Origin of the sequence: Paraclostridium dentum, assembly GCF_012922555.1 — a bacterium.
Lineage (GTDB): Bacteria > Bacillota > Clostridia > Peptostreptococcales > Peptostreptococcaceae > Paraclostridium > Paraclostridium dentum.
The window spans coordinates 57,672-173,014 of record NZ_WIPK01000005.1 but is presented as its reverse complement, the minus strand read 5'-3'; the positions used below and the strand labels follow the sequence as shown (position 1 = coordinate 173,014).

The window sequence follows — 115,343 nt, the reverse complement described above, 5'->3', positions numbered from 1 at the left end:
TTTCAATACACTTAAATTCAGAAAGTGGAGGAAGGTCCGCGTTTGGAACAGAGACATATTATCAGTCAAATAATATTGATGGATCAGAAAAATTAGCTAAATCTATACAAGATACAATATGCTTATATTTAGATACTAAAAATAGAGGTATTTATCCTTCTAACTTAGAAATTTTAAGAGAGACAGAAATGCCATCAGTTTTAGTTGAGGCTGGATTTATAAGTAATAAGGAAGAAGAAAAAAAGCTTAGTGACTCAAGTTATCAAAATCAAATGGCAGAAGGTATAGCTCAAGGAATACTAAGATACATAGACTCTAAACATAAATAAAAAGAAGTATATATTATATACTTCTTTTTATTTATGTTTAATTATATATTAATTAATTCAAACTTTGATATAATGGTAGCTAGAAAGTGTATTTTCTAGGGGGAAGTTATATGGAGATTCTAAATTGTAATAACTACTATTTATCTGATTTATATGAAAATAGTTTAAGTGAAAATGAAAAAAAAACTTTGGGGATTTATTATACTCCTAAATATGTAATAGATTATATTGTTAATAAAATTTTGACAGAACATGATTTTAACAAGAATCCATCTCCTAAAATATTGGACATGTCTTGTGGGTGTGGAAATTTTTTACTAGAGGTATATGATATTTTGTATAAAAAGTTTGAAGTTATAAAAAATGATCTTAATATTGAAAATATACATGAACATATAATTAAAAATTGTATATATGGTATAGATATAGATCAAAATGCAGTAAATGTTTTGAAATATTCTTTGAGGAATAAAGAGCTAGATTCATCTACTGATAAATTTAATATATACTGTTTTGATAGTTTGATGTATGAAGGAATAGATGATACTTTGAAAGAAACATTCTGGGGTGAGAAATTTGACTATATAATAGGAAATCCTCCTTATATAGGACATAAAAATTTGACTATGAAATATAAAAAGCAATTAATAAAAAATTATGGTGACGTATATAAGGATAAAGCAGACATTTATTTTTGTTTTTATAAACGTATAATTGACTTACTTAAAAAAAATGGAGTTGCAAGTATAATAACTCCAAGATATTTTTTGGAAAGCACAAGTGGAGAAAATTTAAGAAACTATATCATTAATAATGTTAAAATTAAAGAAATTATAGATTTTAATGGATTTAATGTATTTAAAAATGCAAATGTAGCAAGTTGTATATTTACCATGGAAAAGTCAAAATATATAGATTCGAGTTTTGATTTTTATAGGATCACCAACTATAATATTAAACTAAAGTTTATAGATGATATCAAATCAACTCTAAAGTTTAGTGACTATTTTACTAAAATAGATATGAATCAAAGTGATATGAGTGAAAAGTGGATTATAGATAAAAAGGAAAATGTAAATTTATATAACGTTATAGAAAAGAGCTGTAAATATAAACTAAAAGATATATGTATAAGTTTTCAGGGAATTATAACTGGATGTGATAAAGCATTTGTTATAAAAAATAATGAAATACAATGTAATAATATAGAAAAAGATATAGTGAAAAATTGGATTAAAAATAAAAATATTAAAAAATATTATATAGAAAAAAGTGACTTAAAACTTATATATAGTGATGATATAAATGATATAAATGATTACATACAATCTGTAAAATACATACAAAATTATAAAAATAAATTGCAAAATAGAAGAGAATGTAAGAAAAATACTCGCAAATGGTATCAATTACAATGGGGTAGAGATAAATCAATGTTTGAAAGAAAAAAGATAATGTACCCATATAAGTCAAATGAAAATAAATTTGCTATTGATGAAAATAATAGTTTTTGCAGTGCTGATGTATATTCATTTTGCATAAAAAAAGAGTATGAAGAAGAATTTTCATATGAATATTTATTAGGATTATTAAATTCAAAGATATATGATAATTATTTTAAGGTATTTGCAAAAAAGATGGGTAAAAATTTATATGATTATTATCCGAACAAAGTTATGGAAATAAGTATTTTTAAAGATGAAAATTACTTAGAAATAGAAAAATTATCAAAACAAATTATAAAAAATATTAAATTTGATAATAAAGTAAATGAAGAGATAAATTATTTACAACAAGAAATAGAAGAGCTAATAAAAAAATCATTGAATCTAAATTCACTAAATTAAGTATATATACATATATTCATAGTAAATGTGTTTTACAGGGGGGAAATTATGATATATACTCAGGTTTTAGGTGAAAATAGTAAAGTGTATATAAAAGTTAATGGATATTTAAACAGCAATGAAATAAAAACGTTTGTAAATGATTATAAAGATAAAATAAAGGGAATAAAAACATCTAAGTATAATTTAATAATAGATGTAGATCCATTTGATGCAGACAATTTTTCTGATATTAAAAATGTTTGTATGATGTTTTATAAAACTGGTTATAAAAAGATATATTTAATAGACCCTAATAACTATATAATGTCAAATATAAAGCTAAATCCCATAGAGAAAAAGATGTTCTTAAAAGTAGTAAAAATAGTAAATAGTGATTTAGATGTGAAATAGTAGAAATAGTAAATTTTGCATATTTAATTTAATGAAATGCTAAAAATACAAGCTTCTATGTTGTTTTTAGAATCTAACATAAAATTAAAATTAAATAAATATTATAAAAAAATATAATTTTTACTTGAAATAGGGAGAAACTTGTAATATATTTGTTTTTAGGAAGATATATCTTTATAACTTATATAAGGTGATATTTATGAAAGGATTAGTACTTGAAGGTGGAGGCACAAAGGGTGCTTACCAGTTAGGTGCATATAAAGCATTAAGAGAGTTAGGGATAGAATTTAAAGGTGTTGCAGGAACTTCTATAGGAGCCTTGAATGGAGCGTATATAGTCCAAAATAACCTAGAGGTATTAGAAGAGATATGGACTAAGTATGACTACACTCATTTTATGGATGTGGATGAGGAAACATATCACAATATAAAAAATGTTGATTTTACTCCTAAAAATATAAATAGAGTGATATCTCTTATAAATAAAGCTAGAAAAAATAAAGGAATAGATATAAGTCCATTTAGAAGCTTATTAGAAAAGACCATAGATGAAAATATTATAAGAAATTCCAACAAAGACTTTGGGTTAGTAACAGTTGTATGGGATGGAAAAATAATTCCAAGTCCTATGTTCTTAGAAAATATTGAAAAAGGAAAATTACTAGACTATCTAATTGCAAGTGCTAGCTTGCCTATATTTAAACTAGATAAATTAGACGATAAATTATTTTTAGATGGTTTATTTCATAATAATATACCTGTAAGTTTATTAAGAGAAAAAGGATATGAAGATATTGTTGTTATAAGACTAGTTGATGATTTATTTGGAAAGATAAATTTAAATCATCATCAAGATGTGAACATGAAGATAATTGTGCCGTCAGAATCTCTAGGAGGGTGTCTAAACTTAGATCCAGACAATGTAAGTAAAAACATTAAGCTAGGGTATTTTGATGCTATGAAAACCTTTGACAGATATGATGGTCTAAGATATTATTTCAACAAGGAATATAAATATGATGATGATTATTGTTTTTACAAGTTAAGCAACTTGAGCAAAGAAACTATAGAATCATTAACAAAGGCATTGAACATAAAAAGAGATATAAGTAAAAGAACACTTTTAGAAAACATAATTCCAAAATTAGGGGAGTGTTTAAATTTACCAAAAGACTTTTCGTATAAAGATTTATTTTATTGCATATATGAGAAAAAGCTTGAGGAAAATAATATAAATAGAACAAACTTATATGATTTTAATAAGGTAGTAGAAGTAGTAAATACTAATATGAATTCTAATGTGAATTGGGAATCTAGTTTTGAAACTAGACCTATAATTACAATTCATAGGAATAGGTTTACTAAACTTTTAACAAATATAATAATAAATGATATAAAGGCATAAATTAATATTGCAAATATTTATATCAAAATATAACAAATGAAATCTATGGAGGTATTACAATGGAAAAAATAGTAACTATCAAAAATGCAAGTGGATTACATGCTAGACCAGCAGGAATGTTTGTAAAGAAAGCATCTGAGTTCAAATCAACAGTAGAGATAAAGGCAAAAGATAAAGTTGTAAATGCTAAATCAATAATGGGAATAATGAGTTTAGGATTAGCTCAAGGAGATGAAGTTGTTGTAGTTGTTAATGGAGAAGATCAAGAATCAGCAGTTAACGCATTAGTTGAGTTAATAGAAAGCGGATTTGGTGAATAATAAAAAATAAAAAGCCTCGGTGAAAACCGAGGTTTGTTGAATATATATAATGTATACACAAGACAATGGGAGGACGCATATATGTATAAAGGAACAGGAGCATCGCCAGGAGTAGCTTTAGGAAAAGCTTTGGTTATAGAACATAGCGAACTTAATATAGAGAAAAAAAACATAGAAAATGTTGAGACTGAAGTTGAAAAGTTACAAGCTGCAGTAGAAGAGTCAAAAAAAGAGTTAGAGCAAGTAAAAGAAAGAGCTAAAGTTGAATTAGGGGAACATGAAGCTGAAATATTTGAAGCTCACCTATTAGTTTTACAAGATCCAGAATTAATAGATCAGACTATAGCTAAAATAAGAGATGAAAAGGTAAATGCTGACTTCGCGTTAAACGAAGTTAAAGAAATGTTTGTAAGTATATTTGAGTCAATGGACAATGAATATATGAGAGAAAGAGCAGCAGATATCAAGGATGTTACAAATAGAGTTTTAAGACATATATTAGGGATAAAAGTTGTAGATTTATCAGCTTTATCTGAAGAAGTTATATTAATAGCTCATGACTTAACTCCATCAGATACTGCAACAATGAATAAAAAAATGGTTTTAGGATTCTTAACTAATATAGGTGGTAGAACTTCTCATACTGCTATAATGGCTAGAACATTAGAAATAGCTGCAGTAGTAGGATTAAGTGATGTAACTGAAAATGTTAAGGATGGAGATTTTATAGTATTCAATGGTGAAACAGGACAAGTTATAGTTAACCCAGATGAAAAAGTTATAAATGAGTATAGAGATTTAAAGGCTAAGTTCGATGAAGAAAAAGAAGCGTTAAAACAATTGATAGGAAAAACTTCTATAACTCTTGACGGTAGACATGTAGAGCTTGCAGGGAATATCGGGAGCCCTAATGATTTAGAAGGATTAATAAAAAATGATGCAGAAGGTGTAGGACTATATAGAACTGAGTTCTTATACATGGATAAGGAAGATGATTTCCCAAGTGAAGAAGAACAATATGAAGCATATAAAGCAGTTCTTGAAGGCATGAATGGAAAACCTATAGTAATAAGAACATTAGATATAGGTGGGGATAAAGAATTGAAATATTTCAAAATGGAGGAAGAAATGAATCCATTTTTAGGATATAGAGCCATAAGATTATGTCTAGATAGAACAGATATATTTAAAACTCAATTAAGAGCTTTATATAGAGCTAGTGTACATGGGAAATTAAGAATAATGTTCCCTATGATATCTTCTTTAGAAGAACTATTAAAATCTAAAGAGATAATAAAAGAAGTTTTATCTGAAATGGATGCTGAAGGAATTGAATATGCTAAAGATGTAGAAGTTGGAATGATGATAGAAATACCATCTGCAGCAGTAATATCAGACATATTAGCTAAACATGTAGATTTCTTCTCTATAGGAACTAATGACTTAATACAATACACTTGTGCAGTAGATAGAATGAACCAAAAAATAAGCTATTTATACAATCAATTTAATCCAGCAGTATTAAGACTTATCAAAATGGTAATAGATAATGCTCATAAAGAAGGTAAATGGGTAGGAATGTGTGGAGAAGCTGCAGGAGATCAAAGAATGATACCTATTCTTTTAGGAATGGGACTTGATGAATTCTCTATGTCTCCAATATCTATACTTCCAGCTAGAAAGTTCATAACTTCTGTTAACTATGAAGATATGAAAAAATTTGCTAATGAAGTATTAACTATGGGAACAGCAGAAGAGATAAAAGCTTACGTAGACAAAACTTTCAATATGTAATATCTTAAATAAAAAAAGGCTACTATAAAATAGTAGCTTTTTTATTTTGAAGAAAAATTCTGAAAAAATAAAGTTTTTTGAAAATAAATTGAAAAACATAAAATAGAATAAAAAATAAAGTTAATTGGAATAAAAACAATATAAAAAAATAAGAAAATAACAAATTATATATTTAATTAAATTATAAAAAATGATTTGATAAGAAATTTTAGTTGACATAAATCATATATTGAAATAGAATTACTTTAAACAATTTCAAATCTTTTAAAAAGACGTTGAAAGGAAGAGTATATATAGGAAGTAGTCAAGAGCGAGTTGGTTATGGTGTGAGTCCAACACGAAGCCTATATTGAAGAACATCCTGGAGTTGCTAACCGAAATTTTAAAGAGTAGGCTTAGACGGAACCAAACCGTTATCAAGTTGGAACGCACTAAGATTTGTCTTGCTGCGTTATTTGAGAGAACTTGATAATATATTCAGGTTAATCAGGGTGGCACCGCGGAAATATAAACTTTCGTCCCTATATTTATATAGAGATGAGAGTTTTTTTTATGCAATAAATAGTGATGGCCACACTATAAGTTAAAAATGTATGACGTCATACTCTCTAAAATAAAAAATATAAAGGAGAGTATTAATATGAGTTTAATAATACCAAAAGGATATGAATCAAAATTAGAAGTAATTCAAACACAACAGGCTATAAAAGATTTAAAAGATTTTTTTGAAAGTAGACTAGGAGAAACATTAAAACTTACAAGAGTATCATCACCATTATTTGTTCTACCCGAGACAGGAACAAACGATAACTTAAATGGAACTGAAAAGGCTGTAAGCTTTGAAGTTCCAGATATAAAGAAAAATGCAGAAATAGTTCACTCTTTAGCTAAATGGAAGAGAATGGCTTTGAAAAAATATGGATTTTCAATAGGAAGAGGATTATATACAGATATGAATGCTATTAGAAAAGATGAAGAATTAGATAACATTCATTCAATATATGTTGACCAATGGGATTGGGAATTAATAATAGATAGAAAAGAAAGAAACATAGATACTTTAAAAGATATTGTAAAAAATATTTATTCAGTTTTTAAAGAAACCGAAGAACATGTAAGCAGTATATATCCAGAAATACAAAAAACTTTACCTAAAGAGATTACATTTATAACATCTCAAGAACTTTTAGATATGTATCCAAGTTTAACGCCAAAAGAAAGAGAAGATAAAATTGTAAAAGAAAAAGGCGCTGTGTTTTTAATGCAAATAGGTAAAGTATTATCTACCGGAGACAAACACGATGGAAGAAGTCCAGATTATGACGATTGGGAATTAAATGGAGATATATTATTTTACAACCCAGTATTAGATAATGCGATAGAACTTTCATCTATGGGTATAAGAGTAGACGAAAAAAGCTTAGAAAAGCAATTAAAGTTATCTAAATGTGAAGATAGAAAAGAATTAGATTATCATAAGTCTTTATTAAAAGGAGAATTACCATACACTGTAGGTGGAGGAATTGGTCAATCTAGAATTTGTATGTATTTTCTAAATAAAGCCCATATAGGTGAAGTTCAAGTAGGTATATGGCCGAAAGATATGATAAAAAAATGTGAGCAATCTGGTATTAACTTATTGTAAAAATTGTATGTTTAAGAAAAATGCTCTATGAGTTATAATAGTTTTAAGTTATAACTTTAGGGGTGGTAATTATGAAAGTATTAATGAGAATTTTAGATATCCTTTTAGATATATTAAAAAAAGTTTTAGTAAGATTTAAAGATGCTAAGTTCGGAATAATGTTTATAATTAATCTATTTAAATTACCTGACTTTTTTACAGATAAAGAGGTTAATATAATAAATAAAGCCAAAGTTACATCTGCAATTTTTATAGCTATAACATATCTTGTATCGGGAATAGATTTTATCCCAGAGATGATAACTGGAGTATTTGGTTTTGTAGATGATTTATTTGTACTGTTATGGAGTTTAGGTATAATTAGTGAAGAAATAGAAAAATATAAAAAATATAAAAAAGAAAGCTATTATCCAAATATAATTGAGGGAGTAGATTTTTCAATAAAAGATGAAGAGTAGATTCCTACTCTTCATTTTTGAATATATCTTTTAAAGACTCTATTAATAAAACATTATCATCATGATTTAAAGTACAAATTCTAAAGAAATATTCATCTAACCCTTCAAAAGACTTACAATCTCTTATTATAAATTTCTTTTCAATTAGAGCTTCTCTTAACTTTGATGCTGTTATTTTTTTTGTTTTAATTTGGCTAAGTATAAAATTACCGTCGCTATGATACACTTCTAAGTCTTCAATTGAAGAAAGCTCTCTTAATAAAAACTCTCGTTCGCATTTTAATATAGAACTAGAAGTATTTATAAAGTCTACATCAGTAAACATAACTTCACCCATAACAGATGCTAATGTATTTATGTTCCAAAGGTCTATATGATTTTCAATTGAATCTTGTACTTGAGAATTACATGTAAGTCCATAGCCAAGTCTTATACCAGGTGTACCAAAAAATTTAGAGGTACCTCTTATTACAAATAATTTACCAAAATTATCAACTAAATGTGTAGAAGAATAAGTTTGTGTCTCTGTAAATTCAATATATGTTTCATCAACCATTAAAAATGCATTTGTATTTTCTAATATTTTTTTAATTTCATTTTTAGTAAATGCAAATCCAGTTGGATTATTTGGGTTACAAATAACAACTAAATCACACTTATTTATGTTTATGTAATCTATAAACTCATCTACGTCTACTTTGAACTTATTTTCTTTTTTTGAAAAGAATTTATGTATCTCACAATTTACTTTGTTTAACTCTTTTTCATACTCAGAATATGATGGAGATAATAAAACTGATTTCTTGGGATTAACTATTTCTATAAATGATGAAATAAGTTCAGTTGCACCACTTCCTAATACTATATTTTTTATATTACAATTACAATACTCTGATATTGAATTCTTTAGGTTATAGTAGTTTGGGTCAGGATATATAGACACCATATCTATATTGTCTACAATAGCTTTTTTACCTAAACTAGAAGAGCCTAATGGATTTATATTTGAACTAAAATCTTTTAATTCATTTTTTTTAAAACCTAATTTATTTGATAGGTCGTATAAGTTAGCACCATGATTTGTACTCATTTTAATAGTCCTCCTAAAATATTGATTACAATAATAATTATATATAATAATTTGCATATAATATATAACTAATACGTAAAAAATAAAAATATATGAAGGGAATAAGAAGGATAAGAAATAAACACGAATTATTATTAAATAAAATAAAAAAATATTCACAAATTATTTAAAGTATATGTTATAATGATATATATTAATATACGGTAAATTGGAGGTACAATTATGTACAAGGTTACAGGTGTAATGATAAGTGAAGAAGAGATATTAAAAAAAGTTAAAGAACTAGGAAAAAGAATAGAGGAAGATTTTAAAGGACAAGAATTATTAGTAGTAGGGATACTTAAAGGTGCGAGTGTATTTGTTGCTGATTTAATAAGAAATATAAACTTAGATGTTAACATAGATTTTATGAGTGTATCAAGCTATGGAAGCTCAACAGAATCTTCAGGAACAGTTAAAATATTAAAAGACTTAGATGTAGATATAGAGGGGAAAAATGTTTTAATAGTTGAAGATATAATAGATAGCGGATTAACATTAAGCAATTTAGTGGCAGCATTAAAAACTAGAAATCCAAAATCTTTAAAATTATGTACGTTATTAGACAAGCCACAAAGAAGAAAAGTTGATATGCATGTTGACTATGTGGGATTTGTTATAGAAGACAAGTTTATAGTTGGATATGGAATTGACTATGCAGAAAAATATAGAAACTTACCATATATAGGAATAGTAGGAGAGTAATCTTCTACTATTATTTTTTTAAAACATATTTTAAATAATTAAGATTGATTGTATAATAAAATTATAAATAGAACTTAATTATAAAATAAGGGGGATATGAGTATGTACTATATAGGTGTAGACATAGGTGGTACAGGAGTACAAGCTGGTGTAGTAGATGAAAATGGGCAAATTCTTTTTAGAAAAGAATGTCCAACGGATGTTTTAAGTGGATTTGAAAAAATAATGGAAGATATTAATCAGCTCGTAAGAACCATGTTGAAGGAAAACGGTGTTCAAATTTCGGAGATTAAGTCAATTGGATTTGGAGTTCCTAGTTTTATAAATAAAAAGGGGCAAGTTACATGTGTTAACTTAGGTTGGAAGGAAGAAGATTTTATAAATACTTTAAAGTCTAAGTTCCCAGAAACAAATGTATATGCTGAAAATGATGCTACAGTTGCAGCTTTGGCAGAAGCTAAAGCTGGAAGTATGAAAGGTTGCGATGTAGGTGTTATGTATACTTTAGGAACTGGAGTAGGTGGAGGAATAATAATAAATGGGAAAGTTTTCAATGGAGCCCATAATATGGGGTCTGAAATTGGGCATGTTATAGTAGACACTAATTATTTTGATTGTAACTGTGGGAACAATGGATGCTTAGAAACTTTTTGTTCAGCTACAGCTATTATAAAATATGCTAAAAAATTAATAGAAGAAGGCAATGATAGTAAAATACTAGAATTAGCTAATAATAATATAGAGAACATAAATGCTAAAAATGTATTTGATGCATATAGATTAAACGATAAAGTTGCTATTGAAACTATAAACAGATTCAAATCGTATTTAGCGAAAGCTATTGCAGGTATGATAAATACATTAGATCCAGAAGTTATATCTTTAGGTGGAGGAGTATCAAGAGCTGGAGATATAATATTAGATGGATTAGATGAATTAGTTAGAAAGTATATAATTTATAAAAATGAAGACTTTGCAGACATTGTAATAGCAACGTTAGGTGCAGATGCAGGTATAGTTGGGGCAGCATTTTTAAGCTAAAATTTTATAATAAATATATTAATGATTTTGAGAAGTTTAGTACTTCTCTTTTTTTTTGCTCAAATATATTTAAATTACACAAAAAATTATAATAAAGGACAAGTTACCTACGTAAAATTAAGTATAAACACAAGTATTAAACAATTACATAAAAAATCTAAGGGGGATGATATTATGCCAAATATAGTTTTAACGAGAATTGATAATAGACTTATTCACGGTCAAGTAGCTACTATGTGGTCTTCTAGTGTGGGGGCTAATTTATTATTAGTAGCAAATGATGAAGTATCAAAAAATGAATTTAGACAGGGGTTAATGGATATGGCAGCTCCAAGTTTTGCTCAAACAAGATATTTTTCTATAGAAAAAACAATAAATATAATAAATAGAGCTAGTGAATCTCAGCATATTGCTATAATTTGTGAAAATCCACAAGATGTTTTAAAACTTGTTGAGGGAGGCGTTCCTATAAAAAAAGTAAATATAGGAAATATGCATATGGCTCAAGGCAAAAGACAAGTTTCTAAAGCAGTTTGTGTAGATGATAATGATGTAGACGCATTTAAAAAACTTAAAGCATTAGGTGTAGAGCTAGAAATCAGGAGAGTTCCTAGTGAATCTGCTGAAAGTATAGATGAATTATTCAAATAAGAAAGGGGTAAAGTTATGGAATTAGGTTTTATGCAGATTGTGCTTATACTAATTGTAACTTTTATAGCAGCTATTGACCAATTTAACTTTTTAGAGTCTTTATATAGACCAATAGTTATGGGGCCAATAGTTGGAGCTATAATGGGGGATTTAAACACAGGACTTATAGTTGGTGGATCATATGAACTTATGATGATAGGAGCTATGCCAGTTGGAGGAGCACAACCTCCAAATGCAGTTATAGGTGGAATTATGGCTACTGTATTTGCAATTACATCAGGACTAGACACTAGTGCAGCATTACCACTTGCAATACCATTTGCATTATTAGGTCAATATGCAGTAACAGCGCTATTTACAGTAATGTCTCCGTTAATGGGATTATGCGATAAGGCAGCTAATGAAGCTAATCCAAAGGGAATAGATAAAGTAAACTATATGGCTATGACAATATTAGGAATATCATTTGCATTAATTGTTTTAGCTGGATTATTAGCAGGGCAAGCGATAGGAGACACACTGACAAGAGTTTTACCAGAACAAGTTTGGACTGGATTAACTGCAGCAGGAAAAATGATGCCTGCACTAGGATTTGCGATGCTACTTAAAGTTATGTTAAGTAAAGATTACGCTATATTCATGATGTTAGGGTTTGTATTAGTTGCATATTTAAACTTACCACTTTTAGCATTAGCTATAGTAGGGTTAGTAGTTGCTATATACGACTTTAATATTAGTGTAAAAACTAAAAATGTCGGAGGAGGTATGAGTGATGGCATCTAATATAGAACAAAAATCAATAATTCATACTGAGTATATAGACAAAAGCGAAGGCGAAACATTAGATAAAAAGACTTTAAATAAAATGGCTTTTAGATCTATGTTTTTACAGGCATCATTTAACTATGAAAGAATGCAAGCTGGAGGATGGTTATACTCTATATTACCAGGGCTTAAAAAGATACACAAAAATAAAGACGACTTAGCAACTTCTATGAAACATAATTTAGAATTTTTTAATTGTCATCCATTTTTAATAACTTTCGTTATGGGAATTATATTATCTTTAGAGCAAAAGAAATCAGATGTGCAAACTATAAGATCTTTAAGAGTTGCGGCTATGGGACCTTTAGGTGGAATAGGAGATGCGATATTCTGGTTTACATTACTCCCAATTGCGGCAGGAGTTGGAGCGAACTTAGCACTCCAAGGAAGTATAGCAGGGCCTATAGTATTCTTATTAATGTTTAATGTTGTTCATTTAGGCTTGAGATTTTGGCTAATGCATTGGTCGTATAAAGCTGGTGTTGATGGTATAACAAGATTGACTAAAAATGCAAAAGAATTTACAAGAGCTGCAACAATATTAGGTATGATCGTTGTAGGTGCACTTATAGCTTCTTATGTAAATATAAATATAGTAACGGAAATTCCGATAGGAGAAACTACTTTAAAGGTACAAGAAATACTAGATGGAATAATGCCTAAAATATTACCGCTTGGATTGACTTTTGGAATGTACGGGTTGGTTAAGAAAAATGTAAGCCCACTTGTAAATATATTAATAATGGTAGCAATAGGTATATTAGGAGCGTATATAGGATTATTTTAGGAGGAAGTTGAATTGATTATAATAACAGGGCATGGGAAGTTTGCATCAGGAATAAAAAGTAGTTTAAATTTAATAGTAGGAGACTATGAATTTTTAAAAGTAGTTGATTTTACTGAAGAAAAGACTCCAAGAGATTTAAAAGAAGAAATACAGTCTTTAGTTAATGAAAATATAGAAACAAAAACATATATATTTACAGATTTGGCAGGGGGAACTCCATTTAAGGTTAGTAGTGAGTTAAAATTAGAAAATAAAAATATAGAAGTGTTTTGCGGAACTAATTTGCCTATGGTAGTTGAATCTACTATGATGGAGTCATTAGGTTGCGAAATAGACATTGATTTAATAAAAGAAACAGGAATAAATAGTATAAAACCCAAAAAGAAAATAATTGAGTTTTACGAAGACGGGATATAATAAAGAGTAGCTTAGGCTACTCTTTTTCTATATAATAATAATTATATTTATTTTTAAAAGGAGGGTGATATTAAAAATGAATATGGAAGTTGAAATATTAAAGTATGTACAATCTTTTAATAATCCAATATTAGATACGATATTTTTAATAATAACTATGAGCACAGAGATACCTGTTATTTTAGTATTAGCGTCAATTCTATACTGGTGTATAAATAAAAAGTATGGAGCAAGGTTACTTTTTGCATTAACAGGAAATATAGCATTAAATACTGGAGTAAAAGAGTATTTTAAATCTCCAAGACCGATAGGTGTTGAAGGAATTAAATCTATGAGAACATCAACTGCAACAGGGTATTCATTTCCAAGTGGTCATACTCAAATAGGAACTACTTTTTGGGTTAGTATAATGAATATATTAAAAAATAAGTATATGTATTTATTTGGTACAATAATGTTTATATGTATAGGGTTATCAAGATTATATTTAGGCGTCCATTGGCCTGTTGACGTATTATTTGGATGGTTTTTCGGAATATTTTTTACTATTATATGCAATTGTATAATAATAAAAATTGAAGAAAGTCAAAAGTATAGTTATTTTATGATAATAGTAATCCCTATGATATTAGGTATATTTATTGTAAATAGCATAGAGTACATAAAAATGTCAGGACTATTAAGTGGATTTATTGTTGGTTATATAATAGAAAGACAATGTATAAATTTTAAAGTAGATGTTAGCTTAAAATCTAAAATATTTAGGTATATATTTGGATTGCTAAGTCTAGGATCTGTATATGCTATTTTAAAATTAATTATGCCTCAAAACTATATAGGTAGTTATTTAAGATATTTTATATTGATGGTATATGCAATGGCAGGAGCGCCATATTTATTCGATAAAATTTGGAAGGAATGATAAATTTGAAAAAAGTAGTTGTAATAGGTGGAGGAGCAGCAGGGATGATAGCAGCATCAACTGCATCTAGTATGGGTCACGATGTTACTTTACTAGAGAAAAATGATAGATTAGGCAAAAAATTGCTTATAACAGGAAAAGGAAGATGCAATATAACTAATGATTGTGATATTGAAGAGCTTATTGAAAATATCCCTACTAATGGAAAATTTTTATATAGTTCATTTTATACATTTACAAATGATCAAGTTATAGATATGTTTAATTCTCTTGGAGTAAAAACTAAGACTGAAAGAGGAAAAAGAGTTTTTCCAGAGAGTGACAAAGCTAAGGATGTTGTTGTTGCACTAGAAAAACAATTAAAACAAAATAATGTGAAAATTGTTATGAATGCATCAGTTGATAAGATAGAAGTAAAAGATGGAAACGTCAAAGGTGTTGTTCTAAAAGATAAAAAGATTATAAATTGTGATTGTGTAATAGTTTCAACTGGAGGAATGAGTTACCCAAGAACGGGTTCAACAGGTGATGGATATAAATTTGCTAAAAATTTAGGACATACTATAGTGAAACCTATACCATCTTTAATTGGACTTGAAACTATGGAAGATGTTTATGAGTTAAATAAGTTATCTCTTAGAAATGTTGCTATAAAAGTAATGGATAAGAGAGGGAAAAATATCTTTGAAGATTTTGGAGAAATGGAATTTAATGAATTTGGAATAGATGGACCTATAATAAAATCAGCAAGTTGCAGAATGAAATCTTTTGAAAATGAAACATATAAGATTTATTTAGATTTAAAGCCAGCTTTAAGTGAAGAAACTTTAGATAAGAGAATTCAAAAGGACTTTAAAAAATATACTAATAAAAAATTTGAAAATAGTTTAGATGATTTACTACCTAAAAAACTAATACCTTATGTTATTAAACAAAGTGGCATAGATAAAGATTTAGTAGTTCATCAGATTTCAAAAGAACAAAGAAAACATTTAGTTAATTTATTAAAAAATATGGAATTCAATATAAAAAGATATAGACCTATAGATGAAGCTATAGTAACATCTGGAGGAGTTAAGACAAATGAAATAAATTCATCAACGATGGAATCAAAGATTGTTAGCGGTCTATTTTTTGCAGGAGAAGTAATAGATGTAGATGGATATACAGGTGGGTTCAATTTACAAATTGCATTTTCAACAGGATATTTAGCGGGAATAAGTTGTTAAATTCTCTTTTAACATTTGTAGTTAAAAAAAATAAAAAATTTATAAAATTTAGTATATAAAAAACTAAGATTGGCATAATAAGAACATGAACAACGAACAAAGTAAATGGAGTAAAAGTTGTTCATGGTAAATTTGCCACTTATAAATAAAACTCCATAAAGACTACAAATAAACTAATAAAAGAGAGGTAATCAACATGTCAAACAACAATAACAACAACACAACTGTAGTACCACAAGCTAAACAAGCTTTAAATCAAATGAAATTAGAAATAGCAAATGAATTAGGTATGACTGACTATGCCACTGCTGATAAAGGGAATATGACAGCAAGACAAAATGGATATGTTGGTGGATACATGACTAAAAAATTAGTTGAAATGGCAGAACAACAATTAAGTGGACAACAAAGATAATTAAAGAAAGGAAGGGTAAAACCTTCCTTTTTTTATGTTTAAAAATAAAAATTTATATAAAATATTAAAATTAGTTATACAAATAAAGTGATAAAACAAATTAAAGTTAATTTAATTTACTTTAATTTTAGAGTAAAAATAGAAGATATGGACAAAATATAAATGAAATACATAAAAGGAGGAATAGTTGTTATGGCAATAAACTTTGAAGAAGTAAAAACTAAATTTATAAATGCAGATTTAGATGAAAAAATAAAAATATATACTACAACTGAAGGACTTTCAGTTGAACAATTTAGAGAATTACTTAAGTATTATCCAATTCAACATCTTTCTAAGTTAGAAAAAGCTTTAGGATAAATACAAAAGCACTAAGGGAATTGTATGCCTTAGTGCTTTTGTATTTTATGAACATAATTATAAATTTTTTCATTACCTAAATCTATTTGACCAGTGGAAATGTATTTTGAAATATTACTAACGTCATTTTCATTTAAATATTGTTGAGGTATATTAAGCTCAAAACCAGTTTCGTGTAAAAGTTTTTTTAATTGAAGTTGTTGAGTAATTGATGGTTTTAACACTGTTTTTTTAATTTTTTTCTTTTTTGAATTACTAATAGTTTCATTTTGATCCTTAATAAGTGTTTGAATATAACTTGTATAGGAATTTTTAAAATCCTCGTCATCAAGTAAATTAGAATTTATAACATCTGTTATTTCTTCGTTAGATAGTATATTTTCAGCAAATTTAGCAGCAGTTAATTTTCCTGTAGTTATACCTTTTTGATATTTTCTTAAAATTTTTTTAGTAAAACTATATATTTTACTTCTGGTTTCCAAGTCTAAATCTTCAATAATCATTAAATCACTCCTTAATTACTTTATATTAGCAGTATTAACAAGTATAGGAAATAATATAATTGTAAATATTACAAATATATATAAAGGAGGATGAATTTATGATAAATGGTATTATTAAGCTTTTTTATTCTGAAATAGTTAAATCAAAAATGAAAAGTATGCCAAGTAAAGAATATGATATTAGAGATGAATTTAAAGATATAAGTAATATAGCTATGAAGGTAGACAGTTTTTTTTTAGTAGCATTCAAATTAATAATAGGGTTAACTATAATAGTAATATCATTAAGTATTAATATATTATTTGGAGTAGGGAGTGTATTGATATTAATTTTATATGGAATTAGTAAACTTCATATTGCAAATCAAATAACAGATCAAGTTAAAGATGGAATGGAAAATATAAAAATAAATTTAGAATCTAGTAGTCAAAGTGTAGTTACAGATAAAATTAAGCAAAAGATAAATGCATTAGTATGTTTATTGTTTATAGGTATATTTTCGAACTTTAACTACATAATCATAGGGTGCTTTATAATAGTTTTTATGTTTACTATAAAAGATATATATAGTAATATTAATAAATAGACTTTTATAAAGAGGGGAGAGAAAACACCTATATGAATTACTACAATGAAAATGACAGACTTAAGCGTGTAGTAGAAATATCAACCTTAGTAACGGAGTCAGATAATTTCTTTGAAATAAAAGATAAAATAGTTGAAAAAATGTTAGATGTAGTTCATCCAGCAAAAGCATGTGTAAATTTATTTTATAAAAATAATTATGAACATGCTTATTTAGTGTGTTCACAAACTCTAAACTATATATCTAAGGTGTTTCCTATAGAGAAGCCAATAGGAGTTAAAATAGATTTTAATCAGTATCCTAAGTATATTCATGAGGCTGTAAAAGAGCAAAAAGTAGTGTATGTTAAAAATGTATTTTTAGATGAAAGAGCTCTTGATGAGAGGGATTTAGCTACAAATGAAGGATATATAGGAAGAATCGTATTTCCACTTATAGTTCATGATAAAGTAACTGGATTTATGACATGCTTTTTAACTGAAGATGATAAAATTACAGATGATGATATGGACTTTATTTCATCAGTAGCATCTTTAATAAGTTTATCTATAGAGATAACAAGTAAAAATAATGATATACAAAATCTTATACACAAATTAAGAGGAGCTATATCTTCTATAAATGATGCAACAAAGAAACTATATTTAAACAAAGATATAAAGAGTTTCTTAGATCATCTAAGTAAACAAGCTTGTAATATAACAAAAAGTAGAGAAGCTGTTATAGTAATACATGGAGCAAATATAAATGGAAAGAAAAAAGAGCTATCAAGCTTTTTTACCTTAGACAAAATTAAACCAGATGTTTATTATACTTTAGATAAACTAATTGATAGTCAAACTGTAGGTTCATACTCAAATGAAATACATGGGGATGTAGATTTACAAGGAATTCAGACTTATATATATCATAAGTTAATAAATAAAAATGATATAGTAGGATATATAGCTTGTACTAACGCTAAAAACTACACTAAAGACGATTTAAATATACTTAGTATACTTGCTAAGCAAGTAGCTGTTGCTATGCAGTTGTATGAGTACAGTAAAAGTGAGGTAAAGCATCAAGTTTTAGAAAATGAGCTTAAAGTTTTAAATCAACAACAAAAACTTATAATGAATAAAGGGAATAAAGTATTAGATAACAATAGAGAGTTGAGATATTTTCATAAACCAGCAAAAGTAGTAGGTGGAGATTTCTACCATACTATAAAGAAAGATGATGGAACGGTTGTAACTATACTAGCGGATGTAATGGGACATGGTATTGTATCCAACTACATGGTTGCTATGATAAAGGGAGCATTTAAAGTATTAGCAAAACAATACGATACACCTAGCGAAATAATGGAAAATATAAATCAATTCTTATTTGATGAATTTGACAAAATGGGAGTTTTTACAACTTGTATAATAGGTGTAATAAAAAGTAATGAAAATAAAATGATTGTATCAAATGCAGGTCATTACTATCCAATTGGAGTAGATAAGAATCATAAGGCTTCATTTTTAAAATGTAGCAAGGGCATACCAATAGGGATATTAGAAGAAGTAGAATACTCAGATAAAGAAATTGATATATCTAAATATAAAACTGTTTCTTTATACACAGACGGGGTATTAGAAATAAAAGACCACAACAAAGAAGAATTTGGTGTAGACAGACTAAAAACATTTTTAGAAGAAACTAGTTTTTCAGAGCAAGATGATATGGAAACTAGATTGAAATCTAAGTTATGGGAGTTTTCAAGAAAAAGCAACTTTGAAGATGATATATTAATTGTTACTCTTAAAGAGAGATAAGGAGATTAATATGAGTGAGGTTTTAATAATAAATGGAAGTCCAAGAAAAAATAAAAATTGTTCAACTGTAGTAAAATCGATAATTAAAAATTTGGATGAAAATAAAATAACCTACAAAGTTTTTGACATATATGATATGAACATAGAATATTGCACAGCTTGTGGATTTTGCGAAAAAAAAGGATTTTGTAAATTTAAGGATGATATGACACCTATGTATGATATGTTTGATAAGGCTAAAGGAACTATAGTAGTCAGTCCTGTTCACTTTGATTGCATATCTGCAAAAGTTAAAACTGTGGTTGATAGAACACAAGCAATATATGCAAGTAAATATATACTAAAAAAACCATCTATTGATAGAAATAAAAAACGAGTTGGTATGTATATTGCCGTTGGAGGTAGTGATCCATATCCATCTCAATTTAAAGGTGGACAGATAGTCATGGATTTTTTCTTTAAAAGTATAAATACTAAGCTATCTTATAATTATTATATAAATAGCAGCGATAAATTATCTTTTATAGAGAATGAAACTGAAAAGGTACATTTAGAAAAAAAAATAGAAAATTATGTGAAAGATATAAAAGAGCTTGGTTAAATACAAGCTTTTTTTACGCTTAAACCAAACGAGAGGAGAAATTTATGCTTAGATATATAACAAGTGGAGAGTCACATGGTAAATGTTTGACATCAATAATAGACGGAATTCCAGCCAATGTTAGTTTAAATATAGATGAAATAAACCTAGAGATGAAAAAGCGCCAATCTGGATATGGAAGAGGCGGACGTATGAAAATTGAAAGTGATACTGTAGATATACTTAGTGGGGTTAGGGGAAAAACTACTATTGGAGGACCAATAGCTATACAAATAAAAAATAAAGATTATGAAAATTGGATTAAATATATGAATCCAGTTGAAGATATTGATAGAGAAACTAGAAAAGTTGAACAAGTAAGACCAGGGCATGCAGATTTAATCGGATCTTTAAAGTATAATTTTGATGATGCTAGAAATGTTTTGGAGAGATCGAGTGCTAGAGAAACTGCTAGTAGAGTTGCAGTAGGGGCAATTTGCAAACAGGTTCTAAAAACATTTGACATAGAATTTGCATCACATGTAGTTCAAATTGGAAACGCAAAGGTTGATAAAATATATAGCTTTGATTTTATAAAAGACAATGTGGATATAAGTGAAGTTAGATGTATTGATAAAGATATAGAAGAATTGATGATATCAGAAATTAATATGGCTAAATCTGAAAAGGATACATTAGGCGGAATAATTGAGATAAGGGTAAAAAACGTACCTCCTGGATTAGGATCGTATGTCCATTATGATAAAAAAATAGATGCTCACATAGCTATGAATGTAATGAGTATTCAAGCTATAAAAGGGGTAGAAATAGGAATAGGATTTGACGTTGCAAACAATAGAGGATCAAACGTTATGGATGAAATTTTCTATAACGATGAAAAAGGTATATACAGAGAAAGCAATAGATTAGGTGGAATAGAGGGTGGAATGACTACAGGTGATGAAATTGTAGTAAGGTGTGCAATGAAACCAATACCTACACTATACAAACCTCTAAACTCTATAAATATGAAAACATTAGAAAGTTTCCAAGCTACTGTTGAAAGATCAGACACTTGCGCAGTTCCAGCATGCAGTGTTGTATGTGAAAATGTAGTTGCGTTTGTAATTTTACAATTTATGCTAGATAAATTTGGAAAAGATAATATAGAAGATGTAATGAATAACTATAATTCGTATATGAATAGGCTAGGTGATAGAGGATGGAAAAATCTATAAAAATTGAATATGATTATAATGAATTTGAATTAAACTGTAGATACGATAAGTTGCTTATAATAACTGATGAAAATGTAAATAGATATCAGTTTGATGAATTTATAAAAGTATTGAATCATGAGTTTATAGAAGTGTTTATAGTTAAAAGTGGAGAGCAATCTAAAACTTTGGCTGTTTATGAAAATATAATGGAATTTTGCATAACTGTTGGGATAACTAGAAAATCAGCTATAATTGCATTAGGTGGAGGAGTTGTAGGAGATTTAGCTGGATTTATTGCAGCTACGTATATGAGAGGAATTGATTTAATTCAAGTTCCGACAACATTATTAGCTCAAGTTGACTCATCTGTTGGAGGAAAAACAGGTATAAATATAGGCAATATAAAAAATATAATAGGAGCATTTTATCAACCTAAATTTACATATATAAATGTAAATGCACTAAAAACTTTAAATGAAAGTGAGTTTTTAAGTGGGATGGCAGAAGCTTTAAAATACTCATTTATATATGATTATGAATTTTTAAATTACATAATTGATAATAGTGAAGGTGTATTATTAAAAAATCAAGATGTATTATCTTATATTATAAATAAATGCACATGTATAAAATGGGAAGTAGTGAGCAAAGATGAAAAAGAAAATGGATTAAGAAAAATTTTGAATTTAGGTCATACATTTGGTCATGGAATTGAAAAACTTTGTGGATTAAGCCATGGATTTGCGGTTAATATAGGTACAAACATGGCATTTAATTTAGCCTTAGATAAAGGATTTATAGACGCTGAATACTACCAACAATTTTTATACGTATCTAAATTATTAAATATACCTATTTCTATTAAATACCATAATCCAGAAGAAATACTAGACTTGATGAAAAGTGATAAGAAAAACAGTTTTGGAAGTATAAATCTAGTTATACCAGTTGGAAGAGGAAAAGTGGAAGTTTTTGATAATATAAAAGAAAGTGAAATATTAGAAGTAATAAAGAGGTGTACTAATGCTTAAAGGAACTGTAGAGTTAATTGGAGACAAATCCATATCTCATAGAGCTATAATGTTTTCATCTATAGCGAAAGGTACTACAAGAATAAAAAATTTTTTAATGGGACAAGATTGTTTAAGTACCATTGGTTGTTTTAGAAAAATGGGTGTAAATATAGATATAAATGATAAGGAAGTTATCGTAAAGGGTGTTGGATTGAGAGGTCTAAAAAAGCCTAATGAAATTTTAAATGTTGGAAACTCAGGTACGACGATAAGGCTTATGATGGGGATACTTGCTGGAAATGAATTTGAGTCCACTGTAATAGGGGATGAATCTATTGGGAAAAGGCCTATGAAAAGAGTAACTGACCCGCTAAGATTAATGGGATGCAGTATAAAAGGAAATGATGATGCAAATTTTACTCCTATAACTATATATGGTGGAAATTTAAATAGAATTGAGTATAAAATGCCAGTTGCATCTGCTCAAGTAAAATCATCTATAATATTAGCATCTTTATATGCAGATGATAGTAGTACTATAATTGAAAAATCAAAAAGTAGAAATCATACAGAGATAATGTTAAAGTCATTTGGAGCTGATATAAAATCTAATGACTTAAAAATAGATGTACAACCTGTAAGGGAGCTTTTTTCAGTAGGAAATATAAATGTAGCAGGAGATATTTCATCAGCGGCGTTTATAATTGCAGCTGCTAGTATAGTTGAAGGTTCAGAAGTTCTTATAAAAAATGTTGGATTAAATGAAACTAGAACAGGAATAATAGATGTATTAGAAGCTATGAATGGAAAGTTTGAAATTATAGATAAAAGAGTTGAAAGCGGAGAAGTTGTAGGAGATTTAATTGTAAGATATAGCAATAAATTAATAGGTACAACTATAGATTCAAATTTAATACCTAGATTAATAGATGAAATACCTGTAATTGCAATTTTAGCAACTCAAGCTAATGGAACAACAGTAATAAAAGATGCAAAAGAACTCAAAGTAAAAGAAAGTAATAGAATAAAAGCTGTTGTTGAAAATTTAAAAAACATGGGAGCAGAAATAGAAGAGCTAGAAGATGGCATGGTAATAAAAGGTAAAACGAAATTAAAAGGAGCAAATGTAAAAACTTTTAATGATCATAGGATAGCTATGGCATTTTCAGTAGCTTCACTGATTTCAGAAGGTAAACTAAACTTAGATAATACAGCTTGCATAGATATATCTTTTCCGGGATATTTCGATTTAATAAATAATTTATTAAAGTAAAATTAGAATAAAATTTGATTTTATTAGGAATATTATGTATAATTGTATTGCAATATTTTAAAAAACTTAGGAGGACTTTATAAATGAAATTACCAATAGCATTATCAAATAAACACGTTCATTTAAGTCAAGCAGATATAGAGACATTATTTGGAGCAGGTCATCAATTAGTAGAATTCAAGCCATTAAGCCAACCAGGGCAATATGCTTGTGAAGAGAAAGTTGATTTAGTAGGACCTAAAGGAACTATAAAAGGAGTTAGAGTTTTAGGACCAGCTAGACCTAACACACAAGTTGAAATATCTTTAGCAGACGGATTTACTTTAGGAGTTAAAGCTCCAATAAAGGAATCTGGAGATATAGAAGGAACTCCAGGAGTTAAATTAGTTGGGCCAGCAGGTGAAGTAGAATTAACAGAAGGTGTTATAGTTGCATCAAGACATATACATATGAGCTTAGATGACGCAGCTAAATTTGGAGTAAAAGACAAGCAAATAGTAAAAGTTAGAACTTTCGGACCTAGATCTATAGTTTTCGAAAATGTATTAGTAAGAGCTAATGCTAACTTTGCTTTAGAAATGCATGTTGACGTTGAAGAAGGAAATGCAGCAGCTGTTAGAAACGGAGATATGGTAGAGTTAATAGCTGAGTAATATATATAAAAAAAGTATGTGATTTTTCACATACTTTTTTTGTTTATATGAAATTATTTAAGATTGAATTATAGATATATGTAAATAAGAAACTAAATCAAATCCTATCCTATACATACAATAAAGGCTCTATTCACACAAAACTATTTATCTAATTTTAAGCTATCCAAACTATTGTCCTGAAGATAATCTACTCCATAACTATACATACTTTCTAAAACTGGAATAAGTTTCTCCCCACATTCTGTAAGTCCATATTCTACCTTCGGAGGAACTACAGGATATACTTTTCTATAGACTAAGTTATGAGACTCTAAACTTCTCAACTGTTGTGTTAACATTTTTTGAGTTACATCAGGAAGTTTGCGTCTTAAATCACTAAATCTAAGAGGATTAGGCATTAAATACCAAAGAATTAATATTTTCCATTTTCCCGAAATGATTTTATGAACTAAGTTTATAGGACACATTTCATACTTATTACATCTTTCATTCATGTGACATTTAGAATGATCTTGTACCTCGAGTTGAATTTTCATAATAACCACCTTGAATTATAATAGTATACTTTTGGGTACTATAAAACAAAAAAGTACCTACTTGTTATAAAAAAACTTAATTGGTACTATTATATCATGAATTTCGCAAGCTATCTATTCGTTGATACCTTAAAATTTTTTAATAAAAATATGATACTCTGTAAATTATAATAAGTAAGTGATATATGCAAAAAATGTATATATTTGCTATAATAAAAGAACATTATAAAAATAAAAAGGAGACATATTTATGGATAAAAATATAGCAAAAATGATTGATCATACTATTTTAAAGGCTTTTGCCACAGAAAATGATGTAAAACAATTATGTAAGGAAGCTAAAGAATATAATTTCTTTTCAGTATGTATAAACCCAGCAAATGTAGAACTTGCAAAAAAAGAATTAGAAGGATCTAATGTAAAGGTATGTACTGTTATAGGATTCCCTCTAGGGGCAAATACATCAGAAGTAAAAGCTTTTGAAACAGACGATGCTATTAAAAAAGGTGCAGATGAAGTTGATATGGTTATAAACATAGCAGCATTAAAAGATAAAAAGTACGATTATGTACTAAATGATATAAAAGCTGTTGTAGATGCTTCTAATAAAAGAGCATTAGTGAAAGTAATAATAGAAACATGCTATTTAAATGATGAAGAAAAGAAAATAGCTTGTGAATTATCAGTTAAAGCTGGAGCTGATTATGTAAAAACATCAACTGGTTTTGGGACAGGCGGATCTACTCCTGAAGATATAAAACTTATGAGAGATGTTGTTGGACCTAATATAGGGGTAAAAGCTTCAGGTGGAGTAAGAAATCAAAAAGATGCAAAAGCTGTAATTGAGGCTGGATGCTCTAGAATAGGAGCAAGTGCATCAATTGCAATTGCTAAAGGTGAAGATTCTGAAACACAAGGATATTAAAAAAAATAAAAAAATGCAGAAAAATGTTTTAAGTATACAAAATAGGGTATATATGTAATATTGAACTTTTAAAGTATACAAAAAACAAAAACATATATTGAATAGAAGGAATTTGTAAGTTAATGTAGAATTTATTACTTAAGAATATCTTAAACTATTCAAAATATTTACTCAATATAGAATACAAAGGACTATTTTGGGAGGAATATACAAGGAGGATACATACTATGGCAAAATTTATGAAAACAGTAGATGGTAACACTGCTGCTGCTCACGTTGCATATGCATTTACAGATGTAGCTGCAATATATCCAATAACTCCATCATCTACGATGGCAGAAGTTGTAGACGAATGGGCTGCACAAGGAAGAAAAAATGTATTTGGACAAAAGGTTAGTGTTGTAGAAATGCAATCAGAAGCAGGAGCTGCAGGAGCATTCCATGGTTCTTTACAAGCTGGAGCATTAACATCAACATTCACTGCATCACAAGGTTTATTACTTATGATACCAAATATGTATAAAGTAGCTGGAGAGTTATTACCTGGAGTATTCCACGTAAGTGCTCGTGCTTTAGCATCACAAGCTTTATCAATATTCGGTGACCACCAAGACGTTATGGCTGCTAGACAAACAGGATGTGTATTATTAGCTTCTGGATCAGTTCAAGAGGTTGCTGATATAGCACCAGTTGCACATTTAGCTGCAATAGAAGGTAGATTACCATTTATACATTTCTTTGATGGATTCAGAACATCTCACGAAATACAAAAAGTTGAATTATTAGAAAATGAAGATTATGCTAAATTATTAAATATGGAAGCTGTTCAAGAGTTCAGAAACAGAGCTTTATCACCAAATCACCCTGTAACTCGTGGTACAGCACAAAACCCTGATATATACTTCCAAACAAGAGAAGCTTCAAATAAATATTACAATGATATAGTTGGAATAGTTGACAAATACATGAACCAAATGTCTGAGTTAACTGGAAGAAAACATGGACTATTTGATTACTATGGAGCAGAAGATGCTAAATATGTAATAGTAGCTATGGGATCTGTAACAGAAGCTATAGAAGAAACAATAGATGTATTAAATGAACAAGGAGAAAAGTACGGTTTAGTTAAAGTTCACTTATACAGACCATTCTCAATGCAACACTTTGTAGATGCTATGCCATCAACAGTTGAAAGAATATGTGTATTAGATAGAACTAAAGAGCCAGGAGCAACTGGAGAGCCATTATACTTAGATGTTAAATCAGTATACTATGGAAAAGAAAATGCTCCTATGATAATAGGCGGAAGATACGGATTAGGATCAAAAGATACTGTTCCTACTCATATAAAAACAGTTTATGATAACTTAAAATTAGAAAATCCTAAAGATCAATTTACATTAGGTATAGTTGATGATGTTACTAACACTTCTTTAGAATTATCTGATGAATTAAAAATAGCTCAAAAAGGAACTGTAAGATGTAAGTTCTGGGGATTAGGATCTGATGGTACAGTTGGAGCTAACAAACAAGCTATAAAAATAATAGGAGATAACACTGAAAAGTATGCTCAAGCTTACTTTGCATATGACTCTAAAAAATCTGGTGGTATAACAATGTCTCACTTAAGATTTGGAGATGCTCCTATAAGATCAACTTACTTAATAGATGAAGCTGATTACATTGCTTGTCATAATCAATCATATGTATATCAATATGATCTATTAAAAGGATTAAAGAAAGGTGGAATATTCGTTCTTAACACTATATGGAATGAAGATGAGTTAAACGAACATTTACCTGCAGCTATGAAAAATTACATGGCTAAAAATGATATCCAATTCTATACAGTAAACGGTACTAAATTAGGACAAGAAATAGGACTTGGAAATAGAATAAACATGATAATGCAATCTGCATTCTTCAAGTTAGCTCAAATAATACCAGAAGCTGATGCTGTAGAATACTTAAAAGACTCTATAAAGAAAGCTTACGGTAAAAAAGGTGAAAAAATAGTTAATATGAACTACAAAGCTGTTGATGCAGGTATGAATGCTTTAGTTAAAGTTAATATACCAGCTAACTGGGCAGATGCTAAAGATGCTGTTAAAGAAGAAGTTAACGAGCCAGCGTTCGTAAAAGATATAGTAAGACCTATGAATGCACAAGAAGGAGATAATTTACCTGTAAGTACATTCAATGGAATAGAAGATGGTACATTCCCAGCTGGACTTGCTGCATATGAGAAGAGAGGGGTAGCAGTAAACGTTCCTGAGTGGATAGTTGATAACTGTATCCAATGTAACCAATGTGCTTACATATGTCCTCATGCATGTATAAGACCAGTATTAGTTAATGAAGAAGAAATGAAAAATGCTCCAGAAAAATTCGATACTAAGAAAGCTATAGGTAAAGGATTTGAAGGATTACAATACAGAATGCAAGTAAGTCCAATGGACTGTACTGGATGTGGAAACTGTGCTGACGTATGTCCAGCTAAAGAAAAAGCTTTAGTTATGAAACCTCTTGATACTCAAGAAGTTGAAGTTGAAAATTGGGCATTTGCAGTTGATACTAAGAAAGTAGCTCCAAAAGGAGATATAATGGCTCCAACAACAGTTAAAGGAAGTCAATTTAGACAACCACTTATGGAGTTCTCAGGAGCTTGTGCTGGATGTGGAGAAACTCCATACCTTAAGTTAGTAACTCAATTATTTGGAGATAGAATGATGATAGCTAATGCTACTGGATGTTCTTCTATATGGGGAGGATCAGCTCCATCAACTCCATACACTGTAAACCATGAAGGTAAAGGTCCATCTTGGGCAAACTCATTATTCGAGGATAATGCAGAGTACGGATTTGGTATGTTCTTAGGTGTTAAACAAATGAGAGCTAAGTTAGTTGAGACTATGGAACAATTAATATCTATGGATATATGTGATGCAGCAAGAACAGCATTCACTAACTGGTTAGAAAATAGAGAAGATAGTGAAGCATCAGCTAAAGCAGCTGAAGAAGTACTTGCAGTATTAGCAAATGCTCATAACATAGAAAATGCTGAAATAAAAGCTTTAGTAGCTGAAATAGAATCTAGAAAAGATTACTTAGCTAAGAGATCTCAATGGATACTAGGAGGAGATGGATGGGCTTATGACATCGGTTACGGTGGATTAGATCATGTTCTTGCTTCTGGTGAGAATGTAAATGTATTAGTATTCGATACAGAGATATATTCTAATACTGGAGGACAAGCTTCTAAATCAACTCCAATTGCAGCAATGGCTAAATTTGCAGCAGCAGGTAAGAGATCTAAAAAGAAAGATTTAGGTATGATGGCTATGTCTTACGGGAACGTATATGTAGCACAAGTTGGTATGGGCGCAGATAAAAACCAATTAATAAAAGCTGTAGTAGAAGCTGAAAAATATGATGGACCATCATTAATAATAGCTTACTCACCATGTATATCTCATGGATTAAAAGAAGGTATGGGAAGAGCTCAAGCTAACATAGAACAAGCTGTTAAGTGTGGATACTGGCATTTATACAGATTCAACCCAACTTTAAAAGCTGAAGGTAAGAATCCATTCACATTAGACTCTAAAGAACCAACTGAAAGCTTCAGAGATTTCTTAATGAAGCAAGTAAGATATGCTGCTATAGCAAAACAATTCCCAGATGTAGCTGAGGAGTTATTCGAAATGGCAGAAGAAAGTTCAAAAGATAGATATGAAAGTTACAAGAGATTAGCTGATCAAAACTAATTTAGTATATAAATAGAGAGGATTTTATCCTCTCTATTTTATTTTGCATTTTTTGCAATAAAAATAGCATACTAGACAATTTCTATTTTTATGATATTGTTATATAATAATATAGTTATAAATTCTAACTGCTAAACTTGATTAATAAGTTAAGTATTCAAGCATAGCGAATTTTTTATTGAAGGAAGGTTAAATTTATGTTACTAAAAGAAGTAATAAAAGGCTTAGATATTTTAGATACTAAAGGAAGTTTAGATATTGAAATAGATAACATACAATATGATTCTAGAAAAGTAGGAGAAAATGACCTATTTATATGCGTTAAAGGATTTACAGTTGATGGACACAAATTTATAGATATGGCTATAGAAAAAGGTGCAAAGGCATTTTTAGTTCAAGAAGATATAGAAAGAGATGGAGTAACTTTCATAAAAGTTAAAAACACTAGAGAATATATGGCTAAAGTTGCAGATAATTTCTACAATCATCCAAGTCAAAGATTTGATGTTATAGGAGTTACGGGAACTAATGGAAAAACTAGCATAACTACATTTTTAAATGAAATACTAACATCAGCTGATAATAAAGTAGGATTAATAGGAACTATAAAAATATCTGATGGAGACAAAGAAATTGAATCAAATTCAACAACTCCAGAAAGCAGAGATTTACAAGATTACTTCGATCAAATGATAAATAATGGATGTAAGTATTGCGCTATGGAAGTTTCATCTCATGCATTAGCATTAAACAGAGTGGCTCAAACTAAGTATAAGGTTGGGGTATTCACTAACTTAACTCCAGACCACTTAGACTTCCACAAGGATTTAGAAGATTACAGAAATGCTAAAGAGAAATTATTCTATATGACAACTAATGCTAATGTTATAAATATAGATGATGAAGGCGGAAAAGTTATATATGAAAATATAAAAAATTTAGATACAAAATGCTACACTTATGCTATAGATCACGAGGCTGATTTTATGGCTAAAGATATAAAAATAGAAGCTAGAGGAGTATCATATAAACTTGTAACTCCAACTTATGAAGAAGATATATTTGTTCCGGTTCCTGGTAAATTCACAGTTTATAATACTCTAGCGGTTATAGCTACATGTTATGCACTTGAAATTCCTAAAGAAATAGTTCTAAATGGATTAAAAAATACAGGTGGAGTAGCAGGAAGATTTGAAGCTATATCTAATGAAACTGGAATAAGTGTTATAGTAGATTATGCTCATACTCCAGATGCATTAGAAAATGTAATCAAAACAGCTAGAGAGTTTGTTAAAAATAGAATAATAACAGTATTTGGATGCGGAGGAGATAGAGATACAACTAAAAGACCTTTAATGGGAGATATTGCTCAAAAACTTTCAGATATATGTATAGTAACATCAGATAATCCAAGGACAGAAGATCCAGAACTTATAATAAATGATATATTAGAAGGATTAGATAAATCTAAAGAAAATTATAAAGTTGTTATAGACAGAAAAGAAGCTATAAAAGAAGCTATAGAAATGGCACAAAAAGGCGATGTAATACTAATTGCAGGTAAAGGGCATGAAAATTACCAAATAATCGGTAAAGTTAAACATCACTTTGATGATAAAGAAATAGCTAACGAATTTTTACAAAATAAATAATAGTTTAAAATAGTGGGGCGCTCAGGTTAATATATAAGTTTTGATCCTAAAGCTGGAAAGATGCTTTAAAAGTCGCTAAATCTTATATATTCAATCTTCGCTAATCTGATTTTTAAACTTTAATTTTATCACATAAGGCAAAATACCTAATTAGGATGGGTAAGTCTGTTAATTTGTATAAGAGGGAGTGAGAGTATATTTTAGCTACATTTCAAGCGTTTTTTTAGCTTGTGTAGCAAACTATACTCTCACTCCCTCTAGTGTTATTAACTAAAAAAAGTATCGATAAAAAATATCGATACTTTTTCTATATTAAACGTTAAATCTGAATAGTATAACATCTCCGTCTTTAACTATATATTCTTTACCTTCAAGTCTAACTAAACCTTTATCTTTAGCAGCTGTCATTGTTCCTACATTAACTAAATCATCAAATGCTATAGTTTCCGCTCTTATGAACCCTCTCTCTATATCAGAGTGTATCTTACCACCAGCTTGAGGAGCTTTAGTTCCTACCTTTATAGTCCAAGCTCTAACCTCTTGAGGTCCAGCAGTTAAATAAGAAACAAGTCCAAGTAAAGCATATGAAGATTTTATAAGTTTATCAAGTCCAGATTGCTCAAGACCTAATGTTTCTAAGAACTCTTTCTTTTCTTCATCAGTGTCAAGTTCTGCTATTTCAGCTTCTATTTGAGCACATACAACAACAACTTCAGCATCTTCAGTTGCTGCGAATTCTCTAACTCTATTTACATATTCATTGTTTTGAGCTTCATCAGCTAAATCATCTTCACTTACATTAGTAGCATATATAACTGGTTTAGAAGTAAGTAAGTTTAATGAGTTAACAAATGCTTGCTGATCTTCAGTAAACTCCATAGTTCTAACACATTTACTATCTTCTAAAGTAGCCATTATTTCTTTTAAGAACTCAAGCTCTGAAGCTAAAGATTTATCTGCTTTAGCAGCTTTTTGAGTCTTTTGAATTCTTCTTTCTAATATTTCTATATCAGAGAATATTAATTCTAAGTTTATAGTTTCTATATCTCTTAAAGGATCCACTGAACCATCAACGTGAACAACGTTAGGATCTTCGAAGCATCTAACAACATGTACTATTGCATCAACTTCTCTTATGTGAGATAGGAATTTATTTCCAAGACCTTCACCTTTAGATGCACCTCTAACTAAACCAGCTATATCACAAAATTCTATAGCTGTAGGCACAACTTTTTTAGAATCATATAGTTCTTTTAATTTTTCTAGTCTTTCGTCCGGCACAGCCACAACACCTACGTTTGGCTCTATTGTACAGAAAGGGTAGTTAGCAGATTCAGCACCTGCTTGAGTTATCGCATTAAATAGTGTACTTTTACCTACGTTTGGTAAACCAACTATACCTAATTTCATATTGTATCTTCCTCTCTTCTTAAGTCTTATATTTATTTTAATTTAGACATACATTCTAATTATACATCATATATATTAGTCATGCAAACTATACTTTTAATGGAGTTGATTCAATGGTTATGCCAATTTGTTTAGGTATTTTATTTGGATTGAGCATTATATTTGATGGGTATATGGAGAATATATTTATTATAGCTGCGACAGTGTCTGTATATACATATTTTATATATTATGAAAAAGATTATAAAAAATTATTTGCAGGTTTTATAGTTTCGTTTTTAATAATAAATTTATCAATTGTAGTTTTTATAAAGGATGATATAAAAGTTAAATCTATAGAACATGGAGATATTCAAGATGAAACTTTAGTAATGCTTGTATATCATGGAGAATCTAAAAAATATAATATTAGAGAACGTGCAAATGAAATTTACTTTGATAAGGGATACGAGGCATACATATCTAGTATATATAACTTGCATAAGTATAAAGGGTACTATGAAAATCTAGGCACTAGTGAATTTAAAGACACTGCACATAAAATTTCATCTGGGCTAAGATCTAAACTAGGATCTAAATACAAAGTTGCTGATGCATATATGTACACTAAACCATATTTTGAAAATATGGTACAAGAGGTTGTAGAACTAGGATATAAAAATATAATAATATGTCCGATGTTTATAACAGAGGGGAAAGACTTTGATATATTTAACAAAAGGTTAGATAGTATGAATCTTAATAAATATGGAGTGAATATTAAACTTACTGATGTTTTTTATAAATCCAACAATTTAGCAAAGTCATATACCAATGAGATTTTGGGAAATATAAAAAATGAAGATGTAGACTCAGGTGTTCTTTTAATAGGATTAGAAGATGAAAATAATTTAGAACAAGATATTATTTTTAGAGAAAAAATAAAATATTACATAGAAAAAGAGAAAAATACAAAAATTCAAATAAAATTACCACTTTTAGAAAATAATAAAGACGATATAATAAAATCAGGAGAGCAACTTCTAGAATATGGAATTGATGTATTGCATGTAGTTATTCCTACATGTACAATTGATAACATGTACAATAAAAACTTAGTTGAAAGTATTTTAAAAGAATTAGATACTTCTGAAGTTAGATTTCATTATATAGAACCAAAAGATAAAGTAAAGATACTTATTGATGAAATGTATGCTCAAATATTGTTAATAGAAAAATAGGAGGATTATATGGAGAATATAAAAAAAATAAATTTAGATGAGAATATAAATTTAACTTTAATACAGTCTAAAAAATTTAAAACAAATTTAGTTAGCGTATACATACAAAGAATTTTAGACAAAAACGAAACTACAAAAAATGCGTTAATTCCAAATATGATAACTAATGCAAGTAACAAATATAAAACATTAAAAGATATATCTAATAAATTGGAAGATTTGTATGGTGCGTCTATTTTAGCTGATGTAAGTAAGCGAGGTGAAAGACAGATTTTAAATATAAAATTAGTAACAACTAATGAACAATATCTAGAAGAACCTATATTTACAGATGCGATAGAATTTTTAAATGAAATAATAAATAATCCACTAACAGAGAATGGTGGTTTTAAAGAGGAATATCTTAAATTAGAAAAACAAAATTTAGCTGAAAGAATAAAAGCTAAGATAAATGATAAAGGAAGATATGCGCTAGAAAGATGTTTTGAAGAAATGTGCAAAGATGAAAAGTTTAGTATAAGTGAATATGGATATATAGAAGAAATTGATAAAATAAATGGTAAAGATCTATACAATCACTATAAAGATATTTTAAAAACATCTCCTATAGATATTGTTATAGAAGGTGAATTTGATGAAGAAAAAGTTATAGATATTATAAAAAATAAATTTAAATTTGAAAGAGAAAAAGTCATAGAAATACCTAGAGAAAAATATGAAAAGAATGTTAAATCTGTTAAAAATATAGTTGATAAAATGGACATAGCACAGGGTAAATTAGTTATGGGATATAGAACGAATACAGATTTTGCAGATGCAAAAAATTATTACCCTCTAGTTGTAGGATGCAATATTTTAGGTGGAGGACCACAATCTAAAATGTTTATAAATATAAGAGAAAAAGAAAGCTTATGTTACTATATATATTCATCTATAGAAAAATATAAAGGAATACTATTCATATCTTCAGGTATAGAAACTCAAAATTATGAAAAAACAACAGATTTAGTTAGACAACAAATAGAAAGTATTATAAATGGAGATATAAGTGACGAAGAACTTGAAAATAGTAAAATATCACTTACAAGTTCTATGAGATCTTTAAAAGATAGTATAGGTGGATTATCTGATTTTAAATTTTCTCAAGATATAAGTAAAACAAATTTAAGTATAGAAGATATTATTAATTATGTAGAAAAAGTTAATAAAGAAGAAATTATTAGTGTGTTTAAAAAATTACAATTAGATACTATTTATTTCTTAAGAAATTAGGAGGAGTATATGGAAAAGATAGTTAACGATATATTAAAAGAAGAACTTTATTATGAAAAATTAGACAATGGACTTGATGTATATTTTATGCCTAAAAAAGGGTTTATGAAAAAATTTGCAGTGTTAGCTACTAATTATGGATCTAATGAGTTAGAATTCATTCCTATAAATGAAAATGAAAAATTTAGAGTAAATGAAGGTATAGCACACTTTTTAGAACATAAAATGTTCGAGCAACCAGATGGTGGAAATGCATTTGATAAATTTTCTAAGTTAGGAGCTAGTGCAAATGCATATACTAATTTCACTATGACTGCATATTTATTTTCTTGTACAGACAACTTTTATGAAAGCTTAGAGCACCTTATAGATTATGTACAAACTCCATATTTTACAGATGAGAATGTAGAGAAAGAAAAAGGGATAATTGAGCAGGAAATAAAAATGTATAATGATGACCCTGACTGGAATGTATATTTCAATTGCTTAAGAGCAATGTACAAAGATTATCCTGTAAATGTTGATATAGCAGGAACTGTGGAAAGTATATACAAAATTACAAAAGATGAACTTTATAAATGTTATAATACATTTTATAACCCGGGAAATATGGCTTTATTTGTAGTAGGGGATGTCGAAGTTGACAAAGTTATGGAAAGTATCAAAAAAAGTAATCACAGTAATATAGAAAAACTAGATCATAGTATAAAAAAATTTTATCCTGAAGAATCTAAAGAAATAAATAAAAAAGAAATAGTTGCAAATTTCCCTATATCAATGCCTATGTTTAACATAGGATTTAAAGATGATAACGTAGGAATTAAGGGGAGAGAACTGCTTCGTAAAGAAGTTGTTACAGAAATTCTGTTAGATATGATTTTTAAAAGAGGTAGCGAAGTATTTGATGAATTATATATGAGTGGACTGATAAATGATAATTTTGGATGTGGATTTACATCTCAAGTTGATTATGCATTTACTTTAGTAGGAGGAGAATCTGAAAGTCCTATGAAAGTAAAAGATGTTATATTAAAGTATATAACTAAGTATCAAAAAGAAGGACTATGTGAAGAAGATTTCAATAGAATAAAAAAGAAAAAAATGGGTCAGTTTATAAAATACTTTGATTCAGTAAACTTTATAGCTAATAATTTTATAGCATATAAGTTTAAAGATATAAACTTATTAGATTATTTAGATGTTATTAAGGAAGTAGAGTTTAAAGAAGTAGAAGAAAGATTAAAAAATCATTTAAAAGAAGAGTATTGCGTAATCTCAATAGTAGAACCTAAGTAAATTTAAAAAGTGCTAATTATAGCACTTTTTTTACGCTTAAGCAAAGCACACCTATGAAAGAATTATGGACAATCTATGAAAATTAGTTATATCAGGTTTATATGTTTTAAGCTCAAAAAAAGCTTTGTTTTAAAGTGAAATAGTTAAAGAAAATTGATGGTTTATAGGTAATATGGTATTATTTAGTTTATAAAAGGAGGGAGAGCTAAATGATAGATATACATTGTCATATATTGCCACAAGTAGATGATGGGTCAAAAAGCTTAGAAGAATCTATAGAAATGGCAAAAATAGCACAAAATGAAGGCATTAAAAAGATAATTAATACATCCCACTATCATCCAGATTTTAAATATAAAAGTGGAGAAGAGTTAAAAGCAATATTAAAAAGCTTTAACAAGAAATTAAAAGATGAAAATATAGATATAGAAGTTCTTTTAGGAAATGAGCTTTATTTTACAGATGATTTATTATGTGATTTTGAAAAATTAGAGTTTCATAGCTTAAATAACAGTAAATATATATTAGTTGAGTTTTCGCCTAATAATTTTCCTAATAATTTAGCAGATATAGTGTATGAATTAAAGTTAAAAAAATACATACCTATACTAGCGCATGTAGAAAGATATCCTAAAGTACAAGAAAGTCCAAATATTATATATGATTGTATAAATGAGGGAGCTTTAATTCAATTGAATGGAGCTAGTGTAATAGGGAAAAATGGGAAAGAGGCAGAGAAGACTAGTAAAATTTTACTAGAAAATAATATGGTTCACTTTATAGCGACAGATGCACATAGTAGTACAAAGAGAAGACCACTAATTAAAGAAGTATATGATTACATAAGTAAGCAATATGGAGAAGAAAATGCAAAAAATATATTTGAAGAAAATCAAAAATGTATTTTAGAAAATAAAGATATATGCATTTTAGAACCAACAAAATACATAGAAAAGAAAAATTTATTTAAAAGACTATTTAAAAGGTAGGGATTAGTTTATGGATAGAATTGCATTTACTATATTTGGAATAGATGTAATGTGGTATGGAATACTTATGGCAACAGGTATGATTTTAGGTACATTAATAGCATTGAAAGAGGCTAAAAGAGTTGGAATCAAAGAAGATGATATATTAGATTTAGCAATTATTGCAATTCCGGTAGGACTAATAAGTGCCAGATTGTATTACGTAATATTTAATTGGGAATATTATTCTAATAACCCATCTCAAATATTCAATTTTAGAGGTGGTGGAATGGCAATACATGGAGCTTTAATAGGTGGAATATTAGCAGGATATGTATTTTCTAGATATAAGAAGATTGATTTTCTAAAATTAGCAGATACTGTTATACTTGGAATGCCTTTAGCTCAAGCTATAGGAAGATGGGGCAATTTTATAAATAAAGAAGCTCATGGAGGCCCAACTAATTTACCATGGGGAATAATGGTAGATGGAGTAAAAGTACATCCAACTTTTCTATATGAATCTATATGGGATTTTGGTATATTTATATTCCTATGTATATTTAGAAAAAAGAAATCTTATGAGGGTCAAATTATAGTTTTATATGCTATACTATATTCTTTAGGAAGATTTTTTATCGAAGGGCTTAGAACTGATAGCCTTATGATAGGACCTCTTAGAATGGCTCAAGTTATAAGCTTAGCAGGCGTAATAGGGGGAATAATAGTCCACCTATATTTATCAAAGAAAAATAAAAAAGAAATAGATGATACTAAGGAGCGATAAAATATGGAATTTCATCACGTATCGGTACTTTTAGATGAGTGTATTGATAATTTAAACATAAAACCAGATGGAGTATATGTTGATTGTACAATGGGTGGTGCAGGCCACTCCAAAGAAATAGTAAAAAGACTTTCTAAGGATGGACTTTTTATAGGATTTGACCAAGATATAAACGCTATAAATACAGCAAAAGAAAGGCTGAGTGAATATAGCGATAGAGTAAAATTTGTGCACAGTAATTTTCAAAATTTAAAAAATGAATTAGAAAAAATAGGTGTATATAAAGTGGATGGGGTTCTAGCGGATTTAGGTGTTTCATCACACCAATTAGATGAGGCTGATAGAGGATTTTCATATATGCAAGATGCACCTTTAGATATGAGAATGGATATAAGATGCAGTTTTTCAGCTTATGATGTTGTAAACACATATAGTGAAGCGGAATTATCAAAAATAATAAAAGATTATGGAGAAGATAATTGGGCTAAACGTATAGCTAAGTTCATAGTAGAAGGACGTAAAGAAAAGAACATAGAAACTACAGGTGAACTAGTTGAAATTATAAAAAAAGCTATACCTAAGAAAGCTAGAATAGATGGGCCACATCCAGCCAAAAGAACTTTCCAAGCTATAAGAATAGAAGTAAACAATGAATTAGGTGTTATAACTGAGATGATAGATGATGCAGCTTCTATTATGAATGAGGGCGGAAGAATATGTATAATAACTTTCCACTCTTTAGAGGATAGAATTGTAAAAAATGCATTTAGAGATTTAGCAACAGATTGTATATGTCCACCACATATTCCTATATGTCAGTGTGATAAAGAGGCTTTAGTAAAAGTTATAACTAGAAAACCAATATTACCAACAGACAAAGAAATCGAAGAAAACCCAAGATCTAGAAGTGCAAAATTAAGGGTTGCTGAAAGAATATAGAAGTCTAAGCGAAAGCTTAGACTTTTTTGTTTTTTATTGTTTTAATTTTGTATTAAGACTAAAAAGGAAGGAGTATATAGAAAGTTAAATATAATATATATCTATTTATTTATAAAAAAGTAAGGGGATATGTATGAAAAGAAAAAATAAAATAAAAGATATAAATGAATATAGAGCAAATAAAAAGAATATCTATAAAAGAAGAATGGTAAAAAAAATTACAAAGTGGGTTATAAAGTTAGGAGTTGTAGCAAGTGTTTGTTGTATAATTTTTGCGTGTATGTATGGATATAGTGAAGTTGCAAAATTAAAATATAAAATCGGGGATTTAGAGTCTGAGTTACATAATAAAACTATAGAAAAAGAAAATTTACAAGTAGATGTAGATCTATTAACTAGAAGTAGAGATATAGAAAAGAAAGCTAATGAGAAATTAGGGATGGACTATCCTAAAGAAAGTCAGATGAAGTACATAGAAGTACCTAATTAGGGGGGATTTGCTTGAGTAAAATAAAGAGATTGAGTAAAAAAAGGTTAGTAATTGTTTTAATACTAGCATGCTTTGTTTTTACGATGCTTATATTTAGGACTGGATACTTACAAATAATTAAAGGGGATTGGCTTACAGAAAAAGCTTTAGATCAGCAAACAAGAGATATACCAATAGAACCTAAAAGAGGTACTATATATGATAGAAATATGAAAGAGCTTGCTGTAAGTGTTACTAAGTATACAGTTTGGGCTAAACCGGTTGAAGTTAAAGACAAAGAAAAATCAGCTAAGGTAATATCTGAAATGATAGGTGAAGACTATGATGATGTTTTAAAATTGTTAAAAAAGAAAAACATGGCTTTGGTAAAAGTAAAAAGATGGATAGATGATAAAACAGCAGAGAAAATAAGAGACTCTAAATTACCAGGGATATGGGTAGCTGAGGATAATCAAAGATATTATCCATATGGAAATTTTGCTCCATACGTAATCGGACATACATCAGACGATGCAACAGGAATTGCTGGGATAGAAATGCAATATGATAAACACTTGAAAGGAAAACCAGGAAGACTTATTGTTAGTACTGATGCATCAGGAAGAGAAATTCCTCATGGTATGGAAAAATATTATGAGCCAGTGCAAGGAAATGGATTAGTTCTTAGTATAGATGAAGTAATTCAACACTATACTGAAAAAGCAGTTCAAAAAGCTTATGAAATAAATAATGCTAAAAGAGTTACGGCAATAGCTTTAGATCCAAAAACCGGTGATATTTTATCTATGGCATCAAAACCTGACTATGATCCAAATGATTCAAGAACGCCTATATATCCATACTACGAAGAAGAGCTTGAAAAATATAGTGATAAAGACAAAATAAAAGGATATTTCTCAATGTGGAGAAACCCTGCAGTTAGTGATACGTATGAACCAGGATCTACTTTCAAACTTATAACATCATCCGCATCTGTAGAAGAGGGTGTTATAAAAGATGGAGAAAAATTTGTATGTACAGGTAGTGTTACTGTAGGTGGAAGAAAATTGAAATGTTGGAGACATTATAGACCGCATGGCGCTCAAGAATTTAAACAGGCAGTTCAAAATTCTTGTAACCCAGTTTTTGTTGAGTTAGGGCAAAGATTAGGGGTGTCTAAAATGTATGATTATATAGAAGGATTTGGATTCATGGATAAAACTAATATAGATTTACCTGGAGAAGCTAAAGGTATTTTATATAATGAAAAAAATGTAGGACCTGTAGAGTTAGCAACTATATCATTTGGGCAATCGATATCCGTTACTCCTATGCAATTAATAAGTGCAATAGGTGCAATAGCAAATGATGGAAAACTTATGGAACCTAGAGTAGTTAAATCAAAAGTTGATAATCAAGGAAACGTAACAGAAAATATAAAACCAAAGGTAGTTAGACAAGTAATATCAGAAGATACATCTAAAAAAATGTTAGAAATAGCTGAATCTGTTGTAAGTGAAGGATCTGGTAAAGCTGCATATATACCTGGATTTAAAATAGGTGGTAAAACAGGAACAGCACAAAAGGTTATAGATGGTAAGTATGCACAAGGTAAATATATATGTTCTTTTGTGGGGATAGCTCCTTGTGATGATCCACAAATAGTAGTATTAGCTATAGTAGATGAACCAACTGGTGTTAGTGCATTTGGTAGTACAACAGCAGGACCTATAGTAAAAGAAATCATGAATGATTCGCTAAAATATTTAGGGGTTGAACCTAAATATACTGATGAAGAAAAGCAAGAATATGAAAAACCTAAGGTAAAGGTACCAAATATTGTTGACTTAAGTATAGAAGATGCTTTAAAGGTATTAGAAGAAAACAAATTAAAACCGATACAAGATACAGACACAGAGGTTGATGGAAGTGCAAAGGTTAAAGAAATTTTCCCTCCTGCAGGATCAGAAGTACCACAGGATTCTGGAATAGTAATTTACACAGATAATTAAAAGACAATATAGGAATAAACATCTTCAAAAATATTAATATATAGTATATAATTAATGAGTTAATAATTTAAAGAGCAATGTATATAATTTATATACATTGCTCTTTATTAGGATTTCTAAAGGTTTACAAAAGTGTAAAATAATTAGTATTCTATAAAATTATATATTAAAATATTATAAGTATAGATGATGAATATAAAAAGATTTATAATATTTAAGGAGATTTACTTTAATTAAGGAGGTTTAGTATGGAATCTTTATCTATAAAAGAACTAGTTATAGCAACTAAAGGTACGTTGGTAAAAGGTAATGAATCAGATGAAATACAAAATATAGTTATAGATAGTAGAAAAGCAAAATCTACGGATGTATTTATAGCTATAATAGGTGAAAGCCTAGACGGACATAAATTTATGCAGTCAGCATATGAAAATGGATGTAAAACTTTTATAAAAAACATAAGTAATAGCATAAAATTTGAAAGTTCGGATATAAATTTAATAGAAGTAGAAGATACAACGAAGGCTCTTGGAGATATAGCGAATTTTTATAAATGCAAATTTGAAATACCATATATTGGAGTTACAGGTAGTGTCGGAAAAACTACAACAAAAGACATGATATATGCAGCTATATCAACAAAATTTAATACTCTAAAAAATGAAGGGAATTTCAATAATCATATAGGGGTTCCTCTTACACTGTTCAATTTAAACTCTAGTCATGATTGTGCAATAATAGAAATGGGAATGTCTCATTTTAACGAAATAGAGTATTTAGCAAATATGGTTAATCCTAAGATAGGAGTAATATCAAATATAGGATTATCTCATATAGAAAATTTAGGATCTCAAGAAGGCATATTAAAAGCTAAGCTAGAAATCACTTCAAACTTTGACGAATCTAACACTCTAATAGTAAATGGAGACGATGAATATCTAAAAAAAATATGTAAAGATAAATTAAATTATGATTTAAAAACTTTTGGATTTGACCACAATAATGATATATATTGTACAGAGTACTCTATAGGAGAAGAAGAACTAAGATTTACATGTATGATAGATAATAACAAAGAGGAAATATATATACCTACAGTTGGAAAACACAATATATATAATGCAATGGCAGCTATACTTGTAGGATTAAGCTTAGAAATGGATTTAAAAGATATAAAAGAAGGTCTTAAAAACTTCAAAGCAAGTAAGATGAGATTGGATATTATTAAAAAAGATGATTTAACAATAATTAATGATGCATATAATGCAAGCCCAGATTCTATGAAAGCTGCATTAGATATATTAGGGAGATATGAAAAAAGAAGAGTAGCAATACTTGGAGATATGTTTGAGATGGGAGAACATTCAGAGTATGGTCATAGACTTGTAGGAGGATATGCAAAGGAAAATGTAGATGTTTTAATAACAATAGGAGAAAGCTCAAAGTTTATAAGTGATGAAGCAATTAAACTAGCTTTAAATAGTTCTAATGTGTACCATTTTGACAATAAAGAAATAGCAATCGAGAAATTAAGTGATATAATAAATAAGGATGACGTAGTTTTAGTTAAGGCGTCTAGAGGTATGCAATTAGAAAATATAGTACAATATTTAAGCAGGTAGACAATAATTAAGAAATAGCCAGCGAGGGAGAGGAGTTATATTATGTTAGGAATAACACAACTTACGTATACAGCGATGATTTCATTTCTAATAGTGATTATACTAGGACCGATTTTTATACCTATGTTAACTAAGTTTAAGTTCGGTCAAACTGTAAGAGATGATGGACCACAGACACATTTACAAAAAAATGGAACACCTACAATGGGTGGTATAATGATGATAGTAGCAATACTAGTTACAGTTCTTACAAGAACAAAAGTAAGCTCAGATATGACAATGGGGCTTTTATGTATAACAGGATTTGGTTTTGTAGGATTTGTAGATGACTTTTTAAAGATTAAATTTAAAAGATCATTAGGATTAAAAGCATATCAAAAGATTTTACTACAAATTGCTTTAGCAACACTTTTAGCATATTATCAATATACTAATTCACCAAGTGCTGCTCAATTATTAATACCATTTACAAGCTTTACGATTAATTTAGGGCCGTTATATGTACCTGTTATGGTATTTGTAATACTTGGAACTGTAAATGCAGTAAACTTAACAGATGGATTAGATGGATTAGCATCAGGAATAACTGTTATAGTATCTGGATTCTTTATGTTACTTGCAGCTAATTATGGATATACAGATGTAGCTATACTAGCAGCAGCTACAGTAGGTGCATGTATAGGATTCTTAGGATTCAACTCATATCCTGCAAGAGTATTTATGGGTGATACAGGATCTATGGCATTAGGAGGGGCTGTTATTTCATTTGCAGTACTTACAAATAATGTTCTTATAATACCTATAGTTGGAGGTATTTATTTCGCAGAAGCTATATCTGTTATACTTCAAGTAGGTTCTTATAAACTAAGAAAGAAAAGAATATTCAAAATGGCACCTATACATCATCACTTTGAGCAATGTGGATGGCCTGAAACAAAAGTTATATTTGTATTCTGGATAACATCTATAGTATTAGCTTGGATAGGTATAATAGCAGTATTCTAATTTACGGGGGTTAGAGCAATGGATTTAAAAAATAAAAATGTCTTACTTGTAGGACTAGCAAAAACTGGCGTATCAACTATAAAAAAATTAAATAAATTAGGTGCAAATATCATAGTAAATGATATAAAACCTAAGGAAAAATTAGAAGGAATAATAGAAGAAATAGATAATTTAGATAATATAGAATATGTTTTAGGTAAACACCTTGAAAATATAGAAAATATAGATTTAACTATAGTATCTCCTGGAGTTCCTTTAGACTTGCCTTTTATAGAAAAAATAAAATCTGAAGGCATTAAAATAATAGGAGAAGTTGAATTAGCATATAAATTATCTAAAAACCCTACATTCATAGGAATAACAGGAACAAATGGAAAAACTACTACTACTAGCTTAGTAGGAGAGATGTTTAAAAAAGCAAATAAAGATACATATATAGTTGGAAATATAGGTAATCCAGTTATAGACACTGTTGATTTAACTAATGAAAACTCATATCTTGTAACAGAGTTAAGTAGCTTCCAATTAGAAAGTATAGAAGACTTTAAACCTAAAGTAAGTACTATAATAAATATTACAGAAGATCATTTAAATAGACATCATACTATGGAAAACTATATAAATGCTAAAGCTAGAATATTTAAGAATCAAGACAAGGCGGATTTTACTATATTAAACTATGATGATTCTATTGTTAGAGATTTAGGTGAAAGCAGCAATGGAAATGTTTTATACTTCTCAATAAAAGAAGAAGTAAAGCAAGGTGCATATCTAGATAAAAATAACAATATAGTTATAAAGGTAGATGGTGAAGAATTAGTTCTTATGAATAAATCTGAATTGAGCTTACCAGGAAACCACAATTTAGAAAATGCTATGTCGGCTATTTTAATGGCATACGTATTAAATATCGATACTGACGTTATAATAGACACATTAAGAACATTTAAAGGTGTAGAGCATAGATTAGAGTTTGTTACAAATAAAGATGGTATTATGTTTGTAAATGACTCTAAAGGAACAAACCCAGATTCAACTATAAAAGCTATAACTTCATATGAAAAACCTATAGTTTTAATAGCTGGAGGATATGAAAAGCAAAGTGATTTTACTGAAATGATTAAATATGCAACTAAAAATGTTAAGGCTTTAGTCCTATTAGGACAGACTGCAGAAAAAATAGAAACAACGGCAAAAGAACATGGAATTGATAATATATCAAAAGTTGAAGATATGGAAGCTGCAGTTAAAAAAGCTTATGAAATAGCTGAATCAGGGGATGTAGTTTTATTATCACCAGCTTGTGCAAGTTGGGATATGTATCCAAACTTCGAGGCAAGAGGATTAGACTTCAAAGAGAATATATATAAATTATAGATATATAACCGGGAATGGAGGTAGGTCTAATTAATGCCTAAAGAGATAGTAAAGAAACGTGTTAGTAGGGGGATAAAAACTGATTTTGACAATGTGGTATTTTATACAACAATGTTATTAGTATTTATAGGGATCATAATGGTTTTTAGTGCTAGTTTTATACAATCTACATTTAAACTAGATGATTCCTATTTCTTTTTAAAAAGAAATATAATTTATGCAACCATAGGATTTGTTGCTATGATTTTTACATCTAGGATAGACTATAGATTTTGGTACAAAAATGCAAAAATATTAGGAATAGTAGTTGTCGTATTACTTATATTAGTACTTTCACCTCTTGGAACTTCGTTAAATGGAGCTCAAAGATGGTTAGGGGTTGGAGGATTAACAATACAACCAGCAGAGTTAGCTAAATTTGCAACAATAATAATAACTGCTAAATTAATAGAGTTAAAGTACGATAAAATAAAATCTTTAACAAAAGGAGTTATACCACTTCTTATAATACCTAGTATTTTCTTTGTATTAATAATATTACAACCCAATTTATCAACTGCAGGAACAGTAATTTTAGTTACTTTTGTAATGATATTCGTAGCAGGGATGGATATGAAAATTGTTTATGCTATGTTTGGAGCAGGAATTGGATTATTTGCAGTAATGGTATTAGCAGCTCCGTATAGACTTGCTCGTGTTACTTCATTTATAGACCCGTTTAAAGATCCTCTTGGAGCAGGATATCAAGTAATACAAGGGTTGTATGCACTTGGGTCAGGGGGACTATTTGGACTTGGACTAGGAAAAAGTAGACAAAAGTATTTTTATATACCAGAACCGCAAAATGATTTTATATTTGCTATCATAGGAGAAGAACTTGGGCTTGTAGGATGTGCAATAGTAATAATGCTATTTGTATTTTTAGTTTATAGATGTATAAGAATTGCAATAAAATGTCCTGATGTATTTTCATGTATGCTTGTTGTAGGTATCGGTGGTCAAATAGGGATTCAAGCAGCTTTAAATATAGCTGTTGCAACATCATCAATGCCTGTTACAGGAGTCGCCTTACCATTTATAAGTTATGGAGGAACCTCCCTTACGATATTTATGGCAGCAGTAGGGATTGTGCTTAATGTCTCTAAGCATGTAAAAATGAATTAGACAGGAGATGAAAGTTAATGAAAGTTTTATTATCTGGTGGAGGAACAGGAGGGCATGTATACCCTGCCATCGCCATAGCAAATAAGATAAAAGAAGAGAACCCAGATGCTGAAATAGTATTTGTAGGAACAGAAAAAGGAATAGAATCTGAAATAGTTCCTAAATATGGTTATGAACTAAGAACTGTTACAGTACAAGGGTTTAAAAGAAAAATAGATTTTGATAATGTTAAAAGAGTATTTAAATTATTTAAAGGATTAGAGCAGTCAAGAAGGATTGTTAAGAAATTTAAGCCGGATGTTGTTATAGGAACTGGAGGATATGTTAGTGGACCTGTATTATTCAATGCATCTATGGGTAAAGTTCCAGCTATAATTCATGAGCAAAATTCTTTCCCTGGAGTTACTAATAAAATTTTAGCTAAAATGGTAACTAAAGTTTTAACCAGCTTTGAGGATTCTCATGTTAGATTTCCTGAAGAAACTAGAAATAAATTAGTACTTACAGGAAATCCGGTTAGAAAAGAGATTCTTATATCTAAAAAAAGTAATTCAAGAAGAAAGTTAGGAATACAAGAAGATAAAAAAATGGTTTTATGCTACGGAGGTAGTGGAGGATCAAGAAAAATCAATGATTCTATGAAGGTAGTAATAAGAGATCTTGTTAATGAAGATGTAGCGTTTATATATGCTACAGGTAAGAACTTCTATGATGGTTTTATGAGTGACATAAGTGACTTACAGTTAAAACCATATCAAAAAGTAGTACCATATTTAGAAGATATGGCAAGTGCATTAGCAGCTTGTGATATAGTTATAGGAAGTGCAGGGGCTATATCCTTAGCTGAGATAACAGCTCTTGGTAAACCATCTATAATAATACCTAAAGCCTATACAGCAGAAAATCATCAGGAATACAATGCGAAAAGTATAGAAAGCAAAGGTGCTGGAATAGCTATTTTAGAAAAAAATCTTACAGCTGAAACTTTAAATGATACAGTGTTTAAATTATTAGGAGACAGAAATCTTTTAATAGACATGTCAAATGCAAGTAAAGAAATAGGAAAACCAGAAGCTATAGACATAATATATAAAGAAGTTATGGAAGTTTATAATAGAAACAATAAAAAGCCGAAAAAAGAGGCTAAAGTTGAAAGTAAAGATGAAAAAATAAGTGAAAATGAAGTAAAAGAAGTTAAGACAATCGGTATAAAAAATAAAAAGTAACATATTTCCCCTCTAGTACATAGTATTAAAAATATAAGAAGTTATATTTTAGGCTAAAAATACTTGCTACTAGGGGGGATACTTTTGTCAAAGTATATAATTAGTGGAGGCAACAAAGTAGAAGGTAGGCTGGATATAAGAGGAGCAAAAAACTCTGTATTGCCTATAATGGCTGCGTCTATACTAAATGAATCTAAAAATATAATAAAAAACATTCCGGATATATCAGATGTACATGTAATGATTGATATATTGAAAAGCATAGGATGTAAAGTTGAATACAATGAGTATACTTTATATATAGATAGTAAAAATGTTAATGTAAACAGTGTTAAAGAAGAGTATATGAAAAAATTAAGATCATCCATTATAGTAATGGGGGCAATGATAGGAAGATTTAACAATATAAGTATAAGCTATCCAGGAGGATGTTCTATAGGTTCTAGACCGATAGATCTTCATTTATATGCTTTGGATAAACTAGGTGTAAAAATAACTGAAGACAGAGGATATATATATTGTAATAGAGAGTATTTGGTAGGAAATACTATAAACCTAACATTTCCAAGTGTAGGTGCTACAGAAAATGCGATGTTGGCAGCCGTAAAAGCAAAGGGAATAACAATAATAAATAATGCTGCAAGAGAACCTGAGATAGAAGACTTGCAAAATTTTTTGAATTTAATGGGAGCAAAAGTAAGTGGAGCAGGAACTAGTTGTATTCAAATTGAGGGTGTAGATAAATTACATTCTGTCGAACATACAATAATTCCTGATAGAATTGCAATAGGGACTTATATGATTGCTAGTGCTATAACGGGAGGATATTTAAAAATTGATAGAGTTATAAAGAGCCATATGGACCCTATAGTTAGCAGATTAGAAGAATTGGGATGTAATATTGAATATAAAGGAGCTGGATTAGAACTTAAAGCTCCAAGTAAAATTTTACCTATAGATATAATAAAAACATCACCTCATCCTGGATTTCCTACTGACATGCAATCTCAGCTTATGACTTTATTATGTTTAAGTGAAGGTACTAGTATTTTCCATGAATCAATATTTGAAAATCGATTTATGCATTGCGGAGAACTTTCTAAAATGGGAGCAAACATAATAAAAATAACTGAAAATATTTGCATGGTAAAGGGTGTAAATAAACTTGTTGGGGCTAAAGTGGAAGCTTCGGATTTAAGAGGAGGAGCAGCCTTGATATTGGCAGGTCTAGCTGCAGAAGGAATAACTGAAGTTACTAATATTAGCCATGTAGAACGAGGTTATGAGCATATTGAAAAAACATTGAAAAGTCTAGGCGCAAATATAAAAAAAATTTAGGATAAAAAAAGAAATCGAATTAGTTTTAAGTACTATTACGATTTCTTTTTTTGTAATTTTAAAATATTAAATAATCAAATAACAAAGGATAAGCTATTGTTATGTAGTATTTTATAATATATAAAATACTAAAGGTGGGTTATTATGAAAAAAAATAAATGCAAGTTAAATAAGAGAGGTAAATTTGCTATATATGCTTTTATTTTGCTAGTTATATTATTTATTTATATATGTATAAGTAGTAGTATTTTTGAACTTAAACAAATCGATGTGGATGGAAATAGTAAAATAACTAAAAGCGACATAATTAAAATAGGAGATATTGAAACTGGCAAAAATATTTTTAAATATAATTTAAATGATGTAGAAAAAAAATTATTGGTAAACCCATACATAAAATATGTTAAAGTTAGTAGGAAGTTTCCCGATAAGTTAGTAATAACAATTAAAGAAAATAGTGAATATGCAATAATAAAAGAAGGAGCAAGTTATATTTATATAGGTGAAAATGGATTGGTTTTATCAGAACAAAAAGATATAAAGAACAAGAATATCCCCTTAGTAAGTGGTATTGAAATAAAAAATAAAAAATTAAACACAAAGATTAAAATCAATTCATATAAATCAAATGACATAATTTTAGCTATAGATACATTGAAAAAGAACAATATGTCAAGGAAAATTGAAAGTATAAAAATAAATAAAAATAAAATGTACATGAAAACAGATGATAACACAAATATTGTTTTGAAAATAGATGAAGATATAGAGTATAATATCAACCGATTAAAGGCTATACTAGTTGATTTAAAATCTAACAATAAAAAAGGTGGTAATATAGATTTGACTTCCAAAGAACAAGCTATATACTCTCCATGATGTTAAACTTTATTATAATTTCAAAATGCTTATATTTACTAAAATATAAGCAACAAATTGTTTTGAAAATTAATTTTTGTTTATTAAATTTTACAAATTGATAACGAAATTTATGTATATTTACAAATTCTTGTAAAAAACATGAATAAAAAACTTGAATAATGGAGGTATTTCAAAGTAAAATATAGAAGGTGAATATTTATAATATAGGTAATTAATGGTAGTTCGCTTATTATAATAACTGGGTATTATATTTAAATGACATTATACAATAGAGTACTCTGGATATAAGTAAATTAAAAATTAAATTAGGCTTTAAAAAATTTACTTACATAGGATATATAATAGGAGTTCCTATGTATTATGTAGATATATTGGTATTTGGGACAAGGTTATTTAATAATTTATCAATTATAAGAAGACAGATTGTATCTAATTTATGCAATAAAAAAAGAGGAAAATGAACTTTTTTGTGGAATAAGTTAGTTAAATATTAACAAAATGCTAATATAAAATGATATAATTAATACATAGATTTACTTTGAATATTAAATAAGGAGGTTTGTAGATGCTAAACTTTGACGTAGAAATGGATAACTTTGCAAAAATCAAAGTAATAGGCGTAGGTGGCGGTGGTAACAACGCTGTCAACAGAATGGTTGAAGCACAACTAAAAGGTGTTGAATTTATAGCTGTAAATACTGATAAACAAGCTTTATATACATCTAAAGCTGAGCATAAAATTCAAGTTGGAGAGAAACTTACTAGAGGTTTAGGAGCAGGAGCAAACCCAGAAGTTGGGAAAAAGTCTGCAGAAGAAAGTAAGGATGAAATTCTCAAAGTTCTTGAAGGTGCGGATATGGTATTTGTAACTGCAGGAATGGGCGGAGGAACAGGAACAGGAGCTGCACCTGTAGTTGCTCAATTAGCAAAAGAGATGGGTATACTTACAGTAGGAGTAGTAACAAAACCTTTTGCTTTTGAAGGTAAAGTAAGAATGAAAAATGCAGAACAAGGTATAAAAGAGTTAAAGACAAAAGTTGATACTTTAATAACTATACCTAATGATAGATTGTTACAAATAGTTCAAAAGAATACATCTATGTTAGAAGCATTTTCGATAGCAGATGATGTATTAAAACAAGGTATAGAATCTATATCAGACTTAATTGCAGCACCAGGTTTAATAAACTTAGACTTTGCTGACGTTCAATCTATAATGAAGGAAAAAGGCCTAGCACATATGGGTATGGGAAGAGCTCAAGGCGAAAATAGAGCTATAGAAGCAGCAAGACAAGCTATACAATCACCATTACTAGAAACGTCTATAAAAGGAGCTAAGGGTGTTTTACTTAATATAACAGGTGGAGCAAACTTAGGACTATTTGAAATAAATGAAGCTTCTACATTAGTTCAAGAATCTTGTGATTCTGAAGCTAATATAATATTTGGAGCTACAATAAAAGAAGATTTAAAAGATGATCTTGTTATAACTGTTATAGCTACAGGCTTTGAAGATGGACAAGATATGGATTTAGATTTAATAAATAGAAACAACGCAATGAATCAAGGACAACATCAAAACTTTCAACAAAACAGTTTAAATCATAATCCGGCACGAGAGCCTCAAAGACCAGTAATGCCAGAACAAAAACAAGAAGAAGAAACTGTGGTTAAACAAAATACAAGTTCAACATACATAGAAAGTGATGATATGGAGATTCCAACATTCCTAAGAAGAAGAAGATAGTACTATCTTCTTTTTTTTTGCGTTTTTTTGTTTTATTTAAGAATAAATTAAATTTGGTTCGACTATCAATTATGACATAAAACTCATTAAACCTAAACTATAATATAGGTAAATGTTTCAAGGGGGGGGATGGAGGTGTACGTAGAATATTATGCAATTGAAAACTTATTAGTAAATTATATAATAATAAGTTGCACTGCTATAATTTCAAAAAATAATAGTTCTATGAAGAAAAAATGGACAGGTGCTACAATTGGAATGATATATTCGATTTTGTATTTATTTGATAATTTTAATTTGTTTTTTTCAATTCCTATGAAAGTATTATTAATTTTAATTGTAACGAAAATAGCATTTAATAATGAATCGTTAAAGGGATATTTAAGGACTTTAACTATATTTTATTTTGTTAATATTTTTATTGCTGGAAGTTCATTTTTTATTATATATTGTACAGGCCTCACACATTTAACTATATCTTTTATAATCTTAATTACATATATAAGTGGAGTAGTTCTTAAATATATTTATAATGACATAAAAGAATTAAAGCATATAGCAAGTATGAAAAAGGATATGACGGTATGCATAGATGAAAAAGAGGTGGAACTTAAGGCTTTAATAGATACAGGGAATTTATTGAAAGATCCGATAAGTAAAAGTGAAGTTGTTATTATAAGTGCTAATAAATTATATGGAATTTTACCTGAAGAATTCCAAAAACTAGATCTTAAAAATATAAATATAAGTTCAATTGATAATGTTATAGATAAAGTTGATAAAAATATATCTTATAGGATTAGAATGATACCTGTAAAGCAGATAAATGACAGCAACTTGGTAGTAGGCATAAAATCAGATTACATAAAAGTTGATGGACAAAAAATACCTAATGTAATATTAGGGCTTTCAAATTTTAATGAAGATGGTTATAACGCTATATTAAATCCACAACTATTAATGAGTATATAAAATTTAAGGGGGATAGTTTTATGAAAAATTTTATAAAATTAAAGTCAAAGTGTATAGGTTATTTTTATAAAATATTAAAAAGATTAGGTCTTTTAAATCCAAAGGGGCTATATTACTTAGGAGGCGTAAATATATTGCCGCCACCGCTTTCTACTGAGGAAGAGCAAGAACTTTTAAAAAACTTAGAACATGATGAAAGTATAAAATCTATCTTAATTGAAAGAAATTTAAGATTGGTAGTATATATATCTAGGAAATTTGAAAATACAGGGATTGATGTGGAAGATCTTATATCAATAGGGACAATAGGTTTAATAAAAGCTGTGAATACATTTAAGTTAAATAAAAATATAAAACTAGCTACTTATGCATCTAGATGTATAGAAAATGAAATTCTTATGTATTTAAGAAAAAATAATAAAAAGAAAACCGAGGTATCATTTGATGAACCTCTTAATGTTGACTTAGATGGGAATGAACTTTTATTATCTGATATATTAGGAACAGAAAATGATGAAATATATAAGTTAATAGAAGAGGAGATAGATAAAGATCTTTTAGTTATGGCTCTTGATAGACTTTCAGATAGAGAAAAACAAATTATGGAGTTAAGATTTGGTCTAGCTAGCAAAGGAAATGAAAGAACTCAAAAGGAAGTTGCTACGATGTTAGGTATATCACAATCATACATATCTAGGTTGGAGAAAAAGATAATATCTAGACTAAAAAAAGAGATGAAAAAATTTGTTTAGAGAATAAATAATTGCTCTTAAACAGTATAAAAATATACTAGATGTAAATAATTGTATAAGAAATACTTTTTAAGAGAGGACTGAGTTGTAATGCAAATAAATAAAGTTGAAATCTGTGGAGTAAATACCTCTGAGTTACCAGTTCTTAAAAATAATCAAATGACAGAACTCCTTATAAAAATTAAAAATGGAGATGAAGTAGCTAGACAAGAATTTGTAAGAGGAAATCTAAGATTGGTTCTAAGTGTAATTCAAAAGTTTAATAACAGAGGGGAAAATATTGACGATTTATTTCAAATAGGTTGTATAGGACTTATAAAGGCAATTGATAATTTTGACTTAAGTCAAAATGTAAGATTTTCAACTTATGCAGTCCCTATGATTATAGGAGAGATAAGGAGGTATCTAAGAGATAATAATCCTATAAGGGTGAGTAGGTCCTTAAAAGACATTGCATATAAAGCTCTTCAAGTGAGAGAGAGGCTAGTAAGGTCTAATTCTAAGGAACCAACTGTTTCAGAGATAGCTAAAGAGCTTGAGCTAGATGTTGAAGATGTAGTAATGGCTTTAGATGCTATTCAAGATCCTATATCATTATTTGATCCGGTATATCAGGACAATGGAGATGCTATATTTGTAATGGACCAAGTTCAAGATAAAAAAGATACGGATGAAAATTGGTTACAAGAAATAGCTCTTAAAGAAGCTATAAAAAAATTAAATGGAAGAGAACGATTGGTTTTAGATTTAAGGTTTTATAAAGGGAGAACTCAGATTGAAGTAGCTGATGAGATTGGTATTTCTCAAGCGCAAGTTTCTAGGATAGAGAAAAATGCTTTAAAAAACATGAGAAAATATATATAAAAAATATGCAAAAGTACTATTACTTTTGCATATTTTTTTGATGCGCTCATAATTGCATATTAATTGTAAAAAAATGTAAAATATGGTATAATTCGTAGTGGATAATATTAGTGAAGAGGGAGAATTGAATGTTAAATTCATCATTATCATATGTAATAATTAGAAGTTTTCCAGAAAGCATTTTTTTAGTTTTAGCTGGATACATTTTATTTAACTTGAAAATAGAATTCAAGAACCTTATAAAGAATTCTTTATTTTTTTTGATTTTATTAACTAGTATAAGGATGATGCCTATAAGTTTTGGAATACATACAGTATTTAGCATGTTTATAATAGGTGTAATTTTTTATAAATTTGAAAATCAACAAATTATACCAACCATAATTAATGTTTCTAAAATATATATATGTCTAGCTACAAGTGAGGTTATATATATGCTTGTTGCTGAAAAAATATTAGGTGTACCTACAACAATGTTAGTTGATAATACAAGTATAAACAGCGCAATACTATCACTTCCATCATTACTAGTATTTATTTTATTAATTATTGGATTAAGTGTAATAACTAAAAAAATAAGTAAAAATATATAGGGGTAAACTTATGGATATTATAGAAAAGATTTCATATAATGTTTCAAATAAAATAGGTGAAAAGGCAAACAAAAGTAAAGATGAAATACAAGTTATGCATTATGGATTATTTATTTGGATACACACTATATTGGCTTATATAGCTACGATTTTAGTAGGAATAATGATAGGGAGAACAATAGAAGTTTTATTAATTTCTATTGTTGCATCTAGTTTGAAAAAGTTTTCAGGCGGAGTTCATGCAACATCTCCTAATAGGTGTTTGATAATAGGTATTATAACAACATTAATTTTTACTTATATTTATGTTTTTTTTAATAAATATTGTGGATATAACTTTATATATATTTTTAGTATAGTGAGTATTATATCATGTTATTATATTTTTTATAAAAAGGCTCCAGTTGGAACAAAAAATAAGCCTTTAAAGAAGGAAGAAACTAGAAATAGACTTAGAAAAAAATTATTTAATAGACTTAATGTTTTTATTGCAATCATAATATTACTTTTAATAGTTAGATTAACTAAAATTTTAAATTATGACACAGCTATGTTTGTATATTGTATAGAATTAGGGATTTTATTACAAACAATAGCAATAACTAAGCTAGGAGAAACAATCATATTAAAATTAGATTGTTTTCTTAAATAAAAAATATTTAAGGGGGATTAGCTATGAACTTTTTAGCAAATTTATTCTCAGATTTTGCAGTGAATTTAGGAAATGGAGCATCTACAATGTGTGCTATGGTATTCTTTGAACCAGAAATGCCAAAATCTTTAAGAGAAGAGTAATTTTAAATAAACCATAAGGATATATCCTTATGGTTTATTAATTAAAAAGGAAATTTAGGAGAAAAGAATGAATGAGTTTGAAAATATAAGGAATAAAAAAGTATTTGAAATATTAGCAATAATAAAAGTTATATACATGCTTCTAGGAATGGTAGCTATGATAAGTTCTTATACAACAATAGAAAGTTATAATTATATGTTATTTTACATATACATAGTTGCTATAATAATACTTTTAATAGTTTACTTTATATGGTTATCAAAGAGACAATATAAATTTATAGATAATCCAGCAAAATCTAGAGACAATATAGAAACAATTTTATTAATGCTAATATGTACGGTTATAATAATGTCAACAGGTAAAGAAGAGAGTCCTTATAAATTTCTATATATTTTTATAATTATAATAGCAGCAATACAATTTGGGAGAAACTATGCTATGATTGTTTCTATAATTTGTTCTATATTAGTTTGCGGAGTAGATGTACTATCAATACAATTTGGAGCTCATCTTCAAGATCCAGCTAAAGAATTAATAACAAATTATTTTCAAATTGATATAGTTATAGTAAGTGCTTTTTTTGTAACGTCATGGATACTAGGAATGTACGTTAATATAGAAAAAGAGCATAGTAAAGAGCTTCAAAATCTAGCTAATGTAGATGAACTTACGGGTTTATATAATCATAGATATTTTCAAGAATCATTAGAAACACTAATGGAGTGTGCTGATAGTGAAAATACATCAATCTCGATGTTGTTTATGGATATTGATTATTTTAAAAATTACAACGATATAAATGGGCATCAGGCAGGGGATGTTGTTTTAAAAGATGTAGGTCAAATTTTAAAAGAAAGTGTAAGAGAACATGATATTGTAGCAAGATATGGAGGCGAAGAATTTGCTGTAATTCTTCCAAATACTGTGGAAGAAGATGCTATAATAGTTGGAGAGAGAATTAGAATAAATATAGAAAATACATATTTTTATGGTCAAGAAAATCAACCAAATAAAAATATGACTATATCTATAGGAGTTTCATCATATCCGCTAAGGGCAAGTAATAAGCATCAGTTTATAAATACGGCAGATGATGCTCTTTATAGGGCTAAGTCACTTAATAAAAATAGGGTAGAAGTATATTATAGTGTTTTAGAAGAAATTTCAGACCATATATATATAGACGAAGAAACAGCTAATTCATTAAAAAGACTTATAAACATGATAAATAAAAAAGATAGATATACATATGGACATACAGAAAGAGTAGTCATATATCTAGGTTGGTTTTCAAACTATTTAAATCTCAACGAAAAAGATAAACTGCGTTTAAAACTAGCAGCTTATCTTCATGATATAGGTAAAATTGAAATTCCAGAAGAAGTATTAAATAAAAAAGGAAGTCTAACTGATTTAGAGTATGATATGTTAAAAAAACATCCAGAATTGGGAGTGGATTTAATAAAGCATGTAAAAGCATTTGAAGAATTATTACCAGCTATAAAACATCACCATGAAAGATACGATGGAAGAGGGTATCCAGACAATTTAAAAGGCAAGGAAATCCCATATTTAGCTAGAATAATATCTATAGCAGATAGTTTTGATGCAATGACATCTCATAGACCTTACAATAATAGAAAAGGTCATGAAGAAGCTATAAAAGAACTTAGAAAATGTTCAGGAAGTCAGTTTGATCCAGAATTAGTTGAAAAATTTATAAGTATGATAGAATTAAAAAAATAATTTAAAATGGCCAGTATGGTCATTTTTTTTTATTCTTGTACATATTTATTTTTAAGAGGAGGTAGATTATAATATGATTAGAATTTCTGATATAATGGATAAAGAAGTAATAAATGTTAAAAATGGTAAAAGAATGGGATTTATTACAGATATAGAGATGGATACGAATGAAGGAAAAATTTTATCATTCACAATTGAAGGTGATGGAGGTATGAACTTTTTTTCAAGAAATTATGATGGGCAAGTTGTTTTTTGGAATGATATAATAAAAATAGGATGTGATACAATTATAGTAAACCAAGGTCAAGATCATAGTTTAGATGAATTTAATATATAAAAGACATAAGAAAAAAGGAGGGATAGGCTTTGTTATGTCCTTACTGCAATTATAAAGAATCAAAGGTAATAGACTCAAGACATACAGATGGTCAATCCATAAGAAGACGAAGAGAGTGTGAATCTTGTAAAAAGAGATTTACTACATACGAAAAAATAGAATTAACTCCTATTATGGTTATAAAAAAAGATAATAGTAGAGAATATTTTGATAGAAATAAAATAAAAAATGGTATATTGAAGTCTTCTGAAAAAAGGCCTGTTTCAATAGAGCAAGTTGAAGAAATAATACATTACATAGAAAATGAAATAAACAAGGCTTACTTATCAGAAATAGAAAGTAAAAAGATAGGTGAGATGGTAATGGATAAATTAAAAGATGTAGATGAAGTAGCGTATGTAAGATTTGCATCAGTATATAGACAATTTAAAGATATAAATACATTTGTTAAAGAGCTGAAAAATATACTAACAGAAAAAAGGTGATTGAGTATGAAAAACTATATAAGATTTGAAGAATTTGATAAAAAGTGTGATTTTGTAAACTTAGCATTTTCCAATATAAATATTGATATGGCATCGAAGTCTGATAAAGAAGATCTTTGTAAAGAGTTAAATATGAATTTCGAGAACTTAACAAATAATAAACAAACTCACTCAGATATAGTAAACATAATAAAAAAAGAAAATATAGGGAAAATAAAAGAAGGGGATGCTTTAGTTACCAATTTGAAAAAAACTCCACTATTAGTTTTTGTTGCAGATTGTGTTCCTGTGGCTATTGTGGATCCTAAGAAGGAAGCTGTAGCACTTTGTCATGCAGGATGGAGAGGTACATATTCAAAAATAACTCAAAAATCTATTGAAAATATGGAAAAGCTGTATGGAACAAACCCTGAAGATTTAGTTTGTGTATTAGGACCTTCAATTGGACCTTGTTGTTATGAGGTATCTAAAGATTTAATTGAAAAATTTAACACAATTATTACAAATAGAGATGAAAAATTTTATATAATTAAAGAAAGCAAGTACTATCTAGATTTATGGAAAGTAAATGAATTGATATTGACAAGTTGTGGTGTGAAAAAAGAGAATATAGTTAATTTAAACATATGCACTAGTTGTAACAGTGACAAGTTTCATTCCTATAGAAAACATAATCAAACAACAAAAAGGCTAGGTATGATACTTGAAGTAAAGTAGAGAGGGGCTAACTTAAGATGAAAACTAAAGTGTTAGTTATAGATGATGAAAAGCATATTGTAGAGCTTTTAAAATTTAACTTAGAAACTATGGATTATGAGGTTCATTACTCATACGACGGATTTGATGGGTTTATAAAAGCTAAAGAGATAATGCCAGACTTAATATTATTGGATTGGATGCTTCCAAATATAAGTGGAATAGACCTTTTAAAGAAAATCAGAAGTGATAAAGATTTAAAAAATATACCTGTAATAATGCTAACAGCTAAAAATATTGAAAACGACAAGGTAGAAGGCTTAGATTCAGGTGCTGATGATTATATAACAAAGCCATTTAGTGTAAAAGAGTTATTAGCTAGAAGTAACTCTGTTTTAAGAAGATATAATGTTAATAATGACAATAGTGATAAGACAGTGTTAAGTATAGGAAATTTAAAAGTAGACTTACAAAAGCATGAGGTAATTAAAGGCACTGAAAAGATAGATTTAACACTTAAAGAATTTGAACTTTTAAGACTTTTACTAGAAAACAAAGGAAAGGTTTTATCGAGAAACTACTTATTAGATAAAATATGGGGATATGAATATTATGGAGAAACTAGAACTGTAGATGTTCATATAAGATATTTAAGAAAAAAAATAGAAGGAACTAGTGAAGAAGAAAAATATATAGAAACTATTAGAGGAATAGGATATAAAATAGATTAAGGGGTGTTTTAACATGGATAATATAAGCATATACTTTTTAATTGTTTTAATATCAATTATAGTTTCTATAATTTCAATAAGATATGCTATAAATTTAAGAAATTACTTACAAGAATTTATAGCTGTTTCAAAAAAAATAAGTAACAAAGAATTCCATGCAAAAATAAACATATCAGCAAAAGGTGAATTAGGGCAACTAGTTGATAATTTTAATGATATGATTGATACAATAGATATTACGATTCAAGAAGTTCAATACAAAAATTTACAATTAAAATCTATTGTAAAAAGTATATCGCATGGTATTTTAGCTATTGATATAAATGGAAATGTTTTATTGATAAATGAAGAAGCAAAAAAAATAATAAAAAGTGATGGAATTGAGATAATAGAAGGTAAGAATATACATCACGTTATAAAAGACTATAAAATATTAAATGAAATTGCTAAATTTATAGGATCAAAGAAAACTGAAATGAAAGAAATTACTAATGATGAAGACATAGTATATAACATAAAGCTAGACCCTATATACCTTCAAAGTAGTAATAATGTTATCATTGGCTCTATAATAAACATAGAAAACATAACTGAAAGAGTTAAGTTAGAAAATATGAGAAGTGACTTTGTTGCTAATGTAACTCATGAGTTAAAGACACCTCTTACATCTATAAGTGGATTTGTAGAAACATTAAGAATAAATGAAAATATAGATAAAAATATGAGGGATAGATTCTTAGGAATAATTGAAACAGAATCCGATAGACTAAAAAGGCTTATAGATGATATATTATTACTCTCATTTATAGAAAATAAAGACACTATAACATCTGAAAATGTAGAGGTACTAAATGTATTTAAAGAAGTTTACGAGTTAACGATTAACTCTGCCAAGATAAAAAATATTGAATTAAAATATAAATTTGATGATGAGAAAATTTTTATAAACTCTAATAGAGATTATATTAAACAAATATTTTTAAATTTAATAGACAATGCTATAAAATATACTCCTGATGGAGGTTTTGTAGAAACTAGTGTATATGAAAGTAATGAAGAGGTATTTATAAAAGTTTCAGATAATGGGATTGGAATATCTAAAGAAGATAAAGACAGGGTATTTGAGCGATTTTATAGAGTTGATAAGGCTAGGAGTAGAGATGTAGGTGGTACCGGGCTAGGGCTAGCTATAGTAAAACATATAGTTAAATCTTTAAATGGAACTATATGTGTAAAAAGTGAATTAAATATAGGAACTGAATTTACAGTTACGATACCAAAAAAAAATTTCCTTAATTAAGGAAATTTTTTTTTGTTTTTGCACACAATAAAGATAGTAAAAATAAAAGGAGGATAACATATGGACGATGCTACATTATTTAGGCGTGCATTTGGGGTAGCTTTAGTACTTGGCGTTTTATCAAGGCTTATAGTATTAAGGATAGTAAATAAGCAACAACCAACTCAGCCTCAAGATTATATAGAACAACTTATTTTATCATTTATTGCAGCAGCATTAGGAGCAATAGCATTTCCAGCTTTATTAGATAAAGAATTTGCAGCACTTACTTTTTTAGCAGTAGGGATACAACAATTTCAAGAAGTAGCGAGTGAAGAGGAAATAACCTTATCTAATATAGATGATAGTGAGTTGATTAGAAAAGGGATTACTTATATTCATGATGTGTCTAAAAACTACGAGGTTAGAAATTATCTGAGCATTTTTTCATCACTAGCCGCATCTATAGCATTTATAACAATATTTAATACATTTAAAGCTAACTTTATTATTTGTACTATATCATCAATTGTGGCAACGGGAGTAGTAGGTTATATATTTAAAAAAATACTAGCAAATAAAAGTTTAGAGGATATTGTTGATGTAGAAGTTGTACCAATAGAATTTGATGGAGCATTATTAAAAGTAGGAGGGGTAGTTTTAACAAATATAGGGCTAGAGACATCAAAACAAAGATATTTAGAAAAGGGTATAGGACTTAAAGTTATCCCAAAAGATATGGTGTCTGCTGGTATAATAGGAGACCCAGCTCAACAACAAGCTATGCTACATAACGTATATTTACATATGGGAATAGATAGAGATGTTGATGAGCCAGAATTTATACCTATAGCCAGAACAAACCCCAAAGATAACTCAGTTAATTTCGGGTACATTCCATTAGTTAGAGATGTTGATTTAACAGTAGAAGCTATAAAAAGTGCACCTATATTAGATAGTTCAAAAGGAAATAACAATGCATATAGAAAGAAAAATAAGAACAAGCAAAATTAAGGGGTGAGTAAATGAAAAGTATATTTATAATTGGTATAGTTATAGGTATTATTTCAAGGGTTATAACTTTAAAGACAGACCGAAAACAATATCCAACAGAACCAAATATGTTAGTATCACAACTTGTTTTAGCTATTATAGGATCAGCTTTAGGAGCAATGCTAGTTCCTGCTTTAATACAAAAATCATATACGTCAATTACATTTTTATCACTTGCAGCTAGTCAATTTAGACAAGTTAGACATAGTAAGAGAAAGTCTTTGACAGATATGGAAGACTCACTATTAGTAAAACGTGGAGCTGGGTTTATTGAAGAAATTGCTCTAACATATGAGGTTAGAAGTTACACTTGTATTCTTACAGCTTTAACGACGTCAGCTGTGTATCATTTATCTAAGACGGAGCTTTATGTGGGAGAAGGCGGAAGTATATTCCTAGGGGCATCAGCAGGGCTTGCATTGGCATTGATATTTAAAAAGTTATTTGTAAGAGAAAGTATAGGATCTATAGCAGAGGTTATTCCGGCAAAAATATCATTTGACGGAGCGTTATTAAAAGTAAATGATGTTGTAATTTCCAATATAGGATTGGATTCTTCAAAACAACGATATTTAGATTATGGACTAGCAGTAGAAATCATACCTAAAGATGGAAATTACATAAATAGCGGTATAATATTAAGTCCAGGACAAAGACAGACAATAGCTAACATAGCTTACTCAAGACTAGGAATAATGAGAACTCCAGATGAGCCAGACTTTGTTCCGCTTTTGAGAAGAAATCCTAAAAATGAAAGTTTAGTAATGCCGTATATACCTATTGAGAAAGATATAAATCAGCTTATAGCAGCAGTTAAAAGTACACCTATAATTGAGAGCTCTAGAGGAAATAATTGGGCATTAAAGAGGTTTAATATAAAACAACAAAAAGGAGTGTAGAACATGAATGTAGGTATAACTGACGTAACATTAGCTATAATTACTACGAATAAAGAAATGAAATCGGCTAATATTCCTGTTTTTTATGCAGAAGATGAAAAAGAACTTCAAGAAAGAGGTTTAATAATATCTAAAACTATGGGAGGTATGGTTCATGATGTATATCATGGAACTCTAATAGTAGTGAAGCATTAAAGGTACCTTTAAAGGTACCTTTTTATTGACTATTTTAAAGAAAACGTGGTAATATAATGTGATGTACTTATAAAGGAAAAGTGGTGAAATTTATGGAAGTCAATGTAAAAAATACAAATAATATAATCAGTAAAGTATACAAAGATAGCATCGCTTGGGAACTAGGAATAGAAGTTGGAGACTTGTTAATTTCTATAAATGATCAACCGATACATGATATAATAGAATATAGATTCTTGCTAAGTGATGAGTACTTAGAAGTAGAAATAAAAAAGAAAAACAATGAAATATATGTGTATGAAATAGAAAAAGATTATGATGAAGATTTAGGAATTGAATTTACAAATCCTATAATAGATAAAGCTAAAAGTTGTAGAAATAAATGTGTATTTTGCTTTATAGATCAATTACCAAAAGGTATGAGAGAAACACTTTATTTTAAAGATGATGACTCAAGATTGTCATTTTTACAAGGAAACTTTGTAACTTTAACAAATATGAGTGAAGAAGATATAGATAATATAATTAGATATAGAATAAGTCCTATTAATATATCTGTTCACACTACAAATCCAGAACTTAGACAAAAAATGATTAAAAATAAGTTTGCTGGAAGACTTTATGAAATAATGCAAAGATTGGCTGATGCTCAGATACAAATGAATTGTCAGATTGTTTTATGTCCAGGATACAATGACAAAGCAGAATTAGAAAGAACTGTATCTGATTTAACAAAACTATATCCATATGTAAATAGTGCAGCAGCAGTTCCAGTAGGAATAACTAAACACAGAGACCATCTACCAAACTTAGAGATATTTAATGAACAAACTGCAGGAGAAACTATAGAGTTAGTTCATAAATTACAAGAAAAATATCTAAATGAACTAGGAACAAGGTTTATATTCCTATCAGACGAGTTTTATATAATGGCAAATAAAAAATTATTAGATTACGACGATTATGAAGGCTTTATACAATTCGAAAATGGAGTAGGTATGATAAGTAAGTTAGAAAGAGAAATTCATGACTATCTACAAACTATTTCGGATGAAAAAATAAATTCTAAAAAGAAAATTTCTATAGCTACGGGACACTCTGCATATGAATTTATAAAAAATATGGCGAGTTTCATAATGAATAAATGCCCAGGAGTAGAGATAGAGGTTTACAAGATAGTAAATAACTTCTTCGGAGAAACTATAACGGTATCGGGGCTTATAACAGCGACAGATATAATAAATCAGTTAAAGGATAAGGACTTAGGACAAACTTTATATATACCAAGAAGTATGTTAAAAGCAGATGAAGAAATATTTTTAGACAATATTACACTAGAAGAATTACAAAATACTATGAATATTGAAGTTGTACCTTGCTTAAATGAAGGTAAAGACTTTGTTGATAAGATTTTGAAATAGAGAGGGAGGTTATTATGAACGATAATAGACCGGTAGTTGCAGTAGTTGGAAGACCTAATGTTGGTAAATCAACTTTATTTAATAAGTTAGCAGGAAAAAGAATATCAATAGTTGAAGATACTCCAGGAGTAACAAGAGATAGAATATTTACAGAGGTAGAATGGTTAAACAAATATTTCACACTTGTAGATACTGGAGGGATAGAACCAAATAGTGATGATATAATATTATCTCAAATGAGAAATCAAGCTATGCTTGCTATGGATATGGCTCACGTTATAATGTTTGTTGTTGATGGTAAAGCAGGTCTTACAGCGGCAGATAAAGAAGTAGCACAAATGCTTAGAAAAACTAAGACACCTGTAATATTAGTAGTAAACAAAATAGATAGTCAAACTCAATTTGACAATGTATATGATTTTTATGAGTTAGGATTAGGGGTTCCATTTGCAATATCTAGTGCAAATAGTATGGGACTTGGAGACTTACTTGATGAAGTTGTAGCTAACTTCCCAGAAGGATTAGATACAGAGTATGACGAAGATATAATAAGAGTTGCTATAACAGGTAAGCCTAATGCAGGAAAATCTTCTATATTAAACAATATGTTAGGAGAAGATAGAGTTATAGTAAGTCCTATAGCTGGAACAACTAGAGATGCTATAGATACTTATTTAGAAAAAGGAGATAATAAATTCCTTTTAATAGATACAGCAGGACTTAGAAGAAAAAGTAAAATATATGAAAATGTAGAAAAATACAGTGTAATAAGAGCCATGAGTGCAGTAGATAGAGCGGATGTAGTTCTTATTGTAATAGATGCAGAACAAGGTGTAACAGAACAAGATACAAAAGTAGCAGGTATTGCACATGATGAAGGGAAGGCTTGTTTATTTGTGATAAATAAATGGGACTTAATAGAAAAAAATGATAAAACAATGAGCATATATACAAAAACTATAAGAGAAAAATTCCCGTTCATGGCATATGCGCCTATAGTATTTGTATCTGCGAAAACAAATCAAAGAATGAACAAAATATTAGAAACAGTAACTTATATAGCTGAAGAACATGCTAAGAGAGTTCCAACATCAACATTAAATGATGTAATAGGTGAAGCTGTACTTCTTAACCAACCACCTTCAGATAAAGGTAAGAGACTTAAGATATACTATGGATCTCAAACTGGAACACAACCACCTAAATTTACATTATTTATAAATGATAAGCAACTTACTCACTTCTCATATCAAAGATATCTTGAAAATAAGATAAGAGAAAACTTTGGATTTGAAGGTACACCTGTATGGTTTGACTATAGAGAAAAAAGAAGATAGGTATTAGGGGGGAAGAAATGATTAATTACCTAATTATTATTTTAGTATCGTACTTTATAGGAAGTATATCGACATCATATATAATAGCAAAAAGAATGATGGGTGTGGATATAAGAACCCAAGGTTCAGGAAATGCAGGATCTACAAATGTTCTTAGGACATTAGGAAAAAAAGCTGGAATACTGACATTTGTAGGAGATTTGTTAAAAGGTGTAATAGCTGTATTAATAGCAAAGGTAATAGCCACTATAGCCCACACAGATGTAGCTACAGCATCATACATAGCAGTTGTATTTGTTGTAATAGGTCATAACTGGCCTATATACCTAGGGTTTAGGGGTGGAAAAGGAGTAGCTACTTCTTTAGGAGCCATGATAGCTGTAAACCCTGTGATAGCTTTAAGTTGTTTCGCATTTTTTATACTAATTGTATACGTGACAAAATATGTTTCTTTAGGGTCAGTACTTAGTATATGTACATCTCCTATAATAATGTTTTTTATAGGAAATGATAAAGGACTAGTAGTTACTTTGTTTTTATCAGCATCAGTAATTTTTAAACATAGAGAAAATATTAAACGATTATTAAATGGAACAGAAAGAAAAATAGGAGAAAAAAAATAATACTTTAAGTATATTTAGGTGGTGTTTGTATGGAAAAAATTTGTGTATTAGGAGCTGGAAGTTGGGGAACAGCATTAGCATTAGTAGTAGCTAAAAAAGGCTATGATGTCTCTATGTGGACTTTAAATGAAGACCAATGTAGTTTAATTAATGAAACTAGAGAAAATAGAGATTATCTTCCAGGAGTAAACATACCAACAAATATTAAAGTTACAACGAATATAGAGGAATCAGTAACAGATAGCTCAATGATAGTTTTAGCGGTACCTTCTCAAGCTATAAGAAGTATTTGTAAGCAGATTAAGCCATTTGTAAAAAGCAATCAAATATTAATTGATGTTGCAAAAGGTTTAGAGAAAGGAACTGGACTAAGACTTTCGGAAGTATGCGAACAAGAAATCCCAGAATGTGAATATGTTGTTCTTTCTGGACCATCACATGCAGAAGAAGTTTCAAGAGATATACCTACAACTGTAGTTGTAGCATCTGAGAAATTAAGTACTGCGGAAAAGGTCCAAGATACGTTTATGAGCCCTAAATTTAGAGTATATACAAATCCTGATGTTGTTGGAGTTGAATTAGGTGGAGCATTGAAAAATATAATCGCATTTGGAGCCGGTATATGTGATGGATTAGGATATGGAGATAATGCCAAGGCAGCTCTTATGACAAGAGGAATACGTGAAATAAGTAGATTAGGGATTGCTATGGGAGCTGAATCACCTACTTTCTCTGGATTGTCAGGAATAGGAGATCTAATTGTTACATGCACGAGTATGCATAGTAGAAATAGAAGAGCTGGAATACTTATAGGACAAGGAAAAAGTTTAGAAGAAACTTTAAAAGAAGTTAAAATGGTAGTAGAAGGAATAACTGCAACGGAAGTTGCTTATGATGTATCAAAAAAATTAAACATAGAAATGCCTATAACTAATGCTATTTACTCAGTTCTTCATAATGGATCGAATCCAGATGAAGTCGTAGATGAGTTAATGATGAGAAACAAAACACATGAAGTTGAAGAGGTAGTAAAAGAAAACTAGATTATTAAATCTAGTTTTTTTTTATTTTTGTAATATTAACCTGCAGATTAAAATATACTTTATTAAGAATTTGTATGCAGGAGGGTTATAGATGAATAATATATATGAGGACATAGCAAGAAGAACTCAAGGGGATATATATGTAGGTGTAGTTGGACCTGTTAGAACAGGTAAATCTACATTTATAAGAAAATTCATGGAACTATTAGTTTTACCTAATATAGAAAATGAATTTAAAAGAGAAAGAACGCAAGATGAAATACCTCAAAGTGGTTCAGGAAAAACAATTATGACGGTTGAACCAAAATTTGTTCCAGCTGATGGTGTAGAAATAAAGATTAGAGAAAATGTTTCGATGAAAGTTAGAATGGTTGATTGCGTTGGGTACATAGTTGATGGAGTTTTAGGTCATGAAGAGGATGGTAAACAAAGATTAGTATCTACGCCATGGTCTAATGAAGCTATGACTTTTGAAAAAGCAGCTGAAATAGGTACAAAAAAAGTTATAAGAGACCATTCTACAATAGGAATAGTTATGACTACAGATGGAAGTATTACTGAAATAGATAGAAAATCATATTCTATACCTGAAGAGAGAGTAATAAATGAGTTAAAAGAACTTAAAAAACCATTTGTAATAGTGTTAAACACATTAGATCCATATGCTGAGTCAACTCTAGAATTAAAAAGAGAATTAGAAGAAAAATATGATAAGCCTGTAATACCATTAAATGTTTTGGCTATGGATGAAGAGGATGTGGAAGAAGTTATGGAAAATGTATTATATGATTTCCCTATAAATGAAATAAATATAAACTTCCCTAAATGGATAGAAGGATTAGAAAAAAATCATTGGATAAAAAATAACATAATATGTGCTATAAAAGACAGTATAAATGAGGTTGGAGTTATAAGAGATGTGAATTCTATAATAGATGGATTTGAAAGTTTAGATTTCTTAGATGAAACTCAAGTTGATAATGTAGAATTAGGTGAAGGTATAGTAAGTATAAATTTAGGAACTAAAAAGGACTTATTCTATAATGTTTTAGAAGAGAAGAGTGGATTTAAAATAGATGGTGAATATGAACTATTAAACCTAGTAACTCGATTATCAAAAGTTAACACAGAATATGAAAAGGTAGAACAAGCGTTAACTGATGTAAGAGAGAAAGGCTATGGGTTAGTAGCACCTACTATAGATGAACTTACTTTAGATGTACCTGAAATAGTTAAACAAGGTAAACAATATGGAGTGAGATTAAGAGCAAAAGCTGGGTCTATTCATATGATTAAAGCTGATATATCTACAGAAATTTCTCCTGGTGTAGGAACAGAGCAACAGGGTAAAGAGATGTTAGAAAGTTTATTAAAAGGTTTTGAAGAAAATCCAAATGAAATATGGGAATACAATATGTTTGGAAAATCATTACATGACTTGGTAAAAGATCAATTGCAAAGTAAATTGTATATGATGCCAGATGATGTAAGAGTTAAGATACAAAAAACTTTACAAAAAATAATAAATGATGGTTGTTCAAATATAATAACTATTATTTTATAAATTTAAAAAAGGTGCATATCGAGGTATGCACCTTTTAAGTTTTTGAAAATAGTAAGAGGAGTTGTATTTATATTGAAGAAATAAATATAGTATTATATTTATTTTTAGGGGGATATATATTGAAAAAATTAAAATTTAATTATACTAAGTTGATTTTAATATTTATATGCATATATGTATTATCAAATATACTTAGTGGTATAATTAAAAAAAATGCAGATACTTTGGTTTTAGAAAATCAAGTTGTTCGAGAAAGTTTCAAGAAAAAGGGACTAGTAATTAGAGATGAATATTTATTGGAAAGTAGTATGGATGGAAAAGTAAAATACTGTATTAAAGAAGGTAATAAAATAAAAAAAGGTGATGAAGTAGCATACATCTACAATGGTAATGTAGATGAAAAAACGGTAAGTACGCTAAAAGATTTAAAACAAGATATATCAGATATAGAATCAGGAAATACAAAGATAGTAAAATCGGATATAAAAAACATAAATGAGGGTATAAAAAAACTGAGTTTAAATTTACAAAACGATTTATTAGATGGAGATATAAACATAGATAGTAATTTAAACAAAATATCTAAACTTTTAAAAGACAAAAATGAAATAATAGGAAGTGATTTAAATAGTAAGACATTACAAGATAAAGAAAATGAAGCAGAAAAAGTTTCAAATTTAATTGCAGATAACTCACAATTATTTAAGGCTAAAAACTCAGGTATTATCTCATATAAGTTTGATAACAATGAGAAAAAATTTAACTTAGAAAATATTGGAGAAGTAAAAAAAGAAGATATAGAAAGTACAAAAGAAGAATATGTAGATATAAAGAAAGATGGAGAAGTAAAAAAAGGTGAACCTGTTGCAAGGATAGTAAACAATATAAAGCAATATATAGCTATAAGTTGTAATGAAAAAGAAATAAAAAAATTAAATGTAGGACAAAAAATAATTGTATCTAGTGACGTTGAAAAAATAAATGCAAATGTATATGATATATATAAGGATGGAAATGACTACATTGCTATATTATCTATAAGCGAACAAAATATGGAAATTTGCGATACAAGAGTAAAAGAATTTGATATAATATATAAGTCAACAGAAGGCTTAAAGGTTCCTAAAGATGCATTTGTAGAAGTAGATGGTAAAAAAGGTGTCTACGTAATTTCTGAAACAGGAGAAGAGAAATTTGTAGAATTACAAGGAACTTTTTATGAGAGTGAAGAATATATAGTTATTGACTATTACAGAAATCATATAAATGGAGTAAAAAGTATTAGCATTTATGATGAAGTGATATTAAACCCAAGAGGTAAAAAAATTAGTAAAAGCAGGTGATAAAATGAACTCTATAAAATCTAATTTAATTAATATAGAAAAAAGAATTAATGATTCTTGTAAAACTTCCGATAGAAGTAATGATGAAGTTAAATTAATAGCTGTAACAAAGACTGTAGATATAGATGCAGTTAATGAAGCTATAGAATGTGGAGTAACTGACGTAGGCGAAAATAAGCCACAAGAATTAGCTAGAAAATATGAAGTAATAGGTGATAGAGTAAAATGGCACCTTATTGGAAGTTTGCAAACTAATAAAGTAAAATATATAATTGATAAAGTATATATGATACATTCTATAGATAGATTATCATTATGTGATGAGATTCAAAAACGAGCTCAAAGCATAGATAGACAAATAAATTGTTTAATACAAGTCAATGTATCTAAAGAAGAAAGTAAACACGGCATACTTGAAGAAGATGCTATTGATTTTATAAAAAATATATCAAATAATTATCCAAATATAAGAGTTAAGGGGCTTATGACAATGGCTCCAAATACAGATGATAAAAATTTAATAAAATCCGTATTTAGGGGATTAAAAGATTTAGCTAATAAAATAGACCATGAAAATATAAATAATGTGTCTATGGAAGCTCTATCTATGGGGATGAGCAATGACTTTGAGATAGCTATTGAAGAAGGAGCAACATTTGTTAGAGTTGGAACTTCTATATTTGGACAAAGAAACTATAATAAAAAATAATGAATATATATAATGGAGGATGTTAATAATGGGAAATGGTTTCATAGGTAAGATAAAAGATTGGATGACAGATGAAGTAGAAGACGAGTTCATGGATGAAGAGATAGAAGAGATTGAGGAAGAAGTAGAGATATCAGAAGATTTGAGTAATGGAGTTGGATCTATAGCTCAACCTAAAAGCAATAAAATAGTAAATATACATACAGCAGGACAAATGAAAGTTGTAATAGTAGAACCGAAGAAATATGAAGAGGTTACATCTATAGCTGATCAATTAAAACAAAGAAGAGCTGTAATAGTTAATTTAGAAAATTTAGATGATGCAGTTACTCGTAAATCTATATTTGACTTTATGAATGGAGCTGTATATGTTTTAGATGGAAGTATACAAAAAGTATCTAAGGCAATATTTATATTAGCACCTAATAATGTAGATATAGATGCTAACATGAAGAAAGAGTTAGAAAGTAAAGCTTTTTTCCCATGGCAAAATAAATAAATAAAAAGGAGTAAGAATTGAAATGATAGAATACTCTTTATTAGTTTTAACAGACATAGTTCAATTTGCGATTGTAATAAGAGCATTAATGTCATGGATTCCAGGAGCTACACAGTCAAAAATCTATGATATTATAGGTATGCTAACAGAGCCTATAGAAGGGCCTATAAGAAACTTTATGTTTAGATATATTGAAGGTCCAATAGATTTTTCTCCAATAATTGCGCTATTTGTACTTCAATTTTTAAGAATGTTAATAATAAATATATTTTAAAATATTAGAAGTAGGTTAAATTATGGACAAGGTATCATTAACAAATCATATTAAAGATATAGATTTAAAAAATAAGATGTTTAAGGTAATAGATAAAGCATATTCTTGTATCAAAAGCTATGATATTAAGTATACTGATTTTCTAAATCCTTATGAAATAAAAAATTCTATATCAATATTAAATAGTTTCGACGATATAAAATATAGGGTTGATGGAGGCTTTGAAGAAGCTGAGAGAAGAGTTATTAATATATTCCCTTATTATATGGAATATGAAGATGTACAATCACCTATAAAAGTGTTACAAATAGAGGGCAATTTTAAATTTAAAGAGATAAAGCATAAAGATTATTTAGGTTCTTTACTGGGTCTAGGTATAAAAAGAGAAAAAATAGGGGATATAAATATACATGATAACTTTTGTCAGGTTATTGTAAGTAAAGATATCTCAGATTTTATTATTATGAATTTAGAAAAAGTTGCTAGAAATAGTGTTAAGGTAAAGGAAATTCCCGAAGATGATATAGCATATTCCAAACCTAAATACAAAGAAATATCATTAACTGTATCATCACAAAGATTGGATTGCTTGATAAGTGGGATATACAATATTTCTAGACAAGAAAGTTTGAAGCTTATAAATGCAGAAAAAGTTTTTGTTGATTATGAAAAAATAATGTCTACATCAAAAACAATAGAACGGGATGCTCTTATATCAGTAAGAGGTAAAGGTAGAGTCATAATAGCCGATATAGGAGATATAAGTAAAAAAGGAAAAATAAAATTAAAAGCAAAATTAATAATATAGGGAGGGGAATACATGCTGACTCCAGTGGATATTGAAAATAAAGAATTTAAAAAAGGTATACGTGGATATAGAGAAGATGAAGTAGATGAATTTTTAGATTTAGTAAAAGAAGACTTCGAAAACGTATATAGAGAAAACCTGGAATTAAAAGATAAAATAAGAATGTACCAAGAACAGGTAAGTAAGTTTGAAAACATAGAAGAAACATTAAAGGCAACACTTATAACTGCTCAAACTGCAGCTGAGGATACATGTAGTGCTGCGAATAAAAAAGCTAAGATAATAGTTGAAGAGGCTGAACTTAGATCAAGACAAATAATAGGACAAGCTAATAATAGAGTTATTGAAATAAGAAAAGAATATGATTCTATAGTTAAAGAGTTCAAGATATTTAGAAATAAATTTAAATCATTATTAGAAGATGAAATTAGAAGTGTTGATGATATTTTCTCAGACATAGATGAAAATGGAGTTCAAAGAATAGCTGAGCTTCAAAAAGAATTATCAGATGCTTTAGAGTAAAAATATATTGACTATTTGAACAATTTATTATAAAATTTCATACATATAAACTAATATTATGATAAATGCTATGATGGAGAGAGTAGTTTTTAGATAATTTTACAGAGAGTTGGAGAAGCTGAGAACCAATAAATTTATAAAAATGAAGATCACTCCTAAGCTGCAGGCTGAACGATTAAATCTATTAAGCTGAGCCGGTTAAATACCGTTATATTGAAAGAGTGTTACAAATGTAGGCTAATTATATACATTTGTAAAATTAGGGTGGTAACGCGAGTAATAACTCGTCCCTTTCCAGGGACGGGTTTTTTTTGTGTAAAAAATAAAATTAAAGGAAGGTGGATTTTAATGGCTAAATTTAAGTCGTTAGTAGATTCTTCTGTAAAAGAAGCTGAAGCTAAAGTATCTGATTACTGGAATGACATAAATATGTTAGAAAAAACTTTAGAAAAAGGAAAAGATGATCCTAGTTTTGTATTCTATGAAGGGCCTCCAACTGCAAATGGAAACCCAGGAATACACCACGTTATAGCTAGAACTTTAAAAGACTCTGTTTGTAGATATAAAACTATGAATGGATATCAAGTAAAAAGAAAAGCTGGATGGGATACACATGGATTACCAGTAGAAATACAAGTAGAAAAAGAATTAGGTTTATCTGATAAGCAACAAATAGAAGCTTATGGATTAGACAAATTTAATAAAAAGTGTAGAGAGTCTGTTTTCACATTTGAAAAGCAATGGAGAGACATGACTGAAAGAATGGCTTATGAAATAGACTTAGATAATCCGTATATAACTTTAGATAATAATTATATCGAGTCTGTATGGTGGATATTAGATAAGTTCAACAAAGAAGGATACGTATATGAAGGTCATAAAATACTTCCATACTGTCCAAGATGTGGAACAGGTCTTGCATCACATGAGGTTGCACAAGGATATAAAGAAATAAAAAATAATACAGTAATAGCTAAGTTCAAGAGAAAAGATGCTAATGAATATTTCTTAGCATGGACAACAACTCCTTGGACATTACCATCAAATGTTGCTTTAACAGTAGGTGCTGAAATAGACTATATAAAAGTTAAGCAAAATGACGAAATATACTATGTTGCTAAAGCTTTAGCTAATAAAGTTTTAGGAGAAGATTATGAAGTTATAGAAGAATTAAAAGGTAAAGATTTAGAGTACGTTGAATATGAACAATTAATGCCATTTGTTGAAGCAGATAAAAAAGCATTCTTTGTTACTTTAGGTGACTATGTAACAACAGAAGATGGTACAGGAATAGTTCATACAGCACCAGCATTTGGTGAAGATGATTACAACTTAGGAAGAAAATACGATTTACCAGTGTTACAACCAGTTTCAGAAGCAGGTAAGTTTACAACTACTCCATGGGAAGGTAAATTTGTAATGGAAGATGGTGTAGACGTTGAAATTATAAAATGGTTACACGGAGAAAATAAATTATTCAGCAAAGAAAAGGTAGCTCATAACTATCCTCACTGCTGGAGATGCCAAACTCCACTTTTATACTATGCAAAACCAAGTTGGTATATAGAAATGACTAAGCTAAAAGACCAATTAATAGCAAACAACAAAACTGTTGAATGGTACCCAGGTTTCGTAGGAGAAGGAAGATTTGGTAACTGGTTAGAAAACTTAAATGATTGGGCAATATCTAGAAGTAGATATTGGGGAACACCATTAAACGTATGGAAATGTGAATGTGGTCATAAAGAGTCTGTAGGGTCAAGAGAAGAGCTTGCTAACAAAGCTATAGAAGATATAGATCCAAAAACTATAGAATTACACAGACCATATGTAGATGACATACACTTCAAGTGTGATAAGTGTGGAGGAACTATGACTAGAGTAACAGACGTTATAGACTGTTGGTTTGATAGTGGTTCTATGCCATTTGCACAACATCACTACCCATTTGAAAATAAAGAAAACTTTGATGAATTATTCCCAGCAGATTTTATTTGTGAAGGTATAGATCAAACTAGAGGATGGTTCTATTCATTACTTGCTATATCTACTTTTGTTACAGGTAAAGCTCCATATAAGAGAGTTTTAGTTAATGACTTGGTACTTGATAAAGAAGGTAAGAAAATGAGTAAATCAAGAGGAAACACAGTAAATCCTTTTGAATTATTTGATCAATATGGAGCAGATGCATTAAGATGGTATTTATTATATGTATCTCCACCATGGACTCCAACAAGATTTGATGTAGATGGATTAAAAGAGGTTCAAAGTAAATTCTTAGGAACTATGAAAAATGTATATAACTTCTTCACATTATATGCAAATACAGATAATATAAATCCATCAGAGTTCTTCGTTGAATATAAAGATAGACCAGAATTAGACAGATGGATATTATCTAAATTTAACAACTTAAAGAAAGAAGTAGAAGAAAACTTAGAGATATTTGAATTAAATAAAACTGTTAGAATGGTTCAAGAATTTATAAATGAAGATTTATCTAACTGGTATATAAGACGTTCAAGAAGAAGATTCTGGGCAACTGAATTAACAGAAGATAAAAAATCAGTTTATAATACAACTTACGAGATATTAACAGAGCTTTGTAAGTTAATAGCTCCATTTACACCATTTATAGCAGAAGAAATATATAGAAACTTAACTAACGAAACTTCAGTTCACTTAGCTACTTATCCTAAAGCTAATTTAGATTTAATAGATAATAATCTAGAAGAAAAAATGGATTTAGTTAAAAACTTAGTTACATTAGGAAGAGCATCAAGAGAAGCTACTAGAATAAAAGTTCGTCAACCTATACAAAAAGTATTAGTAGATGGAAAATATGAAGGTACTATAAGTGATGTTGTTGACTTAATAAAAGAAGAACTTAATGTTAAAGAAGTTATATTTGCTAAAGACTTAGGAGAATATATGAACTTTACATTAAAACCAAACTTCAAAGTTTTAGGACCTGTGCTTGGAGCTAAGATGAAATTCTTTGCTGGGGCATTAAATAAACTTGATGCAAGTGAAGTTGTACCTAAGCTAGAAGCTGGAGAGTCTATAAGTGTAGATATAGACGGAGAAGAATTTAAGTTTAATAAAGATCATGTATTAATAAATATATCAGCTAAAGAAGGGTTTAATGTTACTATGGAAAACAACCTATTTGTAATATTAGATACAACTTTAAATGAGACTTTAGTAAACGAAGGATATGCTAGAGAATTTATATCTAAAGTTCAACAATTAAGAAAATCTAATGACTTTGATGTTTTAGACAATATAGATATTGATTATTGTTCAGATGATGAAATAGCAAATGCTATAAATGAATACTCTGAATATATAAAATCAGAAACTTTAGCTTTAAACATAAATAGAGTTGATGATGAAACTATAGAAAAACATAACTTAAATGACCACATGACAGGTATAAAAGTTACAAGAAAATAGTTTAAATATAAATAAGCTTTCTATAAATAGTATAAAGCTTCGGATAAATAGTATAGTTTTGCTCCAAAAAGCTTAAAAGATGCTTTTAAATGTCGCTAAAACTACACTATTTATCCTTGCTATCTATTTATTAGATAGCTTATTTTTTTGTGGGAATTAGGTGGGAGAAAAAATATATGGTTTAAATGGTTGACTTTTTTTAGATTAAAACATATCATATAAAATAAATATAAAAATATAATATAAGAATCCAGTGAAGAGGATTAGTAATTAAATTTCTTATTTAATACAGAGAATTGAGGTAGCTGAGAACTCAATATAAATAAATTTAATGAATGGACCTTTGAGGAATTAGGTGAAATTTAAAGAGTAGCTGATATCGTGACTGCACGTTATAGCAGAGGTTATTAAGTGATATGCATATAAAAATGTATATAATTTAGGTGGTACCGCGGAAAATATATCCGTCCTATTTATTTAGGACGGATTTTTTAATTATAAAAAAATAAAGATTAATAACATACAGGAGGAATTTAGAAATGAACAAAATAGGAATAATAGGTGCAATGGATGAGGAAGTAGATATATTAAGAGATATAATGGACATAGAAGAAACTATAGAAAAAGCTAGTTTAAAATTTTATGTAGGAAAATTAGAAAATAAAGATATTGTTTTAGTTAGATGTGGAATAGGTAAAGTAAATGCTGCATTATGTGCCCAAATATTAATAAGTGAATTTAATGTAGATGCAGTTGTTAATACAGGTGTGGCAGGAGCATTAAATGAAGAACTAGATGTATATGATATAGTTATATCTACAGATGCGATACAACATGACTTTGACACTACTGTATTTGGTGATAAAAAAGGTATGATACCTAGAATGGATAATTCAATATTTAAAGCAGATGAAAACTTAATAAATGCGGCTTATGAATCATCAAAAGCAGAAGTTAAAACTCATAAAGTTTTAAAAGGTAGAGTTTTAAGTGGAGATATATTTATAAGTAACAAGGAATTAAAAGATGAATTAGTAAAAGAATTTAATGGATACTGTGGAGAAATGGAAGGAGCTGCTATAGCACATGTATGTTATGTGAATCATACTCCATTTGTAGTTATAAGAGCTATGTCAGATAAAGCAGATGGGAGTGCAGATGTAACATATGAAGAGTTTGTAGGTCAAGCAGCTCACAATTCAAAAGATATAGTACTTAGAATGTTAAAAAATTTATAGGAGGCATTAAATATGAGTGAAAAGAAAATAATATTTAGTGGGGCTCAACCATCAGGTAAATTAACATTAGGAAATTATCTTGGAGCTATAAAAAATTGGAAAGAATTACAAGAAGATTATAACTGCTATTATAGTGTAGTAGATTTACATGCAATAACAGTTCCACAAGAAGCTAAAAATTTAAGAGCAAATACAATGCAGTTATTAGCTCAATATATGGCAAGTGGTTTAGATCCAGAAAAAAATACTATATTCATACAGTCACATGTTAGTTGTCATACAGAGTTGATGTGGATTTTAAATACAATGACATATATGGGTGAGTTAAGTAGAATGACTCAGTTTAAAGATAAATCTCAAAAAAGTGAAGCTAATTTAAATGCAGGATTGTTTACTTATCCAGTTTTAATGGCTGCAGATATATTATTATATCAAACAGATTTAGTGCCAGTTGGAGAAGATCAAAAACAACATCTAGAGTTAGCTAGAGATTTAGCAAATAGATTTAACAATAGATATAGCCCTACATTTAAAGTTCCAGAACCATATATACCAAAAGCTGGAGCTAGAGTAATGAGCTTACAAGAACCAACTAAAAAAATGAGTAAATCAGATGAAAATGAAAATGGATATATATTATTAGTTGATGATGCTGATACAATAAGAAGAAAAATAAAAAGAAGTGTAACAGATTCTGTTGGAGTAGTTAGATATAGTGATGAGCAACCAGGTATAAAAAATCTTTTAGATATATACTCAAAACTAGACAATAAATCTATAGAAGATGTAGTTGCTATGTATGAAAGTAAAGGATATGGAGATTTTAAAAATGACGTTGCTGAAGTAATAGTAGAAACTTTAAAACCTATAAAAGACCAATATGAATATTTGCTGTCAAACAAGGATTACTTAGAAGATATATATGCTAAAGGTGCTCAAAAGGCAGAATATCAAGCTAGAAAAACACTAAGAAAAGTTTATAAAAAAGTTGGATTGATAGAAAAGAAATTTTTATAAAATTAAAATTTAAAGCCCTATTTAATAGGGTTTTTTTTGTGCAATAAAACATTAATTAAGTACTATTAGTAAAGCAAATTCTTGTATTTAAAATATAAAAGTTGGAATAATAAAATTGTAAAAAGTTTTTCTATGTGAAGAGGACGTGTTAAGTTTTGAAGCGATATAGATTAGGAAATAGAAAAAATGAAAAAGAAATATATACAGAAGAAGTTAAAGCAGTGAGTATGAAAGAGATTGATAAAAGAATTCATGGGGATGATGAATCTAGCGCATTATTAAAAGCACTTGAAATTGCAAATAATAGAATAGACAGTCTGCTATATATGTTTGAAAGAAGCAGAATTATGGATTATATGATTTTAACAGATAGTAGAAGACGAATGTTTGCAATTAACTTTATAGCAGGAATTGGGAAAGGTTTTGGGCAAGCTATTGGATTCAGTTTTCTTACAGGTTTAGTTTTATATATTGTATCTAAATGGGTTAACTTACCTATTATAGGAGAATATATAGCTGAATTTTTAGATATGGTAGATAATTTTAGAGGAAGGTAGAGGATTATTATGAATAATAAAAAATATGAAAAGATGTTACTAGAAGAAAAAAATAATATAATAAATTTAGTATCAGAAATGGAAGATAACACTGTATTTGGAAATACTACTGAACATACAAGTGAGAAGTACACATCAGGAGAACTTTCAAGTTATGATAATCATCTTGCGGATATAGGAAGTGAAGTATATATGCAAGAGATGCAAAATAGTTTAACTAATCATGAAAAATTTAAGCTAAATGAAATTGATAATGCATTATATAAAATAAAAAATGGATCTTATGGAATTTGTGAAAGTTGTAAAAAAGGGATAGAGGAAGATCGCTTAGATTTTATTCCGGAAACTAGATTATGTGTAGATTGTGCTAAAAAAGAAGAAAGACCAGTGAATAATATAGAAAGTGTTAGTATAAAAGATAATTTTAGTGGACCTAATTTATTTACAAGAGAAGTTAAAGACTTAGTTGATATGAATAGAGATATGAGAGATGACTACTAGAAAAGAGGCGGTAATATGAAGAAGTTAATTATACCTATATTTTTTTTAATTTTAGCATTAGGTATATTTAATATGCCAAAGTCAAGTGAAAGTGAAGTTTTTAATAATAAAAATAATATATCAAAAAAATATGAAGATATAATAATTAAAAGAGGTAGTGATCAGAAAAAAGTTATAGCTTTAACCTTTGATGATGGTCCTGATGAAGATTTTACACCACAAATACTAGACATCCTTAAAAAAAATAATGCAAAAGCCACATTTTTTGTAGTAGGTCAAAAAGTTGGGTGGAATCCTGAAATTGTAAAAAGAGCATTTGATGAGGGACATGAAATTGGGAATCATACATTTACGCATATAAATGTATGCAACAATTCACCTGAAAAGCTTAATAGTGAAATTATAAAAACTCAAGAAATTATAAAAAAAGTTACAGGGAAAGAGCCAACTTGGTTTAGACCACCATATAGGGCAATAAATGAAAATTTATTTAACTTAATGAAATCAAAAGATATGAAAGTTGTGTTATGGTCTGATTTTGATGCTAGAGATTGGAGTAACCCTGGAGTTGGAAATATTATAAGTACAATAGAAAAAAATGCGAAAAATGGGAGTATAGTTTTACTTCATGACTATAACAGTATAAGGAATGATAAATCACAAACTATAAAAGCTTTAGAATGTATAATTCCAGAGTTACAAAAACAAGGATATGAATTTGTAACTATATCAGATCTTGTTAAAAAATAAATCAAAGAGAGATAGCAATTGCTATCTTTTTTTGATATTAACATGTATTGCCCATATATATGTTAATATATATAATATATATAGATTAAAACAATTGAGGAGGATATTTTTTTGATATATATACTTATTATAGTAGGCTTAATAGGATTAGATCAAATATCTAAATTTTTAGCTGTAAAGTATTTAGTTAATATAGGGAGTGTACCTATAGTTAAAGATATATTTCATTTAACATATGTAGAAAATAGAGGGGCAGCTTTTGGAATGTTTCAAAATAACCAAATTATTTTTGTAGTGGTTGCTTTGGCTGCATGCATATTTGGATTATATTATTTATACAAAAAGCAACTAAACTTACTTGGTAAAAGTGCTATAATTCTTATAATAGCAGGAGCTATAGGGAATCTTATAGATAGAGTAAGATTAGGGTTTGTAGTAGATTATTTTGATTTTAGAATAGTTTGGAACTATGTATTTAATGTAGCAGATGTATTTGTAGTTATAGGAACTATATTATTATGCATATACATAATATTTTTTGAAAATGACAAGTAGGTGAAATTATGGAAGAAGTAAGACAATTTTTAGTTATAGATGAAGAAGAAGGCGATAGGCTAGATGTATATTTATCTGGGCAGTTAGGTGAAATGTCTAGGAGTTATATACAAAAGATTATAAAGGATAAAAAAGTTAAGGTTAATAATAAAATTGAAAAAGCAAAATACTTGGTAAAAGAAGATGATAATATAATTATTGAGATACCAGCACCAAAACTTCTTGAAGTGACTCCACAAGATATACCAATTGACATTGTTTATGAAGATGGGGACTTATTAATAGTTAATAAACCTCAAGATATGGTTGTTCATCCAGCCCCTGGAAACTATGATAATACGTTAGTAAATGCAGTTTTATATCATTGTAGAGAGAATTTATCTTCTATAAACGGAGTGATAAGACCTGGGATAGTACACAGGATAGATAAAGATACATCTGGGCTTTTAATGATTGCGAAAAATAATAAAGCTCATAATTCGCTAGCAGAACAGCTAAAAGATCATTCAATAACTAGAGAATATGAATTTATATGCCACGGAGTTATGAAAGAAGATAAAATAACTGTTGATAAACCTATTGGAAGAAATCCTAAAGATAGATTGAAGATGGGTATAGTTAAAGATGGAAAAAATGCAATTACTCACTTTGAAGTCATAAATAGATATGAAAACTTTACTCATGTTAAGGCAACTTTAGAGACTGGAAGAACACACCAAATAAGAGTTCATGCATTATCTTTAAATCATCCTTTATTAGGGGACCCTCTATATGGTCCGAAAAATAATAAGTTTGGGATAAAAGGACAAACCTTACATGCTAGAAAGTTAGGGTTTATGCATCCTACGACTAATGAATATGTTGAGTTCAATTCAGAGCTTCCAAAATATTTCAGTGACTTAATATCTAAAATGAAATAAAAGTGGTTGTTAAAAGGGCTTTATTAGTATATAATTATAAAAAATGAATGTTACCTTTAATTGGTCCAGAGAGATCAAAAGGCGAGAGAATTAGAACTTATAGAAAATATAAGATTCTTTATATTTGATAAGTATAGCTTCTTGCCTAAGGGTAAGAAGCTTTTTTGATTAACGGGACGTGAGCTTGTCGAGCGGACGTTGACGATATGAGCTAAGCGAATTTTTATAACTTAACCTTATGACAAAGGAGGATTTTAATGAAAGAAAAGGCGCAATTAATGGATGAAAAAGCTATGGGAAGAGCTATAACTAGAGTAAGCCATGAAATTATAGAGAAAAATAAAGGTGTAGAAGATGTTGTTTTAGTAGGAATAAAAACAAGAGGAGTTCCTATAGCAAATAGAATAGCAAAGAAAATACAGAGTATAGAAGATGTATGTGTAAATACTGGTGAAATTGATATAACTCTATATAGAGATGATTTAAAAAAAGTAGATACAGATCCGGTTATAAATGGATCTAATATAAACTTTGATATAAATGATAAGGTTGTAATACTAGTTGATGATGTTTTATACACAGGAAGAACAGTAAGAGCAGCTTTAGATGCAATTATGGATATAGGAAGACCTAAGTCTATTCAATTAGCTGTGTTAGTTGATAGAGGACATAGAGAGTTACCTGTAAGAGCAGATTATGTAGGTAAAAATGTTCCAACATCAAAACATGAGGTAATTTCAGTTATGTTAAATGAAACTGATGAACAAGATTCAGTAACTATAAACGAGTAAAAGCATAAAATTATATAAGGTTAACACCTTTTAATTCAGTACAGAGATACTGAAAAAGGGAGAATTATTTCTCCCAAACTAAAAATAGGGAGGTTTTTTTATGAAAAAAACAATGTTATCATTACAACATTTATTAGCTATGTTTGGAGCCACAGTTTTAGTACCAATATTAACAGGATTTAATCCAGCGGTTGCTATTTTCTGTGCAGGAGTAGGGACATTAATTTTCCATGCATGTACAAAAGGAGTAGTTCCAGTTTTCTTAGGTTCAAGTTTTGCATTTATACCAGTTATAATAGCTGCTAAAGAAGCTCACAATGGAGATTTAGCATATGCTCAAGGTGGAATAATAGTAGCCGGAATTATATATTTAATAATGGCAGCAGTTATAAAAAAAGTAGGTGTAGATAAAATTAAAAAATATTTCCCAGCTCAAGTGGTTGGAGCAATGATAGCAGTCATAGGACTTAACCTATTACCAACTGCAGTTGATATGGCATCAAATAATTTTTTAATAGCAATTATGACATTAGGATTAGCAATAGCAATAAATGTATTTTGTAAAGGATTTATAAAGCAATTAAATATAATAATAGCTGTAGCTATAGGATACACTGTATCTTTAATACTAGGGAATGTAGATATTTCATTTATGAGCACAAATACGGCTCTTTTACAAATACCACAATTTACACTACCTAAATTTAGTTTACAAGCTATAGTTTTAATTGCACCTGTAGTTTTAGCGGTATTCATGGAACATATAGGAGACATGACTACTAATGGAACTGTAGTAGGAAAGAATTTCATAGAAGAACCAGGGCTTCACAGAACGTTAATGGGAGATGCATTGGCTACTATTATGGCAGGATTTTTAGGAGGACCAGCAAATACGACTTATGGAGAAAATACAGCAGTACTTGCTATAACTAAAAATTATGACCCATCAATATTAAGAAGAACTGCTATATGTGCAATATTACTAGCATGTGTAAGTAAGTTTGGAGGGTTTTTACAAAGTATACCTACAGAAGTTATGGGTGGAATAAGTATAATGTTATTCTCAATGATTTCATATGTAGGGTTAAAAACAATAAACGATAGCAAATGTGTAGAAAGTAAAAAGAATATAATAATAATAGCTACTATAATGGTAATAGGCTTAGGAACTACTTACTTAAGTAATAAAGGAATTGTTATAGGAATACCTGTAACTAAAACTGTTACAATTACAGGGCTAAGTTTAGCTGCAATAGTAGGTATTATACTAAATAGAGTATTAAATAAAGAAGACTTTAAAAAGGATGTTGAGGAAGAATCAGCAGTTCTTAACTCTCAGCTTATATAATTATAAACATAAATTTAAAAAACAGGGTTTAACCCTGTTTTTTTAATTTAACTACTAACTCTTCAGATGGAGTTACATAAATAGTACTATTTGTTTCATATATAACCATTCCTGGTTTAGAACCATTTGGTTTTTTTACATTTTTCTTTAAGGTATAATCAACTGGAACTTGAGCTGACATTTTAGATTTACTGAAAAATGCAGCTAGCATTGCTCCTTCAAAAATAGTTGATTCAGGTATTTCCTTACCATCTGATTTTATTATTACGTGAGAACCTGGGATGTTTTTAGTATGCATCCATAAATCATCATTATTAGCGACTCTAAGAGTAAGAAAATCATTTTGCTTATTGTTTTTACCTACCAAGATTGTAAACCCATCAGAAGATAAAAATTCATTTGGTTTAGTAGTTAAAGTATTTTTCTCTTTTTTTGATTTAACCTTGCCACGCATATATCCAAGTTTTTGAAGTTCTTCTTTTATATCGTTAAGTTCAGCTAGGTTATCACAGTTATCTACACTAAGCATTATATTTTCAAGATAATTAATTTCTTCTAAGCTAAGTTCAACTTGAGCACTTATCTCTTTCTTTGCATGTTTTAATTTAGTATACTTTTTAAAGTATTTTTGAGCGTTTTCAGATGGAGTTAAGTTTGGGTTTAAATCGATTTTTACTGTAGAACAGTTTTCATCATAGAAATTTTGAACCTCTACAGACTTCATTCCCTTTTCAACCATATAAATATATGAAGTTATAAGCTCGCCCTTAACTTTGTAGATTATAGCATTATCAGATTCTTTAAGTTCTAATTCTTGTTTTTTTAATTTATTATAAAGTCTATCTAGTTTTATAGATATGCTTTTCTTAAAGTCTGATGCACGTTGATTTATTCTTTCCTTAGCATCTTTATTTGAATAGAAGCTTTCTATTATTGATGAAATACTTTCATTATGAACAACTTTTAAGTCATTAAATAGAGAAAGATTTATACAACTAAAATCTAAAAGCTTATCAATAGAAGGATCTAAAGCTAAGCATGGGTTATAATTTGCGTCTTTGACGCTCTGCATAACATTTACAAACTCTTCGTGTAGCATGTTAAAGCTTTCATCATTTAAATCAGAAGCTAGCATAGAGCTATCTAAATTTGATCTAAAGCACATTTCCTTAGACACAGTCGGACTTATACCTAAAAATTTAGAATATATAGATTTTAATATAGGACCATTAAAATCTTGAAGTAATTCTTTAAACTGATCTATAGAAATTAATTCAAGTGGATCTAACTTATCTTGAGCAGGAGGTAGTGTGTATGTTATACCTGGAAGAAGTTGTCTAACCCTACTAATACTAGGAGGTATTCTTTTTATTGAATCGACTATTTTATCTTCTTCATGAGTCAAAATTATATTACTATGTCTCCCCATTATTTCTATTATTAAATCTTTAGTAGTTTTTGATTTTAATTCATCTAAAGATTCAACAGTGATTTTTACAATTCTCTCAAATCCAATTTGAGAAACGCTAACTATGTTTCCGCTTTGGATATACTTTCTAAGTAACATACAAAACATAGGAGCATTCATAGGATTTTCCTTTTTATATGAACTAGAAAGGTAAATTCTAGGGTTAGATGAGCTTGCACTAAGTACTAGCTTAAAATTCTCTTTATTGTTTCGTATATGTAAAACTATTTCATCGTTTTCTGGTTGATATATCTTATCTATTTTTCCTCCAACTAACTTAGAAGACAGTTCATCACAAATTGAATGAACAACTAAACCATCGAATGCCATAATATCATTCCTTTCAAAATTTATTAAGTAAGTAAATTATTACACATATAAATAATAATGTGAATATAATATTGAGAATATAGTCTAAAATAATATAGAGTTTACACTCAATATAATTTCCTTTTATGAACAAAATATTGTATAATAAGCTAAGAATTCAATTTTATAGGGGGGATATAAATGAACTTCTGGAAATTACATGGAGTCGGAAATGATTTTATAGCAATTGACGGTAGGTTTGATAATAAAGATTCTAACGACTACTCAGATTTAGCTAAAAAAGTTTGTCATAGAAGATTTGGCGTTGGAGCTGATGGACTACTAGTAGTTAAAACCTCTGATATATCTGATGTAGAAATGGTATATTATAATTCTGATGGATCAAGAGCTAATATGTGTGGAAATGGATTAAGATGTTTTTGTAAGTTTGTGTATGACAATGACATAGTAAAAGATACAGAATTTAGTGTATACACACTTGACGGAATAAAAAAAATATCTTTAAATATAGAAAGTGAAAAAAATTATACTATAAGAGTAAATATGGGAAAACCAAATTTCAATCCAAAAAACATTCCAGTAAATACAAATAAAGAAGTCTTTATAAAAGAAAAGTTATTAATAGATAATAAAGAAGTAGAAGTAAGTTCAATTCTAATGGGAGTGCCACATACTATTGTATTCGTAGATGAACTTATAAAAGAAGATATATATAAATGTGGAAAACTTATAGAAGAAAATGAAATTTTCCCAAATAAAACTAATGTCAATTTTGTTAAAGTTGATGATAAAGATAACATACATGTGTACACATGGGAAAGAGGATGCGGATATACTCTAGGATGTGGGACAGGTATGACAGCTTCTGTAATTTTAGCTAACTATTTAGGTAAAACTAATGAAATAGTTAATGTAAAATCAGAAGGCGGAAGCGTAAGGATAGAGCTTCTTGATGATGTATATATGATAGGAAATGCAGTTAAAATATGTGAAGGAACTTTGGAGGTATAGCATATGGCTATTAGTATGACAGGTTTTGGAAGAGGCGAATACAAAAATGATAACTATCATTTTACCGTAGAATGTAGAACTATAAACCATAAGTACGTAGATATAAACACACGTCTTCCTAGAAAAATATCTTTTCTAGAGGATAAAATAAGAAATGTAGTCAAAGATTATATAAAAAGAGGTAGAGTTGATTTATATATAAAACTTGACTTAGTAGGTAGTGAAGATGTAAACTTAAAATTTGATGAGAAGTTAGCTTCTGAGTATGTAAATATATTAAATAATATAAAAGACACATTTAACTTACAAGATGATATAACAGTTATGAATATAGCAAAATTCCCTGATATAATAAAAAGTGAAGAAAAAGAAGAAGATGAAGATTTATTATGGTTAATGCTAAGGGATGCATTAAATGACTGTTTAGTTAAGTTAAAAGATATGAGGGTTGAAGAAGGCTTAAAACTTGCTAATGATATAGATATGAGATGTGATTTGTTAAAAGATTATATTGAACAAATAGAAAACTACTCATATAATGTTGTTAATGAATATAAAGAAAAATTAAACGGCAGAATAGCTGATATTTTAGAAAACCCAAGTCTTGTAGATGAAAATAGATTGGCTCAAGAAGTTGCTATATATGCAGATAAATGCAGTATAACAGAAGAAATAGTAAGATTTAAAAGTCATATAATACAACTTAAAAAAGCTATACATAAAGATGAGTCTATAGGAAGAAAAATAGACTTTTTAATACAAGAGATGAACAGAGAAACTAATACTATAGGATCGAAATCATCTGATTTAAATATAACTAATTTAGTTGTTGAAGTAAAAAGCGAACTAGAGAAAATAAGAGAACAGATACAAAACATAGAATAGGAGATGCGTTTATGAGTACGAACCTTATAAATATAGGATATGGGAATGTAGTTATGGCTAACAAGGTAGTTGCTATAGTAAGTCCAGAATCAGCTCCTATAAGAAGATTAATACAAGAAAGCAAAGAAAATGGAAGATTAATTGATGCTACTTATGGTAGAAAGACTAGAGCAGTTATAATAACTGATAGTCAGTATATAATATTATCATCGGTACAACCAGAAACCGTAGCACATAGATTCACAGACAAAGATGATAATATAGAGAATTAGAAAGGAAGATATAGATGAAGAGGAAAGGTTTATTGCTAGTTGTTTCTGGACCGTCAGGAGCAGGAAAAGGAACTATATGTAAAGAATTTTTAAATAATAATGAGGATGTAAAGTTATCAGTTTCAGCTACTACAAGAAATCCAAGAGACGGTGAAGTAGACGGAGTTAACTATTTCTTTGTAACTAAAGATAAGTTTAAATCAATGATAGTTAATAATGAACTGTTAGAGCATGCTCAAATATATGATAATTTTTATGGTACGCCTAAAGCTGCAATTTTAGAAAATCTAGAAAATGGACATGACGTTGTTTTAGAAATAGAAATGCAAGGAGCTAGACAAATAAAAGAAGTTTATCCAGAAGGGGTATTCATATTTATACTTCCTCCATCTCTTGACGAACTTAAAAATAGAATAGTTGGAAGAGGAACAGAAACTGAAGAACAAATAAATAAAAGATTTAGTTGTGCAATGGATGAAATATGTCAAATAGAAAATTATGATTACTTTATAGTAAATAAAGATGTGAAAAATTCAGCTCAAGAATTAGAACATATAATATCAGCTGAAAAAAATAAAGTTTATAGATACAAAGATAATATAATAAAGAAATTCAAGGAGGAATTATAAAAAATGATAAAACCATCAATAAACGAGGTATTAAACCAAATAGATAATAGATACTACTTAGTAGTAACTGTAGCTAAAAGATCTAGAGAATTAATAGATGGAGCTACTCCATACGTTCCTACTACTAAGCATCAAGAAATAAAGCCTGTTACTTTAGCTACTCAAGAAGTTGCAGATAGAAAAATATCATTTAGAAAATTAACTGAGGAAGAAATAGAAATAGAAGAAGCTAAGCACTTATTAGCTCAAACTCAAAATATAATAGAGGAGTAATATCATGCTAAAAGATAAGACTGTTGTTATAGGCGTATGTGGAGGAATAGCTGTTTATAAGGCTTGTGACTTAGTTAGCAAGTTGAAAAAAACAGGTGTAAATGTACATGTAATAATGACTAAATCAGCAACAGAATTTGTAGCTCCGCTTACATTTCAGACATTAAGTCAAAACTATGTAGTTGAAGATATGTTTGAATCTCCAAAAACTTGGGATGTAGAACATATATCATTGGCTAAGAAAGCAGATGTATTTGTATTAGCTCCAGCTACTGCAAATGTCATAGGCAAAGTAGCTAATGGTATTGCAGACGATATGTTGACTACGACTATTATGGCTACAAAAGCAAAAGTTCTTATAGCTCCAGCTATGAATACTAATATGTATGAAAATCCTGTTGTACAAAGGAACATACAAACTTTAAAAGATTTAGATTATAAGTTTGTAGAACCAGAAAGCGGAAGATTAGCTTGTGGAGATATAGGATCAGGAAAACTTGCATCTGTTGATACTATTTTTAATAGTATAATTGAACTTTTAGAAATTAAGAAAGATTTAGAAGGAACTAGCATGATAATAACTGCTGGACCTACAGTTGAAAGTATTGATCCGGTAAGATACATAACGAATAGATCAACTGGAAAAATGGGATACTCTATAGCTAAAAAGGCAATAGAAAGAGGAGCAGATGTAACTTTAGTATCTGGGCCTACAAATATAGTTCCACCTCAGAATTTAAAGAAATTTATTCAAATAGAATCAGCTGAAGATATGTATAATGCTGTTTTAGAAAATATGGATGAAAATCAAGTTATTATAAAGAGCGCTGCAGTTGCAGATTATAGACCTAAGGAATACTCAGATAATAAAATAAAAAAATCTGATTATGATTTAAGTATAAGACTAGATAGAACTAAAGATATTGCTTTAGAATTAGGAAAAATAAAAAATAATAAGATTTTAGTTGGATTTGCAGCAGAAACTAATGATTTATTAGAAAATGCTAAAAATAAAATTCAAAAGAAAAATTTAGATTTTATCGTAGCAAATGACTTAACTCAAGATGGTGCTGGATTTGGTGTTGATACCAATATAGTTAAGATTATAGATAGAGAGGGTGTTATACAAGAACATCCTAAAATGAAAAAAGAAGAGGTAGCAGATGTTATCTTAGACAAAATAAAAACTCTATTAAACAAATAAGCATCTATATTTATATAGATGCTTAATTTTCATTTATAGGCAAATGTAATAGATATAATATATGAACTTATAAAGAATGAACTTACTGTAAATGATAATAACGATATAAATTTGAAATAGAGGTTAAATTATGAAGCGATTTGCAAAAGTGATAGTGAGAAATAACTCTATATACACTGACAATTTATTTACATATGAAATTCCAGAATTTTTAAGTGAAAATATAAAAACTGGGCATAGAGTACTAGTTCCTTTTGGAATTTATAATAAGCCAGTAGAAGCATTTGTATTTGATATTGTGAGCGAATTAGATGAAGATATAAAGACTAAAAAAGTAGTAGATATATTAGATGAAGAACCAATTTTTTCAAAAGATGATATAAGCTTAATTGGGTGGATGAGAAATAAATACTTATGTACTTATATAGATTGCATAAATTTATTGTATCCAAAAGGCTATAAGTTAAATAATTATAAAGTTTTAACTCTTATAAATGATGATTTAGATAATTTAAGTGATAGTGAAATGAATTTAATAAAAATAATTAAAGAAAATCATGGATGTATAAAACTTGAAAAAATAAAGAAAGTACCAAATTTAAATAACTTAATATATAAACTACAGAAAAAAAATATTATAGATGTAAAATGGGAATACAAAAACCATAAAAACGAGAAAAAAGATTATATTATAGATATACCTGAGCCAATAAAGAACATAGATAGCTATATACTGGAAAATAAGATAAGGCTAGGAAGTAAACAAAAAGAACTTATTAAGTTTGTACAAGAAAAGAAACCTATTGAATTAAGTAAAATAAATGACGTATTCCCTTCATGTAGACAAAGTATCTTAAAATTAGAAGAAAAAGGTCTTGTATGTATTGAAGAAATAGATTTATATAGAAAACCTAAAGAGATATATTCTGTAGAGGATAAAAAAATAAATTTAAATGAAGAGCAATTAAATACAGTAAATATTATAAAAAGTGAAATGTTTGAAGAAAATAAAAAACCATATATGATACACGGAGTAACTGGTAGTGGAAAGACAGAAGTATATATGGAGATAATAGAGTATTCCTTAAGCCAAGGGTTAGATAGCATTGTTTTAGTCCCAGAAATTTCGCTAACACCACAGACTATATCAAGATTTAAAAATAAATTTGGAGACATAGTTGGAGTTTTTCATAGTCAGTTATCAGAAGGTGAAAAACATGATGTGTATAAACAGATAAAAGAGGGGAAAATAAGGATACTTATTGGGGCTAGATCGGCTTTATTTGCTCCATTTACAAGTCTTGGAGTTATAATTATAGATGAATTTCATGAAGGTGCGTATAAGTCTGAGAAAAATCCAAAGTTTAACTCTATAGATGTTGCTAAATATATAGCTAATAAAAGAGATGTTTCCTTAGTTTTAGGGTCAGCGACTCCGTCTGTTGAGGAATATTTCAATGCATTAAATGGAGAATATAAATTATTAGAAATAAATCAAAGAGCAAATAAAAAGCCTATGCCTAAAATCGAAGTTGTAGATATGAAAGAAGAGCTGATGGTAGGTAATAAAAGTATATTTAGTAATAAGTTAAAAGTTGAAATACAAAGCGCTTTAAATTGTGGAAATCAAGTTATATTATTTTTAAACAGAAGAGGATTTTCGAACTTTGTTTCTTGTAGAAAATGCGGCTATGTATTTACTTGTGAAAATTGTGATATATCTCTTACATATCATAAAAAAAATAATACTGGAAAATGCCATTATTGTGGATATGAAAAAGAAATTCCAAAAGAATGTCCAGAGTGTAAAAGTAAATATATAAAACCATTTGGAATAGGAACTCAAAAAATAGAAGAAGAAATAAAATTAATTTTTCCAAATATAAATGTATTAAGGTTAGATAAGGATACAACATCTAGAAAAGGTGAATTCGAAAACATACTGAATGATTTTAAAAATAAGAAAGCAGATGTGTTAATAGGTACTCAAATGCTTAGTAAAGGTTTGGATTTTGAAAATGTTACTTTGGTGGGAATTTTATCTGCAGATATGATTTTGAAATTCCCTGACTTTAGAAGTTCAGAAACTACATTCCAGTTAATAACTCAAGTAGCAGGAAGAGCAGGGAGATCCGAAAAAGAAGGTAAAGTTATATTACAAACTTACGATACTGACCATTATGCAATTAGACATGCTATAAAATATGATTTTAAAGGCTTTTATGAAGATGAAATTAAAATAAGAAAAGCATTTGAATATGCTCCATTTAATAATATGATTAGTGTTGTAATTAGTGGAAAAGACAATGCTAAGGTAGAGAAAAATGCTAGAAAAATGTATGATTCATTAGTATATCTACTAAGAGAACGAGGTATAAGTAATTTAGAGTTCATATTAGGGCCAAATCCTTGTTCTATAAGCAAGATAAATCAAAATTTTAGATGGCAAATACTATTTAAAGATGATGATATTGAAATTAATCTATTAAAGGGTATAATAAAATATATATGTATAACTAAGCGCGATATAGTTTTTGATAAGGATACAAATATATCAATAGATATAAACCCTTATAGTGTATTATAAAATTTTAGGAGGAATATAAAATGGCGTTAAGACAAATAGTTCAAATAGGAGAACCGGTATTAAGAAAAAAGTGTAAACATGTTGAAAAAATCGATGAAAAAATAATTCAATTATTAGATGATATGGCAGACACTATGTATGAGGCTGATGGAGTAGGACTTGCAGCTCCTCAAGTTGGAATATTAAAAAGAATAGCTGTAATAGATGTAGGTGATGGGATTATAGAACTAATAAATCCAGAGATAATAGAAACTTCTGGAACTCAAACTGATGATGAAGGATGTTTAAGTGTTGTAAATGAGTGTGGGCCTGTAACAAGACCATACTACGCAAAAGTTAGAGCTATGAATAGAAAAGGGCAAATGTTTGAAATAGAAGGTGAAGAACTTTTAGCAAGAGCATTTTGCCATGAGATAGACCATTTAGATGGAATATTATTTGTAGATAAAATTGAGAAGTAGTAGGAGTTGAAAATATGAAAATAGTATTTATGGGAACTCCAGAATTTGCAGTTCCGTGCTTACAGAAAATAATAGATGAAGGCCATGAAGTTGTAGCCGTAGTTACTCAACCAGATAAACCTAAGGGTAGAGGTAAAAAATTAGCTATGCCGCCAGTAAAGGAATTAGCTCTAAAGTATGATATACCAGTATACCAACCTTTAAAAGCTAGGGAAGAATCATTTGTTGATACATTAAAAGAAATGAACCCAGAACTTATAGTAGTTGTAGCTTTTGGACAAATACTTCCAAAGAGTATTTTAGATATACCTAAATATGGATGTGTTAATGTACATGCTTCTTTACTACCAAGATACAGGGGAGCAGCTCCTTTAAATTGGGTTATAATAAACGGAGAAGAAAAAACAGGTGTAACTACAATGTATATGGATGAAGGTCTTGACACTGGAGATATGATATTAAAAAGTGAAATACATTTAGATGATGAAATAACTGCAGGAGAGCTTCATGATAAAATGATGATAGATGGGGCTAAAGTTTTAAAAGAAACTATCGATTTAATAGAAAAAGGTGAGGCTCCTAGAGAAAAACAAAGCAATGAAGATACTTGTTACTCACCGATAATGAATAAGTCACTAGGAAATATAGATTGGAATAAATCAGCTATAGATATACATAACCTTGTGAGAGGAATAAATCCATGGCCTAGTGCTTACACAACTTATGAAGGTCAAACTATGAAAATATGGAAAACTAAAGTCATAGATAAAAACAGTGATAAAGATCCTGGGACTATAATTAGTGTAGATAAAGAAGGAATAAATGTATCTACAAGTGAAGGTATAGTTCAGATTAAAGAAATCCAAATGGCTGGAAAGAAAAGAATGGAAGTGCCTGAATATATAAAAGGAAACAATATAAACACAGACATTATATTAGGAAGTTAAAATTATGAATTTTAAAAAATACATGACAACTACAGTGTTTTTAATAGGAATATTACTATTTTTATTGGTGGGATTAAATATTTTTATGAATAGTCTTGAAAATATATTTTCTATATTAGTAAATGGGGTAATAATATTATTATTAATTATTACTATATTTTCAACTTTAGTTACCTATATGGTTGTAAATGATAAAAGAGTAAATAAATATATAATGAAGTTTAACTTTAGTATAGTTAGCTTTTTATATCCTGTACTTATTGTTTTAGGGAATACTTTAAATGTGCCTAAAAATGAAATAAGAAAAGTATATATAAAATTAAATAATAATTATATATATAGTAATAGGTATAAGATAAAGCCTGAAGACATACTTATTTTAATACCACATTGTATCCAAAAAAGTGAATGTAAATTAAAGATAACTACAAATGTAAGAAACTGCAAAAGTTGTGGACTTTGTAATGTAAAAGATTTAATAGATTTACAGGATAAGTACAATGTACATGTATTTATAGCAACTGGAGGTACATTAGCTAGAAAGAAAATAAAAGAAACTAGACCTAAGGCTGTAGTTGCTGTAGCTTGCGAAAGAGATTTAACTGCAGGAGTACAAGATATAAGACAAGTACCAGTTTTAGGAGTCTTTAACAAAAGACCTAATGGGCCTTGCGTAGATACAAAAATTGATGCAAGTGAAGTTGAAAATGCAATAAAATTCTTTATAGGAGAGTGTTAAATATGATGCACTATGGCTATGGATATATGTTTGATCCGACATTGTTTATTTTAATACCAGGTATATTATTTACTATGTATGCTCAGTTCAAAGTAAGTAGCACAACAAGTAGATACTTTAGAGTTCAAAGTAGATTAGGTTATACAGGAGAACAAACGGCTAGAAAAATATTAGATGCAAATGGACTTTATAATGTTAATATTGAAATGGTTAGAGGAAGTCTTAGCGACCACTATGACCCAAGAAGTAATGTAGTTAGGTTATCACAAGATGTTTATTATGGTACATCTATTACTTCTGTTTCAGTTGCAGCACATGAATGTGGGCATGCAATTCAACATGCTAAGGGATATGCGCCTCTTCAAATGAGAAGTAGTTTAGTTCCTGTAGTGAACTTTGCGTCTAATATATCTTGGTTTTTAATATTCATAGGATTATTTATGACAGGTCCTTTCTTAAAAATTGGGATATTATTATTTTCAGCATCTGTAATATTCCAAATAATTACCTTACCAGTGGAATTCAATGCATCTAGTAGAGCTATGGTTCAAATTGGGAATGAAGGTATATTAGAAGGAAAAGAGATAAAACAAGGGAGAGAAGTACTAACAGCAGCTGCCTTAACATACGTTGCAGCAGCATTAGCATCAGTGCTTCAATTATTAAGATTAATTGCAATATCACAAAGACGTGATGATTAATAGAGATTGTCCTAGGGGTTTCTAGGACTTTTTCTATTTAAATATATGGAGGTATTTAATGAACGCAAGAGAATTAGCATTTAAAACACTATACGATATAGAAAGAAATAAAAATTATTCAAATTTATCTATTAACAAAAATTTTAAAAACGTAAATATAAGTGATCAGGAAAAAGGTCTTGCAACAGAACTTATTTATGGAATTATAGAAAATAAATATTATTTAAATTATATAATAGATAAATTATCTAAGATAAAATCGAAAAAAATGTCAACCTATGTTAAAATATCATTATGGTTAGGAATTTATCAAATACTATTTTTAGATAGCATAAAAGAGCATGCAGCAGTAAACGAGAGCGTTTCTCTTATTAAAAAATATGATAAAAAGTCATCGGGATTTGTGAATGCTATACTTAGAAATGTACTAAGAAACAAAGAGACTATAATGGATATAGAAAAAGAAAATAAGATAGATACTTTATCTATAAAGTATTCATATAGCCCATGGATAATTCAAAAATGGATGAATGTATTTGGAGAAGAATTTACAGAGGATTTATTAGAAGCTAATTCTGAAAAACCTAATTTATATATAAGAGTAAATACAACTAAAATAACTAAAGATGAATTAATCGAAAAGTTAAAGGCTCAAGGAATTGTATGCAGTAAAGTTAATGGAATTGATGAAGCTATAATGGTACAAAATCTTAAAAATATAGAAGGTAATAAATTATTTAGAGATGGACTTTTCACAGTTCAAGATATAAGTTCTATGCTTGTAGGAAAAGTAACAAATCCAAAAGAAGGTAGTTTGGTTTTAGATATGTGTAGTGCGCCAGGAGGTAAAACAACACATTTGGCAACTTTAATGAATAATAGTGGACAAGTTATAGCAAGAGATGTATTTGAACATAAATTAAAACTTATAAATAATACTGTTAATAGATTAGGATTAAAAAATGTAAAAGTAGAAAATTTAGATGCATTAGAAATAGATGAAAGTAGTATAGATAAATTCGATTATGTAGTATCGGATGTTCCTTGTTCTGGAATGGGAATAATAAAAAGAAAACCAGAAATAAAGTTTAAAAAAGAAGAAGATCTTAAAGACTTACCGGTTATACAAGGTGCTATTTTAAATAATGCAGCTAAGTATGTTAAAGTTGGTGGGCACTTAATATATAGTACTTGTACTATACATGATGAAGAAAATATAGATATAATTAATAAATTCTTACAAGATAATGAAAAATTTGAATTAGAACCTATTGATGAAGTTAAGATTGATTTAGATAATCAAGATAAAGGATATATAAAAATTTATCCAAATATACATGGTATGGACGGATTTTTTATAGCAAAACTTAAGAGAGTAAGGTAGGCAATTATATGGATAATAAGACATGTTTAAAAAATTTAACTGAAGAAGAAATAAAAGAGTTTTTAAAAAGTATAGGAGAGAAAGCTTTTAGAGGATCTCAAATATTTAGCTGGATTTATAAAGGAGCAAAATCTTTTGATGATATGAATAATATACCAAAAGCTCTAAGAGAAAAATTAGATGAGGTTTCATATATAGGCAGCTTAGATGTTGAATTAAAATTAGAATCTAAAATTGATGGAACTAGAAAGTATTTATTTTTACTTAATGATGGGAATATAATAGAAAGTGTAATGATGGAATATGAACATGGCGTAACCGTATGTATATCAAATCAAGTTGGATGTAGAATGGGATGTAGATTTTGCGCATCTACTATAGATGGATTACTAAGAAATTTAGAACCTTGGGAAATATTAGATCAAATAATACAAATTCAAGAGGATATAGGTAAAAGAGTGTCAAATATTGTATTGATGGGAAGTGGTGAACCTCTTGATAACTTTGATAATACTAAGCAGTTTTTAAAACTAGTAAATGAAAAGAATGGGCTTAATATAGGATATAGACATATTACATTATCAACATGTGGAGTAGTTCCTAAAATGTATGAATTAGCAGATTTGAAAATTCCTATAAACTTAGCGTTGTCACTGCATTCTCCTTTTGATAAATCAAGAAAAGAGATAATGCCAATAGCAAATGCATATTCAATAAAAGAAGTTATAGATGCGTGTAAATACTATATAGAAAGTACTAATAGAAGGGTTACGCTTGAGTATTCATTAATAAAAGGTGTGAATGACTCTATAGATGATGCTAATCAATTGTCTAAAATTTTAAAGGGTATGTTATGTCATGTTAACTTAATACCTATAAACAAAGTAGAAGAAAGAGATTATGAAAAACCAGATAAAACTTATGTATATAAATTTAGAGATATGTTAAATGAAAAAAATATACCGGCTACTATAAGAAGAGAAATGGGAGCGGATATAAATGGAGCTTGTGGTCAATTAAGAAGAAAACACAAATAGATGAAGGGGGGAAAATTATGAAATATAGTTGTATTTCCCATATTGGAAGAATAAGAAAAAATAACGAAGACTATTGCAAAGGTGAAATTATATCAACAAATTCGGGAGATATAGGAATATTTGCAATAGCTGACGGTATGGGTGGCCATAATAAGGGTGAAGTTGCAAGTGAATTAGCTGTAGAAAATATAGTGAAGTTTTTGAAAAATAACTTAGTTCAAAATGAATTTGTAAAAATAAATTATATAGATGATATTCTTAAGCAAGCTTATAATAACGTAAACTCTATAATATACAAAAAATCTAAAGATGATGAAATATGTACTGGAATGGGAACTACATTAACAACTGTAATAATACATAAAGGAAAAGTATATATTGCAAATGTAGGAGACAGCAGATGTTATATGTTACACGATGGAGAGTTTGAAAAAGTTACAAGAGATCATTCTTTAGTCGAAGAACTTATAGCAAAGCATGCTATAACTGAAGAAGAAGCAAAAACACACCCAAATAGAAATATTATAACAAGAGCTCTGGGAACGGAACAAATTATATTAGTTGATATTTATAAAAAAGATATTAGTAAAGATGATAAAGTTTTATTAGCTACTGATGGATTAACAGGGTTTGTAGATAAAAGCGAAATAAATGAAATTATATCTAAAGATGAGGAAGTAGAAGTTATAGCTGAAAATTTAATAAACAAGGCTAATGAACTATCAGGGAAAGACAATGTATCGGTTATATTAGTTAATTATAATTAGGATGGTGATATAGTGGGAGAAACAGTTTTAGGAAATAGATATGAAATAATAAAAAAAATAGGCGATGGAGGCATGGCTTTTGTATATGAAGCTAGAGATAAGCTTTTAAACAGAACTGTAGCCATAAAGGTTTTAAGACCAGAGTTTGTGGATGATGAAGAATTTTTAACTAAATTTAAAAGAGAAGCCGAAGCCGTTGCAAGTCTTTCGCATCCTAACATTGTAAATGTATATGATGTAGGAGAAGATGGAAAAGTTCATTACATAGTAATGGAGCTTATAGAAGGACAAAATTTAAAGGATATAATAAAAAATGAAGGTACTTTAGATGAATATACAGCATTAGATATAGCTAAGCAAATAGCTAAAGCGTTAGGTGCCGCACATAGAAAAGGGATTATACATAGAGATATAAAACCTCATAATATACTTATATCTAATGAAGGCAGACTTGTTAAAGTTGCTGACTTTGGTATAGCTAAGGCTGTATCTAGTTCAACTATAACAAGTACTGGAAGTGTAATAGGTTCGGTACACTATTTTTCACCAGAACAAGCTAAAGGAAAATTTGTTTCAAATACAACAGACTTATACTCTTTAGGTATCGTATTATACGAGATGATAATAGGAAGAGTTCCTTTTACAGGAGAAAGCCCTATATCCATAGCGCTTCAACATATAAATGAAGAGATAGAATTTACTCAAGAAGAGAAAGTTTCTATTCCTCAAAGTGTTAGAAATATAATAAAGAAATTAACTTCAAAGTCTAGTGCTGATAGATATCAAGGTGCAGATGAGTTAATAGAAGATATCGAGTATATAGAAAAAAATATAGATTTAGATTTTATAAAAGAATATGATAATTACGCTACTCAAAAAATAGATGAAGCTGAGCTAAATAAAGCTTTAAAGTTAGCGGAGACTAAACCACAAAATATATATGAAGAAGATGACGTGGAAGAAGAACTAGACAATGTAGTTCCTGTTAAATCTTCTTCAAAAAGAAATAAGAAAAAGAATAAAAATAAAAAAGAGGATAATCCTAAAAGCAAAAAAAGATGGAAAATAGCAGCTATAGTTTTAACTTTAGTGCTTATAACACAAATCGCAGTTATAGCCAAAATTGCTTTAGGATTTAAAAATAAGGATACAGCAGAGGGAACTGCTCCGAATTTAGTAAATATGGAACTTGATGAAGCCCAAAAGAAAGCTGATGATTTGGGACTAAATATAAGGGTTAGTATAGAGGAATATAGTGATAGTGTTGAAAAAAATCATGTAATATCACAAACTCCAAATGCTGGAACGCCAGTTAACCCGGGAGATACAATTACTGTAACTATAAGTAAGGGTCAAAATCAAACATCTATACCAAGTGTTGTAGGTAAGACGTTAGGAGAAGCTGGAAATATTTTAAAAGAAAATAAACTACAATTAGGAAATGTAAAATATGTAGATAGTAATGAGGCTAAAGATATAGTTGTAGCTCAAAATCCAAACTCTGGAAATATAAAACCAGGAGATAAGGTGAATGTAGAAGTTAGTAAAGGACCTCAACAAAAGCCAGAACCTAAACCAGAAGAGCCAAAAGAGCCAGAAACTCCAAAAGAGCCAGAGACGCCAACAGAACCAGGAACAGGAGGATCTGGGAATGAAGGAGATCAAGGAACTGGTAATGGAGGAAACCAAGGAACTGGTAATGGAGGGGACCAGGGAACAGATGGATCAGGGTCAGATGGATCAGGAACAGGGAACCAAGGATCAGGGAACCAAGGATCAGGGACAGGAGATCAAGGCTCAGGTACACAAACACCTCCCTCTCAACCTACAGATCATTAAAGTGTGAGTAGTGTAACTAGCACTTCAAATTAAACATAGAATAAATAATAATTATAAAAAGTCCAATGATTAATAATTATTGGACTTTTTTGTAATATTTATGTAAATTAATATAGATAATATTAATTGGAAGTTTAACTAAATTTTATAGGAGGAATTAAATGATAGAAGGAATTATTACAAAAGGTATTGGGGGATTTTATTATATAGATACAAATCAAGGTGTATACGAATGTAGAGCTAGAGGTATATTTAGAAAAGAAAAAATTACTCCTTTAGTAGGAGATAATGTAAAAATAAATATAATTGATGATGAAAATAAAAAAGGTGTACTTGAAGAAATAGAAGATAGAGACACAGAATTAGTAAGACCGCCAATAGCTAATGTAAATAAAGCGATAATTGTATTTGCTATAAAAAATCCAAATCCAAATTTATCATTACTAGATAGATTCATAGTTTTGGCAGAAAGAGAATCTTTAGATATTGTTATAGTACTTACGAAGGCTGATTTAGCTACAGATGAGGAACTAAACAAATTAAAAAGAATATATGAAACGAGTGGTTACAAAGTAATACCCGTTAGTAATGAAGCTAAAATAAATATAGATAAGGTAAAAGAGGAATTAAAAGGCAATATAGTTGTATTTGCGGGTCCTTCTGGAGTAGGAAAATCAACTTTATTAAATAATATAGATAGTAAATTTCAACTGCAAACAGGTGAAGTTAGTGATAAAATAAAAAGAGGAAAACATACAACAAGACATGCAGAGCTTTTAAAGTTAGAATGTGGAGGTATGGTAGCAGATACTCCTGGATTTAGTTCATTAACTTTAGATGATATAGAAGAAGATGAACTAAAGGAATACTTCATAGAATTTGATGAGTTTTCAGATGGATGCAAATTCGGAGGAAGATGTATGCATGAAAATGAGCCTATATGTGGGGTTAAAGAAGGGGTAAATGAAAGTAAAATAGCTAAAGAAAGATATGAAAGCTACTTACAATTGCTAAAAGAAAAGAGACAATCAAAGAGGAGGTATTAAAGATGATAAAGATGGCACCATCGATTTTATCAGCAGATTTTGCAAGGTTATTAGAGGATGTTAAGAAAGTGGAAAGAGCAGGTTGTGAATATTTACATATAGATGTTATGGATGGACATTTTGTTCCAAATATAACTTTAGGGCCAGCTATTGTTAAATCGTTAAGAAAAGATGTAAATATGGTATTTGATGCTCATTTAATGATAGAGAATCCAGATAACTACATAAAGGATTTTGTAGATGCTGGATGTGATATGATAGTAGTTCATGAAGAGGCTTGTACTCATTTACATAGAACTATACAAAATATTAAATCATTTAATGTTAAAGCTGGTGTTGCATTAAACCCAGCAACTCCTATAGAAAATATTAAATATATACTAAATGATATAGACATGGTGCTTATAATGACAGTTAATCCAGGGTTTGGGGGACAATCATTTATAGGAACAATGATAGATAAAATAAAAGAGTTAAAAGCATTAATAGATGAAAAAGGATTAGATGTAGATATACAAGTTGATGGAGGAATAAAACCTTCAAACGTTAGCGAAGTTGTAAAAGCAGGAGCTAATGTTATAGTAGCAGGTTCAGCTATATTTAATAGTGATGATATAGAAGCTACTGTTAAAGAATTCAGACTAAATGCATCTAAGTAAGAGGATATTATGAAAGCATGTATTTTATTAAATGGTAGAATAGAAGATTTAAACTTTTTAAAAAAGACGATTGATAAAGAAAATTACGATTATATAATCTGTGCAGATGGAGGAGCTAACTTTTTATACAAAATAAAAGTAGTTCCAGATTATATACTTGGAGATTTAGATTCTTTGGAATTAAAAGTTAAAAACTACTTTAAAGAAAAAGGTGTAAATTTTAAAAAATTCCCTGAAAGAAAAAATGAAACAGATACGCAATTGTGTATACATTTAGCTAAAGGGTTAGGTATTGTTGATATAGACCTTTTAGGGGCATTAGGAGGGCGTATAGACCATACTGTCGCTAATATAAACCTTATGTACTATATCAAAAAATTAGGACTAAATCCTGTAATAAAAAACAATAAAGAAGAATTACATATGATAGAAAGTGAATATATCGATATATTCGGGAAAAAAGGAGACACGATATCGGTTTTACCTGTTAATGGAGATTCGGCAGGTATAACTCTTGAAGGTCTTGAATACCCACTTAAAGATGCAACTATAGAATATGGAGACCCGATAGGTATATCAAATGTAATGGAAAGTGATAAATGTAGAATAACTGTCGAGAAAGGAACTTTGTTGATAGTTAAAAATATAGAGCCAGTATAGTTTAAGCTATGCTGGCTCTATATTTTTAATAAAATATAGTATAGCTTGGTCTATTTTTAGTAATTTGTATTAAAGAAAAGAAATCATGAATATGATATTGTAGGAAGTTATTTATAGGAGGGAATAGTTTGAGGAATCAATACAGAAATTTACTTGGAATTTTATGCTTAGCAACGGGATTAACTGTAATTTTAGCGTTGATACTTCCAAATTGGATGTGGATGATACTACTAGCTATTGTCCTTATAGGGTGTGGAGTAATGTTATTTATGTAAAATAAATATTATTTTTAAGGGGGATATTGGAATGAAGGTAATAACTGTTAAATGTCCAAAATTTTTATCTAAGATAATAGTTTTTTTTATGAGAAAAAAATAGTCTTGAGACAAAAAAATAAAAGCCTACTGCGTGTAGGCTTTTTTTACTAAAACTAAGCTCTTTCAACTTTTCCAGAACGTAAACATCTAGTACAAACTTTTATTCTCTTTGGAGTACCATCTATTATCGCTCTAACGTTTCTTAAGTTAGCAGACCAAGTTCTTCTGCTATGTTTATTTGAGTGGCTCACTTGGTTTCCTGAAACTTTACCTTTACCACATACGTTACATACCTTTGCCATTTTACGTACACCTCCTTAAATGATAACTATAACACTGAAAACACAGTTTATATTAACATAAATCTCTAAAAAATGCAATAGAAATATATATTTGTCTTACACATATTGAAGAAATTCTTGTTATCATATAAAATTATATATATAATTCTATATAAAGTAAATATTAAAGTTAAAAATAAAATTAAAAATAATTTTAGGGGGTCAAACCATGAGCGCTAAAATAAACAACGAATTTGGAACAATAGAAATAGACAAGCATGTTATAGCACAAATAGTATATCAATCTGCGATGGAAAGTTATGGATTAGTAGGACTGGCATATAAGACAAAAGGCATAGTTGAATTATTAAAAGGAGAAAATGCTACTAAAGGTGTTAGCGTACAAGAACTAGAAGATGGAACTATAGCTATAGAACTTTACGTAATAATGCAATATGGAACAAATATATCAACTGTTGCAAATAACATAATAGATAAAGTAAAATATACAATTGAGAAAATAACTGCGTTAAAAGTAAGTAAAATAGATGTTAATGTTCAAGGTATACGAGTTAAGTAATTTAGGAGGAAAAATATGATTCAATATATTGATGGGAAAAATTTAAGAGACATGTTTGTCTCTGGTGCAAATAATCTTCAAAACAGTAAAGATTATGTAGATAAACTGAACGTGTTCCCAGTTTCAGATGGAGACACAGGTACAAATATGTCTCTTACGATATCTTATGCTATGAAAGAATTATCAAAAGTTAGTGAAGATGATATAACTAATATAGGTAAATCTTTAGCAAAAGGATCTTTAATGGGAGCTAGAGGTAACTCAGGTGTTATATTATCTCAAATAATAAGAGGATTTACAAAATCTATAGAAGGAAAAGAAAAACTAAGTTCTATGGATTTGGCTCAAGCATTTAAAAATGGATCAGATACAGCGTATAAGGCTGTTATAAAACCAATAGAAGGAACTATATTAACTGTAGTTAGAGAAAGTGGAGAGTATGCTATAAAAGCTGCTAAGAAAGAGCAAGATATACTGAAATTTTTAGAATTGGTTATAAAAGAAGCTAATGAGTCTTTAGAAAGAACTCCAGATTTACTTAAAAACTTAAAAGACGCTGGAGTTGTTGATTCAGGTGGTAAAGGACTAGTACTTATATATGAAGGTATGTATGAGGCATTAAAAGGTAATGTGATTGCTGCTAATGGGCCAGGATCATCAAGTTCTTCTTCAGTGGAAGCTATGCAAGGTGAGATAAACACTGATGATATAAAATTTGCTTATTGTACAGAATTTATATTAGAAAGCAATAAAGTAACTTATGATAAAATAAGAGATATAATGTTAGATTATGGAGACAGTTTAGCAGTAGTTGGAGATGAAGGATTAATAAAAGTTCATGTTCATACTAATGAACCTGGATCAGTACTTCAAGAGGCTTTAAAATATGGACAATTAGTTACTATAAAAATAGAGAATATGAAAGTTCAGCATGAAAATATTTTAGTTGAAAATCAAACAGCAGTATCAGAAGAACCTGCTAAGGAATATGGATTTATAGCTACATCAATGGGTAGTGGATTAGCAGATATATTTAAAGACTTTGGAGTTGACTACATAATAGAAGGTGGGCAAACAATGAATCCTAGTACAGAGGATTTCATGAAAGCTATAGAGTCTATAAATGCAGAAAATATTATAATACTACCAAACAATAGTAATATAATAATGGCTGCAAACCAAGCTAAAGCATTAAGTGACAAAAACATAATAGTTATACCAAGTAAAAACGTACCACAAGGATTTACATCTCTTGTAAGTTTTAATGCTGATGCAAGTGTAGAAGAAAATGAAGCTACAATGGTAGAAGCTTTATCAATGGTAAAATCAGGGCAAGTTACTTATGCAGTTAGAGATACTGTTATGAATGATATAGAAGTAAAAGAAGGAAACTTCATAGGAATAGGTGAAGGAAAGCTATTATCGGCAGGAGAAAAGAAAGAAGATATAACTTTAGGATTAATAGAAAAATTAGTAGACGAAGACAGCGCAATTATAACTTTATTCTATGGAGAAGAAGTAACTGAAGAAGAAGCTAACGAGTTTAAATCGATATTAGAAGAAAAATACGAAGATATAGATATAGAACTTTATTATGGCGGTCAGCCAATATACTATTATTTAATATCTGTTGAATAATATTTCAGAAATCCTGTATAATCTTACTATTAGGTAAGTTAAATTATACAGGATTTTTTTTAGGGTGATAAATATGAATAATTTAAATAAAGAAATTAAATATGTAAAAGGAATTGGTCCAAAACGTGCTAATAAACTAAGTAAATTAGGTATATTTACTGTATCTGACTTGCTTTTTTATTTTCCAAGACAATATGAAGATAGAAATAATCTAAGAAAAATATTTGAACTAAAAGATGAAGAAAAAGTAACTATAAGAGCTATTGTAAGTAGTATAGAGACGTCTAATGTTAGAAAGGGTCTAGTTATAACTAAGGTAGGCGTAAGGGATGAAACGGGTTTCGCTAGATTAGTATTTTTTAACCAAGAGTATATAAGTTCTACTTTGAAAAAAGGAGATACTGTATTTGTATTTGGAAAGGTTAAGAAAACTTCTTATGGAATTGAGATGAGTTCTTGTGAAGTTGAACAAATGAGCAACAATCCTAAAAATACATGTGGAATAATGCCTATATACCCACTGACCTATGGATTAACAAATAAAGAGCTTATAAACATAGTAAAAACTGTTTTTAGTAATGGACAAATTTATATTAAGGAATACCTTCCAAATAAAATTATACAAAAGTATAAACTTTGCAGTATTGATTTTGCAGTTAAAAATATACATTCGCCGACTAACAAAGAAAGTTTAAAAGTAGCACTATACAGATTAGTATTTGAAGAATTTTTAATGCTTCAACTAGGGCTATTTCTATTCAAAAATGGTGTTACTGAAAAATCTGGTGTTAAGTTCGAAAAAGAGCAAAATCTTGTTAAAATATTAAATTCTTTACCATTTAAACTTACAAACGCACAAAATCGAGCATTAAATGAAATTATTGATGACATGAACTGTGAGAAAGTAATGAATAGATTGGTTCAAGGAGATGTAGGAAGTGGTAAAACAGTAGTAGCACTTTTAGCATTGGCAAATTGTGTTTTAAATGGCTATCAAGGGGCTTTAATGGCACCTACTGAGATATTAGCAGAACAACACTTTATATCTTTAAATGAAACGCTATCACCGTTTGGGATTAATGTAGGGTTACTGGTAGGGAGTTTAACGAAAAAACAAAAAGAGAATGTATTACAAAGAGTAAAAGAAAATGAAATTGATATTTTAATTGGAACTCATGCGCTTATAGAAGATAAGGTGGAGTTTAACAACTTAGGCATAGTAATAACCGACGAACAACATAGATTTGGAGTTAGACAAAGAAACAAACTTTCAGAAAAGGGATATAATCCTGATATTTTGGTTATGACAGCTACTCCAATTCCTAGAACTTTAGCTTTAATTTTGTATGGAGATTTAGATATATCTATAATTGATGAACTTCCACCAGGAAGACAACCTATTGAAACTTTAGCTGTATATAAGGATAAGAGGGAAAAAGCGTATAATAGTTTGGTAAGGTCTGAAGTTCAAAAGGGTAGACAAGTTTATATAGTATGCCCTTTGGTAGAAGAAAGTGAAGCTATAGAGGCTAAGGCTGCTGTAGATTTAGTAGAGGAGCTAAAGAGTGAATTTTTTAGTGACTTGAGATTAGGTCTTTTGCATGGTAAAATGAAACCTAGTGAAAAAGATGAAACAATGAAAAAATTTAAGAACAAAGAATTAGATATACTAGTATCTACAACTGTTATTGAAGTTGGAGTAAATGTACCTAATGCAACCCTTATGATAATTGAAAATGCAGAACGATTTGGATTAGCTCAACTACATCAGTTAAGAGGTAGGGTTGGTAGAGGAAGTCATAAGTCTTATTGTATATTGATTTATTCATCGAAATCAGAAGTGTGCTCGCAAAGAATGTCCATCATGGAAGAAACAACAGATGGATTTAAAATCTCAGAAAAAGACCTTGAGATTAGGGGGCCAGGTGAGTTCTTTGGAACAAGACAACATGGGTTACCAGAGCTAAAGGTGGCTAATATATTTAAGCATATGAAAATATTGAAAATAGCTCAACAAGAGGCTAGATATATAATAAGTGAAGATCCAAAACTTAATAATTTTGAAAATGAAAAAATAAAAAAAGAAATATTGAAGAAATTTGAAAATAGATTGGAAGAAATATCATTAAATTAGGAAATAATTTGTGATAAAATAAAATGGAAGGAGAAATTATATTGAGAGTAATTTCAGGAAAAGCCAGAGGACTAAAATTAAATACACCTAAAAGTGAAGATGTTAGACCAACTACTGATAGAGTTAAAGAATCTTTATTTAATATAATTAACCCATACATAATGGATGGAGATATTTTAGATTTATTTGCAGGTACAGGGTCTCTAGGTATAGAGTGTTTATCAAGAGGTGCTAACAAATGTGTATTTGTAGATTTAAATAGAAGTAGTATTGATATAGTAAAAAGTAATATAAAAAAAGCTAGGGTAGAAGAAAACAGTGAAGTCATGAATATTGATTTTAAGTCGGCAATTGAAAGAGTTAAAAATAATTCGTACAAGTTTGATGTTATATTTATGGACCCTCCATATTACAAAGATATGTTCCAAGATGCATTAGAGAGAATTGATAAGTCAAACATACTAAAAGAAGATGGTATTATCGTTGTTGAACATGATACAAAACAAGAATTTCCAGAGAATGTTGGGAACCTAGTTAAAAACAGAAATAAAAAATATGGAAACACTACGCTTACATTTTATAGTATGGAGGATTAAGAATGGAAAATACAGTTAGAAAAGCTATATTTGCAGGAAGCTTTGACCCTATAACAAATGGGCACTTAGACATAATAGAAAGAGCTTCTAAATTATTCGATGAACTACAAATAGGGGTACTTTATAATCCGAATAAAAAGGGACTATTTACATTTGAAGAAAGAGTTAAGTTAATAAAAGAATGCACAAACCATATTTCTAATATAAAAATAGTTAGTTTTGATGGGCTTTTAGTCAACTATTGTGAAAAAAATGGTATCCAGACTCTAGTAAGAGGTATAAGAAATGGAGCGGATGTAGAGTATGAACTTCAAATGGCTCATATGAATAAAGAATTAAATCCAAATATAGAGACTGTAATATTACCTACGACTACTAAGTATTCATACATAAGTTCATCTCTTATAAAAGAAGTGTTAAATTTTGATGCAAATATAGAGAATTTAGTGCCTAAGGTGATTTTAGAAGAATTAAAAAGAAAAACTAATAGGGGGAAATAACATGAATATAGATTTAGAAATAATGGAACTATTAGAGGAGTTAGAAAGTGTTATAAATAATGCAAGTTCAATTCCCTTTTCGCATAAATCAGGAATAGACAAAGAAGAAGTTTTAAGTATTATATCAGACATAAAAGTTATACTTCCAGAAGAAGTTAAACAAGCTGTATGGATAAACAAAGAAAGACAAAAAATACTTAATAATGCGAATCAAGATGCAGAAATTTTGATAGAACAAGCAAAAAAAGAAGCTATCCAAATAATTGAAAAAGCAAATAAAGAAAGTGAAGATATGAAAAAAAATTCCGAAGAAATAATAAAATCATACATAGATTCAGATGGTTTAGTAGTTGAAGCCGAAGAAAAAGCTAAATCTATAGTGGAAAAAGCAGAATATACAGCAAAAGAGATTAAAATAGGGTCTATAAGATATGCAGATGATGTTTTAGAGGGATTACAATACAATCTTCAAAGTATAATGGATGAAATATCAACAAATAGAAGTGAACTAAGTGAATAAAAAATAGCTGACTCAAAATGCGATTGAGTCAGCTATTTTTTATTTTTTTAAAAATCATAAAAGAAGAAATAAAATAAATTATTACTAGTAAAGGTAAAATTATATGATAGTTATTTATGTATAAGCTCCAAATTGAGCTATTATAAAACACATTAGATGTAGTAGATCGTTTTATAAATAAATTACTAGAATTTATTAATGGATAAAATGCAAAAGTGAAAACGGCTGCGAATACTCCGTGTAAAAATTTAGAAATTATATATGTACCTGTATTTATATCTGTTTGAGCTAAAAAACTACAACATTGAGCTAATATAGAAAGACCACTAAATGCTATTATAAAGCTACATAATGAAGCTCGTATTATTTCAGGTATATTAGATACGCTAGATATTTGATTACATCCAATTGTTATTTCAAATAAACCACTTATAAAAGAAGAACATAAATCAAGAGAAAATCCAAATATAGATAATGGAATGTAAATTATGTAAGAAATCAAATTTATAAACTTAAATATAGATAAAACTTTAAATACAACTGAAAATACTATGACGAATCCGCCAACCATAAGTATTGTATTTACCCCACTAAAAACAGCATCTCCAAATAAAACAAAAAATCCTTTATTTTCTTTTTTTCTAAATTCCATAATTTTTTTTACTTCAAATTTAAAATTGAAGTTATCATTACTTACACTTTCTTTGCCATAATTTTTAAATAATATTCCAACAGTTAAAGATCCTAAGTAATGACAAAGTAACATTAAATAGCCTAATGAAGGGTTATTAAACATTCCAATGGAAACTGCACCGACTATAAAAAGTGGACCAGATGTAGAACAAAAAGAAACTAGCCTTTGAGCTTCAAATTTAGAAATTTCGTTGTTTTGTCTAAGTTCAGAAGCAAGCTTTGCTCCAACTGGATATCCTGATACTGTAGATATAGCGAAAACTAAAGAACTTTTACCAGACACATTAAAAAGTTTTTTTGTAACTGGATTGATTATTAATCCCAAAACATCTACAAATTTAAGTCTAACTATTAAATTAGCAGCTATTATAAATGGTAATAAGGATGGTATCAAGGTATCTACCCATATTGAAAATCCATTTTTAGCTGCCAAAATAGAATCCTTAGGAAATAAAATTATACCTATTATAAGTAGCATAACGATTAAAGATGGAGTTAAAAACTTTAAAAATTTTATTTTCTTCAAAATATCACCTACTTTGCTATACTCTTTAATAAGTATATTAAAAGTAATTATGAACTATGATAAAATTCATTGGCTTTGAGGAGTCAAACGTTTGGAGCATTTCATATAGTAAAAAATTAACTTTGAAACTGATAAAAACCTACCTAAGAAAGGCAGGTTTTTATCAGTTACTTTATGTATTTAGGTGATATATAATAATCCATAGGGCCTTTAAGTAAAGATTTATTATTTTTATAATAAGGGATATTATACATATTTGTAGCTTTTATATCATATTTTATTAGTGTTTTGAAAGTTTCATTTTCAGCAAAATTTATATCTGAAAATTTATTTATAATTTTTATATCAGAGTTTAATTTTATTTGTTTTATTATCTCTCTACCTTTATCGTTAAAGGCTAAAATCCTAACATAAGGCATTTCGTTTATATCTTTTACTAACGCCATATCTTTCTTTGATATTCCAAGTAATATATTATTCAATATTCTTTTTATTTTAGTTAATGTGTATCTTTTTGATTTAACGCTTTGTTGAAGTTCGTATAAGTTATTACATGTGAAAATTGATTTATATATTTTATTTTCTATACCTTCATTAACATCGAAATAGCTGCTTAATATATCGAAATCTCGTATAACTAATTCTCTTATAGTATCAAAATAAACTTCATCAAACATAGGATTAAATCCTGTATTCATAGAATCAGATATTAGATTGAAAGTTTTTTCGGGAACAACTGAGCATATTTCATTTATGTTTTTTGAATCTTTAAGTGATTTTCTAATTGCAGTAGCAGAACAAATTTCACTACTAATATCTTCAGAATTATAAGATGCTTGTACTCTAGTTATTGTAAAAGGCTTTATGTTGCTTTCATGTCTCAATAAACTTTTTATGTATTCCATTCCTAGGATATTATTAGAAGAATTTAATATTGTATTTAAATTTTGTTTATCTATATTATTTATAACATTATTTGTAATCAAATAATCACACAAAGCTTTGCTTCTAGCTGTAGCAAATAAAATTCCTTCATCTAGGTTTTTCTTTAAAAGTAATTTAAAATCCTCAGGTTCAGAAACTAATACTTTTGATATCTCAGTTAGTAAATCTATATTACCTTCTTCGCTACCAAAACATATAGAATCTATACAATTTAATGAGTTTAGTAGAGTTATAGCACCATGAGCAAAGAATTCTGCACTTTGGCACGCGAAAAGAGTAGGAAGCTCTACGACTAAATCTACTCCGTTTGAAACTGCAATTTCAGCTCTTTTATATTTATCAAATAGAGCAGGTTCTCCTCTTTGTAAAAAATTACCGCTCATCACAGCTATACTATGAGTAGCATTTGTTTTTTCTAAAGATTGTTTTAAATGATATAAGTGACCATTATGAAATGGATTATACTCGACTATAAGACCTAAAATGTTCATAAAAACCTCCTTTTATATTAAATATATACAAAAACAAAGGATTTATTGTTTATATATAGAATTATTTATTGTTTGCTTTTTATAAAAATAAGTTATATCCTATTATAATATTAAACAAAATTGAGAACAATAATTCTTGAGTTAAATATAAATAACTTAAAAAATATCATAAACTATGTACTTTTATGAAAAAAAATGGTATAGTAAATAGTGATAAATTTGTTTAATGTATACAAGTAATGATATCGATTTTTAAAATTGTTAATTAAAAATAATTACATATTATTGTTAAAGATTTAAGGAGGTATACTAATGAAAGTATTAGTATTAAACTGTGGTAGTTCTTCATTAAAATATCAATTAATAGATATGTCAAATGAAGAAGTTTTATGTATAGGATTAGTTGAGAGAATAGGAATCGAAGGTTCTATATTAAAGCAAGAAAAAGATGGAGTAGAAGGTAAGCTTGTAGTAGAGCAACCAATGAAAAATCACCAAGATGCTATAAAATTAGTATTAGAAGGTGTAGTTGATCCTAAATTCGGTGGAGTTAAGGATATAAGCGAAGTTGAAGCTGTAGGACACAGAGTTGTACACGGTGGAGAGAAATTTGCTAGTTCAGTTAAGATAAATGATGAAGTTATGAAAGCATTAGAAGAGTGTGTTGAATTAGCACCACTTCATAATCCAGCTAACATAATGGGAATAGAAGCTTGTGAAGCTATACTTCCAGGAGTACCAATGGTTGGAGTATTCGATACTGCATTCCATCAAACTATGCCTAAGAAGTCATACTTATATGGATTACCTCATGAATTATACACTAAGTATGGAGTAAGAAGATACGGATTCCACGGAACTTCTCACAAGTATGTATCTCAAAGAGCTGCAGAAATGTTAGGAAAGAACGTAGAAGACTTAAAAATAATAACTTGTCACTTAGGAAACGGAGCTTCTGTAGCTGCTGTTGATGGTGGTAAATGTGTAGATACTTCAATGGGATTCACTCCATTAGAAGGATTAATAATGGGAACTAGATGTGGAGATATAGATGCTGCTATATTACCATTCTTAATGGAAAAAGAAGGATTAGACGCTAAAGGATTATCTGACTTAATGAACAAACAATCTGGGGTATACGGAATGACTGGTATATCAAGTGACTTCAGAGATATAGAAGGAGCTGCTGCAAAGGGAGATGAAAAAGCTCAAGTTGCATTAGATGCTTATGTTCAAAGAGTTCAAAAATACATAGGAGCTTACGTTGCAGAGATGAACGGTGTAGATGCTGTAGTATTTACTGCTGGTGTTGGTGAAAATGGTATAGAGATAAGAGAATCTATAGCTTCTAACATGGAATTCTTAGGAATGAACTTAGATAAAGAAGCTAACAAAGTTAGAGGAAAAGAAACAGTAATATCTACTGCAGATTCAAAAGTTAAGATATTATTAGTTCCAACTAACGAAGAGTTAATGATAGCAAGAGATACTGTTGCATTAGTAAAATAATTGCAATTGGATATAATATAATTAAGGTAGGTTAAAACCTACCTTAATTTTTGCCAAGAAATAAATTAACTATCAAGTAAAAATACTTGACAAACAAAGCTTATATTTGTATAATAAATTTGGCAATAAATTGAGGTGAACTTAATGAAGATTAGTTTAGATAAGATTATAAGAAAAGAAACTGATAATTTACACTTGAATTTTTGCGAAAAAATTGATAGTATTAATTATTGTGATAATACTTATAAATTAACTTCTCCACTTAATTTAAACGGAACAATAAGTAAAACTAATAAGGGTTTATTTTTAGATTGCAATGTTGAATTTAATATAGTTGATAATTGCGCTAGATGTTTAAGTGAAGTAGAAGTAAAATTAAGTTATCCTATTCAAGGATTTTTAGTTAAACAAGAAGTGGATGAAAATGAAGTAGAAGAGTTTGATGTTTATACTTATAAAAACGATGAAGTTGATTTCATAGATTTAATAGAACAAACATTAGATTTTAATCTGCCTCAAAGAGTTCTTTGTGATGAAGATTGTAAAGGCCTATGCCCTACTTGTGGGACAAACTTAAATAAAAAAGTTTGTTCTTGTGATGAAACTGCGAACGACGAGGAGATAATAGATCCCCGTTTTGCTAAATTAAAAGAAATGTTTAAAAATGACTAAGGAGGTGGCGTAAATGGCAGTACCAAAGCGTAAAACATCTAAATCAAATACAAAAATGAGAAGAGCAGCTAACTCAAAGATGGTAGCAACTGGATTCGTAAGTTGCCCACAATGTCATGAGCCAAAGTTACCACATAGAGTATGTCCAGATTGTGGATATTATAAAGGTAAAGAAGTTGTTTCTAAGTAATACTTCTAAAAAACATGTAGAATACTCTACATGTTTTTTTTTGCTTAAATATGAAAAAAATTGTGATAATATTTAAGTGTACGCAAAAATTATAAATAAAAAATAAATAAGTAGTTGATTATTTATAATTAATATTATATACTACTATTAGTAGTTGGTACTAATTCCAACTATAAAAACTTGGAGGTAATATGAAAAAGAAGAGCAAAGCACAAAGACAAGAAGAACTTGTTGGAATGCTAAAAGACGATCCTT

Annotated in this window: 118 protein-coding genes and 3 other annotated features (2 of these 121 cut by a window edge); of the genes, 110 read left to right on the top strand and 8 right to left on the bottom strand. The window is 28.7% G+C overall.

Annotated elements, in window-relative coordinates; translation table 11 throughout:
- From GFJ41_RS10545 to GFJ41_RS10510, 8 genes are all read left to right on the top strand, one after another.
- Window positions 1–329, top strand: the 3' portion of a protein-coding gene (locus GFJ41_RS10545; protein WP_052169119.1) for an N-acetylmuramoyl-L-alanine amidase family protein. The gene continues 457 nt to the left of window position 1, outside the view; 329 of the gene's 786 nt are visible here — the last part of the coding sequence; the start codon falls outside the window, past its left edge; the stop codon is at window positions 327–329.
- Between the two features lie 110 nt (window positions 330–439).
- Window positions 440–2,176 (top strand): Eco57I restriction-modification methylase domain-containing protein, encoded by a 1,737-nt coding sequence (locus tag GFJ41_RS10540; RefSeq protein ID WP_035115539.1) that lies wholly within the window; start codon window positions 440–442, stop codon window positions 2,174–2,176.
- A gap of 48 nt (window positions 2,177–2,224) precedes the next feature.
- Complete coding sequence (locus GFJ41_RS10535; protein ID WP_021430017.1) at window positions 2,225–2,569, top strand: hypothetical protein; 345 nt, start codon at window positions 2,225–2,227, stop codon at window positions 2,567–2,569.
- 199 nt (window positions 2,570–2,768) lie between these two features.
- Window positions 2,769–3,974 carry a patatin-like phospholipase family protein gene (locus tag GFJ41_RS10530; protein ID WP_035115535.1) on the top strand — a complete coding sequence of 402 codons (1,206 nt, stop codon included), beginning with the start codon at window positions 2,769–2,771 and terminating at the stop codon, window positions 3,972–3,974.
- A gap of 59 nt (window positions 3,975–4,033) precedes the next feature.
- Entirely contained in the window at window positions 4,034–4,294 is a 261-nt protein-coding gene (locus GFJ41_RS10525) for an HPr family phosphocarrier protein (protein WP_170075281.1), read from the top strand.
- Between the two features lie 81 nt (window positions 4,295–4,375).
- Window positions 4,376–6,088 carry a phosphoenolpyruvate--protein phosphotransferase gene (ptsP, locus tag GFJ41_RS10520; RefSeq protein WP_170075280.1) on the top strand — a complete coding sequence of 571 codons (1,713 nt, stop codon included), beginning with the start codon at window positions 4,376–4,378 and terminating at the stop codon, window positions 6,086–6,088.
- A 266-nt stretch (window positions 6,089–6,354) separates the two neighbouring features.
- Window positions 6,355–6,614: a binding site (T-box leader), on the top strand.
- Window positions 6,615–6,728: 114 nt separating this feature from the next.
- On the top strand, window positions 6,729–7,733 hold the full coding sequence (asnA, locus tag GFJ41_RS10515; protein ID WP_170075279.1) for an aspartate--ammonia ligase: 1,005 nt from the start codon (window positions 6,729–6,731) through the stop codon (window positions 7,731–7,733).
- A gap of 71 nt (window positions 7,734–7,804) precedes the next feature.
- Window positions 7,805–8,191: a YkvA family protein gene (locus GFJ41_RS10510; RefSeq protein WP_170075278.1), complete on the top strand. Its 387-nt coding sequence runs from the start codon at window positions 7,805–7,807 to the stop codon at window positions 8,189–8,191.
- Window positions 8,192–8,195: 4 nt separating this feature from the next.
- Here GFJ41_RS10510 and GFJ41_RS10505 read toward each other — a convergent pair whose 3' ends face one another.
- Entirely contained in the window at window positions 8,196–9,281 is a 1,086-nt protein-coding gene (locus tag GFJ41_RS10505; protein ID WP_170075277.1) for a pyridoxal phosphate-dependent aminotransferase, read from the bottom strand.
- Between the two features lie 222 nt (window positions 9,282–9,503).
- On the opposite strand from GFJ41_RS10505, the gene hpt reads away from it, so the two are divergent.
- The 10 genes from hpt to GFJ41_RS10455 all read left to right on the top strand — a co-directional run bounded on the left by hpt (window position 9,504) and on the right by GFJ41_RS10455 (window position 16,672).
- Entirely contained in the window at window positions 9,504–10,025 is a 522-nt protein-coding gene (gene hpt, locus GFJ41_RS10500; protein ID WP_114542684.1) for a hypoxanthine phosphoribosyltransferase, read from the top strand.
- A 102-nt stretch (window positions 10,026–10,127) separates the two neighbouring features.
- Window positions 10,128–11,066, top strand: coding sequence for an ROK family protein (locus GFJ41_RS10495; protein ID WP_170075276.1), 939 nt, complete (start codon window positions 10,128–10,130; stop codon window positions 11,064–11,066).
- Between the two features lie 174 nt (window positions 11,067–11,240).
- Window positions 11,241–11,717, top strand: a complete 477-nt coding sequence (agaB, locus tag GFJ41_RS10490; protein ID WP_085282468.1) for a PTS galactosamine transporter subunit IIB — start codon at window positions 11,241–11,243, stop codon at window positions 11,715–11,717.
- Window positions 11,718–11,732: 15 nt separating this feature from the next.
- Entirely contained in the window at window positions 11,733–12,500 is a 768-nt protein-coding gene (locus GFJ41_RS10485; protein WP_035115516.1) for a PTS mannose/fructose/sorbose/N-acetylgalactosamine transporter subunit IIC, read from the top strand.
- The gene (locus GFJ41_RS10480; RefSeq protein ID WP_035115513.1) at window positions 12,490–13,329 is read left to right on the top strand and encodes a PTS system mannose/fructose/sorbose family transporter subunit IID; all 840 of its coding nucleotides are present in this window, start codon (window positions 12,490–12,492) and stop codon (window positions 13,327–13,329) included. Before GFJ41_RS10485 ends, GFJ41_RS10480 begins: the two co-directional genes overlap by 11 nt.
- Window positions 13,330–13,341: 12 nt before the next feature.
- Window positions 13,342–13,746, top strand: a complete 405-nt coding sequence (locus GFJ41_RS10475; protein ID WP_052169118.1) for a PTS sugar transporter subunit IIA — start codon at window positions 13,342–13,344, stop codon at window positions 13,744–13,746.
- 76 nt (window positions 13,747–13,822) lie between these two features.
- Window positions 13,823–14,668: a phosphatase PAP2 family protein gene (locus tag GFJ41_RS10470; protein ID WP_170075275.1), complete on the top strand. Its 846-nt coding sequence runs from the start codon at window positions 13,823–13,825 to the stop codon at window positions 14,666–14,668.
- Window positions 14,669–14,673: 5 nt separating this feature from the next.
- Complete coding sequence (locus GFJ41_RS10465) at window positions 14,674–15,897, top strand: BaiN/RdsA family NAD(P)/FAD-dependent oxidoreductase (protein WP_035115745.1); 1,224 nt, start codon at window positions 14,674–14,676, stop codon at window positions 15,895–15,897.
- A gap of 196 nt (window positions 15,898–16,093) precedes the next feature.
- On the top strand, window positions 16,094–16,312 hold the full coding sequence (locus GFJ41_RS10460) for an alpha/beta-type small acid-soluble spore protein (protein WP_035115507.1): 219 nt from the start codon (window positions 16,094–16,096) through the stop codon (window positions 16,310–16,312).
- A gap of 162 nt (window positions 16,313–16,474) precedes the next feature.
- Window positions 16,475–16,672 (top strand): hypothetical protein, encoded by a 198-nt coding sequence (locus GFJ41_RS10455; protein WP_152333248.1) that lies wholly within the window; start codon window positions 16,475–16,477, stop codon window positions 16,670–16,672.
- A gap of 29 nt (window positions 16,673–16,701) precedes the next feature.
- On the opposite strand, the gene GFJ41_RS10450 is transcribed toward GFJ41_RS10455, so the two are convergent.
- Window positions 16,702–17,175: a hypothetical protein gene (locus tag GFJ41_RS10450; RefSeq protein WP_035115504.1), complete on the bottom strand. Its 474-nt coding sequence runs from the start codon at window positions 17,173–17,175 to the stop codon at window positions 16,702–16,704.
- A gap of 98 nt (window positions 17,176–17,273) precedes the next feature.
- On the opposite strand from GFJ41_RS10450, the gene GFJ41_RS10445 reads away from it, so the two are divergent.
- The 7 genes from GFJ41_RS10445 (at window position 17,274) to pduL (ending at window position 24,303) form a co-directional block, all read left to right on the top strand.
- Window positions 17,274–17,762: a hypothetical protein gene (locus GFJ41_RS10445; protein WP_170075274.1), complete on the top strand. Its 489-nt coding sequence runs from the start codon at window positions 17,274–17,276 to the stop codon at window positions 17,760–17,762.
- A gap of 32 nt (window positions 17,763–17,794) precedes the next feature.
- Window positions 17,795–19,564: a GAF domain-containing SpoIIE family protein phosphatase gene (locus tag GFJ41_RS10440; RefSeq protein WP_035115498.1), complete on the top strand. Its 1,770-nt coding sequence runs from the start codon at window positions 17,795–17,797 to the stop codon at window positions 19,562–19,564.
- A 10-nt stretch (window positions 19,565–19,574) separates the two neighbouring features.
- Window positions 19,575–20,165 carry a flavodoxin family protein gene (locus GFJ41_RS10435; protein ID WP_035115495.1) on the top strand — a complete coding sequence of 197 codons (591 nt, stop codon included), beginning with the start codon at window positions 19,575–19,577 and terminating at the stop codon, window positions 20,163–20,165.
- Window positions 20,166–20,209: 44 nt separating this feature from the next.
- On the top strand, window positions 20,210–21,382 hold the full coding sequence (gene aroC, locus GFJ41_RS10430; RefSeq protein ID WP_035115492.1) for a chorismate synthase: 1,173 nt from the start codon (window positions 20,210–20,212) through the stop codon (window positions 21,380–21,382).
- The gene (gene aroB / locus GFJ41_RS10425) at window positions 21,367–22,395 is read left to right on the top strand and encodes a 3-dehydroquinate synthase (protein ID WP_035115490.1); all 1,029 of its coding nucleotides are present in this window, start codon (window positions 21,367–21,369) and stop codon (window positions 22,393–22,395) included. Before aroC ends, aroB begins: the two co-directional genes overlap by 16 nt.
- Window positions 22,388–23,650 carry a 3-phosphoshikimate 1-carboxyvinyltransferase gene (gene aroA / locus GFJ41_RS10420; protein ID WP_170075273.1) on the top strand — a complete coding sequence of 421 codons (1,263 nt, stop codon included), beginning with the start codon at window positions 22,388–22,390 and terminating at the stop codon, window positions 23,648–23,650. The genes aroB and aroA overlap by 8 nt, the downstream gene beginning before the upstream one ends.
- Before the next feature lie 83 nt (window positions 23,651–23,733).
- A complete protein-coding gene (gene pduL / locus GFJ41_RS10415) occupies window positions 23,734–24,303 on the top strand; it encodes a phosphate propanoyltransferase (protein ID WP_021430061.1) in 570 nt (189 codons plus the stop codon).
- A gap of 143 nt (window positions 24,304–24,446) precedes the next feature.
- On the opposite strand, the gene GFJ41_RS10410 is transcribed toward pduL, so the two are convergent.
- Window positions 24,447–24,842: a winged helix-turn-helix transcriptional regulator gene (locus tag GFJ41_RS10410; protein WP_021430030.1), complete on the bottom strand. Its 396-nt coding sequence runs from the start codon at window positions 24,840–24,842 to the stop codon at window positions 24,447–24,449.
- Window positions 24,843–25,092: 250 nt separating this feature from the next.
- On the opposite strand from GFJ41_RS10410, the gene deoC reads away from it, so the two are divergent.
- The 3 genes from deoC (at window position 25,093) to GFJ41_RS10395 (ending at window position 31,186) form a co-directional block, all read left to right on the top strand.
- A complete protein-coding gene (gene deoC / locus GFJ41_RS10405) occupies window positions 25,093–25,767 on the top strand; it encodes a deoxyribose-phosphate aldolase (RefSeq protein ID WP_021430057.1) in 675 nt (224 codons plus the stop codon).
- 227 nt (window positions 25,768–25,994) lie between these two features.
- On the top strand, window positions 25,995–29,534 hold the full coding sequence (gene nifJ, locus GFJ41_RS10400; protein WP_170075272.1) for a pyruvate:ferredoxin (flavodoxin) oxidoreductase: 3,540 nt from the start codon (window positions 25,995–25,997) through the stop codon (window positions 29,532–29,534).
- Between the two features lie 197 nt (window positions 29,535–29,731).
- On the top strand, window positions 29,732–31,186 hold the full coding sequence (locus tag GFJ41_RS10395) for a UDP-N-acetylmuramoyl-L-alanyl-D-glutamate--2,6-diaminopimelate ligase (protein ID WP_170075271.1): 1,455 nt from the start codon (window positions 29,732–29,734) through the stop codon (window positions 31,184–31,186).
- A 312-nt stretch (window positions 31,187–31,498) separates the two neighbouring features.
- Here GFJ41_RS10395 and ychF read toward each other — a convergent pair whose 3' ends face one another.
- Window positions 31,499–32,596, bottom strand: a complete 1,098-nt coding sequence (ychF, locus tag GFJ41_RS10390) for a redox-regulated ATPase YchF (RefSeq protein WP_021430018.1) — start codon at window positions 32,594–32,596, stop codon at window positions 31,499–31,501.
- A 113-nt stretch (window positions 32,597–32,709) separates the two neighbouring features.
- On the opposite strand from ychF, the gene GFJ41_RS10385 reads away from it, so the two are divergent.
- From GFJ41_RS10385 to GFJ41_RS10125, 53 genes are all read left to right on the top strand, one after another.
- Window positions 32,710–33,816, top strand: a complete 1,107-nt coding sequence (locus tag GFJ41_RS10385) for a CbiX/SirB N-terminal domain-containing protein (protein ID WP_170075270.1) — start codon at window positions 32,710–32,712, stop codon at window positions 33,814–33,816.
- 9 nt (window positions 33,817–33,825) lie between these two features.
- On the top strand, window positions 33,826–35,088 hold the full coding sequence (gene yfmF / locus GFJ41_RS10380) for an EF-P 5-aminopentanol modification-associated protein YfmF (protein ID WP_170075269.1): 1,263 nt from the start codon (window positions 33,826–33,828) through the stop codon (window positions 35,086–35,088).
- A gap of 9 nt (window positions 35,089–35,097) precedes the next feature.
- Window positions 35,098–36,384: an EF-P 5-aminopentanol modification-associated protein YfmH gene (yfmH, locus tag GFJ41_RS10375; protein WP_035115477.1), complete on the top strand. Its 1,287-nt coding sequence runs from the start codon at window positions 35,098–35,100 to the stop codon at window positions 36,382–36,384.
- 209 nt (window positions 36,385–36,593) lie between these two features.
- Complete coding sequence (locus GFJ41_RS10370; protein ID WP_170075268.1) at window positions 36,594–37,373, top strand: tyrosine-protein phosphatase; 780 nt, start codon at window positions 36,594–36,596, stop codon at window positions 37,371–37,373.
- A gap of 10 nt (window positions 37,374–37,383) precedes the next feature.
- Window positions 37,384–38,139 carry a prolipoprotein diacylglyceryl transferase gene (lgt, locus tag GFJ41_RS10365; RefSeq protein ID WP_035115474.1) on the top strand — a complete coding sequence of 252 codons (756 nt, stop codon included), beginning with the start codon at window positions 37,384–37,386 and terminating at the stop codon, window positions 38,137–38,139.
- A gap of 3 nt (window positions 38,140–38,142) precedes the next feature.
- Window positions 38,143–39,078 (top strand): 16S rRNA (cytosine(1402)-N(4))-methyltransferase RsmH, encoded by a 936-nt coding sequence (gene rsmH / locus GFJ41_RS10360; RefSeq protein ID WP_021430063.1) that lies wholly within the window; start codon window positions 38,143–38,145, stop codon window positions 39,076–39,078.
- A 133-nt stretch (window positions 39,079–39,211) separates the two neighbouring features.
- Window positions 39,212–39,568 carry an FtsB/FtsL family cell division protein gene (locus GFJ41_RS10355; RefSeq protein ID WP_035115471.1) on the top strand — a complete coding sequence of 119 codons (357 nt, stop codon included), beginning with the start codon at window positions 39,212–39,214 and terminating at the stop codon, window positions 39,566–39,568.
- A gap of 11 nt (window positions 39,569–39,579) precedes the next feature.
- On the top strand, window positions 39,580–41,559 hold the full coding sequence (locus tag GFJ41_RS10350; RefSeq protein WP_085282451.1) for a stage V sporulation protein D: 1,980 nt from the start codon (window positions 39,580–39,582) through the stop codon (window positions 41,557–41,559).
- A 248-nt stretch (window positions 41,560–41,807) separates the two neighbouring features.
- Window positions 41,808–43,181, top strand: a complete 1,374-nt coding sequence (locus tag GFJ41_RS10345) for a UDP-N-acetylmuramoyl-tripeptide--D-alanyl-D-alanine ligase (RefSeq protein WP_170075267.1) — start codon at window positions 41,808–41,810, stop codon at window positions 43,179–43,181.
- Between the two features lie 39 nt (window positions 43,182–43,220).
- Entirely contained in the window at window positions 43,221–44,186 is a 966-nt protein-coding gene (gene mraY, locus GFJ41_RS10340) for a phospho-N-acetylmuramoyl-pentapeptide-transferase (protein ID WP_025162704.1), read from the top strand.
- An 18-nt stretch (window positions 44,187–44,204) separates the two neighbouring features.
- Window positions 44,205–45,563, top strand: coding sequence for a UDP-N-acetylmuramoyl-L-alanine--D-glutamate ligase (gene murD, locus GFJ41_RS10335; RefSeq protein WP_170075266.1), 1,359 nt, complete (start codon window positions 44,205–44,207; stop codon window positions 45,561–45,563).
- A 33-nt stretch (window positions 45,564–45,596) separates the two neighbouring features.
- Entirely contained in the window at window positions 45,597–46,727 is a 1,131-nt protein-coding gene (gene spoVE / locus GFJ41_RS10330; protein WP_081949216.1) for a stage V sporulation protein E, read from the top strand.
- A 17-nt stretch (window positions 46,728–46,744) separates the two neighbouring features.
- A complete protein-coding gene (gene murG, locus GFJ41_RS10325) occupies window positions 46,745–47,953 on the top strand; it encodes an undecaprenyldiphospho-muramoylpentapeptide beta-N-acetylglucosaminyltransferase (RefSeq protein WP_035115460.1) in 1,209 nt (402 codons plus the stop codon).
- Window positions 47,954–48,037: 84 nt separating this feature from the next.
- Window positions 48,038–49,291 (top strand): UDP-N-acetylglucosamine 1-carboxyvinyltransferase, encoded by a 1,254-nt coding sequence (gene murA / locus GFJ41_RS10320; protein WP_035115457.1) that lies wholly within the window; start codon window positions 48,038–48,040, stop codon window positions 49,289–49,291.
- A 144-nt stretch (window positions 49,292–49,435) separates the two neighbouring features.
- The gene (locus tag GFJ41_RS10315; RefSeq protein ID WP_035115454.1) at window positions 49,436–50,170 is read left to right on the top strand and encodes a cell division protein FtsQ/DivIB; all 735 of its coding nucleotides are present in this window, start codon (window positions 49,436–49,438) and stop codon (window positions 50,168–50,170) included.
- Between the two features lie 281 nt (window positions 50,171–50,451).
- Window positions 50,452–50,634, top strand: a complete 183-nt coding sequence (locus tag GFJ41_RS19610) for a DUF1290 domain-containing protein (protein ID WP_114543618.1) — start codon at window positions 50,452–50,454, stop codon at window positions 50,632–50,634.
- 104 nt (window positions 50,635–50,738) lie between these two features.
- Complete coding sequence (ftsZ, locus tag GFJ41_RS10305; RefSeq protein WP_021430078.1) at window positions 50,739–51,920, top strand: cell division protein FtsZ; 1,182 nt, start codon at window positions 50,739–50,741, stop codon at window positions 51,918–51,920.
- Between the two features lie 135 nt (window positions 51,921–52,055).
- Complete coding sequence (locus GFJ41_RS10300) at window positions 52,056–52,892, top strand: sigma-E processing peptidase SpoIIGA (RefSeq protein WP_052169117.1); 837 nt, start codon at window positions 52,056–52,058, stop codon at window positions 52,890–52,892.
- 20 nt (window positions 52,893–52,912) lie between these two features.
- Entirely contained in the window at window positions 52,913–53,644 is a 732-nt protein-coding gene (gene sigE, locus GFJ41_RS10295) for an RNA polymerase sporulation sigma factor SigE (protein WP_035115449.1), read from the top strand.
- A 90-nt stretch (window positions 53,645–53,734) separates the two neighbouring features.
- Window positions 53,735–54,508 carry an RNA polymerase sporulation sigma factor SigG gene (gene sigG, locus GFJ41_RS10290; protein WP_021430119.1) on the top strand — a complete coding sequence of 258 codons (774 nt, stop codon included), beginning with the start codon at window positions 53,735–53,737 and terminating at the stop codon, window positions 54,506–54,508.
- 128 nt (window positions 54,509–54,636) lie between these two features.
- Window positions 54,637–55,101, top strand: coding sequence for a hypothetical protein (locus GFJ41_RS10285; protein WP_170075265.1), 465 nt, complete (start codon window positions 54,637–54,639; stop codon window positions 55,099–55,101).
- Window positions 55,102–55,111: 10 nt separating this feature from the next.
- Complete coding sequence (locus tag GFJ41_RS10280; protein WP_035115443.1) at window positions 55,112–55,753, top strand: accessory gene regulator ArgB-like protein; 642 nt, start codon at window positions 55,112–55,114, stop codon at window positions 55,751–55,753.
- A gap of 23 nt (window positions 55,754–55,776) precedes the next feature.
- Window positions 55,777–55,896 (top strand): cyclic lactone autoinducer peptide, encoded by a 120-nt coding sequence (locus GFJ41_RS10275; protein WP_081949215.1) that lies wholly within the window; start codon window positions 55,777–55,779, stop codon window positions 55,894–55,896.
- A gap of 67 nt (window positions 55,897–55,963) precedes the next feature.
- Window positions 55,964–57,646, top strand: coding sequence for a bifunctional diguanylate cyclase/phosphohydrolase (locus GFJ41_RS10270; RefSeq protein ID WP_035115440.1), 1,683 nt, complete (start codon window positions 55,964–55,966; stop codon window positions 57,644–57,646).
- 73 nt (window positions 57,647–57,719) lie between these two features.
- Window positions 57,720–57,983 (top strand): YlmC/YmxH family sporulation protein, encoded by a 264-nt coding sequence (locus GFJ41_RS10265; RefSeq protein ID WP_021430001.1) that lies wholly within the window; start codon window positions 57,720–57,722, stop codon window positions 57,981–57,983.
- A gap of 29 nt (window positions 57,984–58,012) precedes the next feature.
- On the top strand, window positions 58,013–58,468 hold the full coding sequence (gene nrdR / locus GFJ41_RS10260) for a transcriptional regulator NrdR (protein ID WP_021430012.1): 456 nt from the start codon (window positions 58,013–58,015) through the stop codon (window positions 58,466–58,468).
- Window positions 58,469–58,474: 6 nt separating this feature from the next.
- A complete protein-coding gene (gene pgeF, locus GFJ41_RS10255) occupies window positions 58,475–59,185 on the top strand; it encodes a peptidoglycan editing factor PgeF (RefSeq protein ID WP_170075264.1) in 711 nt (236 codons plus the stop codon).
- A gap of 17 nt (window positions 59,186–59,202) precedes the next feature.
- The gene (locus tag GFJ41_RS10250; protein ID WP_021433875.1) at window positions 59,203–59,895 is read left to right on the top strand and encodes a winged helix-turn-helix domain-containing protein; all 693 of its coding nucleotides are present in this window, start codon (window positions 59,203–59,205) and stop codon (window positions 59,893–59,895) included.
- Window positions 59,896–59,908: 13 nt separating this feature from the next.
- The gene (locus GFJ41_RS10245; RefSeq protein WP_085282445.1) at window positions 59,909–61,195 is read left to right on the top strand and encodes a HAMP domain-containing sensor histidine kinase; all 1,287 of its coding nucleotides are present in this window, start codon (window positions 59,909–59,911) and stop codon (window positions 61,193–61,195) included.
- Between the two features lie 60 nt (window positions 61,196–61,255).
- Window positions 61,256–62,188, top strand: coding sequence for a YIEGIA domain-containing protein (locus tag GFJ41_RS10240; protein WP_035115428.1), 933 nt, complete (start codon window positions 61,256–61,258; stop codon window positions 62,186–62,188).
- A gap of 11 nt (window positions 62,189–62,199) precedes the next feature.
- On the top strand, window positions 62,200–63,126 hold the full coding sequence (locus GFJ41_RS10235) for a YIEGIA domain-containing protein (protein ID WP_021430080.1): 927 nt from the start codon (window positions 62,200–62,202) through the stop codon (window positions 63,124–63,126).
- A 3-nt stretch (window positions 63,127–63,129) separates the two neighbouring features.
- Window positions 63,130–63,321, top strand: coding sequence for a capping complex subunit for YIEGIA (locus GFJ41_RS10230; protein WP_021429980.1), 192 nt, complete (start codon window positions 63,130–63,132; stop codon window positions 63,319–63,321).
- Between the two features lie 92 nt (window positions 63,322–63,413).
- A complete protein-coding gene (locus tag GFJ41_RS10225) occupies window positions 63,414–64,742 on the top strand; it encodes a DUF512 domain-containing protein (protein WP_170075263.1) in 1,329 nt (442 codons plus the stop codon).
- A gap of 14 nt (window positions 64,743–64,756) precedes the next feature.
- The gene (gene der / locus GFJ41_RS10220; protein ID WP_021430122.1) at window positions 64,757–66,079 is read left to right on the top strand and encodes a ribosome biogenesis GTPase Der; all 1,323 of its coding nucleotides are present in this window, start codon (window positions 64,757–64,759) and stop codon (window positions 66,077–66,079) included.
- A gap of 17 nt (window positions 66,080–66,096) precedes the next feature.
- Window positions 66,097–66,702, top strand: coding sequence for a glycerol-3-phosphate 1-O-acyltransferase PlsY (gene plsY, locus GFJ41_RS10215; RefSeq protein ID WP_021430032.1), 606 nt, complete (start codon window positions 66,097–66,099; stop codon window positions 66,700–66,702).
- 29 nt (window positions 66,703–66,731) lie between these two features.
- Complete coding sequence (locus GFJ41_RS10210; protein ID WP_021430033.1) at window positions 66,732–67,745, top strand: NAD(P)H-dependent glycerol-3-phosphate dehydrogenase; 1,014 nt, start codon at window positions 66,732–66,734, stop codon at window positions 67,743–67,745.
- 91 nt (window positions 67,746–67,836) lie between these two features.
- Window positions 67,837–69,309: a stage IV sporulation protein A gene (gene spoIVA, locus GFJ41_RS10205; RefSeq protein ID WP_021430059.1), complete on the top strand. Its 1,473-nt coding sequence runs from the start codon at window positions 67,837–67,839 to the stop codon at window positions 69,307–69,309.
- A gap of 149 nt (window positions 69,310–69,458) precedes the next feature.
- A complete protein-coding gene (locus GFJ41_RS10200; RefSeq protein ID WP_500048747.1) occupies window positions 69,459–70,652 on the top strand; it encodes a hypothetical protein in 1,194 nt (397 codons plus the stop codon).
- Window positions 70,653–70,656: 4 nt separating this feature from the next.
- Window positions 70,657–71,361 carry a YggS family pyridoxal phosphate-dependent enzyme gene (locus GFJ41_RS10195; RefSeq protein WP_035115426.1) on the top strand — a complete coding sequence of 235 codons (705 nt, stop codon included), beginning with the start codon at window positions 70,657–70,659 and terminating at the stop codon, window positions 71,359–71,361.
- Window positions 71,362–71,389: 28 nt separating this feature from the next.
- Window positions 71,390–71,860 (top strand): cell division protein SepF, encoded by a 471-nt coding sequence (locus GFJ41_RS10190; RefSeq protein WP_021430031.1) that lies wholly within the window; start codon window positions 71,390–71,392, stop codon window positions 71,858–71,860.
- Between the two features lie 22 nt (window positions 71,861–71,882).
- Entirely contained in the window at window positions 71,883–72,134 is a 252-nt protein-coding gene (locus tag GFJ41_RS10185) for a YggT family protein (RefSeq protein WP_021429989.1), read from the top strand.
- Between the two features lie 22 nt (window positions 72,135–72,156).
- Complete coding sequence (locus GFJ41_RS10180; protein ID WP_170075261.1) at window positions 72,157–72,942, top strand: YlmH family RNA-binding protein; 786 nt, start codon at window positions 72,157–72,159, stop codon at window positions 72,940–72,942.
- Window positions 72,943–72,954: 12 nt separating this feature from the next.
- The gene (locus tag GFJ41_RS10175; RefSeq protein WP_021430014.1) at window positions 72,955–73,464 is read left to right on the top strand and encodes a DivIVA domain-containing protein; all 510 of its coding nucleotides are present in this window, start codon (window positions 72,955–72,957) and stop codon (window positions 73,462–73,464) included.
- A gap of 61 nt (window positions 73,465–73,525) precedes the next feature.
- Window positions 73,526–73,759: a binding site (T-box leader), on the top strand.
- A 53-nt stretch (window positions 73,760–73,812) separates the two neighbouring features.
- The gene (gene ileS / locus GFJ41_RS10170) at window positions 73,813–76,920 is read left to right on the top strand and encodes an isoleucine--tRNA ligase (protein ID WP_170075260.1); all 3,108 of its coding nucleotides are present in this window, start codon (window positions 73,813–73,815) and stop codon (window positions 76,918–76,920) included.
- Between the two features lie 244 nt (window positions 76,921–77,164).
- Window positions 77,165–77,395, top strand: a binding site (T-box leader).
- 64 nt (window positions 77,396–77,459) lie between these two features.
- Window positions 77,460–78,158, top strand: coding sequence for a 5'-methylthioadenosine/adenosylhomocysteine nucleosidase (locus tag GFJ41_RS10165; RefSeq protein ID WP_170075259.1), 699 nt, complete (start codon window positions 77,460–77,462; stop codon window positions 78,156–78,158).
- Between the two features lie 12 nt (window positions 78,159–78,170).
- A complete protein-coding gene (gene trpS / locus GFJ41_RS10160) occupies window positions 78,171–79,175 on the top strand; it encodes a tryptophan--tRNA ligase (RefSeq protein WP_170075258.1) in 1,005 nt (334 codons plus the stop codon).
- Window positions 79,176–79,330: 155 nt separating this feature from the next.
- Window positions 79,331–79,732: a DUF5665 domain-containing protein gene (locus GFJ41_RS10155; RefSeq protein ID WP_170075257.1), complete on the top strand. Its 402-nt coding sequence runs from the start codon at window positions 79,331–79,333 to the stop codon at window positions 79,730–79,732.
- A gap of 9 nt (window positions 79,733–79,741) precedes the next feature.
- Complete coding sequence (locus tag GFJ41_RS10150) at window positions 79,742–80,233, top strand: TraR/DksA C4-type zinc finger protein (protein WP_150886985.1); 492 nt, start codon at window positions 79,742–79,744, stop codon at window positions 80,231–80,233.
- Between the two features lie 15 nt (window positions 80,234–80,248).
- The gene (locus GFJ41_RS10145) at window positions 80,249–80,983 is read left to right on the top strand and encodes a polysaccharide deacetylase family protein (protein ID WP_170075256.1); all 735 of its coding nucleotides are present in this window, start codon (window positions 80,249–80,251) and stop codon (window positions 80,981–80,983) included.
- A 111-nt stretch (window positions 80,984–81,094) separates the two neighbouring features.
- The gene (gene lspA, locus GFJ41_RS10140) at window positions 81,095–81,538 is read left to right on the top strand and encodes a signal peptidase II (RefSeq protein ID WP_206001543.1); all 444 of its coding nucleotides are present in this window, start codon (window positions 81,095–81,097) and stop codon (window positions 81,536–81,538) included.
- 8 nt (window positions 81,539–81,546) lie between these two features.
- Window positions 81,547–82,458: an RluA family pseudouridine synthase gene (locus GFJ41_RS10135; protein ID WP_170075255.1), complete on the top strand. Its 912-nt coding sequence runs from the start codon at window positions 81,547–81,549 to the stop codon at window positions 82,456–82,458.
- 257 nt (window positions 82,459–82,715) lie between these two features.
- The gene (gene pyrR / locus GFJ41_RS10130) at window positions 82,716–83,249 is read left to right on the top strand and encodes a bifunctional pyr operon transcriptional regulator/uracil phosphoribosyltransferase PyrR (RefSeq protein ID WP_021430049.1); all 534 of its coding nucleotides are present in this window, start codon (window positions 82,716–82,718) and stop codon (window positions 83,247–83,249) included.
- A 100-nt stretch (window positions 83,250–83,349) separates the two neighbouring features.
- Window positions 83,350–84,597 (top strand): uracil-xanthine permease family protein, encoded by a 1,248-nt coding sequence (locus GFJ41_RS10125; protein ID WP_021430024.1) that lies wholly within the window; start codon window positions 83,350–83,352, stop codon window positions 84,595–84,597.
- Window positions 84,598–84,625: 28 nt separating this feature from the next.
- On the opposite strand, the gene GFJ41_RS10120 is transcribed toward GFJ41_RS10125, so the two are convergent.
- Window positions 84,626–86,395: an Rqc2 family fibronectin-binding protein gene (locus GFJ41_RS10120; protein WP_170075254.1), complete on the bottom strand. Its 1,770-nt coding sequence runs from the start codon at window positions 86,393–86,395 to the stop codon at window positions 84,626–84,628.
- 180 nt (window positions 86,396–86,575) lie between these two features.
- Here GFJ41_RS10120 and dapF point away from each other — a divergent pair, with 180 nt between their 5' ends.
- The 19 genes from dapF to GFJ41_RS10025 all read left to right on the top strand — a co-directional run bounded on the left by dapF (window position 86,576) and on the right by GFJ41_RS10025 (window position 103,771).
- Window positions 86,576–87,406, top strand: coding sequence for a diaminopimelate epimerase (dapF, locus tag GFJ41_RS10115; protein ID WP_035115404.1), 831 nt, complete (start codon window positions 86,576–86,578; stop codon window positions 87,404–87,406).
- A 3-nt stretch (window positions 87,407–87,409) separates the two neighbouring features.
- A complete protein-coding gene (locus GFJ41_RS10110) occupies window positions 87,410–88,291 on the top strand; it encodes a YicC/YloC family endoribonuclease (RefSeq protein ID WP_021430081.1) in 882 nt (293 codons plus the stop codon).
- 11 nt (window positions 88,292–88,302) lie between these two features.
- Window positions 88,303–88,563 carry an extracellular matrix/biofilm regulator RemA gene (remA, locus tag GFJ41_RS10105; RefSeq protein ID WP_021430041.1) on the top strand — a complete coding sequence of 87 codons (261 nt, stop codon included), beginning with the start codon at window positions 88,303–88,305 and terminating at the stop codon, window positions 88,561–88,563.
- Between the two features lie 14 nt (window positions 88,564–88,577).
- Window positions 88,578–89,192 (top strand): guanylate kinase, encoded by a 615-nt coding sequence (gene gmk / locus GFJ41_RS10100; protein ID WP_021430076.1) that lies wholly within the window; start codon window positions 88,578–88,580, stop codon window positions 89,190–89,192.
- Between the two features lie 3 nt (window positions 89,193–89,195).
- Window positions 89,196–89,465 carry a DNA-directed RNA polymerase subunit omega gene (gene rpoZ / locus GFJ41_RS10095; protein ID WP_021430086.1) on the top strand — a complete coding sequence of 90 codons (270 nt, stop codon included), beginning with the start codon at window positions 89,196–89,198 and terminating at the stop codon, window positions 89,463–89,465.
- 4 nt (window positions 89,466–89,469) lie between these two features.
- On the top strand, window positions 89,470–90,669 hold the full coding sequence (coaBC, locus tag GFJ41_RS10090) for a bifunctional phosphopantothenoylcysteine decarboxylase/phosphopantothenate--cysteine ligase CoaBC (protein ID WP_170075253.1): 1,200 nt from the start codon (window positions 89,470–89,472) through the stop codon (window positions 90,667–90,669).
- A gap of 130 nt (window positions 90,670–90,799) precedes the next feature.
- Complete coding sequence (gene priA / locus GFJ41_RS10085) at window positions 90,800–93,256, top strand: primosomal protein N' (protein ID WP_170075252.1); 2,457 nt, start codon at window positions 90,800–90,802, stop codon at window positions 93,254–93,256.
- A gap of 20 nt (window positions 93,257–93,276) precedes the next feature.
- Window positions 93,277–93,717: a peptide deformylase gene (def, locus tag GFJ41_RS10080; protein ID WP_021430007.1), complete on the top strand. Its 441-nt coding sequence runs from the start codon at window positions 93,277–93,279 to the stop codon at window positions 93,715–93,717.
- 14 nt (window positions 93,718–93,731) lie between these two features.
- Window positions 93,732–94,664 (top strand): methionyl-tRNA formyltransferase, encoded by a 933-nt coding sequence (gene fmt, locus GFJ41_RS10075; RefSeq protein ID WP_170075251.1) that lies wholly within the window; start codon window positions 93,732–93,734, stop codon window positions 94,662–94,664.
- A 4-nt stretch (window positions 94,665–94,668) separates the two neighbouring features.
- Entirely contained in the window at window positions 94,669–95,403 is a 735-nt protein-coding gene (locus GFJ41_RS10070; protein ID WP_021433846.1) for a DUF116 domain-containing protein, read from the top strand.
- A gap of 2 nt (window positions 95,404–95,405) precedes the next feature.
- Window positions 95,406–96,104, top strand: coding sequence for a zinc metallopeptidase (locus tag GFJ41_RS10065; RefSeq protein ID WP_438637780.1), 699 nt, complete (start codon window positions 95,406–95,408; stop codon window positions 96,102–96,104).
- 58 nt (window positions 96,105–96,162) lie between these two features.
- The gene (rsmB, locus tag GFJ41_RS10060) at window positions 96,163–97,488 is read left to right on the top strand and encodes a 16S rRNA (cytosine(967)-C(5))-methyltransferase RsmB (protein WP_170075250.1); all 1,326 of its coding nucleotides are present in this window, start codon (window positions 96,163–96,165) and stop codon (window positions 97,486–97,488) included.
- Between the two features lie 8 nt (window positions 97,489–97,496).
- Window positions 97,497–98,525, top strand: a complete 1,029-nt coding sequence (gene rlmN / locus GFJ41_RS10055) for a dual-specificity RNA methyltransferase RlmN (protein ID WP_170075249.1) — start codon at window positions 97,497–97,499, stop codon at window positions 98,523–98,525.
- Between the two features lie 17 nt (window positions 98,526–98,542).
- Complete coding sequence (locus GFJ41_RS10050) at window positions 98,543–99,292, top strand: Stp1/IreP family PP2C-type Ser/Thr phosphatase (RefSeq protein ID WP_170075248.1); 750 nt, start codon at window positions 98,543–98,545, stop codon at window positions 99,290–99,292.
- A gap of 12 nt (window positions 99,293–99,304) precedes the next feature.
- Window positions 99,305–101,131, top strand: a complete 1,827-nt coding sequence (gene pknB / locus GFJ41_RS10045; RefSeq protein WP_170075247.1) for a Stk1 family PASTA domain-containing Ser/Thr kinase — start codon at window positions 99,305–99,307, stop codon at window positions 101,129–101,131.
- A gap of 161 nt (window positions 101,132–101,292) precedes the next feature.
- Window positions 101,293–102,177, top strand: coding sequence for a ribosome small subunit-dependent GTPase A (rsgA, locus tag GFJ41_RS10040; RefSeq protein ID WP_170075246.1), 885 nt, complete (start codon window positions 101,293–101,295; stop codon window positions 102,175–102,177).
- A 2-nt stretch (window positions 102,178–102,179) separates the two neighbouring features.
- Complete coding sequence (gene rpe, locus GFJ41_RS10035; RefSeq protein WP_021430069.1) at window positions 102,180–102,836, top strand: ribulose-phosphate 3-epimerase; 657 nt, start codon at window positions 102,180–102,182, stop codon at window positions 102,834–102,836.
- Between the two features lie 9 nt (window positions 102,837–102,845).
- Window positions 102,846–103,496, top strand: a complete 651-nt coding sequence (locus tag GFJ41_RS10030; protein WP_035115389.1) for a thiamine diphosphokinase — start codon at window positions 102,846–102,848, stop codon at window positions 103,494–103,496.
- Between the two features lie 128 nt (window positions 103,497–103,624).
- On the top strand, window positions 103,625–103,771 hold the full coding sequence (locus tag GFJ41_RS10025) for a hypothetical protein (protein ID WP_021430102.1): 147 nt from the start codon (window positions 103,625–103,627) through the stop codon (window positions 103,769–103,771).
- A gap of 155 nt (window positions 103,772–103,926) precedes the next feature.
- On the opposite strand, the gene rpmB is transcribed toward GFJ41_RS10025, so the two are convergent.
- The gene (gene rpmB / locus GFJ41_RS10020; RefSeq protein ID WP_021122933.1) at window positions 103,927–104,115 is read right to left on the bottom strand and encodes a 50S ribosomal protein L28; all 189 of its coding nucleotides are present in this window, start codon (window positions 104,113–104,115) and stop codon (window positions 103,927–103,929) included.
- 208 nt (window positions 104,116–104,323) lie between these two features.
- On the opposite strand from rpmB, the gene GFJ41_RS10015 reads away from it, so the two are divergent.
- The 6 genes from GFJ41_RS10015 (at window position 104,324) to GFJ41_RS09990 (ending at window position 110,062) form a co-directional block, all read left to right on the top strand.
- Window positions 104,324–104,674: an Asp23/Gls24 family envelope stress response protein gene (locus tag GFJ41_RS10015; RefSeq protein ID WP_021429975.1), complete on the top strand. Its 351-nt coding sequence runs from the start codon at window positions 104,324–104,326 to the stop codon at window positions 104,672–104,674.
- 15 nt (window positions 104,675–104,689) lie between these two features.
- On the top strand, window positions 104,690–106,312 hold the full coding sequence (locus GFJ41_RS10010; RefSeq protein WP_170075245.1) for a DAK2 domain-containing protein: 1,623 nt from the start codon (window positions 104,690–104,692) through the stop codon (window positions 106,310–106,312).
- A gap of 73 nt (window positions 106,313–106,385) precedes the next feature.
- Window positions 106,386–108,446, top strand: a complete 2,061-nt coding sequence (gene recG, locus GFJ41_RS10005) for an ATP-dependent DNA helicase RecG (RefSeq protein ID WP_170075244.1) — start codon at window positions 106,386–106,388, stop codon at window positions 108,444–108,446.
- Between the two features lie 41 nt (window positions 108,447–108,487).
- On the top strand, window positions 108,488–109,042 hold the full coding sequence (gene rsmD, locus GFJ41_RS10000) for a 16S rRNA (guanine(966)-N(2))-methyltransferase RsmD (RefSeq protein WP_170075243.1): 555 nt from the start codon (window positions 108,488–108,490) through the stop codon (window positions 109,040–109,042).
- A 2-nt stretch (window positions 109,043–109,044) separates the two neighbouring features.
- A complete protein-coding gene (gene coaD, locus GFJ41_RS09995) occupies window positions 109,045–109,542 on the top strand; it encodes a pantetheine-phosphate adenylyltransferase (protein WP_021433837.1) in 498 nt (165 codons plus the stop codon).
- Window position 109,543: 1 nt separating this feature from the next.
- Window positions 109,544–110,062 (top strand): hypothetical protein, encoded by a 519-nt coding sequence (locus GFJ41_RS09990; protein ID WP_170075242.1) that lies wholly within the window; start codon window positions 109,544–109,546, stop codon window positions 110,060–110,062.
- A 28-nt stretch (window positions 110,063–110,090) separates the two neighbouring features.
- On the opposite strand, the gene GFJ41_RS09985 is transcribed toward GFJ41_RS09990, so the two are convergent.
- Window positions 110,091–111,281 carry a nucleoside recognition domain-containing protein gene (locus GFJ41_RS09985; RefSeq protein WP_226890249.1) on the bottom strand — a complete coding sequence of 397 codons (1,191 nt, stop codon included), beginning with the start codon at window positions 111,279–111,281 and terminating at the stop codon, window positions 110,091–110,093.
- Between the two features lie 167 nt (window positions 111,282–111,448).
- Window positions 111,449–112,717, bottom strand: a complete 1,269-nt coding sequence (locus GFJ41_RS09980; RefSeq protein ID WP_170075241.1) for a nucleotidyltransferase — start codon at window positions 112,715–112,717, stop codon at window positions 111,449–111,451.
- A 312-nt stretch (window positions 112,718–113,029) separates the two neighbouring features.
- On the opposite strand from GFJ41_RS09980, the gene GFJ41_RS09975 reads away from it, so the two are divergent.
- The 4 genes from GFJ41_RS09975 to fapR form a co-directional block, all read left to right on the top strand.
- Window positions 113,030–114,226 carry an acetate/propionate family kinase gene (locus tag GFJ41_RS09975; protein WP_021430090.1) on the top strand — a complete coding sequence of 399 codons (1,197 nt, stop codon included), beginning with the start codon at window positions 113,030–113,032 and terminating at the stop codon, window positions 114,224–114,226.
- 144 nt (window positions 114,227–114,370) lie between these two features.
- Window positions 114,371–114,898 carry a YceD family protein gene (locus GFJ41_RS09970; protein WP_021429977.1) on the top strand — a complete coding sequence of 176 codons (528 nt, stop codon included), beginning with the start codon at window positions 114,371–114,373 and terminating at the stop codon, window positions 114,896–114,898.
- Between the two features lie 13 nt (window positions 114,899–114,911).
- The gene (gene rpmF / locus GFJ41_RS09965; protein WP_021430121.1) at window positions 114,912–115,088 is read left to right on the top strand and encodes a 50S ribosomal protein L32; all 177 of its coding nucleotides are present in this window, start codon (window positions 114,912–114,914) and stop codon (window positions 115,086–115,088) included.
- Window positions 115,089–115,279: 191 nt separating this feature from the next.
- Window positions 115,280–115,343 carry the 5' end (the start) of a transcription factor FapR gene (gene fapR / locus GFJ41_RS09960; RefSeq protein ID WP_021430034.1) on the top strand. Its footprint extends 494 nt past the window's final position, so only the first 64 of its 558 coding nucleotides appear in the window; it begins with the start codon at window positions 115,280–115,282; the stop codon falls past the right edge of the window.

What these genes read in the sequence shown, in the direction of transcription:
- GFJ41_RS10145 (WP_170075256.1), top strand. Translation starts at nt 80,249, where the DNA reads ATGAAGAAGTTAATTATACCTATATTTTTTTTAATTTTAGCATTAGGT.
- recG (WP_170075244.1), top strand. Translation starts at nt 106,386, where the DNA reads ATGAATAATTTAAATAAAGAAATTAAATATGTAAAAGGAATTGGTCCA.
- GFJ41_RS10165 (WP_170075259.1), top strand. Translation starts at nt 77,460, where the DNA reads ATGAACAAAATAGGAATAATAGGTGCAATGGATGAGGAAGTAGATATA.
- GFJ41_RS10315 (WP_035115454.1), top strand. Translation starts at nt 49,436, where the DNA reads ATGAAAAAAAATAAATGCAAGTTAAATAAGAGAGGTAAATTTGCTATA.
- priA (WP_170075252.1), top strand. Translation starts at nt 90,800, where the DNA reads ATGAAGCGATTTGCAAAAGTGATAGTGAGAAATAACTCTATATACACT.
- GFJ41_RS10015 (WP_021429975.1), top strand. Translation starts at nt 104,324, where the DNA reads ATGAGCGCTAAAATAAACAACGAATTTGGAACAATAGAAATAGACAAG.
- GFJ41_RS10135 (WP_170075255.1), top strand. Translation starts at nt 81,547, where the DNA reads ATGGAAGAAGTAAGACAATTTTTAGTTATAGATGAAGAAGAAGGCGAT.
- aroC (WP_035115492.1), top strand. Translation starts at nt 20,210, where the DNA reads ATGCTTAGATATATAACAAGTGGAGAGTCACATGGTAAATGTTTGACA.
- coaD (WP_021433837.1), top strand. Translation starts at nt 109,045, where the DNA reads ATGGAAAATACAGTTAGAAAAGCTATATTTGCAGGAAGCTTTGACCCT.
- GFJ41_RS10065 (WP_438637780.1), top strand. Translation starts at nt 95,406, where the DNA reads ATGATGCACTATGGCTATGGATATATGTTTGATCCGACATTGTTTATT.
- def (WP_021430007.1), top strand. Translation starts at nt 93,277, where the DNA reads ATGGCGTTAAGACAAATAGTTCAAATAGGAGAACCGGTATTAAGAAAA.
- GFJ41_RS10485 (WP_035115516.1), top strand. Translation starts at nt 11,733, where the DNA reads ATGGAATTAGGTTTTATGCAGATTGTGCTTATACTAATTGTAACTTTT.
- GFJ41_RS09990 (WP_170075242.1), top strand. Translation starts at nt 109,544, where the DNA reads ATGAATATAGATTTAGAAATAATGGAACTATTAGAGGAGTTAGAAAGT.
- GFJ41_RS09975 (WP_021430090.1), top strand. Translation starts at nt 113,030, where the DNA reads ATGAAAGTATTAGTATTAAACTGTGGTAGTTCTTCATTAAAATATCAA.
- GFJ41_RS09970 (WP_021429977.1), top strand. Translation starts at nt 114,371, where the DNA reads ATGAAGATTAGTTTAGATAAGATTATAAGAAAAGAAACTGATAATTTA.
- agaB (WP_085282468.1), top strand. Translation starts at nt 11,241, where the DNA reads ATGCCAAATATAGTTTTAACGAGAATTGATAATAGACTTATTCACGGT.
- GFJ41_RS10275 (WP_081949215.1), top strand. Translation starts at nt 55,777, where the DNA reads ATGAACTTTTTAGCAAATTTATTCTCAGATTTTGCAGTGAATTTAGGA.
- GFJ41_RS10125 (WP_021430024.1), top strand. Translation starts at nt 83,350, where the DNA reads ATGAAAAAAACAATGTTATCATTACAACATTTATTAGCTATGTTTGGA.
- GFJ41_RS10435 (WP_035115495.1), top strand. Translation starts at nt 19,575, where the DNA reads ATGAGTGAGGTTTTAATAATAAATGGAAGTCCAAGAAAAAATAAAAAT.
- sigG (WP_021430119.1), top strand. Translation starts at nt 53,735, where the DNA reads ATGCAAATAAATAAAGTTGAAATCTGTGGAGTAAATACCTCTGAGTTA.
- fmt (WP_170075251.1), top strand. Translation starts at nt 93,732, where the DNA reads ATGAAAATAGTATTTATGGGAACTCCAGAATTTGCAGTTCCGTGCTTA.
- rsmH (WP_021430063.1), top strand. Translation starts at nt 38,143, where the DNA reads ATGGAATTTCATCACGTATCGGTACTTTTAGATGAGTGTATTGATAAT.
- GFJ41_RS10345 (WP_170075267.1), top strand. Translation starts at nt 41,808, where the DNA reads ATGGAATCTTTATCTATAAAAGAACTAGTTATAGCAACTAAAGGTACG.
- rpmB (WP_021122933.1), bottom strand. Translation starts at nt 104,115, where the DNA reads ATGGCAAAGGTATGTAACGTATGTGGTAAAGGTAAAGTTTCAGGAAAC.
- GFJ41_RS10525 (WP_170075281.1), top strand. Translation starts at nt 4,034, where the DNA reads ATGGAAAAAATAGTAACTATCAAAAATGCAAGTGGATTACATGCTAGA.
- yfmF (WP_170075269.1), top strand. Translation starts at nt 33,826, where the DNA reads ATGGAGAATATAAAAAAAATAAATTTAGATGAGAATATAAATTTAACT.
- GFJ41_RS10190 (WP_021430031.1), top strand. Translation starts at nt 71,390, where the DNA reads ATGGGAAATGGTTTCATAGGTAAGATAAAAGATTGGATGACAGATGAA.
- GFJ41_RS10385 (WP_170075270.1), top strand. Translation starts at nt 32,710, where the DNA reads ATGGTTATGCCAATTTGTTTAGGTATTTTATTTGGATTGAGCATTATA.
- GFJ41_RS10370 (WP_170075268.1), top strand. Translation starts at nt 36,594, where the DNA reads ATGATAGATATACATTGTCATATATTGCCACAAGTAGATGATGGGTCA.
- GFJ41_RS10175 (WP_021430014.1), top strand. Translation starts at nt 72,955, where the DNA reads ATGCTGACTCCAGTGGATATTGAAAATAAAGAATTTAAAAAAGGTATA.
- GFJ41_RS10150 (WP_150886985.1), top strand. Translation starts at nt 79,742, where the DNA reads ATGAATAATAAAAAATATGAAAAGATGTTACTAGAAGAAAAAAATAAT.
- coaBC (WP_170075253.1), top strand. Translation starts at nt 89,470, where the DNA reads ATGCTAAAAGATAAGACTGTTGTTATAGGCGTATGTGGAGGAATAGCT.
- GFJ41_RS10455 (WP_152333248.1), top strand. Translation starts at nt 16,475, where the DNA reads ATGAAATACATAAAAGGAGGAATAGTTGTTATGGCAATAAACTTTGAA.
- GFJ41_RS10110 (WP_021430081.1), top strand. Translation starts at nt 87,410, where the DNA reads ATGGCTATTAGTATGACAGGTTTTGGAAGAGGCGAATACAAAAATGAT.
- GFJ41_RS10225 (WP_170075263.1), top strand. Translation starts at nt 63,414, where the DNA reads ATGGAAGTCAATGTAAAAAATACAAATAATATAATCAGTAAAGTATAC.
- nifJ (WP_170075272.1), top strand. Translation starts at nt 25,995, where the DNA reads ATGGCAAAATTTATGAAAACAGTAGATGGTAACACTGCTGCTGCTCAC.
- GFJ41_RS10530 (WP_035115535.1), top strand. Translation starts at nt 2,769, where the DNA reads ATGAAAGGATTAGTACTTGAAGGTGGAGGCACAAAGGGTGCTTACCAG.
- GFJ41_RS10030 (WP_035115389.1), top strand. Translation starts at nt 102,846, where the DNA reads ATGAAAGCATGTATTTTATTAAATGGTAGAATAGAAGATTTAAACTTT.
- GFJ41_RS10535 (WP_021430017.1), top strand. Translation starts at nt 2,225, where the DNA reads ATGATATATACTCAGGTTTTAGGTGAAAATAGTAAAGTGTATATAAAA.
- GFJ41_RS10470 (WP_170075275.1), top strand. Translation starts at nt 13,823, where the DNA reads ATGAATATGGAAGTTGAAATATTAAAGTATGTACAATCTTTTAATAAT.
- GFJ41_RS10280 (WP_035115443.1), top strand. Translation starts at nt 55,112, where the DNA reads ATGGATATTATAGAAAAGATTTCATATAATGTTTCAAATAAAATAGGT.
- GFJ41_RS10450 (WP_035115504.1), bottom strand. Translation starts at nt 17,175, where the DNA reads ATGATTATTGAAGATTTAGACTTGGAAACCAGAAGTAAAATATATAGT.
- rpe (WP_021430069.1), top strand. Translation starts at nt 102,180, where the DNA reads ATGATAAAGATGGCACCATCGATTTTATCAGCAGATTTTGCAAGGTTA.
- GFJ41_RS10195 (WP_035115426.1), top strand. Translation starts at nt 70,657, where the DNA reads ATGAACTCTATAAAATCTAATTTAATTAATATAGAAAAAAGAATTAAT.
- GFJ41_RS10505 (WP_170075277.1), bottom strand. Translation starts at nt 9,281, where the DNA reads ATGAGTACAAATCATGGTGCTAACTTATACGACCTATCAAATAAATTA.
- asnA (WP_170075279.1), top strand. Translation starts at nt 6,729, where the DNA reads ATGAGTTTAATAATACCAAAAGGATATGAATCAAAATTAGAAGTAATT.
- der (WP_021430122.1), top strand. Translation starts at nt 64,757, where the DNA reads ATGAACGATAATAGACCGGTAGTTGCAGTAGTTGGAAGACCTAATGTT.
- GFJ41_RS10050 (WP_170075248.1), top strand. Translation starts at nt 98,543, where the DNA reads ATGAAATATAGTTGTATTTCCCATATTGGAAGAATAAGAAAAAATAAC.
- gmk (WP_021430076.1), top strand. Translation starts at nt 88,578, where the DNA reads ATGAAGAGGAAAGGTTTATTGCTAGTTGTTTCTGGACCGTCAGGAGCA.
- GFJ41_RS09980 (WP_170075241.1), bottom strand. Translation starts at nt 112,717, where the DNA reads ATGAACATTTTAGGTCTTATAGTCGAGTATAATCCATTTCATAATGGT.
- dapF (WP_035115404.1), top strand. Translation starts at nt 86,576, where the DNA reads ATGAACTTCTGGAAATTACATGGAGTCGGAAATGATTTTATAGCAATT.
- aroB (WP_035115490.1), top strand. Translation starts at nt 21,367, where the DNA reads ATGGAAAAATCTATAAAAATTGAATATGATTATAATGAATTTGAATTA.
- plsY (WP_021430032.1), top strand. Translation starts at nt 66,097, where the DNA reads ATGATTAATTACCTAATTATTATTTTAGTATCGTACTTTATAGGAAGT.
- rlmN (WP_170075249.1), top strand. Translation starts at nt 97,497, where the DNA reads ATGGATAATAAGACATGTTTAAAAAATTTAACTGAAGAAGAAATAAAA.
- GFJ41_RS10265 (WP_021430001.1), top strand. Translation starts at nt 57,720, where the DNA reads ATGATTAGAATTTCTGATATAATGGATAAAGAAGTAATAAATGTTAAA.
- GFJ41_RS10445 (WP_170075274.1), top strand. Translation starts at nt 17,274, where the DNA reads ATGATAAATGGTATTATTAAGCTTTTTTATTCTGAAATAGTTAAATCA.
- ileS (WP_170075260.1), top strand. Translation starts at nt 73,813, where the DNA reads ATGGCTAAATTTAAGTCGTTAGTAGATTCTTCTGTAAAAGAAGCTGAA.
- deoC (WP_021430057.1), top strand. Translation starts at nt 25,093, where the DNA reads ATGGATAAAAATATAGCAAAAATGATTGATCATACTATTTTAAAGGCT.
- GFJ41_RS10540 (WP_035115539.1), top strand. Translation starts at nt 440, where the DNA reads ATGGAGATTCTAAATTGTAATAACTACTATTTATCTGATTTATATGAA.
- GFJ41_RS10235 (WP_021430080.1), top strand. Translation starts at nt 62,200, where the DNA reads ATGAAAAGTATATTTATAATTGGTATAGTTATAGGTATTATTTCAAGG.
- GFJ41_RS10250 (WP_021433875.1), top strand. Translation starts at nt 59,203, where the DNA reads ATGAAAACTAAAGTGTTAGTTATAGATGATGAAAAGCATATTGTAGAG.
- lgt (WP_035115474.1), top strand. Translation starts at nt 37,384, where the DNA reads ATGGATAGAATTGCATTTACTATATTTGGAATAGATGTAATGTGGTAT.
- ptsP (WP_170075280.1), top strand. Translation starts at nt 4,376, where the DNA reads ATGTATAAAGGAACAGGAGCATCGCCAGGAGTAGCTTTAGGAAAAGCT.
- ftsZ (WP_021430078.1), top strand. Translation starts at nt 50,739, where the DNA reads ATGCTAAACTTTGACGTAGAAATGGATAACTTTGCAAAAATCAAAGTA.
- trpS (WP_170075258.1), top strand. Translation starts at nt 78,171, where the DNA reads ATGAGTGAAAAGAAAATAATATTTAGTGGGGCTCAACCATCAGGTAAA.
- GFJ41_RS10510 (WP_170075278.1), top strand. Translation starts at nt 7,805, where the DNA reads ATGAAAGTATTAATGAGAATTTTAGATATCCTTTTAGATATATTAAAA.
- rsgA (WP_170075246.1), top strand. Translation starts at nt 101,293, where the DNA reads ATGATAGAAGGAATTATTACAAAAGGTATTGGGGGATTTTATTATATA.
- GFJ41_RS10460 (WP_035115507.1), top strand. Translation starts at nt 16,094, where the DNA reads ATGTCAAACAACAATAACAACAACACAACTGTAGTACCACAAGCTAAA.
- murD (WP_170075266.1), top strand. Translation starts at nt 44,205, where the DNA reads ATGGATTTAAAAAATAAAAATGTCTTACTTGTAGGACTAGCAAAAACT.
- pyrR (WP_021430049.1), top strand. Translation starts at nt 82,716, where the DNA reads ATGAAAGAAAAGGCGCAATTAATGGATGAAAAAGCTATGGGAAGAGCT.
- GFJ41_RS10230 (WP_021429980.1), top strand. Translation starts at nt 63,130, where the DNA reads ATGAATGTAGGTATAACTGACGTAACATTAGCTATAATTACTACGAAT.
- GFJ41_RS10285 (WP_170075265.1), top strand. Translation starts at nt 54,637, where the DNA reads ATGTTAAATTCATCATTATCATATGTAATAATTAGAAGTTTTCCAGAA.
- rpmF (WP_021430121.1), top strand. Translation starts at nt 114,912, where the DNA reads ATGGCAGTACCAAAGCGTAAAACATCTAAATCAAATACAAAAATGAGA.
- GFJ41_RS10120 (WP_170075254.1), bottom strand. Translation starts at nt 86,395, where the DNA reads ATGGCATTCGATGGTTTAGTTGTTCATTCAATTTGTGATGAACTGTCT.
- aroA (WP_170075273.1), top strand. Translation starts at nt 22,388, where the DNA reads ATGCTTAAAGGAACTGTAGAGTTAATTGGAGACAAATCCATATCTCAT.
- GFJ41_RS10245 (WP_085282445.1), top strand. Translation starts at nt 59,909, where the DNA reads ATGGATAATATAAGCATATACTTTTTAATTGTTTTAATATCAATTATA.
- GFJ41_RS10495 (WP_170075276.1), top strand. Translation starts at nt 10,128, where the DNA reads ATGTACTATATAGGTGTAGACATAGGTGGTACAGGAGTACAAGCTGGT.
- remA (WP_021430041.1), top strand. Translation starts at nt 88,303, where the DNA reads ATGAGTACGAACCTTATAAATATAGGATATGGGAATGTAGTTATGGCT.
- GFJ41_RS10440 (WP_035115498.1), top strand. Translation starts at nt 17,795, where the DNA reads ATGAATTACTACAATGAAAATGACAGACTTAAGCGTGTAGTAGAAATA.
- hpt (WP_114542684.1), top strand. Translation starts at nt 9,504, where the DNA reads ATGTACAAGGTTACAGGTGTAATGATAAGTGAAGAAGAGATATTAAAA.
- rpoZ (WP_021430086.1), top strand. Translation starts at nt 89,196, where the DNA reads ATGATAAAACCATCAATAAACGAGGTATTAAACCAAATAGATAATAGA.
- pduL (WP_021430061.1), top strand. Translation starts at nt 23,734, where the DNA reads ATGAAATTACCAATAGCATTATCAAATAAACACGTTCATTTAAGTCAA.
- GFJ41_RS10185 (WP_021429989.1), top strand. Translation starts at nt 71,883, where the DNA reads ATGATAGAATACTCTTTATTAGTTTTAACAGACATAGTTCAATTTGCG.
- GFJ41_RS10355 (WP_035115471.1), top strand. Translation starts at nt 39,212, where the DNA reads ATGAAAAGAAAAAATAAAATAAAAGATATAAATGAATATAGAGCAAAT.
- GFJ41_RS10210 (WP_021430033.1), top strand. Translation starts at nt 66,732, where the DNA reads ATGGAAAAAATTTGTGTATTAGGAGCTGGAAGTTGGGGAACAGCATTA.
- murG (WP_035115460.1), top strand. Translation starts at nt 46,745, where the DNA reads ATGAAAGTTTTATTATCTGGTGGAGGAACAGGAGGGCATGTATACCCT.
- GFJ41_RS10270 (WP_035115440.1), top strand. Translation starts at nt 55,964, where the DNA reads ATGAATGAGTTTGAAAATATAAGGAATAAAAAAGTATTTGAAATATTA.
- yfmH (WP_035115477.1), top strand. Translation starts at nt 35,098, where the DNA reads ATGGAAAAGATAGTTAACGATATATTAAAAGAAGAACTTTATTATGAA.
- GFJ41_RS10180 (WP_170075261.1), top strand. Translation starts at nt 72,157, where the DNA reads ATGGACAAGGTATCATTAACAAATCATATTAAAGATATAGATTTAAAA.
- ychF (WP_021430018.1), bottom strand. Translation starts at nt 32,596, where the DNA reads ATGAAATTAGGTATAGTTGGTTTACCAAACGTAGGTAAAAGTACACTA.
- GFJ41_RS10070 (WP_021433846.1), top strand. Translation starts at nt 94,669, where the DNA reads ATGAATTTTAAAAAATACATGACAACTACAGTGTTTTTAATAGGAATA.
- GFJ41_RS10010 (WP_170075245.1), top strand. Translation starts at nt 104,690, where the DNA reads ATGATTCAATATATTGATGGGAAAAATTTAAGAGACATGTTTGTCTCT.
- GFJ41_RS10410 (WP_021430030.1), bottom strand. Translation starts at nt 24,842, where the DNA reads ATGAAAATTCAACTCGAGGTACAAGATCATTCTAAATGTCACATGAAT.
- GFJ41_RS10395 (WP_170075271.1), top strand. Translation starts at nt 29,732, where the DNA reads ATGTTACTAAAAGAAGTAATAAAAGGCTTAGATATTTTAGATACTAAA.
- spoIVA (WP_021430059.1), top strand. Translation starts at nt 67,837, where the DNA reads ATGAATAATATATATGAGGACATAGCAAGAAGAACTCAAGGGGATATA.
- spoVE (WP_081949216.1), top strand. Translation starts at nt 45,597, where the DNA reads ATGCCTAAAGAGATAGTAAAGAAACGTGTTAGTAGGGGGATAAAAACT.
- GFJ41_RS10480 (WP_035115513.1), top strand. Translation starts at nt 12,490, where the DNA reads ATGGCATCTAATATAGAACAAAAATCAATAATTCATACTGAGTATATA.
- sigE (WP_035115449.1), top strand. Translation starts at nt 52,913, where the DNA reads ATGAAAAATTTTATAAAATTAAAGTCAAAGTGTATAGGTTATTTTTAT.
- rsmB (WP_170075250.1), top strand. Translation starts at nt 96,163, where the DNA reads ATGAACGCAAGAGAATTAGCATTTAAAACACTATACGATATAGAAAGA.
- pgeF (WP_170075264.1), top strand. Translation starts at nt 58,475, where the DNA reads ATGAAAAACTATATAAGATTTGAAGAATTTGATAAAAAGTGTGATTTT.
- GFJ41_RS10240 (WP_035115428.1), top strand. Translation starts at nt 61,256, where the DNA reads ATGGACGATGCTACATTATTTAGGCGTGCATTTGGGGTAGCTTTAGTA.